Annotated in this window: 106 protein-coding genes, 5 tRNA genes and 2 pseudogenes (2 of these 113 only partly in view); 64 read left to right on the forward strand and 49 right to left on the reverse strand. The window is 70.7% G+C overall.

Annotated features, from left to right (window positions below; all coding sequences use genetic code 11):
- From AB0K80_RS19065 to AB0K80_RS19085, 5 genes are all read right to left on the reverse strand, one after another.
- Positions 1 to 1,420 carry the 5' portion of a nitrate- and nitrite sensing domain-containing protein gene (locus tag AB0K80_RS19065; protein WP_365671031.1) on the reverse strand. 1,925 nt of this gene lie to the left of the window's left edge, so only the first 1,420 of its 3,345 coding nucleotides appear in the window; its start codon is at positions 1,418 to 1,420; the stop codon falls past the left edge of the window.
- A gap of 377 nt (positions 1,421 to 1,797) precedes the next feature.
- Positions 1,798 to 2,373, reverse strand: a complete 576-nt coding sequence (locus AB0K80_RS19070) for an ATP/GTP-binding protein (protein WP_365671033.1) — start codon at positions 2,371 to 2,373, stop codon at positions 1,798 to 1,800.
- Complete coding sequence (locus AB0K80_RS19075) at positions 2,354 to 2,749, reverse strand: DUF742 domain-containing protein (RefSeq protein WP_159535968.1); 396 nt, start codon at positions 2,747 to 2,749, stop codon at positions 2,354 to 2,356. Before AB0K80_RS19075 ends, AB0K80_RS19070 begins: the two co-directional genes overlap by 20 nt.
- Before the next feature lie 112 nt (positions 2,750 to 2,861).
- On the reverse strand, positions 2,862 to 3,275 hold the full coding sequence (locus AB0K80_RS19080; RefSeq protein WP_365671366.1) for a roadblock/LC7 domain-containing protein: 414 nt from the start codon (positions 3,273 to 3,275) through the stop codon (positions 2,862 to 2,864).
- Between the two features lie 9 nt (positions 3,276 to 3,284).
- Entirely contained in the window at positions 3,285 to 6,941 is a 3,657-nt protein-coding gene (locus AB0K80_RS19085; RefSeq protein WP_365671041.1) for a nitrate- and nitrite sensing domain-containing protein, read from the reverse strand.
- A 607-nt stretch (positions 6,942 to 7,548) separates the two neighbouring features.
- On the opposite strand from AB0K80_RS19085, the gene AB0K80_RS19090 reads away from it, so the two are divergent.
- From AB0K80_RS19090 to AB0K80_RS19140, 11 genes are all read left to right on the forward strand, one after another.
- Positions 7,549 to 7,737, forward strand: a complete 189-nt coding sequence (locus AB0K80_RS19090) for a hypothetical protein (protein WP_365671398.1) — start codon at positions 7,549 to 7,551, stop codon at positions 7,735 to 7,737.
- A 172-nt stretch (positions 7,738 to 7,909) separates the two neighbouring features.
- Positions 7,910 to 8,686 (forward strand): fumarylacetoacetate hydrolase family protein, encoded by a 777-nt coding sequence (locus tag AB0K80_RS19095; protein WP_365671043.1) that lies wholly within the window; start codon positions 7,910 to 7,912, stop codon positions 8,684 to 8,686.
- Positions 8,670 to 10,154 (forward strand): glutamate--tRNA ligase, encoded by a 1,485-nt coding sequence (gltX, locus tag AB0K80_RS19100; protein ID WP_365671045.1) that lies wholly within the window; start codon positions 8,670 to 8,672, stop codon positions 10,152 to 10,154. Before AB0K80_RS19095 ends, gltX begins: the two co-directional genes overlap by 17 nt.
- A 95-nt stretch (positions 10,155 to 10,249) precedes the next feature.
- On the forward strand, positions 10,250 to 10,981 hold the full coding sequence (locus tag AB0K80_RS19105) for an HAD family hydrolase (RefSeq protein WP_365671047.1): 732 nt from the start codon (positions 10,250 to 10,252) through the stop codon (positions 10,979 to 10,981).
- 91 nt (positions 10,982 to 11,072) lie between these two features.
- Positions 11,073 to 11,144 (forward strand) — tRNA-Gln (locus AB0K80_RS19110).
- Between the two features lie 40 nt (positions 11,145 to 11,184).
- Positions 11,185 to 11,257: transfer RNA gene (locus tag AB0K80_RS19115), tRNA-Glu, on the forward strand.
- Between the two features lie 19 nt (positions 11,258 to 11,276).
- Positions 11,277 to 11,349, forward strand: a tRNA-Glu gene (locus tag AB0K80_RS19120).
- A gap of 48 nt (positions 11,350 to 11,397) precedes the next feature.
- Positions 11,398 to 11,469, forward strand: a tRNA-Gln gene (locus AB0K80_RS19125).
- Positions 11,470 to 11,498: 29 nt separating this feature from the next.
- Positions 11,499 to 11,571: transfer RNA gene (locus AB0K80_RS19130), tRNA-Glu, on the forward strand.
- Positions 11,572 to 11,679: 108 nt separating this feature from the next.
- The gene (locus tag AB0K80_RS19135; protein ID WP_365671049.1) at positions 11,680 to 12,081 is read left to right on the forward strand and encodes a hypothetical protein; all 402 of its coding nucleotides are present in this window, start codon (positions 11,680 to 11,682) and stop codon (positions 12,079 to 12,081) included.
- 113 nt (positions 12,082 to 12,194) lie between these two features.
- On the forward strand, positions 12,195 to 14,726 hold the full coding sequence (locus AB0K80_RS19140; protein ID WP_365671051.1) for a ParA family protein: 2,532 nt from the start codon (positions 12,195 to 12,197) through the stop codon (positions 14,724 to 14,726).
- Positions 14,727 to 14,844: 118 nt separating this feature from the next.
- Here the strand turns inward: AB0K80_RS19140 and ndgR are convergent, their stop codons facing one another.
- Positions 14,845 to 15,561: an IclR family transcriptional regulator NdgR gene (gene ndgR, locus AB0K80_RS19145; protein WP_023546516.1), complete on the reverse strand. Its 717-nt coding sequence runs from the start codon at positions 15,559 to 15,561 to the stop codon at positions 14,845 to 14,847.
- A 199-nt stretch (positions 15,562 to 15,760) separates the two neighbouring features.
- Between ndgR and leuC the strand changes: the two genes are divergently transcribed.
- From leuC to AB0K80_RS19165, 4 genes are all read left to right on the forward strand, one after another.
- Positions 15,761 to 17,188, forward strand: a complete 1,428-nt coding sequence (leuC, locus tag AB0K80_RS19150) for a 3-isopropylmalate dehydratase large subunit (protein WP_365671053.1) — start codon at positions 15,761 to 15,763, stop codon at positions 17,186 to 17,188.
- 6 nt (positions 17,189 to 17,194) lie between these two features.
- Positions 17,195 to 17,788, forward strand: coding sequence for a 3-isopropylmalate dehydratase small subunit (gene leuD / locus AB0K80_RS19155; RefSeq protein ID WP_365671055.1), 594 nt, complete (start codon positions 17,195 to 17,197; stop codon positions 17,786 to 17,788).
- A gap of 266 nt (positions 17,789 to 18,054) precedes the next feature.
- Positions 18,055 to 18,285 (forward strand): hypothetical protein, encoded by a 231-nt coding sequence (locus tag AB0K80_RS19160; RefSeq protein ID WP_365671057.1) that lies wholly within the window; start codon positions 18,055 to 18,057, stop codon positions 18,283 to 18,285.
- 136 nt (positions 18,286 to 18,421) lie between these two features.
- Positions 18,422 to 19,075, forward strand: coding sequence for an HU family DNA-binding protein (locus tag AB0K80_RS19165; protein WP_365671059.1), 654 nt, complete (start codon positions 18,422 to 18,424; stop codon positions 19,073 to 19,075).
- Positions 19,076 to 19,165: 90 nt separating this feature from the next.
- Here the strand turns inward: AB0K80_RS19165 and AB0K80_RS19170 are convergent, their stop codons facing one another.
- Entirely contained in the window at positions 19,166 to 19,369 is a 204-nt protein-coding gene (locus AB0K80_RS19170) for a hypothetical protein (RefSeq protein ID WP_365671061.1), read from the reverse strand.
- Positions 19,370 to 19,379: 10 nt separating this feature from the next.
- The gene (gene cofC, locus AB0K80_RS19175) at positions 19,380 to 20,018 is read right to left on the reverse strand and encodes a 2-phospho-L-lactate guanylyltransferase (protein ID WP_365671063.1); all 639 of its coding nucleotides are present in this window, start codon (positions 20,016 to 20,018) and stop codon (positions 19,380 to 19,382) included.
- A gap of 157 nt (positions 20,019 to 20,175) precedes the next feature.
- On the opposite strand from cofC, the gene AB0K80_RS19180 reads away from it, so the two are divergent.
- From AB0K80_RS19180 to AB0K80_RS19190, 3 genes are all read left to right on the forward strand, one after another.
- Positions 20,176 to 20,952 (forward strand): lysophospholipid acyltransferase family protein, encoded by a 777-nt coding sequence (locus AB0K80_RS19180; protein WP_365671065.1) that lies wholly within the window; start codon positions 20,176 to 20,178, stop codon positions 20,950 to 20,952.
- Positions 20,949 to 21,959, forward strand: a complete 1,011-nt coding sequence (locus tag AB0K80_RS19185) for an NAD(P)H-dependent glycerol-3-phosphate dehydrogenase (RefSeq protein ID WP_365671067.1) — start codon at positions 20,949 to 20,951, stop codon at positions 21,957 to 21,959. Before AB0K80_RS19180 ends, AB0K80_RS19185 begins: the two co-directional genes overlap by 4 nt.
- 70 nt (positions 21,960 to 22,029) lie before the next feature.
- Positions 22,030 to 23,187 carry a D-alanine--D-alanine ligase family protein gene (locus AB0K80_RS19190; protein WP_365671069.1) on the forward strand — a complete coding sequence of 386 codons (1,158 nt, stop codon included), beginning with the start codon at positions 22,030 to 22,032 and terminating at the stop codon, positions 23,185 to 23,187.
- A 21-nt stretch (positions 23,188 to 23,208) separates the two neighbouring features.
- Here the strand turns inward: AB0K80_RS19190 and AB0K80_RS19195 are convergent, their stop codons facing one another.
- Both AB0K80_RS19195 and AB0K80_RS19200 read right to left on the reverse strand, forming a co-directional pair.
- A complete protein-coding gene (locus tag AB0K80_RS19195; protein WP_365671071.1) occupies positions 23,209 to 23,700 on the reverse strand; it encodes a DUF3515 domain-containing protein in 492 nt (163 codons plus the stop codon).
- Positions 23,701 to 23,720: 20 nt separating this feature from the next.
- On the reverse strand, positions 23,721 to 23,954 hold the full coding sequence (locus AB0K80_RS19200; RefSeq protein ID WP_003997603.1) for an Lrp/AsnC ligand binding domain-containing protein: 234 nt from the start codon (positions 23,952 to 23,954) through the stop codon (positions 23,721 to 23,723).
- A gap of 206 nt (positions 23,955 to 24,160) precedes the next feature.
- Between AB0K80_RS19200 and AB0K80_RS19205 the strand changes: the two genes are divergently transcribed.
- Positions 24,161 to 25,126, forward strand: coding sequence for a thiamine-phosphate kinase (locus AB0K80_RS19205; RefSeq protein WP_365671073.1), 966 nt, complete (start codon positions 24,161 to 24,163; stop codon positions 25,124 to 25,126).
- On the forward strand, positions 25,123 to 25,923 hold the full coding sequence (thiD, locus tag AB0K80_RS19210) for a bifunctional hydroxymethylpyrimidine kinase/phosphomethylpyrimidine kinase (RefSeq protein WP_365671075.1): 801 nt from the start codon (positions 25,123 to 25,125) through the stop codon (positions 25,921 to 25,923). The genes AB0K80_RS19205 and thiD overlap by 4 nt, the downstream gene beginning before the upstream one ends.
- Before the next feature lie 262 nt (positions 25,924 to 26,185).
- Here thiD and rpmB read toward each other — a convergent pair whose 3' ends face one another.
- Positions 26,186 to 26,371 (reverse strand): 50S ribosomal protein L28, encoded by a 186-nt coding sequence (rpmB, locus tag AB0K80_RS19215; RefSeq protein WP_003993230.1) that lies wholly within the window; start codon positions 26,369 to 26,371, stop codon positions 26,186 to 26,188.
- Between the two features lie 269 nt (positions 26,372 to 26,640).
- Between rpmB and AB0K80_RS19220 the strand changes: the two genes are divergently transcribed.
- Entirely contained in the window at positions 26,641 to 28,488 is a 1,848-nt protein-coding gene (locus AB0K80_RS19220) for a DAK2 domain-containing protein (protein WP_365671077.1), read from the forward strand.
- On the opposite strand, the gene AB0K80_RS19225 is transcribed toward AB0K80_RS19220, so the two are convergent.
- Entirely contained in the window at positions 28,472 to 31,411 is a 2,940-nt protein-coding gene (locus AB0K80_RS19225; RefSeq protein WP_365671079.1) for a tetratricopeptide repeat protein, read from the reverse strand. The two genes, AB0K80_RS19220 and AB0K80_RS19225, sit on opposite strands and share 17 nt — an antisense overlap.
- The gene (locus AB0K80_RS19230) at positions 31,411 to 33,246 is read right to left on the reverse strand and encodes an HSP90 family protein (RefSeq protein ID WP_365671081.1); all 1,836 of its coding nucleotides are present in this window, start codon (positions 33,244 to 33,246) and stop codon (positions 31,411 to 31,413) included. Before AB0K80_RS19230 ends, AB0K80_RS19225 begins: the two co-directional genes overlap by 1 nt.
- A gap of 188 nt (positions 33,247 to 33,434) precedes the next feature.
- Here AB0K80_RS19230 and recG point away from each other — a divergent pair, with 188 nt between their 5' ends.
- The 8 genes from recG to mutM all read left to right on the forward strand — a co-directional run bounded on the left by recG (position 33,435) and on the right by mutM (position 40,751).
- On the forward strand, positions 33,435 to 35,642 hold the full coding sequence (gene recG / locus AB0K80_RS19235; RefSeq protein WP_365671083.1) for an ATP-dependent DNA helicase RecG: 2,208 nt from the start codon (positions 33,435 to 33,437) through the stop codon (positions 35,640 to 35,642).
- A gap of 97 nt (positions 35,643 to 35,739) precedes the next feature.
- On the forward strand, positions 35,740 to 36,327 hold the full coding sequence (gene rsmD / locus AB0K80_RS19240; protein WP_365671085.1) for a 16S rRNA (guanine(966)-N(2))-methyltransferase RsmD: 588 nt from the start codon (positions 35,740 to 35,742) through the stop codon (positions 36,325 to 36,327).
- Between the two features lie 26 nt (positions 36,328 to 36,353).
- Positions 36,354 to 36,833, forward strand: coding sequence for a pantetheine-phosphate adenylyltransferase (gene coaD, locus AB0K80_RS19245; RefSeq protein WP_365671368.1), 480 nt, complete (start codon positions 36,354 to 36,356; stop codon positions 36,831 to 36,833).
- Positions 36,834 to 36,955: 122 nt separating this feature from the next.
- Positions 36,956 to 38,005, forward strand: coding sequence for an ATP synthase F0 subunit B (locus AB0K80_RS19250; protein WP_365671088.1), 1,050 nt, complete (start codon positions 36,956 to 36,958; stop codon positions 38,003 to 38,005).
- Positions 38,006 to 38,161: 156 nt separating this feature from the next.
- Entirely contained in the window at positions 38,162 to 38,815 is a 654-nt protein-coding gene (locus AB0K80_RS19255) for a YceD family protein (RefSeq protein WP_365671089.1), read from the forward strand.
- Between the two features lie 2 nt (positions 38,816 to 38,817).
- Positions 38,818 to 38,991, forward strand: coding sequence for a 50S ribosomal protein L32 (rpmF, locus tag AB0K80_RS19260; protein ID WP_007493396.1), 174 nt, complete (start codon positions 38,818 to 38,820; stop codon positions 38,989 to 38,991).
- Positions 38,992 to 39,010: 19 nt separating this feature from the next.
- On the forward strand, positions 39,011 to 39,814 hold the full coding sequence (rnc, locus tag AB0K80_RS19265) for a ribonuclease III (protein ID WP_365671370.1): 804 nt from the start codon (positions 39,011 to 39,013) through the stop codon (positions 39,812 to 39,814).
- A gap of 76 nt (positions 39,815 to 39,890) precedes the next feature.
- Positions 39,891 to 40,751, forward strand: a complete 861-nt coding sequence (gene mutM, locus AB0K80_RS19270) for a bifunctional DNA-formamidopyrimidine glycosylase/DNA-(apurinic or apyrimidinic site) lyase (RefSeq protein ID WP_365671091.1) — start codon at positions 39,891 to 39,893, stop codon at positions 40,749 to 40,751.
- Here the strand turns inward: mutM and AB0K80_RS19275 are convergent.
- Together AB0K80_RS19275 and AB0K80_RS19280 are read right to left on the reverse strand one after the other, a co-directional pair.
- A complete protein-coding gene (locus AB0K80_RS19275) occupies positions 40,741 to 41,154 on the reverse strand; it encodes a helix-turn-helix domain-containing protein (protein ID WP_365671093.1) in 414 nt (137 codons plus the stop codon). The genes mutM and AB0K80_RS19275 overlap by 11 nt on opposite strands.
- Before the next feature lie 83 nt (positions 41,155 to 41,237).
- Positions 41,238 to 42,440, reverse strand: coding sequence for a CAP domain-containing protein (locus tag AB0K80_RS19280; protein ID WP_365671095.1), 1,203 nt, complete (start codon positions 42,438 to 42,440; stop codon positions 41,238 to 41,240).
- 161 nt (positions 42,441 to 42,601) lie between these two features.
- Here AB0K80_RS19280 and AB0K80_RS19285 point away from each other — a divergent pair, with 161 nt between their 5' ends.
- From AB0K80_RS19285 to AB0K80_RS19300, 4 genes are all read left to right on the forward strand, one after another.
- Positions 42,602 to 42,883, forward strand: coding sequence for an acylphosphatase (locus AB0K80_RS19285; RefSeq protein ID WP_365671097.1), 282 nt, complete (start codon positions 42,602 to 42,604; stop codon positions 42,881 to 42,883).
- Positions 42,884 to 43,263: 380 nt separating this feature from the next.
- Positions 43,264 to 43,467, forward strand: a complete 204-nt coding sequence (locus AB0K80_RS19290; protein ID WP_365671098.1) for a hypothetical protein — start codon at positions 43,264 to 43,266, stop codon at positions 43,465 to 43,467.
- A gap of 220 nt (positions 43,468 to 43,687) precedes the next feature.
- Positions 43,688 to 47,242 (forward strand): chromosome segregation protein SMC, encoded by a 3,555-nt coding sequence (gene smc / locus AB0K80_RS19295; protein ID WP_365671100.1) that lies wholly within the window; start codon positions 43,688 to 43,690, stop codon positions 47,240 to 47,242.
- Between the two features lie 196 nt (positions 47,243 to 47,438).
- A complete protein-coding gene (locus AB0K80_RS19300) occupies positions 47,439 to 48,857 on the forward strand; it encodes a sugar porter family MFS transporter (RefSeq protein ID WP_365671102.1) in 1,419 nt (472 codons plus the stop codon).
- Positions 48,858 to 48,969: 112 nt separating this feature from the next.
- On the opposite strand, the gene AB0K80_RS19305 is transcribed toward AB0K80_RS19300, so the two are convergent.
- Positions 48,970 to 49,347, reverse strand: a complete 378-nt coding sequence (locus AB0K80_RS19305; RefSeq protein WP_365671103.1) for a hypothetical protein — start codon at positions 49,345 to 49,347, stop codon at positions 48,970 to 48,972.
- Positions 49,348 to 49,678: 331 nt separating this feature from the next.
- On the opposite strand from AB0K80_RS19305, the gene ftsY reads away from it, so the two are divergent.
- Positions 49,679 to 50,884, forward strand: coding sequence for a signal recognition particle-docking protein FtsY (ftsY, locus tag AB0K80_RS19310; protein ID WP_365671105.1), 1,206 nt, complete (start codon positions 49,679 to 49,681; stop codon positions 50,882 to 50,884).
- A 107-nt stretch (positions 50,885 to 50,991) separates the two neighbouring features.
- On the opposite strand, the gene AB0K80_RS19315 is transcribed toward ftsY, so the two are convergent.
- Positions 50,992 to 51,657, reverse strand: a complete 666-nt coding sequence (locus AB0K80_RS19315; RefSeq protein ID WP_365671107.1) for a bifunctional DNA primase/polymerase — start codon at positions 51,655 to 51,657, stop codon at positions 50,992 to 50,994.
- Between the two features lie 449 nt (positions 51,658 to 52,106).
- On the opposite strand from AB0K80_RS19315, the gene AB0K80_RS19320 reads away from it, so the two are divergent.
- The 5 genes from AB0K80_RS19320 to ffh all read left to right on the forward strand — a co-directional run bounded on the left by AB0K80_RS19320 (position 52,107) and on the right by ffh (position 59,748).
- Entirely contained in the window at positions 52,107 to 53,606 is a 1,500-nt protein-coding gene (locus tag AB0K80_RS19320) for a hypothetical protein (protein ID WP_365671109.1), read from the forward strand.
- 350 nt (positions 53,607 to 53,956) lie between these two features.
- Positions 53,957 to 55,297 carry an ammonium transporter gene (locus AB0K80_RS19325; protein WP_365671111.1) on the forward strand — a complete coding sequence of 447 codons (1,341 nt, stop codon included), beginning with the start codon at positions 53,957 to 53,959 and terminating at the stop codon, positions 55,295 to 55,297.
- Complete coding sequence (locus AB0K80_RS19330; protein ID WP_030231663.1) at positions 55,294 to 55,632, forward strand: P-II family nitrogen regulator; 339 nt, start codon at positions 55,294 to 55,296, stop codon at positions 55,630 to 55,632. The genes AB0K80_RS19325 and AB0K80_RS19330 overlap by 4 nt, the downstream gene beginning before the upstream one ends.
- A gap of 26 nt (positions 55,633 to 55,658) precedes the next feature.
- Positions 55,659 to 58,109, forward strand: coding sequence for a [protein-PII] uridylyltransferase (locus tag AB0K80_RS19335; RefSeq protein WP_365671113.1), 2,451 nt, complete (start codon positions 55,659 to 55,661; stop codon positions 58,107 to 58,109).
- A gap of 82 nt (positions 58,110 to 58,191) precedes the next feature.
- Positions 58,192 to 59,748, forward strand: a complete 1,557-nt coding sequence (ffh, locus tag AB0K80_RS19340) for a signal recognition particle protein (protein ID WP_365671115.1) — start codon at positions 58,192 to 58,194, stop codon at positions 59,746 to 59,748.
- A gap of 85 nt (positions 59,749 to 59,833) precedes the next feature.
- Here the strand turns inward: ffh and AB0K80_RS19345 are convergent, their stop codons facing one another.
- On the reverse strand, positions 59,834 to 60,688 hold the full coding sequence (locus AB0K80_RS19345) for a methyltransferase domain-containing protein (RefSeq protein ID WP_365671117.1): 855 nt from the start codon (positions 60,686 to 60,688) through the stop codon (positions 59,834 to 59,836).
- Between the two features lie 197 nt (positions 60,689 to 60,885).
- Here AB0K80_RS19345 and proS point away from each other — a divergent pair, with 197 nt between their 5' ends.
- The 18 genes and pseudogenes from proS (at position 60,886) to AB0K80_RS19435 (ending at position 76,699) form a co-directional block, all read left to right on the forward strand.
- Entirely contained in the window at positions 60,886 to 62,301 is a 1,416-nt protein-coding gene (proS, locus tag AB0K80_RS19350; protein WP_365671120.1) for a proline--tRNA ligase, read from the forward strand.
- Between the two features lie 269 nt (positions 62,302 to 62,570).
- Positions 62,571 to 63,173 carry a hypothetical protein gene (locus AB0K80_RS19355; protein WP_365671122.1) on the forward strand — a complete coding sequence of 201 codons (603 nt, stop codon included), beginning with the start codon at positions 62,571 to 62,573 and terminating at the stop codon, positions 63,171 to 63,173.
- 275 nt (positions 63,174 to 63,448) lie between these two features.
- Positions 63,449 to 63,877 (forward strand): 30S ribosomal protein S16, encoded by a 429-nt coding sequence (gene rpsP, locus AB0K80_RS19360; protein ID WP_365671124.1) that lies wholly within the window; start codon positions 63,449 to 63,451, stop codon positions 63,875 to 63,877.
- A 2-nt stretch (positions 63,878 to 63,879) separates the two neighbouring features.
- Entirely contained in the window at positions 63,880 to 64,119 is a 240-nt protein-coding gene (locus AB0K80_RS19365) for an RNA-binding protein (protein ID WP_029385578.1), read from the forward strand.
- A gap of 108 nt (positions 64,120 to 64,227) precedes the next feature.
- A complete protein-coding gene (gene rimM / locus AB0K80_RS19370) occupies positions 64,228 to 64,770 on the forward strand; it encodes a ribosome maturation factor RimM (protein WP_365671126.1) in 543 nt (180 codons plus the stop codon).
- On the forward strand, positions 64,770 to 65,603 hold the full coding sequence (trmD, locus tag AB0K80_RS19375; protein WP_365671128.1) for a tRNA (guanosine(37)-N1)-methyltransferase TrmD: 834 nt from the start codon (positions 64,770 to 64,772) through the stop codon (positions 65,601 to 65,603). Before rimM ends, trmD begins: the two co-directional genes overlap by 1 nt.
- Positions 65,604 to 65,736: 133 nt before the next feature.
- The gene (gene rplS, locus AB0K80_RS19380) at positions 65,737 to 66,087 is read left to right on the forward strand and encodes a 50S ribosomal protein L19 (RefSeq protein ID WP_365671130.1); all 351 of its coding nucleotides are present in this window, start codon (positions 65,737 to 65,739) and stop codon (positions 66,085 to 66,087) included.
- Positions 66,088 to 66,132: 45 nt separating this feature from the next.
- Positions 66,133 to 66,831, forward strand: a pseudogene (gene lepB / locus AB0K80_RS19385) (signal peptidase I); the annotation flags it as partial.
- A gap of 598 nt (positions 66,832 to 67,429) precedes the next feature.
- Positions 67,430 to 68,521 carry a signal peptidase I gene (gene lepB, locus AB0K80_RS19390; RefSeq protein ID WP_365671132.1) on the forward strand — a complete coding sequence of 364 codons (1,092 nt, stop codon included), beginning with the start codon at positions 67,430 to 67,432 and terminating at the stop codon, positions 68,519 to 68,521.
- Positions 68,409 to 69,389: a signal peptidase I gene (lepB, locus tag AB0K80_RS19395; RefSeq protein WP_365671134.1), complete on the forward strand. Its 981-nt coding sequence runs from the start codon at positions 68,409 to 68,411 to the stop codon at positions 69,387 to 69,389. Before lepB (AB0K80_RS19390) ends, lepB (AB0K80_RS19395) begins: the two co-directional genes overlap by 113 nt.
- A gap of 44 nt (positions 69,390 to 69,433) precedes the next feature.
- Positions 69,434 to 70,207 (forward strand): signal peptidase I, encoded by a 774-nt coding sequence (gene lepB, locus AB0K80_RS19400; RefSeq protein WP_365671136.1) that lies wholly within the window; start codon positions 69,434 to 69,436, stop codon positions 70,205 to 70,207.
- On the forward strand, positions 70,197 to 70,721 hold the full coding sequence (locus AB0K80_RS19405; RefSeq protein ID WP_365671138.1) for an NUDIX hydrolase: 525 nt from the start codon (positions 70,197 to 70,199) through the stop codon (positions 70,719 to 70,721). Before lepB (AB0K80_RS19400) ends, AB0K80_RS19405 begins: the two co-directional genes overlap by 11 nt.
- A 54-nt stretch (positions 70,722 to 70,775) precedes the next feature.
- Positions 70,776 to 71,084, forward strand: a complete 309-nt coding sequence (locus AB0K80_RS19410) for a DUF2469 domain-containing protein (RefSeq protein ID WP_003993268.1) — start codon at positions 70,776 to 70,778, stop codon at positions 71,082 to 71,084.
- 117 nt (positions 71,085 to 71,201) lie between these two features.
- On the forward strand, positions 71,202 to 71,564 hold the full coding sequence (locus AB0K80_RS19415; protein ID WP_365671140.1) for a YraN family protein: 363 nt from the start codon (positions 71,202 to 71,204) through the stop codon (positions 71,562 to 71,564).
- 1 nt (position 71,565) lies between these two features.
- Positions 71,566 to 72,762, forward strand: a complete 1,197-nt coding sequence (locus tag AB0K80_RS19420) for an ATP-binding protein (protein ID WP_365671143.1) — start codon at positions 71,566 to 71,568, stop codon at positions 72,760 to 72,762.
- A gap of 252 nt (positions 72,763 to 73,014) precedes the next feature.
- Positions 73,015 to 74,202 (forward strand): ABC-three component system protein, encoded by a 1,188-nt coding sequence (locus AB0K80_RS19425; RefSeq protein WP_365671145.1) that lies wholly within the window; start codon positions 73,015 to 73,017, stop codon positions 74,200 to 74,202.
- Positions 74,203 to 74,205: 3 nt separating this feature from the next.
- The gene (locus tag AB0K80_RS19430) at positions 74,206 to 74,721 is read left to right on the forward strand and encodes a three component ABC system middle component (RefSeq protein WP_365671146.1); all 516 of its coding nucleotides are present in this window, start codon (positions 74,206 to 74,208) and stop codon (positions 74,719 to 74,721) included.
- Positions 74,722 to 74,725: 4 nt separating this feature from the next.
- Entirely contained in the window at positions 74,726 to 76,699 is a 1,974-nt protein-coding gene (locus AB0K80_RS19435; RefSeq protein ID WP_365671147.1) for a DUF3732 domain-containing protein, read from the forward strand.
- Between the two features lie 135 nt (positions 76,700 to 76,834).
- On the opposite strand, the gene AB0K80_RS19440 is transcribed toward AB0K80_RS19435, so the two are convergent.
- From AB0K80_RS19440 to AB0K80_RS19520, 17 genes are all read right to left on the reverse strand, one after another.
- Positions 76,835 to 77,245, reverse strand: coding sequence for a hypothetical protein (locus tag AB0K80_RS19440; protein ID WP_365671149.1), 411 nt, complete (start codon positions 77,243 to 77,245; stop codon positions 76,835 to 76,837).
- A complete protein-coding gene (locus tag AB0K80_RS19445) occupies positions 77,242 to 79,356 on the reverse strand; it encodes a site-specific integrase (protein WP_365671151.1) in 2,115 nt (704 codons plus the stop codon). The genes AB0K80_RS19440 and AB0K80_RS19445 overlap by 4 nt, the downstream gene beginning before the upstream one ends.
- Positions 79,356 to 82,139 (reverse strand): hypothetical protein, encoded by a 2,784-nt coding sequence (locus AB0K80_RS19450; RefSeq protein WP_365671153.1) that lies wholly within the window; start codon positions 82,137 to 82,139, stop codon positions 79,356 to 79,358. The genes AB0K80_RS19445 and AB0K80_RS19450 overlap by 1 nt, the downstream gene beginning before the upstream one ends.
- Positions 82,136 to 82,711, reverse strand: a complete 576-nt coding sequence (locus tag AB0K80_RS19455) for a hypothetical protein (RefSeq protein ID WP_365671154.1) — start codon at positions 82,709 to 82,711, stop codon at positions 82,136 to 82,138. Before AB0K80_RS19455 ends, AB0K80_RS19450 begins: the two co-directional genes overlap by 4 nt.
- Positions 82,633 to 83,619, reverse strand: a complete 987-nt coding sequence (locus AB0K80_RS19460; RefSeq protein ID WP_365671156.1) for a site-specific integrase — start codon at positions 83,617 to 83,619, stop codon at positions 82,633 to 82,635. The genes AB0K80_RS19455 and AB0K80_RS19460 overlap by 79 nt, the downstream gene beginning before the upstream one ends.
- A gap of 63 nt (positions 83,620 to 83,682) precedes the next feature.
- Positions 83,683 to 84,813, reverse strand: a complete 1,131-nt coding sequence (locus AB0K80_RS19465; RefSeq protein WP_365671158.1) for a hypothetical protein — start codon at positions 84,811 to 84,813, stop codon at positions 83,683 to 83,685.
- A 146-nt stretch (positions 84,814 to 84,959) separates the two neighbouring features.
- Positions 84,960 to 85,136 (reverse strand): hypothetical protein, encoded by a 177-nt coding sequence (locus tag AB0K80_RS19470; RefSeq protein ID WP_365671160.1) that lies wholly within the window; start codon positions 85,134 to 85,136, stop codon positions 84,960 to 84,962.
- A 17-nt stretch (positions 85,137 to 85,153) separates the two neighbouring features.
- Positions 85,154 to 85,600: a hypothetical protein gene (locus AB0K80_RS19475; protein WP_365671162.1), complete on the reverse strand. Its 447-nt coding sequence runs from the start codon at positions 85,598 to 85,600 to the stop codon at positions 85,154 to 85,156.
- A 200-nt stretch (positions 85,601 to 85,800) separates the two neighbouring features.
- Positions 85,801 to 88,098, reverse strand: a complete 2,298-nt coding sequence (locus AB0K80_RS19480) for a hypothetical protein (protein ID WP_365671163.1) — start codon at positions 88,096 to 88,098, stop codon at positions 85,801 to 85,803.
- 95 nt (positions 88,099 to 88,193) lie between these two features.
- On the reverse strand, positions 88,194 to 88,694 hold the full coding sequence (locus AB0K80_RS19485; RefSeq protein ID WP_365671165.1) for a hypothetical protein: 501 nt from the start codon (positions 88,692 to 88,694) through the stop codon (positions 88,194 to 88,196).
- 2 nt (positions 88,695 to 88,696) lie between these two features.
- Positions 88,697 to 89,383, reverse strand: coding sequence for a hypothetical protein (locus AB0K80_RS19490; protein WP_365671167.1), 687 nt, complete (start codon positions 89,381 to 89,383; stop codon positions 88,697 to 88,699).
- Positions 89,371 to 89,571, reverse strand: a complete 201-nt coding sequence (locus AB0K80_RS19495; protein ID WP_365671170.1) for a hypothetical protein — start codon at positions 89,569 to 89,571, stop codon at positions 89,371 to 89,373. The genes AB0K80_RS19490 and AB0K80_RS19495 overlap by 13 nt, the downstream gene beginning before the upstream one ends.
- Positions 89,571 to 91,196, reverse strand: coding sequence for a hypothetical protein (locus tag AB0K80_RS19500; RefSeq protein WP_365671173.1), 1,626 nt, complete (start codon positions 91,194 to 91,196; stop codon positions 89,571 to 89,573). The genes AB0K80_RS19495 and AB0K80_RS19500 overlap by 1 nt, the downstream gene beginning before the upstream one ends.
- Positions 91,193 to 91,372 (reverse strand): hypothetical protein, encoded by a 180-nt coding sequence (locus AB0K80_RS19505; RefSeq protein ID WP_365671175.1) that lies wholly within the window; start codon positions 91,370 to 91,372, stop codon positions 91,193 to 91,195. The genes AB0K80_RS19500 and AB0K80_RS19505 overlap by 4 nt, the downstream gene beginning before the upstream one ends.
- On the reverse strand, positions 91,369 to 91,599 hold the full coding sequence (locus AB0K80_RS19510) for a hypothetical protein (protein ID WP_365671372.1): 231 nt from the start codon (positions 91,597 to 91,599) through the stop codon (positions 91,369 to 91,371). The genes AB0K80_RS19505 and AB0K80_RS19510 overlap by 4 nt, the downstream gene beginning before the upstream one ends.
- The gene (locus AB0K80_RS19515) at positions 91,599 to 92,138 is read right to left on the reverse strand and encodes a hypothetical protein (RefSeq protein ID WP_365671177.1); all 540 of its coding nucleotides are present in this window, start codon (positions 92,136 to 92,138) and stop codon (positions 91,599 to 91,601) included. The genes AB0K80_RS19510 and AB0K80_RS19515 overlap by 1 nt, the downstream gene beginning before the upstream one ends.
- On the reverse strand, positions 92,135 to 92,416 hold the full coding sequence (locus tag AB0K80_RS19520) for a WhiB family transcriptional regulator (RefSeq protein ID WP_365671179.1): 282 nt from the start codon (positions 92,414 to 92,416) through the stop codon (positions 92,135 to 92,137). The genes AB0K80_RS19515 and AB0K80_RS19520 overlap by 4 nt, the downstream gene beginning before the upstream one ends.
- 340 nt (positions 92,417 to 92,756) lie before the next feature.
- On the opposite strand from AB0K80_RS19520, the gene AB0K80_RS19525 reads away from it, so the two are divergent.
- Together AB0K80_RS19525 and AB0K80_RS19530 are read left to right on the forward strand one after the other, a co-directional pair.
- Entirely contained in the window at positions 92,757 to 93,575 is an 819-nt protein-coding gene (locus AB0K80_RS19525; protein WP_365671181.1) for a GntR family transcriptional regulator, read from the forward strand.
- Entirely contained in the window at positions 93,572 to 93,964 is a 393-nt protein-coding gene (locus tag AB0K80_RS19530) for a hypothetical protein (RefSeq protein ID WP_365671183.1), read from the forward strand. The genes AB0K80_RS19525 and AB0K80_RS19530 overlap by 4 nt, the downstream gene beginning before the upstream one ends.
- Before the next feature lie 72 nt (positions 93,965 to 94,036).
- On the opposite strand, the gene AB0K80_RS19535 is transcribed toward AB0K80_RS19530, so the two are convergent.
- Positions 94,037 to 94,714, reverse strand: a complete 678-nt coding sequence (locus AB0K80_RS19535; protein ID WP_365671185.1) for a YdcF family protein — start codon at positions 94,712 to 94,714, stop codon at positions 94,037 to 94,039.
- 233 nt (positions 94,715 to 94,947) lie between these two features.
- Between AB0K80_RS19535 and AB0K80_RS19540 the strand changes: the two genes are divergently transcribed.
- Positions 94,948 to 95,265 carry a hypothetical protein gene (locus tag AB0K80_RS19540; RefSeq protein ID WP_365671187.1) on the forward strand — a complete coding sequence of 106 codons (318 nt, stop codon included), beginning with the start codon at positions 94,948 to 94,950 and terminating at the stop codon, positions 95,263 to 95,265.
- 163 nt (positions 95,266 to 95,428) lie between these two features.
- A complete protein-coding gene (locus AB0K80_RS19545; RefSeq protein WP_365671374.1) occupies positions 95,429 to 95,611 on the forward strand; it encodes a GntR family transcriptional regulator in 183 nt (60 codons plus the stop codon).
- Positions 95,612 to 95,630: 19 nt separating this feature from the next.
- Here AB0K80_RS19545 and AB0K80_RS19550 read toward each other — a convergent pair whose 3' ends face one another.
- Positions 95,631 to 96,596, reverse strand: a complete 966-nt coding sequence (locus AB0K80_RS19550; RefSeq protein WP_365671189.1) for a WYL domain-containing protein — start codon at positions 96,594 to 96,596, stop codon at positions 95,631 to 95,633.
- Positions 96,597 to 96,688: 92 nt separating this feature from the next.
- Between AB0K80_RS19550 and AB0K80_RS19555 the strand changes: the two genes are divergently transcribed.
- Together AB0K80_RS19555 and AB0K80_RS19560 are read left to right on the forward strand one after the other, a co-directional pair.
- Positions 96,689 to 97,054 (forward strand): VOC family protein, encoded by a 366-nt coding sequence (locus AB0K80_RS19555; RefSeq protein ID WP_365671192.1) that lies wholly within the window; start codon positions 96,689 to 96,691, stop codon positions 97,052 to 97,054.
- Positions 97,055 to 97,125: 71 nt separating this feature from the next.
- Positions 97,126 to 98,130: an IS481 family transposase gene (locus AB0K80_RS19560; RefSeq protein WP_365671193.1), complete on the forward strand. Its 1,005-nt coding sequence runs from the start codon at positions 97,126 to 97,128 to the stop codon at positions 98,128 to 98,130.
- Here AB0K80_RS19560 and AB0K80_RS19565 read toward each other — a convergent pair.
- The 10 genes and pseudogenes from AB0K80_RS19565 to AB0K80_RS19610 all read right to left on the reverse strand — a co-directional run bounded on the left by AB0K80_RS19565 (position 98,127) and on the right by AB0K80_RS19610 (position 106,127).
- Positions 98,127 to 98,699, reverse strand: a complete 573-nt coding sequence (locus tag AB0K80_RS19565; RefSeq protein WP_365671194.1) for a hypothetical protein — start codon at positions 98,697 to 98,699, stop codon at positions 98,127 to 98,129. The two genes, AB0K80_RS19560 and AB0K80_RS19565, sit on opposite strands and share 4 nt — an antisense overlap.
- Before the next feature lie 82 nt (positions 98,700 to 98,781).
- Entirely contained in the window at positions 98,782 to 98,979 is a 198-nt protein-coding gene (locus AB0K80_RS19570) for a hypothetical protein (RefSeq protein ID WP_365671196.1), read from the reverse strand.
- A gap of 397 nt (positions 98,980 to 99,376) precedes the next feature.
- Positions 99,377 to 99,595, reverse strand: a complete 219-nt coding sequence (locus tag AB0K80_RS19575) for a hypothetical protein (protein ID WP_365671198.1) — start codon at positions 99,593 to 99,595, stop codon at positions 99,377 to 99,379.
- 543 nt (positions 99,596 to 100,138) lie between these two features.
- Positions 100,139 to 100,381 carry a hypothetical protein gene (locus tag AB0K80_RS19580; RefSeq protein ID WP_365671200.1) on the reverse strand — a complete coding sequence of 81 codons (243 nt, stop codon included), beginning with the start codon at positions 100,379 to 100,381 and terminating at the stop codon, positions 100,139 to 100,141.
- Between the two features lie 665 nt (positions 100,382 to 101,046).
- A pseudogene (locus tag AB0K80_RS19585) lies at positions 101,047 to 101,549 on the reverse strand (IS5 family transposase); the annotation flags it as partial.
- A gap of 369 nt (positions 101,550 to 101,918) precedes the next feature.
- Complete coding sequence (locus tag AB0K80_RS19590; protein WP_365671202.1) at positions 101,919 to 103,049, reverse strand: hypothetical protein; 1,131 nt, start codon at positions 103,047 to 103,049, stop codon at positions 101,919 to 101,921.
- The gene (locus AB0K80_RS19595) at positions 103,046 to 103,981 is read right to left on the reverse strand and encodes an NAD(P)-binding domain-containing protein (RefSeq protein WP_365671203.1); all 936 of its coding nucleotides are present in this window, start codon (positions 103,979 to 103,981) and stop codon (positions 103,046 to 103,048) included. Before AB0K80_RS19595 ends, AB0K80_RS19590 begins: the two co-directional genes overlap by 4 nt.
- On the reverse strand, positions 103,978 to 105,192 hold the full coding sequence (locus tag AB0K80_RS19600) for a phosphotransferase (RefSeq protein WP_365671205.1): 1,215 nt from the start codon (positions 105,190 to 105,192) through the stop codon (positions 103,978 to 103,980). Before AB0K80_RS19600 ends, AB0K80_RS19595 begins: the two co-directional genes overlap by 4 nt.
- Positions 105,193 to 105,222: 30 nt before the next feature.
- Positions 105,223 to 105,681 carry a hypothetical protein gene (locus tag AB0K80_RS19605; protein WP_365671207.1) on the reverse strand — a complete coding sequence of 153 codons (459 nt, stop codon included), beginning with the start codon at positions 105,679 to 105,681 and terminating at the stop codon, positions 105,223 to 105,225.
- Complete coding sequence (locus AB0K80_RS19610) at positions 105,678 to 106,127, reverse strand: ATP-binding protein (RefSeq protein ID WP_365671209.1); 450 nt, start codon at positions 106,125 to 106,127, stop codon at positions 105,678 to 105,680. The genes AB0K80_RS19605 and AB0K80_RS19610 overlap by 4 nt, the downstream gene beginning before the upstream one ends.
- 242 nt (positions 106,128 to 106,369) lie before the next feature.
- Here AB0K80_RS19610 and AB0K80_RS19615 point away from each other — a divergent pair, with 242 nt between their 5' ends.
- Positions 106,370 to 107,965, forward strand: coding sequence for a helix-turn-helix transcriptional regulator (locus AB0K80_RS19615; RefSeq protein ID WP_365671211.1), 1,596 nt, complete (start codon positions 106,370 to 106,372; stop codon positions 107,963 to 107,965).
- Here the strand turns inward: AB0K80_RS19615 and AB0K80_RS19620 are convergent.
- Positions 107,926 to 108,480: a GNAT family N-acetyltransferase gene (locus AB0K80_RS19620; RefSeq protein WP_365671213.1), complete on the reverse strand. Its 555-nt coding sequence runs from the start codon at positions 108,478 to 108,480 to the stop codon at positions 107,926 to 107,928. The genes AB0K80_RS19615 and AB0K80_RS19620 overlap by 40 nt on opposite strands.
- Positions 108,481 to 108,626: 146 nt before the next feature.
- On the reverse strand, positions 108,627 to 113,647 hold the 3' portion of the coding sequence (locus AB0K80_RS19625; protein ID WP_365671215.1) for a hypothetical protein. It continues 163 nt past the right edge of the window; 5,021 of the gene's 5,184 nt are visible here — the last part of the coding sequence; its start codon lies off the right edge, out of view — the gene reads right to left on this strand; it ends in the stop codon at positions 108,627 to 108,629.

A 113,647-nucleotide genomic window follows, 5' to 3' on the forward strand; every position in this document is an offset into this window, starting at 1 on the left:
GCCGGACGGCCTCGCGGTGCACCTGGTCGAAGGCGCGGGCGACCTCGCCGATCTCGTCGGTGGTGGTGATCGGGATCGGGGCGACCCGGGTGTCGACGCGGCCGGGGTCGGTGCGGGACAGCTGGTCGACCAGCATCGGCAGGCGCTGCTCGGCGATGCCGAACGCGGCGTTGCGCAGCTGGCGCATGGAGCGGCTCATCTGGCGGGCCACCATGCCGGCCAGGATGAACGCGGCGAGCAGGGCGACCACGACGGCGGCACCGGTGATGTAGGCGTCGCGCTGGGCGTTGCCCGCGATCTCGTCGGCCTCGCTCACCGCCGCGTCGGTCATGTCCGACTCGATCTTGCGGTAGGCGTCGAACTTCAGGGTGTTCAGGGCCCACCAGTTCTGGTAGGTGACGCCGTTCTTGGCCAGGGCCTGCCGCGCGCTGGGGTCGGTGGTGTCCAGCTGGGCGAGGGCCGCGACCATCGCGGTCGAGCCGGCCGGCGGCGGGACGTACTCGGGGTCCTTGGCCTTGGCCTCCTGGACCATCTTCGCGCCGTCGGCCTTGACCTGCTGCTCGGCCTGCTTGAGCTTGGCGACGTCCTGCGCGGTGCCACCGCCCTGGTACTCCTCGACGGCGATGCGCTCGAGGTAGGCGTAGGAGGACAGGGCGACTCGCTGCTGGGCCAGGTCGGTCCGCTCGGGACCCGGCTTGATCAGCAGGTGCATGCCGATGGAGCGCTCGAGGGAGACGGCGCCCTTGGCGAGGGAGATGGCGTAGACGGTGCGGCCGTAGCTGGTGATGTTGCTGGTGCCCAGGCCCAGCTCGTTGGCGAACTCCAGCAGCGGGTGCTGGATGCCGACGTAGCCCTCTTCGGTGTCCACGCCCTTGAGCTGGGAGGTGTAGGCGGCCTGGCGGAGCTGCTGGAGCTTCGGCTCCACCTTGCGGAAGTTCTCCAGCCGGCGCTTGAGGTTCGGCCGGTCCGGGATGTTCTGGGCGGCCGCGTCGAAGGCGTCGGCGGCCTCGTCCGTCTGCTTGCGGACCTTGGCGACGAGGGCCTTGTCCTCGGCGGTCTGCGCGCTGCCCTTCAGCAGCGGCGCGGCGGTCGTGTCGCGCTCGTTGAGCAGCGCGTTGCCGTAGGTCAGGGCGGCCTGTACCAGACGCGCGGTGTCCGCCGCGTCCTCGGCCTCCTGCCAGGTGTCGATCGAGCTCTTCACCTGGAAGCCGCCCATGACGAGGCCGACCAGCACGGGTATGAGCAGGATCGCGTTGAGTCGGGTGGCCACCCGCCAGTTGCGCGGGGAGAGGCGGCCGCCGCTCGGGGCGGGCGCGGCCGTTGGCTCCGAACCGGGCACGGGGGCGGGCGCCGCTGTGCGCGGCGGCGGGGTGAAGTTGCCCCGGGCCGACGGCTCGGGACTGTTCTTGCTTCGCCTCACTCGACCAACAACCTCTCGGCGGTCGGCACCAACGTTGTGCCGCAGTGTCTCAGAGCCCGGTTCGCCATCGTGTACGCAGTACTGCTGAGTACGTCTTTGACTAATGGGCAGTTCAGGCATTCCAGCATGTCGACCTGCGCTCTTCCAAACCCCGGAGTATGCCCTTGTAAGGCTGAGATAAAACGGTCATAAAGAACGAGCCCCGCCAAAAGGCGGGGCGTTTGTGCGCGCAGCGAGACCAGATGTGCGCGACGCGTGGCCGTACCACTCGATTCCTCTGCCGAAACGTTATGAACACCGAGGCCGACCGTGTCAAAGGACACAGTCGGCTCCGGGACATCTACGACAACTGCCGTATTGCACTTTTGATTTGAGTGCTACCGCAACCGTGCCATCAGCGCGTGCTCGACCAGTGTGATCAGGGCACTCTTGGCTTCGGACCGGTGCCGGGCATCGGTGGTGATGATCGGGGTGTCCGGGCCGATCTGGAGAGCTTCCCGCACCTCGTCGGGGGTGTAGGGCTGCTGCCCGTCGAAGCCGTTCAGCGCGATGACGAACGGCAGCCCGCTGTTCTCGAAGTAGTCGACCGCGGGGAAGCAGTCGGCCAGGCGCCGGGTGTCCACGAGCACCACCGCGCCGATCGCGCCGCGCACCAGGTCGTCCCACATGAACCAGAACCGGTCCTGACCCGGCGTACCGAACAGGTACAGGATCAGGTCCTGGTCCAGGGTGATACGGCCGAAGTCCATGGCCACCGTGGTGGTGGTCTTGTCCCCGGTGTGGGTCAGGTCGTCGATGCCCGCGCTGGCGGACGTCATGACGGCCTCGGTACGGAGCGGGTTGATCTCCGAGACGGCGCCGACGAACGTGGTCTTGCCCACGCCGAAGCCGCCCGCCACCACGATTTTCGCCGAGGTGGTGGCACGGCCCGCGTCAGAGCTTGCGAAGTCCACTGAGCACCCTCTCGAGCAGTGTCACGTCCGGCGCGCCGGTGGTCTCGTCGCCGCCCGGCTGGTGGATGGCGACCAGACCGGCCTCCGCCAGGTCCGCGACGAGGATCCGGGCCACGCCCAGCGGCATGTTGAGCAGCGCCGACACCTCGGCCACCGACTTGACCTCACGGCACAGGTGGCAGATGCGCTGGTGCTCCGGGAGCAGCCCCATGAGCGCGGCGGGGTCTGCCGTCGTACTGATCAGTGCCTCGATGGCCAGCTGGTAGCGGGGCCTCGTCCGGCCGCCGGTCATCGCGTACGGCCGGACCAGCGGCTGGTCGCCCTCGTCCTCGTACGGCTCCGCGTACGGATCATGAGAGGCGGTGGGCGGGGTCATGAATCCTCCGGGCGGGGACAGCAAGTCGGTCAGTCAAGCCGTCTGACGGGGCCGGTGGGGGGATTGTGGCGGCCGGACGGTGGTTTGGTGAGACGGGTGGTGCCGGGAACGCTCAGTGAAGCAGACTGCCCTGGAGCTCGGCCCGCAGGTCGGGCGTGAGCACCGCGCCCGCGCGGTCGACCAGGAGCGCCATCTCGTAGCCGACGAGGCCGATGTCGCACTCGGGGTGGGCCAGGACCGCGAGGGACGAGCCGTCCGAGACGGACATGAGGAAGAGGAATCCCCGCTCCATCTCGACCACCGTCTGCGCCACCGTGCCGCCGTCGAAGATCCGGGAGGCCCCGGCCGTCAGCGAGGTCAGACCGGAGGCGACGGCCGCGAGCTGGTCGGCGCGGTCGCGCGGGAAGCCTTCGGACATCGCCAGAAGGAGTCCGTCGGCGGACACGACGACGGTGTGGGACACCCCGGGGGTGTTGTCCACGAAGTTGGTGATCAACCAGTTGAGGTTCTGTGCCGCCTGGCTCATCGGGCTCAACTAACGCTCCTGCTGGTGAGTGGGTCGAGGGAAGCTGCCGGTCTGGGTGGACCCGGCCTGACGACCCTGTGCGATACCCCGACGGAGATTGGTCAGCCGGCCGCGCACGTCATCGGGCGCGCGCGAGACCTGCGGACCGCTCTGGTGGGTTTGCTGCTGAGCCGTGCCCGGAACGAGGTTCGCCCGGGGCACCCGGCGCGGCAGGCCGGAGGTGGTGACGCCGCCCGCGGCCGGCTGCCGGACGCGCTCGGCCTGCCGGACGAGCTCGTCGTTGGGCGAGCTGCGCCAGGCGGAGGAGCCGGTGGAACCGGCGGACCGCTGGGGGGCGGCAGGAGCCTGGGGCTGCTGCTGCTGCGGAGCAGGAGTGGACGAGCCGCTGGTCTGCTGGCGGTCCTGGCCCTCCTGCCGGCCGCCGCCGCGGAACCAGTTGGTCTCCAGCGTGTCGTACAGCGGCGTACGCCCGTCCCCGGGGCCGGTGGCCGGCGGCAGGGCCTCCGGCTCCTGCCGGCCGGGCCGCGCCTGCGGCGCGGGCGGACGCGGCGCGCCGAAGTCGGCGGCGCCGTACGACCCGTTGACCTGCGGACGCTCGTACTGGCCGGTGCCCGCCGGGTCCGCCGTCTCCGGACGGCCGGGCAGGGAGTGCCGGCCCGTGGAGCCGCTGTCCTGGCCCGGCGCCGGGAACTGGCCGCCGTTGTCGTACGCCGACGGGGCCGGGTACTGGCCCGTCCCGGAGGCGCCGGACCGTCCGCCCGGGGTGCCGAAGACGTCCGGCCGGACGAACGGGTCCTGGCCCTGGGAGCCGTTGACGGCGGGACCGCCGTACTGGCCCGGGTTCTGGGGGCCGTCCTCGATCCGGGGGATCTCGGCGGTGGAGCCGGGCCCCTGACGGTCGTCGACACGCGGCATCGGGGCCGTCCGGGAGACGTCCGGCTCCTCGTGGCCGCGCGGGGCGTCGGGCAGCGAGGGGCGCTGCACCGGCGGCTGGGCGTTCTCGTCGCCCCAGCCGGTCTGGCGCTGCTGCGGGTTGCCCCCCGGCAGCTCGGCCCGCGGGCCGCCGCGCGGCGGCAGCTGCGGCTGCCGCGAGCGGGAGCCCTGCTCGGTGGTGCCCCGGCCGCCGCCGAACGCGTCCTGGCCCTGCGGCCCGTTCGGGTTCGCGGCCTGGAGCCCCTGCGGCGCACCCGGCGCCTGGCCGAAGCCGGCACCGGCTCCCGCCGGACTCGGGCGGCCCTGGTCGTACGCCGGGGACGGCTGGCCCGAGGGACCCTGCGGCCCGCGCGCCCCGCCCGGGGCACCCGGGCGGCCGCCGTTGCCGGGCAGCGCGGCCCGCGGCCCGGGGCCCGCGCCGAGCAGACCGCCGCCGGGCCCACCGGAGCCGAACGCGCCGCCGCCCGCCGGGCCACCGCCGGACTGGACCTGACGCCGCGCCGCGGCCGCGCCCGCTGCGGCCTGCGCCGCGGCCGGGCCGCCACCGGCGACCGGTCCCTGACCGGCCTTGGGCTGGGGCTTCTTGCCGCCCTGGGCGACATCGACGGGCAGCATGACCAGCGCGGTCGTACCACCGGAGTCGGACGGGCGCAGCTGGATGCGGATGCCGTGCCGCTGCGAGAGCCGGCCGACCACGAACAGACCCATGCGGCGGGAGACGGAGACGTCCACCGTCGGGGGAGAGGCGAGCCGCTCGTTGATCGCGGCGAGGTCCTCGGGCGACAGACCGATACCGGTGTCGTGGATCTCGATCAGCACCCGGCCGTCGGGCAGGGCGTGACCGGTGACCTTGACCTTGGTCTGCGGCGAGGAGAACGAGGTCGCGTTCTCCAGCAGCTCGGCGAGCAGGTGCACGAGGTCGTTGACGACCCGGCCGGCCACCTCGGTGGTCGGCACGGAGGCCAGCTCGATGCGCTCGTACTGCTCCACCTCGGAGGCGGCGGCACGCAGCACGTCGACCAGCGGGACCGGGCGGGTCCACCGGCGGCCGGGCTCCTCGCCCGCGAGAACCAGCAGGTTCTCACCGTTACGGCGCATACGCGTGGCGAGGTGGTCCAGCTTGAACAGCGAGGAGAGCTGGTCCGGGTCGGCCTCGCGGGACTCCAGCTCGGAGATCAGCGACAGCTGGCGCTGGATCAGGCCCTGGGAGCGGCGCGAGAGGTTGGTGAACATCGCGTTGACGTTGCCCCGCAGCAGCGCCTGCTCGGCGGCGAGGCGGACCGCCTCGCGGTGCACGTCGTCGAAGGCCGCGGCCACCCGGCCGATCTCGTCCCGGGAGTGCACACCGACCGACTCGACGGAGGTGTCGACGTCCTGCGGGTCCGACTCCGACAGCTGCTTGACCAGCTCGGGCAGGCGCTCCTGGGCGACCTTGGTCGCGGTCTCCTCCAGGCGCCGCAGCGAACGGATCATGGACCGGGCCACGACGAAGGCGCCGACCAGCGAGACACCGAGCACCAGCAGGATCAGTGCACCGGCGATGATCGCGTCGCGCTCGGTGGCGCTGCGCAGCTCGCGGGCCTGCTGCTCCATGTCCTCCAGCAGACGCAGCTCGATGTTCTTCATCTGCTGGATCTTGGTGGAGCTGTCGTCCAGCCAGTCCTGGTACGAGATCCTGTTGAGGTCCGCCAGGGCGCCCTGCTTGGCGAGCACGCGCGTGGCGTACTTGTCGGTGGCCTCGATGATCGGGTTGCCCTGCCGGATGGGCTTGAGCAGCTCCTCGGCGTCGTCGCCGTAGATGCTGACGAAGCTGTTGAGCTCGGACTTCTGGCTCTGCAGGGCCGACTCGGCGTACAGCCGGTCGTTCTCGGAGAGGTCGCCGGTGGTGGTGTTGTTCGCGGGCAGCGCCGCCGCGAGCACCGCGCGCTGGACGGACGCGTACTCCTTGGCGGCGGAGAAGGCCGCCAGGGCACGCGTGCGCTGGATCATGTCCGGGTTGCTGGTGGCCTCCGCCATGTCCTGCGAGAGGTCCAGCAGGTTGGTGATCAGACGGTGGTAGGCCTCGACCGTCTGGGTCGAGTTCTTCTTGGACTCGTAGGCGTCGGTGCGGATCTCGTTGAGGTCGTTGAGGTCCCGCATGAGGCCGACGATGCTGTCGCGGACACCGCGCAGGTTGCCGTCCTTGGCGGCGTTGTCGATCTCCTCGGACGCGTCCTGGAAGTTCTCCAGGGCCCGGTCGGTCTTCTCCCGGTAGCCCTTGACCGTGAAGTTGGTGCCCTTGGCGCCGTGCGCCAGCGGGCCGGCCGACTGGTCGCGCTCCTCCTGGAGCGCGGCGGCCAGCTCGGTGGCCTGCTTGGTCATGTCCGTCAGCAGCTTCATGTTGTCGAGCTGCTGGATGGCTTCCATGGACTGGTTGATGCGCAGCGCGCCGAGCGAGGTGGCCGCGACCACCGGCAGCGCGAGCAGCGACACCAGACGGGTGGAGATGCGCCAGTTGCGCAGGGCCATGCGCGACCCGGGGCCGACGACGTCCTTCGGCGGCTTCACGGCCGGTGCCGGGCTCGGGGATCCCTGGGGGGCCGACGCGCCGGGGCGCCCGGAGCGCTCACCGCCGTCGCCGACGGGCGCCGGGCCCGGGGTCTGGGCGTGCTGGGGTGAGGGACCTCGGTCGGTCCCGCCGTGCGGCTCCGGCTCCGCCGAAGCGCTGCCATCCCTCTTGAAACGTCCCTGCACTAGCGTCGCAACCTCTGGACCAGGCACCCCACCGCGTGAACGGCGGGGCACGGTGTCGGCGTCATAGGGGCGCCCTGAATACGCCCCCGTGGTGTTGGTCGTGGGTGACCGGCGCTGGCTCCCCCTTCTCGCCGCCACTCGGCGCGTCTGTGCGCCCCCTGTGCGCCGGCTCGATCCTGCGGCGGTTCCGTGGAATTCCAGCACAGCACAGGATCTCCAACAAGGCCCGTGGTCCAGACCGTGACATAGGTGACACCGCGTGAGTGGCGAGTCACCTCATGTAGAAAGTGATCCTGTCCATAACGGACGTATGGCCGCGAGTTGCCCGCCGCCCGAGGGTGTCCCAGTCGCCATGATCAGGAGCGGAATGAGGGCTTCAGGGGCTCAATGTCCGTTTCGTTGGGGTGGGCCGCGAGTCCGGATTGGCTGATTTGTCCCTCAATTCGTGAGGAAACTCACATGCCGATCATGGCGCTCGCCACCGGCGCCGGGGAATCGCATGTTTAGCCTGACGCTTTACGAAAAGGACGCTTCTGCCAACCCGCGCCCGCGTGAGGGTTCCGTGACGGCCCTCCCGGCACCCAAGACGACAGGGTCTCGTACAACCGTGAAGACGACGACGATGTTCCACAAGATCGCCAACCCGCGACGCACGACGCTGGCTCACCTGAAGGACGCCGGTGAACTGCAGACGCCGGAACAGCCGGAGCACGCCGTCGAGCTCCCCAACCAGACCGCCAACCCCAAGCGCACCATCCTCCAGGAGGTCCCCGCCGCGGCCTCCGCCGCGCAGTAGTCACGGGGGAGTACGCACGGCGGCCGCCGATCACTCAAACCGGCCGGCCGCGGACTTCGAGGGGCGCCCCGGACGGCGGGGCGCCCCTCATTATGCGCGGGGCAGGTACCCCTTCCCGCGTTAGCCTGGAGCGTCAGACTCCAGCCAGCTCAGTCAAGGGGCCAAGCATCCCGTGCGCATCGCCAGGTTCTCCATCGACGGGAACGTAGCCTTCGGCGCGGTCGAGGGCGAGAAGCAGGACGAACTCGTCCTGGACATCATCAAGGGCATCCCGTTCGCGGACTTCGAGCTCTCGGGCACCAAGGTGCCGGTGAGCAAGGTCAGGCTGCTGCCGCCGGTGCTCCCCAACAAGGTCGTCGCCTTCGGCCGCAACTACGCCGAGCACGCCAGGGAGCTGGGCAACGAGGTGCCCGAGACCCCGTTCGCCTTCTTCAAGCCCGCCACCTCGGTGATCGGCACGGGCGACGAGATCCAGTACCCGCCCTTCTCCGAGGAACTGCATCACGAGGCCGAGCTGGCCGTGGTCATCGGCCGGATGTGCCGTGAGGTCCCGCGCGAGCGGGTCAAGGACGTGATCTTCGGCTACACCTGCGCCAACGACGTCACCGCCCGCGACGTCCAGAGGCGCGAGAAGCAGTGGGCCAGGGCCAAGGGCTTCGACACCTCCTGTCCGCTCGGCCCCTGGGTCGAGACCGACCTGGACCCGGCGGACCTGACCATCCAGCTCACGGTCAACGGCCGGCAGCGCCAACTGGGCCGCACGAGCGAGATGATCCACTCTGTCGAGGACCTGATCGTCAACATCTCCGAGGCCATGACGCTGCTCCCCGGCGACGTGATCCTCACCGGCACCCCGGCCGGGGTCGGCCCCCTCAACGTCGGCGACGAGGTCGCCGTCACCATCGAAGGCATCGGCACTCTCACCAACAAGGTTGTCAAGCGTGGCTAGCGCACCTGTACGCGTCCGTTTCTGCCCGTCGCCGACCGGTAACCCCCACGTGGGCCTGGTCCGCACCGCCCTGTTCAACTGGGCGTTCGCCCGGCACCACGGCGGCACCCTGGTCTTCCGCATCGAGGACACCGACGCGGCCCGCGACTCCGAGGAGTCCTACGAGCAGCTGCTCGACTCGATGCGCTGGCTGGGCTTCGACTGGGACGAGGGCCCCGAGGTCGGCGGCCCCCACGCGCCCTACCGCCAGTCGCAGCGCATGGACCTCTACAAGGACGTCGCCCAGAAGCTGCTGGACGGTGGCTACGCCTACCACTGCTACTGCTCCCAGGAGGAGCTGGACACCCGCCGCGAGGCGGCCCGCGCCGCCGGCCGGCCCTCCGGCTACGACGGCCACTGCCGCGAGCTGACCGCCGAGCAGGTCGAGCGGTACCGGGCCGAGGGCCGCGAGCCCATCGTCCGCTTCCGCATGCCCGACGAGACGATCACCTTCACCGACCTGGTCCGCGGCGAGCTGACCTTCACCCCGGAGAACGTCCCGGACTACGGCATCGTCCGCGCCAACGGCGCCCCGCTGTACACGCTCGTCAACCCGGTCGACGACGCCCTGATGGAGATCACCCACGTCCTGCGCGGCGAGGACCTGCTGTCTTCGACGCCCCGTCAGATCGCCCTGTACAAGGCCCTGATGGAGCTCGGCATCGCCCAGCGCATCCCGGAGTTCGGCCACCTGCCGTACGTGATGGGCGAGGGCAACAAGAAGCTCTCCAAGCGCGACCCGCAGTCGAGCCTCAACCTCTACCGCGAGCGCGGCTTCCTCCCCGAGGGCCTGCTCAACTACCTGTCCCTGCTGGGCTGGTCGCTCTCGGCCGACCGGGACGTGTTCACGATGGACGAGATGGTCCAGGCCTTCGACGTCGCGGACGTGAACCCCAACCCCGCCCGCTTCGACCTGAAGAAGTGCGAGGCGATCAACGGCGACCACATCCGCATGCTGGACGTGAAGGAGTTCACGGAGCGCTGCCGCCCCTGGCTCCAGCCCCCGTTCGCCCCCTGGGCCCCGGAGGACTTCGACGAGGCCCAGTGGCAGGCGATCGCCCCGCACGCCCAGACCCGCCTGAAGGTGCTCTCGGAGATCACCGACAACGTCGACTTCCTGTTCCTGCCCGAGCCGGTCTTCGACGAGGCCTCCTGGAACAAGGCGATGAAGGAGGGCTCGGACGCCCTGCTGCGCACGGCCCGCGAGAAGCTCCAGTCCGCCGACTGGACCTCGGCCGAGTCGCTGAAGGAGGCCGTCCTGGCCGCCGGCGAGGCCCACGGCCTCAAGCTCGGCAAGGCCCAGGCCCCGGTCCGTGTCGCCGTCACCGGCCGCACGGTCGGCCTGCCGCTCTTCGAGTCCCTGGAGATCCTCGGCAAGGACAAGACGCTGGCCCGTATCGACACGGCGCTGGCGAAGCTGGCCGCGTGAGGCACCCGCACGCGTGAAGGGGCGGCAGCCGAGGCGGCTGCCGCCCCTTCGCCGTTCCCCGGACGCGGCCCGCTTTCTGCCGTTACCGTCGGATCATGAGCATCCGCGCCGTGGTCTGGGACGTCGACGACACCCTCTTCGACTACACCTCCGCCGACCGCCTCGGCATGCGCGCCCACCTGGCCGCCGAGGGCCTGCTGGACGGCTTCGAGAGCGTCGAGGAGGCCATCACGCGCTGGCGGCGGATCACCGACCAGCAGTGGGCCCGTTTCTCGGCCGGGGAGGTCTCCTTCCCCGGCCAGCGGCGCGACCGGGTACGGGTGTTCCTCGGCCAGGACCTGACCGACGCCGAGGCCGACGCCTGGTTCGAGCGGTACCTCACCCACTACGAGGCCGCCTGGGCCCTCTTCCCGGACGTGCTGCCCGTCCTGGACGCCCTCGCGGCCAGTCACCGCCACGCCGTGCTGTCGAACTCCAGCATCCACGTCCAGGACCGCAAACTGCGCGTCCTCGGGGTGTACGACCGCTTCGAGGCCATCCTGTGCGCCGCCGAGCTCGGCGTCTCCAAGCCCGAGGCCGGGGCGTTCCTCGCGGCCTGCGACGCACTCGACCTCGCCCCGCACGAGGTGGCCTACGTCGGCGACCACCCGGAGATCGACGGGCGCGGGGCCGCGGAGGCCGGTCTGCTGTCGGTCTGGATCGACCGGGCCGGCGCCCACGTGACGGTGGAGCCGCCCGCCGGTCCGCACCGCATCGCGTCCCTCGCCGAACTGCCCTCCCTGCTCGGCCCGGATAGTCGTTTTGGAGCCCCGTCCACCTTCGGGTAATGTTCTTCCTGCGCCGCGGGGAGCGGGCCGGAAGGCCGAAACCCTCAAGCGCAGAACTAGAACAAGATCCCCTCTGGGGCTTGCGTTCCAGTGGCCTATGGTGTAATTGGCAGCACGACGGATTCTGGTTCCGTTAGTCTTGGTTCGAGTCCAGGTAGGCCAGCTCGCAGAGCTCATCTGCAACCCGCGGATTCCATCCGCAAGCCCCCGTTGTGTAGCGGCCTAGCACGCTGCCCTCTCAAGGCAGTAGCGCCGGTTCGAATCCGGTCGGGGGTACGGATCCTTCGGGATCAAGGCCCCCGTTGTGTAGCGGCCTAGCACGCCGCCCTCTCAAGGCGGTAGCGCCGGTTCGAATCCGGTCGGGGGTACGGAAGGTGACGGGCCTCACTGAGTCTCTCAGTGGTCTAAACCACCCTTGGTCTATGGTGTAATTGGCAGCACGACGGATTCTGGTTCCGTTAGTCTTGGTTCGAGTCCAGGTAGACCAGCTCGGACCTGCGGGAACGCAGAATCCTACGCCCCCGTTGTGTAGCGGCCTAGCACGCCGCCCTCTCAAGGCGGTAGCGCCGGTTCGAATCCGGTCGGGGGTACGTTCACGGAAGCCTCCCAGTTCGCTGGGGGGCTTCCGTCGTCTCAGGCAACACGGGCCATCAGGTGGGGAGCCTTGATGCGCGCGACAGGGGCGCAAGGGGGGATGCGTGGCTGACTTCCAGGCTGTGGCCGGGGTGCGTGCGCTGGAGGCCAAGACGCTGGCCGACTCGGGGCACTACCTCGGGGCCGTCTACTTGGCGGGCTACGTGGTCGAGTGCCGCCTGAAGACCTACCTGCAACTCAACGGGATTCGCTTCCCCCGCGGTGGCAGCGAGGGGCACAACCTGCGCGGGTTGTGGCAGTCCGCCCAGTTCCCGCCCCCGCGAGGGCATGCCGGTCTGTTCATCGCCCATTGGGGTACCGAGCTGCGCTACGAGACCCGTTTGCCCGCCGATGTGGACCCGAAAGACCTGCTCAAGGGCGGAAGGGAGCTGGCAAGCTGGGTGGCGACGCGGATTCGGCAGGCGAGTTCCCGGCGAGCGGCTGCGGGACGCAGGTGGAACGGATGAGGAAGGCCGAAGTGATGTCAGCCCAGGGCTCCACTGAGAAGATCATGGCAGCCGTCCGAGAGGTCGTCCCTTCGGCCGCGGTTCAGGTGGTCCATGACGCCGGAGGCCTCGTGGTGCGCGCCGAAAGTGACGGCTTCGGCCCATGGACCCCCGATGAGCGACGCGCCAGGGTCACGGCCCTGCTCGACGACGACGTGGTCCGGGAAGTGCACACCTGGGAGCTGCTCACCGCCTCGGAAGCCGAGTGGTACGGCGACTTGGGCCACGCTGATGCCGACGATCGCGTGCCGCACTGGTCCTCCGCCCTGGAGCGCGCTCAGGACGCGGACCGCGCCCTGCCCTCCGTGACCTTCGCCAGTGATCTCGACGAGGATCTCGAATCGGCGCCCGTGGTCACCTTCTACAGCCTCAAGGGCGGGGTCGGGCGCAGTACGGCGCTGGCGTCGGTGGCGCGTCGCCTGAGCGGCGACCACGGGCTGACCGTCGTCTGCATCGACATGGACCTGGAAGCACCCGGCCTGGACTCCCTCTTCGGGATCGAAAGTCAGGTGGACACCGACCAGGGCGTGGTGTCCGCGCTGCTCCAGTACGAGTTCGGCGAACCGGGGTCGGTGCTCAAGCACCTCATCCCCGTGGACGACGCCGGCCGGCTGTACTGCATGCCCGCCGGCCGGATCGACAGCGCCTACGCGGCGCAGCTGCGCGCGTTGGAACCGGAGATCTGGTACCGGGAGCGGACCAACGCCCTGCACCGCCTCATCGACGACGTACGGGAGTCGAACCTCCGCCCCGACGTCATCCTGATCGACTCGCGCACGGGGGTCAGCCCCGTCGCCGCACCGCTGCTGTTCGACGTCTCGGACATGGCGGTGATCTGCTTCCATCCGCACGCCCAAGCCCGGGCCGGCACGGAGATGCTGACCAAGGCGCTGCTGAGTGCCACGACGCGGCGCAGCACCGACGGCCGGCCTCTCACCCCCGAGCCGCGTTTCGTCGTGTCGCCGATGCCGCCCGGGATCAGCGCCACGCGTCTGGCCGAGCGCGCCAGATCCTGGGTCGAGGCGTGGACGGCGACCGCGGGCTCCCAGCGCGGAGCTGCCCAGGGACTGTCAGCCGAAGAGATCACGCACGTGATCCCCTACAACGCCGAGGTGGCGTTCGCGGACACGGTCGGCGCCTCTCGCGGTCAGCTGACGCCGTACGCGCGCATCGCCGACTGGATCGTCCAGATCGTGCCCGAGCCGACGCCCGCCTCGGCTGTCCAGGACCGGACCTCCGCGAGCAAGGCCGAGGCGCTGCGACAGCTCTCCTTCTCGACCGGCACGGCGGAGATCCTCGACCACGAGGAGTTCCTGCAGGACTACGTCGTCACGCGCCAGGTCAACGAGACCGCCGCGCCGGACGTGCCGTTGATCCTCGGCCGGAAAGGCACGGGCAAAACCGCACTGTTCCGGTGGCTGGCGGCCGGCAAACTGGCTGACTGGGAACCGGTGCTGGTGACGACGCCGAACCAGTACAAGGGCCGTCCGGCGTGGTCCTTCGGGCCGGACAACTACGCGGCTGTCGGCGGTGCCCTCGAGCAGCGAGGACTGGACTGGGGCTCCTTCTGGCAGGTGCTCATGGCCCTCGCCATCCATCAGTCCTACGCCCCGGCCCAGCAGCTCGGAGCTCCTCACCGGGCCCTCGCCGAACTCGGCGACGGCGACTTCGCCGTGACACAGGCGGTCTTCGAAGTCCTCGACGACCCGATGGGCCCGCTCCGGTGCGGTGACTGGCTGCGCCGGGTGGACGCCGGCGGAGACCGTGGCGTCCTCATGCTCTTCGACGGCCTGGACACGGCGTTCGGTCACTCACCGGTCCAGCGCTCGCGCAGGTCGGCCGCCATCGCGGGGTTGCTGACGAAGCAGGCCGACCTCGCCTCCCGCCTGCGCCGGATCCGCCTCAAGATCTTCGTCCGCCAGGACATCTGGCAGGGGCTCCGGTTCGAGAACAAGAGCCACTTCTTCGGTCTGTCCCGCCGTCTGCAGTGGGAGGACCGGGAGGAGTACTTCAAGGTCGTCCTCAAACGTGCCGTACGGGCATCCGCCTTCGCGGAGGTGCTCGCGGTGCTCGACCCCGCCCTGCCCGCGACGGAGGTCGCAGCGTGGAGTCCCGAACAGGTGGCCCTCGCCTGGGGTGCCCTGGTGGGCGAGCGCATGCGGGGCGAGCGCACCGCCTTCACGGCCAACTGGGTCTGGAACCGGCTCGCGGACGGCAACGGAGACCACTCGCCGCGCGCCCTGCTGCAGCTGTTCGCCGCAGCGCTGGACTGGGAGCGGACGGAGGAGAAGCGCAGCGGCTACGACCGGTCCGTGCTGCGCCCGCGCAGCCTTGCGCTGAGTCTGGAGAGCGTGAGCGACAAGGCCCTGTCCGCCCTGCTGGACGAAGAGTTCCAGGAGCTCAGGCAGGTGGCCGAGGCCTTGCGGGAGTACGGCCGGACACCTGTCACCGAGGACGCGCTGGGCGACATCGAGGAGGACCTCGTCGTCCTGGCTCAGGAAGCGGGTCTGCTGGAAGTCATCGACAGCGACGGATCCGAGCGCCTGTTCAAGGTGCCGGATCTGTACCGGTGGGCCCTCGGTGTGACCCGTCGCGGTCCGATGTAGCGGACGAAGCAGCCGGCGGCGGTCCGTCTGCGTCTGCCACGAAGCGCCAGGTCTTCCGCTTCCGTCGGTGAGGGGCTGCCGCGGCGTTGAGGCGAGCCCGTTCCCGAGGGCGTGAAGATCAACCCGAGCGGCGCAGGGCCTCCGACAGGCGGGCCGCCGCGTCGATGACCGCCTGGGCGTGCATCCGGCCCGGGTGGCGGGTCAGGCGCTCGATGGGGCCGGAGACCGACACGGCGGCCACCACGCGGTTGGAGGGGCCGCGCACGGGCGCGGAGACGGACGCCACGCCCGGCTCGCGCTCGCCGATCGACTGGGCCCAGCCGCGGCGCCGCACGCCCGACAGGGCCGTCGCCGTGAAGCGGGCGCCCTGCAGGCCGCGGTGCAGCCGCTCCGGCTCCTCCCAGGCCAGCAGGATCTGCGCCGAGGAGCCGGCCTTCATCGTCAGCGTCGAGCCGACCGGGACCGTGTCCCGCAGGCCGGACAGACGCTCCGCCGCGGCGACACAGATCCGCATGTCGCCCTGGCGGCGGTAGAGCTGCGCGCTCTCGCCCGTGACGTCGCGCAGGTGGGTGAGGACGGGGCCGGCGGTGGCGAGGAGACGGTCCTCACCCGCGGCCGCGGCCAGTTCTGCCAGGCGGGGGCCGAGGATGAACCGGCCCTGCATGTCGCGCGCCACCATGCGGTGGTGTTCCAGGGCCACGGCCAGGCGGTGGGCCGTGGGTCGTGCCAGTCCGGTGGCGCCGACCAGGCCCGCGAGGGTGGCCGGACCGGACTCCAGAGCGCTCAGGACGAGGGCCGCCTTGTCCAGAACGCCGACGCCGCTACTGTTGTCCATGCAACGATACTCGCGTCTCACTCTGTGAAACGCAAGTTCAATTTTCCGTGGAACGCGCCACTCTGGAGAACACGAAGTCACAACGGCCCGTGACGTAAGGGCCTGGTGGCGGACGCCCGGAATCAGGGGTGCGGGCGACGCCGCCTCCTCAAGATCTCTAGTTGGGCCGGTGGACGCTTGCCGGCCGGAGGGAACAGCGATGGGTAGGACACTCGCGGAGAAAGTCTGGGACGACCATGTCGTCCGGCGCGCCGAGGGCGAGCCCGACCTCCTCTACATCGATCTCCACCTGCTGCACGAGGTGACCAGCCCGCAGGCCTTCGACGGCCTCCGCAAGAGCGGCCGCAAGGTCCGCCGCCTCGACCTCACCATCGCGACCGAGGACCACAACACCCCGACCCTCGACATCGACAAGCCGATCGCCGACCCGGTCTCCCGCGTCCAGCTGGAGACGCTGCGCAAGAACGCCGCCGAGTTCGGCGTGCGGCTGCACCCGCTGGGCGACGTCGAGCAGGGCGTCGTGCACGTCGTCGGCCCGCAGCTGGGTCTGACCCAGCCCGGCATGACCGTCGTCTGCGGTGACTCCCACACCTCCACGCACGGCGCCTTCGGCGCGCTGGCGTTCGGTATCGGCACCTCCCAGGTCGAGCACGTGCTGGCCACCCAGACGCTGCCGATGGCCCGCCCGAAGACCATGGCGATCACCGTCAACGGCGAACTGCCCGACGGCGTCACGGCCAAGGACCTGATCCTGGCGATCATCGCGAAGATCGGCACGGGCGGCGGCCAGGGCTACGTCCTGGAGTACCGCGGCGAGGCCATCGAGAAGCTCTCGATGGAGGCCCGCATGACCATCTGCAACATGTCGATCGAGGCCGGCGCCCGGGCGGGCATGATCGCCCCGGACGAGACCACCTTCGCGTACCTCAAGGGCCGCCCGCACGCCCCCGAGGGCGCCGACTGGGACGCCGCCGTCGCGTACTGGAAGACGCTGCGGACCGACGACGACGCCGAGTTCGACGCCGAGGTCGTCATCGAGGCCGCCGAGCTGTCGCCGTTCGTCACCTGGGGCACCAACCCGGGGCAGGGTGCGCCGCTTTCCTCCTCGGTCCCCGACCCGGCTTCGTACGAAGACGCATCGGAGCGCCTCGCCGCTGAGAAGGCCCTGGAGTACATGGGGTTGGAGGCCGGGCAGCCGCTGCGCTCCATCAAGGTGGACACCGTCTTCGTAGGCTCCTGCACCAACGGCCGCATCGAGGACCTGCGCGCCGCCGCCGAGATCCTCAAGGGCCGCAAAGTCGCCGACGGCGTACGGATGCTGGTCGTGCCGGGCTCCGCGCGGGTCGGGCTGCAGGCCGTCTCCGAGGGCCTGGACGTGGTCTTCAAGGAGGCCGGCGCCGAGTGGCGGCACGCGGGCTGCTCGATGTGTCTGGGCATGAACCCCGACCAGCTGGCCCCCGGCGAGCGCTCCGCGTCCACCTCCAACCGCAACTTCGAGGGCCGGCAGGGCAAGGGCGGCCGTACCCACCTGGTGTCGCCGCAGGTCGCGGCCGCGACCGCCGTGCTGGGCCACCTGGCCTCCCCGGCCGACCTGTCCGCCGACGACCGTACGCCCGCTGGAGTCTGATCAGTCATGGAAGCATTCACCACGCACACCGGCCGGGCCGTCCCGCTGCGCCGCAGCAACGTCGACACCGACCAGATCATCCCCGCCCACTGGCTCAAGAAGGTCACGCGCGACGGGTTCGAGGACGGGCTGTTCGAGGCCTGGCGCAAGGACCCCGAGTTCGTCCTCAACCGGCCCGAGCGGCAGGGCGCGACCGTCCTGGTCGCCGGACCCGACTTCGGCACCGGCTCCTCGCGGGAGCACGCCGTGTGGGCGCTGCAGAACTACGGCTTCAAGGCCGTGATCTCCAGCCGCTTCGCCGACATCTTCCGCGGCAACTCGCTCAAGAACGGCCTGCTCACGGTCGTGCTGGAGCAGAAGATCGTGGACGCGCTGTGGGAGCTCACCGAGAAGGACCCCACCGCAGAGGTCACTGTGGACCTTGTGGCGCGTGAGGTGCGGGCCGAGGGCATCACCGCCTCCTTCGAGCTGGACGAGAACTCCCGCTGGCGGCTGCTGAACGGCCTCGACGACATCTCGATCACCCTCCAGAACGAGGCGGACATCGCCGCGTACGAGGAGAAGCGCCCGTCGTTCAAGCCGCGCACGCTGCAGGTGTGATCATCGCCCGCAGGGCAAGGCGAGTTTCGGCCACCTGAAGATCCCCTCTGTACCCCCGGTCAGCCCGATCGGGGGTACAGCCGTGTCCGGACCCGGAAGGCCCCGCCGGGTGTGACGCTGCTCGCCAACTTCCCACGTTAACGGGGTGGTTGTTGGGGTACGCGAGGTGTACAGCCGGGGCTTCCACCGGTGTCCGGACATGCTGTCCCAGGCGGCAGTTGCACCCTGCGCAGGCGACAACTCGCCCCAGATGGCACAATCTGTGCATGGAACACGACGGCCAACTCGAGCTCTATGCGGCGGTCGCGGTCCTGCTCAAGGAAGCGCACTCCCGGGTGCGCGCACTGCAAGTCCCGGAGGGCGTACGGATGGCGCTGACCCGGAAGCTGCTGGTCATTACGGCCGTGGCCAAGCACGATCTCGCCGATGCGGCAAGGCGTCTGGAGCGGTTCGCCGCGGACCTGGACGAGGGACGTTTCCCCGTCGAGGAACGCTGAACCAGTCGGGACCGTCGAGTTCGTTGCGGCGCACGGGTGATTAGCCCGTTTCGTGTTTGATTTGCGGTATATATCTGCCTAACGTGCGAAAAAGCTTGAACACTTTCGTTCTGGCGATGTCTCCGAAGGGGAAGACGTGAACAAGGCGCAGCTCGTAGAAGCGATTGCCGACAAGATGGGCGGCCGCCAGCAGGCCGCCGATGCTGTCGACCATGTCCTGGACGCCATCGTCCGCGCGGTGGTCGCGGGGGAGCGGGTCTCGGTCACCGGCTTCGGTTCGTTCGAGAAGGTCGACCGTCCGGCCCGCTACGCCCGTAACCCCCAGACGGGCGAGCGGGTTCGGGTCAAGAAGACCTCCGTCCCGCGCTTCCGCGCAGGTCAGGGCTTCAAGGACCTGGTGAGCGGCTCGAAGAAGCTGCCGAAGGGTGACATCGCCGTCAAGAAGGCGCCCAAGGGCAGCCTGTCCGGCCCGCCGCCCACCATCGCCAAGTCCGCGGGCAAGAAGGCCGCGGCGAAGAAGACGACGGGTGCGGCGAAGACGACGACGGCGAAGAAGACGACGGCCAAGAAGGCCACCACCAAGACGGCGGCCGGCAAGACCGCCGCCGCCAAGAAGACCACGGCGAAGAAGGCGCCCGCCAAGACCACGGCGACCGCCAAGACCGCCGCGGCCAAGAAGACCACCGCCAAGAAGGCCCCGGCCAAGAAGGCGACGGCCACCAAGGCTCCCGCCAAGAAGTCCACGGCGCGCAGCACGGCCGCCAAGAAGACCACGGCCCGCAAGAAGTAACGCAGGCCGCAGGGGCACCTCACACGCCGGGCCGGACTCCCTCGGGGAGTCCGGCCCGCGGCGTGCCGGGAAGGTGACCGGGCGGTCCGGTCAGAAGGTCTGCAAGGTCACCAGGGTGATCCGGCGCGCCTCGCCGTCCCCTTCGGTCTCGATGCGCACCCGCTGCCCCGGGCGCAACAGCCGCAGACCCCCCGCGTCGAACGCCGCCGCGTCGAAGGGCACCGGTGTGCCGTCGTCCAGCAGCACCTGCCCGCTGCGGCTGTCGGGGTCGTACGTGTACGCGGTCGCCTGCATGCCAGGCAGCCTACTGCCCGGGTATCAGCAGGCGCGCGGCGGCCGCGGCCGTGTGCGGGCCCACGCCCAGCGCGAGCGCGGCCCGCAGGTCCTCGCCGGTGTCCACGTCCTGGCGTACCGAGTCCACGCCGGCGGGGCGCAGTTCCACGGCCCCCGAAGCGCGGTGCCGGGCGCGGGAATCCGTGCCGAACGCCGGGCGCAATTCCGTGCCGGGCCGCGCGGCCAGCAGGGTCGTGCCGACGCCGGCGGCGTCCGGGAGAAAAGCGCGGGGGAATTCCGCGGCCGCCTGAAGGACCCGGGACAATTCCAGCGGGCGCAGCGCCGGAAGGTCGGCGTTCAGGGCCGCCACCGGGCTTTCTGGCCGGGTGGCCCGCACGACCGCCGTCGCGTGCGCCAAGGCGGCGTTGAGGCCGCCGGCCGGTTCGTCGGGCACGATCCGCGCGCCCAGCGCGCCGAGCTCCCGGCCGGCCAGGCCGTCATTCGTGACGACCGCCACATCCTTCACCGCCGGGCACGCCAGCGCGGCCGCCACCGTGTCCTGGGCGAAGGCGAGCGCCAGGCCGGGCCGCAGGCCGTCGTCCGCGGTGTCCGCGAGCCTGCTCTTGGCCCGCTCCAGGGGCTTCAGGGGTACGACCAGCGTCCACAGCACGAGCGTTCCGTCCCTCTCTTGTCGCGGTCATTGTCACCCGGGTCCTCGGGGAGGCGCGGGGTCGGGGCGTACGGTGTTCTCGACAGACCGGCGGCCTGGGGCGACACTTGTGCGGCCCCCCTGCCCCCCGATCCAGGTCCTAGAGGAAGGTGTCCGCGTGCCCCGCCGCAGAATCGGCTTCTGGTACCGCTTCGCCGCGGTGATCTGCAAACCGCCGCTGGTGGTTCTGCTCAAGCGGGACTGGCGCGGAATGGAGCACATTCCGGCCGAGGGTGGATTTATCACCGCGGTGAACCACAATTCGCACATCGATCCCTTCGCGTACGCGCATTTCCAGTACAACACCGGGCGCGTCCCGCGATTCCTCGCGAAGAGCGGGCTTTTCAAGAAGGGATTCGTCGGCGCCGCGATGCGCGGCACCGGGCAGATCCCCGTCTACCGGGAGAGCACCGACGCCCTCAGCGCGTTCCGGGCCGCCGTCGACGCCGTGCGGCGCGGTGAATGCGTCGTCTTCTACCCGGAGGGCACCCTCACCCGCGACCCCGAGGGCTGGCCCATGACCGGCAAGACCGGTGCCGCGCGCGTCGCCCTGCAGACCAAGTGCCCGGTGATCCCCGTCGCCCAGTGGGGCGCCAACCACGTGCTGCCGCCGTACGCGAAGAAGCCCAGCCTCTTCCCGCGCAAGACCCACCACGTCCTGGCGGGCCCGCCGGTGGACCTCTCCCGCTTCTACGACAAGGAGATGACCCCGGAGCTGCTGAAGGAGGCGACGGAGGCCATCATGGCGGCCATCACCCGCCACCTGGAGGAGATCCGCGGCGAGAAGGCGCCCGAGACGCCCTACGACCCGCGCCGGGAGCGGATCGAGCAGCGGCGCCGGACGCAGGCGCAGACCCGGGGCGGCCGCGTGCAGGAAGAGGAGCTGGGCAAGTGAGCAAGCCGGTCAAGGCGGCGGTCTTCAGCGCCGGTTCGTGGGGCACGGCGTTCGGCATCGTGCTCGCCGACGCGGGCTGCGAGGTCACCCTGTGGGCGCGCCGCCCGGAGGTCGCCGAGGCGATCAACTCCACCCGGGCCAATCCCGACTACTTCCCGGGCGTCGAGCTGCCGGAGGGCGTGCGGGCCACCACGGACCCCGCCGAGGCCGCCGCGGACGCCGACTTCACCGTGCTGTCGGTGCCCTCGCAGACCCTGCGCGGCAACCTCGCCGAGTGGACGCCGCTGCTCGCCCCCGACACGGTCCTGGTGTCGCTGATGAAGGGCATCGAACTCGGCTCCGCCATGCGGATGAGCGAGGTCATCGACGACGTCGCCAAGGTCGGCCAGGACCGGATCGCCGTGGTCACCGGGCCCAACCTGGCCCGTGAGATCGCCGCCCGCATGCCCGCCGCGGCCGTGGTCGCCTGCACCGACGAGGCCGTCGCCCAGCGGCTCCAGGCCGTCTGCCACACGCCGTACTTCCGCCCGTACACCAACACCGACGTGGTGGGCTGCGAACTGGGCGGCGCGGTCAAGAACGTCATCGGGCTGGCCGTCGGCATCGCGGACGGCATGGGGCTCGGCGACAACGCCAAGGGCTCGCTCATCACCCGCGGGCTCGCCGAGACCACCCGGCTCGGTGTCGCGCTCGGCGCCGACCCGCTGACGTTCTCCGGACTGGCGGGCCTGGGCGACCTGGTGGCCACCTGCTCCTCGCCGCTGTCGCGCAACCACACCTTCGGCACCAACCTCGGCAAGGGCATGACCCTGGAGGAAACCATCGCGGTCACCCGGCAGACCGCCGAGGGCGTCAAGTCCTGCGAGTCGGTGCTGGATCTGGCCCGTCGGCACGGCGTCGACATGCCGATCACCGAGACGGTCGTGGGCATCGTGCACGAGGGCAAGCCGCCCGTGGTGGCGCTCAAGGAGCTGATGTCGCGCAGCGCGAAGCCCGAGCGACGCTGAGCTAACGCCCGGTCCGTCGGCGGGGCGGACGCTGTCTCCCCGCCCTACCAACGGGTACTCTCATCGCGATATGAGCACCGAGAACCTCCCCCAGAGCGCCGAGCAGCCGTCTCGCAAACCGCGTGTGGCCGTCGTGTTCGGCGGACGCAGTTCCGAACACGGCATCTCCGTGGTCACCGCCGGCGCCGTCCTGAAGGCCATCGACCGGACGAAGTACGACGTCCTGCCGATCGGCATCACCCGGGACGGCCGCTGGGCGCTCACCGCCGACGAGCCCGAGCGCATGGCCATCGTCGACCGGACGCAGCCCAGCGTCGACCAGCTCGCCGAGTCGGCCGAGGGCGGCGTGGTGCTCCCCGTCGACCCCGCCAACCGCGAAGTGGTCTACAGCGAGCCGGGATCGGTGCCCAAGGCGCTCGGCGAGGTCGACGTGGTCTTCCCGGTGCTGCACGGCCCGTACGGCGAGGACGGCACGCTCCAGGGCCTGCTGGAGCTGTCCGGTGTGCCGTACGTGGGCTCCGGGGTGCTCGCCTCGGCCGTGGGCCAGGACAAGGAGTACATGAAGCGGGTGTTCGCCTCGTTCGGGCTGAAGGCGGGCCCGTACCTGGTGATCCGGCCGCGCGAGTGGGAGCGCGACGAGGCAGCCGCCCGCAGGAAGATCGTCGACTTCGCCGGTGAGCACGGCTGGCCGCTGTTCGTGAAGCCCGCGCGCGCGGGCTCGTCCATCGGCATCACCAAGGTCGACGACCTCTCCGGGATCGACGAGGCCGTCGCCGAGGCGCGGCGGCACGACCCGAAGATCCTGGTGGAGGCGGCCGTACGGGGCCGCGAGATCGAGTGCGGCGTGCTGGAGTTCGAGGACGGCCCGCGGGCCTCCGTCCCGGCCGAGATCCCGCCGCCGCAGAGCCACGCGTACTACGACTTCGAGGCCAAGTACATCGACTCCACGCCCGGCATCGTGCCCGCCCCGCTGACCGAGGAGCAGACCGCCGAGGTGCGGCGGCTCGCGGTGGAGGCGTTCGAGGCCGCCTCCTGCGAGGGGCTGGTCCGCGCGGACTTCTTCCTCACCGAGGACGGGGAGTTCGTGATCAACGAGATCAACACCATGCCCGGCTTCACGCCGATCTCGATGTACCCGCAGATGTGGCAGGCCAGCGGTGTGAGCTACCCGGAGCTGGTGGACCGCCTGGTGCAGGCCGCGCTGCGCCGGTCCACGGGCCTGCGCTGACCCCTTCGCGCCCGTGGCGCCTCAGTCGGCGATCCCCTTGGGGATCGCCTTCCTGACGGCCGGGGCCAGGTCCACCAGCGGCGCCATGCCGTTCGCCGTGCGGTCCTTCGGGATCGTCACCTCCACGTACGCCTCGCGCAGGGTCGTCGTGAAGGCGAACGAGCCGTCGTCGCGCTTGTGCAGCAGCCACCCCACCCCGTTCACCTCGGCGCCGTCGGCCTCCGGATCGTTCATCTGAGCAGGCCGCGGCACCCCGCACCGCAGTATGATCGCCGGGCTGCCCCAGCCCGCGGTCAGCGCGGAGGCGGGCTGGGGGTCCTCACGGCGTTCACCGTCCACCGTCGCCGGCAGTACCTTGTCCAGGTTCCGGCACAGTTTCGCGGTCCGCGCGTTCGGACGGGGAACCGCCGCCGACGCACTGTCGTCTGCTGAGGAGCAGCCCGCGACGGTGATCAGCAGGGCGAGCGCGGGCAGGGCGGCGACAGAGCGGTGCCGGTGACGAGAAGAGTTCACCGGCACAGGGTAGACGGGGGCTACAGATGGACCACCGGGCAGGTCAGGGTGCGGGTGATGCCGTCCACCTGCTGGACTTTGGCGACCACCATGCGTCCCAGGTCGTCGACGGTGTCGGCCTGGGCCCGCACGATCACGTCGTACGGTCCTGTCACGTCCTCGGCCTGGATGACTCCAGGGATCTTGCTGATCGTCTCGGCGACGGTCGACGCCTTGCCGACCTCCGTCTGGATCAGGATGTACGCCTGTACCACGGAACCTCCAGGGCGGCCACGAGGATCATGTGGGGAAAAGGAACGCCACGGTATCGCGTCGCCGCTCGCCACGGGGAGACCCGAGCGGACCGGCGGTTGCGTGCCGGGGTGCGGGCACGGCGGAAGTGGACGGTCATGTCGACCGTAGCGAGGACCGAGATGACGCGCGACCGGGCACGGACAGGGACAGAAGGGGAGAAAGGGCAATGAAGGGCACTGTTGGTGAGCTCGGGGAGTTCGGGCTCATCAGGGAGCTCACCTCCCGTCTGACCACCACCCCGGCGGTCCGGGTCGGCCCCGGCGACGACGCCGCGGTGGTCGCCGCGCCCGACCGCAGGGTGGTGGCCAGCACCGACATCCTGGTGGAGGGCCGGCACTTCCGCCGCGACTGGTCCACCGCCTACGACGTGGGGCGCAAGGCGGCCGCGCAGAACCTGGCCGACATCGCCGCCATGGGGGCCGTGCCGACCGCGCTGCTGCTCGGGCTGGTGGTGCCCGCCGAGCTGCCGGTGACCTGGCCGACCGAACTGATGGACGGCCTGCGCGACGAGTGCCAGGTGGCCGGTGCCGCCGTGGTCGGCGGGGACGTGGTGCGCGGCGACACGATCACGGTGTCCATCACCGCGCTGGGCGATCTGCGCAACCAGGAGCCCGTGACCCGGGCCGGCGCGCAGCCCGGCGACCTCGTCGCCGTCACCGGCTGGCTGGGCTGGTCCGCGGCCGGGTACGCGGTGCTCTCCCGCGGCTTCCGCTCGCCGCGCGCCTTCGTCGAGGCGCACCGCCGCCCCGAGCCGCCCTACCACGCCGGCCCGGCCGCCGCCGCGCTCGGCGCGACCGCGATGTGCGACGTGAGCGACGGGCTGATCGCGGACCTCGGCCACATCGCGGAGGCCAGCAAGGTGCGCATCGACATCCGCTCGGGCGCCATCGACATCCCGACCCAGATGAACGACATCGGGCAGGCCGTCGGCGTCGACCCGATGCAGTGGGTGCTGACCGGCGGAGAGGACCACGCGATCGTGGCGACCTTCCCGCCGGACGTGAAGCTGCCCGCCCGCTGGAAGGTCATCGGCGAGGTCCTCAACCCCTCGGCGCTGCCCCAGGTGACCGTGGACGGGGCGCCGTGGACGAGCCAGGGCGGCTGGGACCACTTCGGGGACATGGAGTCATGATCCCCAGGGTTCTCACGGTCGCGGGCTCCGACTCCGGCGGGGGCGCCGGCCTCCAGGCCGACCTGAAGACGATGCTCGCGCTCGGCACGCACGGCATGAGCGTCGTCACGGCGGTGACCGCGCAGAACTCCCTGGGGGTGCAGGGCGCTTGGGAGCTGCCGGTGGAGGCGGTGCGGGCCCAGTACCGCAGCGTCGTGGACGACATCGGCGTCCAGGCGGTCAAGACCGGGATGCTGGCCTGCGCCGAACTCGTCGAGGCGGTCGCCGAGTTGCTCGCGGGCACCGACGCCCCGGCGGTCGTGGACCCGGTGGGCGTGTCCAAGCACGGAGATCCTCTGCTGGCCGCCTCCGCGCTGGACTCCGTACGGCGCAAGCTGCTGCCGGTCGCGACCGTCGCCACGCCGAACCTCGACGAGGTCGCCCAACTCACGGGTGTGCGGGTCGAGACGGAGGCCCAGATGCGCCAGGCCGCCGCGGCCGTGCTCGGGTACGGGCCGCGCTGGGTGGTGATCAAGGGCGGGCACCTGTCCGGGGAGGCCGTGGACCTGCTCACCGACGGCTGTGAGGAGCACTGGCTGCGCGCGCCCCGGCACGACAACCGGCACACCCACGGCACGGGCTGCACCCTCGCCTCGGCCATCGCCTGCGGGCTGGCCAAGGGGCAGAGCGTGCCGGAGGCGGTGACCGCGGCCAAGGAGTACGTCACCGGGGCGATCGCGGCCGGCTTCGCGCTCGGCGGGGGCATCGGTCCCGTCGACCACGGCTGGGCCCTGGGCAGGGGCACTGCGGGCCGGTGAGGGCGGTGGCCGGGGCATCGGTCGGCAGCGCCGTACGGGGGCGGCCACCGGCACCGCCGCGGCGAGCCGGCTGCGCCGGAGCTTGATCCGGGCCGGTTCGGTCTCCCGGCCCGCGCAGGGGAAGCCGAGCCGGGAGCGCGGGACCCGCCGCCTGGCCCCGAAGACGGGCACCCATGCCGGCCGGCACGGCAAAAAGCCGGTCCACCTCAGGTGGACCGGCTTTGTGCAGCGAACCAGGCAGTGGCCGCGCGCTAGCTGAGCGTCAGCGCGAGACCTTGCCGGCCTTGATGCACGAGGTGCAAGCGTTCACGCGCTTCGGCGTCCCGCCCACCACGGTACGCACACGCTGGATGTTGGGGTTCCAGCGACGGGACGTACGGCGGTGCGAGTGCGAGATGTTGTTGCCGAAGCCCGGCCCCTTGCCGCAGACGTCGCAGTTGGCAGCCACGGGTCACTCCAAAGACTTCAGATGCACTTACGGTTAATCCCGGCATGCCGGGATCGAGATCCCAGGGCTCCAGGAGCCGTACGAGATCTGAGTGGCGCTGCCAGGGGAATGGCCCGACCAGGATCGGGCAACCGGAGCAGCATACAACGGCTGCACCCGTACAGCGAAACTACCATGGCAGCTCAGGGGCCCGCGCCCGGCCCTCTTCCGGTCGGCACCCACCCGGGGTCTACGCTGCGAGCCACGTCCAGCAGCTCAGGGAGGCGCAGGTGGCGCAGGTGCCGCAGACGTTCTTCGATGCTCTCGCGGTGCGCACCTGGTGCACTCTCGCCCTTGAGGCCCTGGGCCGGGCCCGTGAGGAGATCGACGCGATCAACGTCTATCCCGTGGCCGACGGGGACACCGGCACGAACCTGTATCTGACCGTGGAGTCGGCGGTCGCGGCGGTGGAGGCGGTGTTCGCGGGGCACGAGGCGGGCCGCGGTGAGCCGGGGGAGCCGCGGAAGCCGGGGGAGCCGTCCCTCGCCGACGCCGTGCGGGCGATGGCACACGGCGCGCTGATCGGGGCGCGCGGGAACTCCGGGACGATCCTGGCGCAGCTGCTGCGCGGCATGGCCCAGGTGCTCGCCGCCGGCGAGCAACCCGCGCACGCCGACGGCCGGGGGCTGCGGCTCGCGCTGCGGCACGCGGCCGACTCCGCCCGCCAGGCCGTCGCCCACCCCGTCGAGGGCACGGTCCTCACGGTCGCCGCGGCCGCCGCCGACGCGGCTGCTGACACCGACGGCGACTGCGGGACGGTGGCCCGGGCGGCCTACGAGGCGGCCCGTGCGGCCCTCGCCGCGACCCCGGGCCAGCTGGCCGCCCTGGAACGCGCCGGTGTGGTCGACGCCGGCGGTCGGGGCCTGGTGACGGTGCTCGCGGCCCTGGTGGAGACGTTGACGGGGGAGAGGCCCAGAGCGGGGGCGTCGGCTGGTTCCGTGCCGCACGCGCGTGTGGGGCGGGGGGAGGCGGCGGGTGCGGACCTCCCCGAGGGGCGGACCCCCGCAGAGGCCTCCGCGGCGGTGGCGGCGCACGCGTGCGTGGCGTGCGTCCCGGGGTCGGCTCCTGCGGCCCCCGGGGCCGTCCCGGACCCGGCACCTGCGGTCCCCGGCTCCGGCGGGTGCGCCGACGCCCCGGCGGCCCCGGAGCGCGGCGGCCCCGCCTTCGAGGTGATCTACCTGCTGGAGGCCGACGACACGGCGGTGGCGCGGCTGCGGGAGCGGCTGGACGCCCTGGGGGACTCCCTGGTGGTGGTCGGCGGGGACGGGCTGTGGAACGTCCATGTGCACGTCGACGACGCGGGCGCCGCCGTGGAGGCCGGTGTCGAGGCCGGCCGGCCCTACCGGATCCGCATCACGCACTTCGGCGCCGGAGACGTGCACACCACCGGGGCGGGGCGGCCTGCCCGGGAGCCCGCTCAGCGGGCCGTGGTGGCCGTCGTGCCCGGCGAGGGCCTGGCCGGGCTGTACACCGAGGCCGGCGCGACCACCGTGCTCGCCCGGCCCGGGGAGCCGCCCGCCAGCGGCGAGCTCGTACAGGCCGTACGGCGGGCCCACGCGCGCGAGGTCGTGCTGCTGCCCAATGACGCGGAGCTGCGCCACACGGCCGCCGCGGCGGCCGAGCAGGCCCGTGCCGAGGGCGTCCGGGTGGCCCTCATCCCGACCCGCTCGGCGGTGCAGGGCATCGCGGCGCTGGCCGTGCACGAGCCGGAGCGCCGCTTCGACGAGGACGTCGTGTCGATGACCTCGGCGGCCGGCGCCACCCGCTACGCCGAGGTCACCATCGCCGAACGCCAGTCCTGGACCATGGCCGGCATCTGCCAGGCCGGTGACGTGCTCGGCCTGATCGACGGCGACGTGGCCGTCATCGGCTCGGACGTCACCGCCACCGCCGAGACCGTTCTGGACCGCATGCTCGCGGCCGGGGGCGAGATGGTCACCCTGGTCCTCGGCGACGAGGCACCCGAGGACGTCGCCGAGCGCCTCGAGGCCCGGGTCCGCGAGGGATACCTCGCCGTCGACACAGTGGTCTACCGGGGCGGGCGGCAGGGAGCGCTGCTGCTCATCGGGGTGGAGTGAGCCCCCCGGAGGCCGGCTCTGCCTCCGTCAGCCGCAGCAACCGCTCCGCCTCCGCCCGCAGGGGCGGTACCAGACCCTCCCCGTCGTCGTCCTCGCTGTCGCAGGCCGCCAGCACCTCACGCGCGCGTGCCGCCGCCTCGGCGTACCGGCCCCGGTCCGCCAACAGCCGTCCCGCCATGAGCTGTGCCTCGGCCCGGTCGTGCAGCGCCGCCGGCCCGGCCAGGGCGAAGGCGGCGATCGCCCGGTCCAGCCGGGACAGCACCTCACCGAACCCGGCCTCCTCCGCGTCCCCGGGCGTGGTACGGGCGAGCAGGTCGGCGAACTGCTTGTGGGTGTGGCCCAGTTCGGCGGTGAGCCGCAGCCGCGCCTCGCCCTCCGGTGCGGCCTCGAGCGCCGCCTCGCACTCCTGGACCGCGCTCGTCATCAGCTCACACGCCCGCTCCCGCCCCGCCCGGGTGCGCAGCGCCAGCCACGCGCGGGCACGCAGGGCACGGACCAGGCCGTGGGCGTCGCCGACCGAGCGCCACAGCTCGCCGGCACGCGCGTAGGTGCGGTCCGCCTCGTCGGGCAGGTCGGCCATCTCCAGGCTGCTCGCGGCGAGGTGGGCGAGCGTCGCGTGGTCCTGCTGCTCGGGCCAGTGCCGGGCGATCTCGGCGGCCTGAAGGCGCCGCTCGGCGGCCGCGCGGTGCTCGCCGAGCTCGCTCAGGCAGTCGCCGAGCCACCACTGCGTCTGGACGATCGCGCCGTCGCCGTGCGTCTCGGCCGACAGGTCGGGCAGGAGCGACTCCAGCACCTCCGCGGCCTCCGCCCACCGGCCCTGCCGCAGCAGGAACCCGCCGAGCTGGTGTCGCGCCCAGGCGCCCAGTGTCGCGCTCTCCCCGGCCTCGTCGGCCCAGTGCGCCGCCTCCAAGGCGTGCTCGGCGGCCTCCCGCACCTCGCCCCGCCCGCCGAGCACCTCGGCGAGCTGCAGGTGCAGCTGGGCCCGCCCGGCCGGCTCCACGTGCGGCCCGCCGTGCTCCAGGGCCGCACGCAGCGCCCGCTCCGCCCCGGCCGTGTCTCCGAGGTGATGGGCGAGGGAGGCCAGCCGGGCCTCGTACTCCACCGCGTACCACGGCAGCCCGGCGCCGACGTAGCCGGCCACGGCCCGCCGGAACAGCTCCGCGGCCGTCTGAAGGTCCCCGGTCCGGCCCGCCAGCTCCGCGAGCATCGCCTGCGCCTCGGCGGCCCGGGAGGCGAGCCGTACGTCCTCGCCGGTGTGCTCCTCGACGAGCGCGAGCACCTCGCGCGCGGCGGCTTCCGCCTCGGCCAGGACTTCTTGCCGTACCGGCCCCTCGGCCTCGTACACCCGCCGCATCAGGATCCGTGCCCGGCCGATCAGCACCGACGCCGTCTGCCGTATCCCCGTGCCGCCCCGCGCGTGCAGCGCGCGGACCGCATCACAGGGCTCGGCGACCGCCGCGAGCGCCTCGTCCACCGCCCCGCCGAGCGCGCGGACGTAGGCCGCACGCGCCCGTGCCGCCAGCGCCTCCCCGGGGTCGCCCGCCTCCGCGTACAGCTCGGCGGCCCGTTCGAAGAGCCTGGCGCCCTCGGGGCCGAGGCTCATCGCCTCGTGGTCGGCTATCTCCGCCCGGTCGCGCGCGTCCAGCTCGGCGCCGTCGGCGGCCCGGGCGACCGCCGCCCATGCCTCCACGGCGTGCGGCTGGAGGGTGTCCGACAGCCGCCGCGCCTCGGCGAGCAGCGCGGGCAGGTCCTTCTCCCGGGCCGGTTCGGCCGGCACCGCCTGAGCCACAGGCACCGCACTGACCGGACGCGCCGGCCGCACCCCCAGGGGCAGCCGTTCCACGAGCGGTTCCTGCGCCATGCGCGCGCGTGCCCGCTCGCTGACGTACGAGGTGCCGTTGCGCTCGTCGAAGCGGGCCGCGAGGGCCAGGGCCTCCGCACGCGCGTGCGTGGCCAGTTCCCGGGCCGTCCAGGTCCGTCCGGCCGGGCCGGGCACCTGCCGCTCGCCCAGCCCCAGCCCGGTCAGCCGGTCCATGAGCAGGGCCACCACGCACAGGAAGTCCAGCTTGCTGCGCGGATGCCCGTCGTCGGTGAAGTACCCGGGCCGCTCGGCGAGCAGCTCCAGGCCGCGCGCCTCGTTGCCGGTCAGCGCGCAGAACTCCACGTGGGCCGCGTACGCGCCCCGCATGCTCTCCATGGCCCGCACCAGCCGGAAACCCCGCAAGTGGTTGGCGCGCGCCTCGTCCGGGCGGCCCAGCCGCAGCAGCGGCAGCAGGGACGAGGCCAGCGCGGCGTGCGGCTCGTGGGCGCAGGAGAACTCGCCCTCCAGGACGGGCCGCCACAGCTCCAGGGCCTCGGCGTCCCGGCCGCGCTCGGCCTGCCACCAGCCCTGCCCGTTCAGCTCGCACGCGTGACAGTCGGCCATGCTGTCCCGGTCCGCCGCGAGCCACGCGGCGTACGCCCGCTCCGCCCGCCCGATGTCCCCGACATGCGCGGCCACGCTGAACTCGGCGCCGCGCACGGCCCGTTCGGAGTGCCCGGCGAGACGGTAGCGGTGCTCCATCTCGCCGAGCCACTTCTCGATGGAGGCCAGCGGGATGTGCGGCTGGCCGAGCATGCCGGCCGACATCCATTTGAAGACCCAGTGCAGCGAGTGGACCTCGTACTCGTCGAAGTCCTCGGGGCGTTCGTCCCACATGCGCAGCAGGCGCGCGAAGGGGACGAACATCTTGTCCTTCTCGGAGCTGTAGTTGTAGACCGTCAGCTGGTGGCGCAGCGCCTCGATCACGGCGAGCGGCTCGTTCAGCTTCTCGGCCTCGGCGAGGAGGTGTTCCGCGCGCGCGTTGCGGGCCGGTCCCTCCGGCTGCTCGGCGTTCTCCGCCAGCGCCCGGCGCAGCGCGTCGATGTCCGCGATCGGTGCCATCACTGACCGTCCTCCCCGTGGGTGGCCCACTCCAGCAGACCGATGAACGCCCGGTTCAGCAGCGCCGAGTCCGCGGGCCTGAGCGGGCGCTGCGCCATCAGCAGGGCCTGCCCGTACAAGGACTCCGTGGCGGTGCCGATCAGCTCCGGGTCGCCGAGCGCGCTGATCCGCCGGACCAGCGGGTTGAGGTGGTTGAGCACCAGGCGCGCGCGGGGAGCGCTGCCGCGCAGCGAACCGAGAATGCCCGCCCACAGGTCGTCGGCCTGCGCCTCGGCATCGGCCCGGGCCTGCTCGTGCCGGGTCTGGCGGTCGTCCAGGTGCAGCGCCGGCACGGACAGCGGATGGAAGGCCCGCAGCACCACGTCACAGCCCAGCGGGTCCAGCTTGGCCCGCGCGGCCGCCAGGAAGCCCGACAGGGCCAGCTCCTCGGCCGGGTCGACCGCGTCCAGGTGCGCGGTCACCGTGTCGGCGTCCAACTCGGCGACCACCGTCCCCGGACGCACCGAGGGCAGCGCCTCGACCAGCTCGCTGTCGTACGTGTAACCGCCGTTGACCACCCCGATGCCCTGCGCGGACGCGATCGGCGCGACCTGCCGGTACTCCTCCACGGTGCGCGTGAAGTGCACCACCGGGTGCCGCTGCGCGAACTCCTCCAGCGACAGCCGCCCGTCGGTCGTCTCGAACGGCAGCCACGGCAGCATCGTGCGCAGCATCTCCGCATCGTGCCGCGCCAGCGACTTCACGCCCAGGTGGTGCACGGCCAGGAAGGCCGCCAGCCGCTCCGGATCGCCCGCCGCCAGAGCGGTCAGCCACGCGCGGATCCGCTCGCCCAGGGCTTCCCGCACGGCGGCCAGGGTCTCGTCCTCGTACAGCGACTCACGGGAGGCCGTCGGCCGCAGGCTGTCGGTGTCGAGCACGCAGCGCACGAAGAACGCCCAGTCGGGCAGCAGCTGTTCGGCCCGCTCGGTCAGCAGCATGCCCTTCAGGTGCACGCGGTGCCCCGCGCGCTGCGCCGGGCTGACCGCCGACGGCAGGACGTAGGCCACGCCGCGTATGCCGGCCAGGGGAACGTTCAGGTCGATCGTGTCCAGCGGGGTGAAGCCGAACAGGTCGTGGCAGTGCCGGGCGAGGGCCACCCGGCGGGCCGCCGGGCTCGGATACGCGCGGTCCCAGGGCGCGGGCAGGTCGGTGACCGCCTCCTCGCCCACCCGGACGTCGTAGGGCAGCAGGGCGCCGAAGTCCCGCGCCAGCGCCAGCACGCGCGTGCCGTCCAGCCACTCGGCGGCGCCCGCGCGCGCCACCAGGTGCACGGTGGTGCCCGGCTCGGGCCGCTCGGCGTCCGGCAGCGTCCGCACGGTGTACGAGCCGTCGTCCCGGGCCGTCCACTCCACCGGCGGTGCCTCGGGCGTGCGGGCACTGCGGCTGACGACCCGGATCCGCTCGGCCACCACGAAACAGGCCAGCAGGCCGATGCCGAACTGCCCGAGGAAGTCCGAGCGGGCCTCCTGCAGGCCCTCCGCGCGCTTGGAGCTGCGGCCGATGGTGGCGAGCAGGCTGTGCACGTCCGCCTCGGTGAGCCCGATGCCGGTGTCCTCCACCCGCAGGGTGCCGCCCTCGGCGTGCAGCCGCACCCGCGCCGGCGCGCCGGGCTCTTCGGCGCGCCGGGCGGTGATCGCGTCCACGGCGTTCTGCAGCAGCTCGCGCAGATACACCTTCGGACTGGAGTACAGGTGGTGGGAGAGCAGGTCGACCAGACCGCGCAGGTCGACCTGGAAGGTGTGAGGTGACGGGGATGACTGAGGTGGCTGGGATGCCTGTGAGGTCTGGGAGTCCATCGTCGCTGCGCCGGTGGGGGGAGGGTCGGCGGCGCGGGGTCGGGCGGTCCCGGTGAGGCGGTGACCGCGGGGGATGGCCGGAGCGCGTCATCCTAAAGCCCGAACCAGCCGTCTGACCAGGGGTTTCCGGGACGTATCCGGTGAGACCGGCGCACCTTGCGCGGCGATTGTCAGTGCCGTGGTGTGCAATGGATCTCGTGCCCGCACTGGAACAACCGCTCAAGAAGGTGCTCGGCCCCGCCACCGCGAAGGTGATGGCCGAGCATCTCGGCCTGCACACCGTCGGCGACCTCCTCCACCACTACCCGCGCCGGTACGAGGAGCGCGGCCAGCTCACCCACCTCGCCGACCTGCCCATGGACGAGCACGTCACGGTGGTCGCCCAGGTCGCCGACGCCCGCCTGCACACCTTCGCCTCCTCCAAGGCCCCCGGCGGCAGGGGCCAGCGCCTGGAGGTCACCATCACGGACGGCAGCGGGCGGCTCCAACTGGTCTTCTTCGGCAAGGGCGTGCACAAGCCCCACAAGGAACTGCTGCCGGGCACACGCGCGATGTTCGCGGGCAAGGTCTCCGTCTTCAACCGCCGACTGCAACTGGCCCACCCGGCCTACGAGTTGCTGCACGGGGACGCCGAGGAGACGGTGGAGACCTGGGCCGGAGCCCTGATCCCCATCTACCCCGCGACCGCCAAACTGGAGTCCTGGAAGATCGGCAAGGCCGTCCAGACGGTGCTGCCCAGCGCCCAGGAGGCGCTCGACCCGCTCCCGCCCGCCCTGCGCGAGGGCCGCGGCCTGGTGCCCCTCCCGGAGGCCCTGCTCAAGATCCACCGCCCGCACACCAAGGCCGACATCGCCGACGCCCGGGCCCGCCTGAAGTGGGACGAGGCCTTCGTCCTCCAGGTCGCCCTGGCCCGCCGCCGCCACACCGACGCCCAGCTCCCGGCCGTCCCTCGCAGGCCCCGCCCCGACGGCCTGCTCACCGCTTTCGACGCCCGGCTCCCCTTCACCCTCACCGAGGGCCAGCAGAAGGTCTCCCGGGAGATCTTCGAGGACCTGGCGACGGAGCACCCCATGCACCGCCTCCTGCAGGGAGAGGTCGGCAGCGGCAAGACGCTGGTCGCCCTGCGCGCCATGCTCGCCGTGGTCGACGCCGGCGGGCAGGCCGCCCTGCTCGCGCCCACCGAGGTCCTGGCCCAGCAGCACCACCGGTCGGTCGTCGAGATGATGGGCGAGCTCGCCGAGGGCGGCATGCTCGGCGGCGCCGACAACGCCACCAAGGTCGTGCTGCTCACCGGCTCCATGGGCGCCGCCGCCCGCCGCCAGGCCCTGCTGGACCTGGCCACCGGCGAGGCCGGCATCGTCATCGGCACGCACGCGCTGATCGAGGACAAGGTGCAGTTCCACGACCTCGGCCTGGTCGTCGTGGACGAACAGCACCGCTTCGGCGTCGAGCAGCGCGACGCGCTGCGCGGCAAGGGCAAACAGCCGCCGCACCTGCTCGTCATGACGGCCACGCCCATCCCGCGCACGGTCGCCATGACGGTCTTCGGCGACCTGGAGACCTCCGTCCTCGACCAGCTCCCGGCCGGGCGTTCCCCGATCGCCAGCCACGTCGTCCCGGCCGCGGACAAGCCGCACTTCCTGTCCCGGGCCTGGGAGCGGGTCCGGGAGGAGGCCGCCGCCGGTCACCAGGCGTACGTGGTCTGCCCCCGGATCGGCGACGAGGAGGACGACCCCAAGAAGAGCGGCCAGAGGAAGCCGGCCGGGGAAGAGGCCGACAAGCGCCCCCCGCTCGCCGTCCTGGACGTGGCCGACCAGCTCGCGAGCGGGCCCCTCAAGGGGCTCGCTGTCGAGGTCCTGCACGGCAGGATGCAGCCCGACGACAAGGACGCCGTCATGCGCCGCTTCGCCGCCGGCGAGACCGACGTCCTGGTCGCCACGACCGTCATCGAGGTCGGCGTCAACGTCCCCAACGCCACCGTCATGGTGATCATGGACGCCGACCGCTTCGGCGTCTCCCAGCTGCACCAGCTGCGCGGCCGGGTCGGCCGCGGCTCCGCCCCGGGCCTGTGCCTGCTGGTCACCGAGATGCCCGAGGCGAGCCCGGCCCGCCAGCGCCTGAACGCCGTCGCCGCCACCCTCGACGGATTCGAACTCTCCCGTATCGACCTGGAGCAGCGCCGCGAGGGCGACGTCCTCGGCCAGGCCCAGTCCGGCACCCGCTCCAGCCTCCGGATGCTCGCGGTCATCGACGACGAGGAGATCATCGCCGAGGCCCGCGAGGAGGCCACCCGGGTCGTCGCCGCCGACCCGGAGCTGACCGGCCTCCCCGCCCTGCGCACCGCCCTGGACGCCCTGCTGGACGAGGAGCGGGAGCAGTACCTGGAGAAGGGGTGAGGCGCACCGGCCGCAGGGGCGCGGGAGACTGCGCGAGCAGCCCCGGCGGACCTCCTGCCACACTGAATCCGTAACCGACCCCGGACAAGGACCCCACATGACCCGCGTGATCGCCGGCGCGGCCGGCGGACGCCGCCTGGCCGTCCCGCCAGGGCACGGCACGCGCCCCACCTCCGACCGCGCCCGCGAGGGCCTGTTCTCCACCTGGCAGTCCCTGCTCGGCGGCCCCCTGGACGGCGAACGCGTCCTCGACCTGTACGCCGGCTCCGGCGCGGTGGGCCTGGAAGCCCTCTCGCGCGGCGCCGGGCACGCCCTGCTCGTCGAGGCCGACGCCCGCGCGGCCCGCACGATCCGCGAGAACGTCAGGAACCTCGGCCTGCCCGGCGCCGAGGTCAGGTCGGGCAAAGCGGAACAGATCATCCGTACGGCCCCACCGGACCAGCCCTACGACCTCGCCTTCCTCGACCCTCCCTACGCCGTCTGCGACGACGATCTTCGGGAGATCCTGCTCACACTCCGCACGGAGGGCTGGCTCGCGCCGGAAGCCCTCGTCACCGTGGAGCGCAGCACCAGAGGCGGTGAATTCCGGTGGCCGGAGGGCTTCGAGGCGATCCGGGCCCGTCGCTACGGCGAGGGAACGTTTTGGTACGGTCGCGCCGCCTCTACGTGCGAAGACGCACGATGACCGGACCGGAGAGCGAGGGATCACAAGTGCGCCGCGCCGTCTGTCCTGGGTCGTTCGACCCGATCACCAACGGACACCTCGACATCATCGCCCGCGCCTCCAGGCTGTACGACGAGGTCTACGTGGCGGTGATGATCAACCAGTCCAAGAAGGGCCTGTTCGAGATCGACGAGCGGATCGACCTGATCCGCCAGGTCACCGCCGAGTACGGGAACGTGCGCGTGGAGTCCTTCCACGGCCTGCTCGTCGATTTCTGCAAGCAGCGGGACATCCCCGCCATCGTCAAGGGCCTGCGCGCGGTCAGCGACTTCGACTACGAGCTGCAGATGGCCCAGATGAACAACGGTCTGTCGGGCGTGGAGACGCTCTTCATCCCCACCAACCCCACCTACAGCTTCCTGTCGTCCTCCCTGGTGAAGGAGGTCGCCAACTGGGGCGGCGACGTCTCCCACCTGGTGCCGCCGGCGGTGCTGGAGGCCCTGGCCGGGAAGCTCCGGAAGGACTGAGCCGGCCCCGCGCGCCCCCGGTGGGCTGACAAACCGTCACCCGGTGTCCCCCGGGCATCCCAGGGCCGTACAGTCGTCCCGTCCGTCTCCAACACCCGGCTGTAGAGAGTGGCGAGCACACGGTGGACGTGCAGAAGAAGCTCGACGAGATCGTCACGATGGTCTCCGGGGCCCGGGCCATGCCCATGTCGGCCTCGTGCGTGGTCAACCGCGCGGAACTGCTCTCGATGCTTCAGGAGCTGCGGACCGCGCTGCCCGACTCCCTCGCCCAGGCCCAGGAACTGATCGGCGACCGCGAGCAGCTGGTCGAGCAGGCCCGCCAGGAAGCCCAGCGGATCATCGAGAGCGCGCACGCCGAGCGCGGCTCGCTGATCTCCGACACCGAGATCGCCCGCCGCTCCCAGGCCGAGGCCGACCGCATTCTCGCCGAGGCCCGCAAGGAGGCCGAGGAGATCCGTGCCGAGGCCGACGAGTACGTCGACTCCAAGCTCGCCAACTTCGAGGTCGTCCTCACCAAGACCCTGGGCTCGGTCGGCCGCGGCCGCGAGAAGCTCCTCGGCACCGGCCCCGGCACCGACGAGAACGGCTACGAGGACGAGGACGCCCCCGAGCGCAGCCACGACCCCGAGACCCTGCGCCGCACCGCCGACGAGTACGTCGACGCCAAGCTCGGCGCCTTCGAGGCGGTCCTCGCCAAGACCCTGGAGGCGGTCGGCCGCGGCCGGCAGAAGCTGCACGGCCGGATCGCCACCGACGACCTCGGCGCCCTCGCCGCCGACACCAGCACCGTCCAGCACTCCAGCGACGCCGACTACCTCGCCGACCTCGCGGCCATCGCCGACCAGCCCGCCGAGCAGCAGCCCCCGCAGCCGTCGTACGACCCGCAGCCGGCCTACGGCTACCAGCAGCAGCCGGACCCGTACGGCGGCGGCTACCCGCAGCAGTACGGCGGACAGCAGGACCCCTACGGCTACCAGCAGGCCGACCCGTACGCCTACCAGGGCTACGACACCCACCAGGCCGGCTACGACCCGAACCAGGCCCCCCAGCCGCAGCAGTCCCAGCAGGACCACCAGCAGCAGGGCTACGCCCTCGACGAGACCAGCCTCTTCGACACGAGCATGATCAGCGCGGAGCAGCTGCGCGCCTACGAACAGGGCCGCGGACAGTAGCGGACAGCAGCGCGGGCAGGAGCCCCACCGGCCGGATTGGGCCCTCGGCGAAAGGTCCAGTATCCTGGCTCTTCGGTCGCGCGTACGTCCGCGATCACCGCTGCCCGGGAACACCGAAGGGCGGCGTCCCCCCTCTCGGAAAGACCGAAAGCAGGAATGGCTCTGAACGCCCGCCTCGACCACCGCAACCCCTTCGTGTTCGACACGCACGAGCTGGGCCGGCGGCCTGGTGCGCTGCAGCGCCTGACCCGCACGGTCGACGCTCCTGGCGACTTCGGTATCCAGGGGGTCATCGGAGTGCCGGAAGGCGCTCCGGTGGAGCTCGAGCTGCGGCTCGAGTCGGTCATGGAAGGGGTGCTCGTCACAGGCACCGCCCGTGCCGCGGCCGAGGGGGAGTGCGTAAGGTGTCTGGAGCCGCTTCAGCTCGATGTCGAGGCGGACTTCCAGGAGATGTTCTCGTACCCTGACGCCGACGACCGGGGCCGCCCCAAGGCGGAACCGGCCGACGACGCCGAGGAAGACGAGGACAGGCTCTTCATCGAGGACGGCCTGTTCGACCTCGAACCAGTGCTGCGCGATGCGGTGGTGCTCGCACTGCCGATGCAGCCGGTGTGCCAGGAAGACTGCCCTGGTCTGTGCGCCGAGTGCGGCGCACGGCTGGCGGACGACCCGGACCACCACCACGACGCCGTCGACATCCGTTGGGCGGCTTTGCAGGGATTCGCCGACACCATGAAGGCCGGCGACAAGGACGACACGAGCGGCGACGCATCTGGATCAGCACGCGCCGCCGAGAAGCAGGAGAAGTAGCCGTGGCTGTTCCGAAGCGGAAGATGTCGCGCAGCAACACGCGCCACCGCCGGTCGCAGTGGAAGGCTGCGGTCCCCACCCTGGTTGCGTGCGAGCGCTGCCACGAGCCCAAGCTGCAGCACATCGCGTGCCCGTCGTGCGGCACCTACAACAAGCGCCAGGTCCTCGAGGTCTGAGCGGCTGGTGAGAGGCACTGTGTCCACGCCCAAGAAGCAGTCGGCGGACAACCAGGCCTCGTCCCACACGCTTCTGGAAGGGCGGCTCGGCTACAAGGTCGAGTCCGCCCTTCTGGTGCGAGCACTCACCCACCGGTCGTACGCGTACGAGAACGGCGGACTGCCGACGAACGAGCGGCTGGAGTTCCTCGGGGACTCCGTGCTCGGCCTCGTCGTCACCGACACCCTCTACCGGACCCACCCCGACCTGCCCGAGGGCCAGCTGGCCAAGCTGCGGGCCGCGGTGGTCAACTCGCGTGCGCTGGCGGAGGTGGGGCGCTCGCTCGACCTGGGTTCCTTCATCCGGCTCGGCCGTGGTGAAGAGGGCACGGGCGGCCGGGACAAGGCATCCATCCTCGCCGACACCCTGGAAGCGGTGATCGGCGCGGTCTATCTCGACCAGGGCCTCGACGCGGCCTCCGAACTGGTGCACCGCCTGTTCGACCCGCTGATCGAGAAGTCCTCCAACCTCGGAGCCGGCCTGGACTGGAAGACGTCCCTCCAGGAGCTCACCGCGACCGAAGGGCTCGGCGTCCCCGAGTACCTGGTCACGGAGACCGGCCCCGACCACGAGAAGACCTTCACTGCTGCCGCCCGCGTCGGAGGCGTCTCGTACGGCACCGGCACCGGCCGCAGCAAGAAGGAGGCGGAGCAGCAGGCCGCCGAGTCCGCGTGGCGGTCCATCCGGGCCGCGGCGGACGAGCGCGCCAAGGCGGCGGCGACCGAGGTCGCCTCCGTCGAGCCCGCCGACGGAAGCGCCGGCAGCCAGTCGGCTTCCGCCTGACACACACGTACAGCGCACCCGAGCGCCCGCCCCTGCCCGGGGGCGGGCGCTCGGCACGTATCCGGTGGGGGAGCACATGCCCGAGTTGCCCGAGGTGGAGGTCGTCCGGCGCGGTCTGGAGCGGTGGGTCGCCCACCGGACCGTCGCCGAGGCCGAGGTGCTGCACCCGCGCGCGGTACGCCGTCACCTGGCTGGTGCCGACGACTTCGCGCAGCGCCTCAAGGGCCACCGCGTCGGCACGCCCAGCCGCCGCGGCAAGTACCTGTGGCTGCCCCTGGAGGACTCCGGCCAGGCGGTCCTGGCGCACCTGGGGATGAGCGGCCAGCTCCTGGTCCAGCCGCACGACGCGCCCGACGAGAAGCACCTGAGGGTCCGGGTGCGCTTCGCGGACGACCTGGGCACCGAGCTCCGCTTCGTCGACCAGCGCACTTTCGGCGGCCTGTCGCTGCACGACACCACGCCCGAGGGCCTGCCCGACGTCATCGCGCACATCGCCCGCGACCCGCTCGACCCCCTCTTCGACGACGAGGCCTTCCACCAGGCCCTGCGCCGCAGGCGCAGCACCATCAAACGGGCCCTGCTCGACCAGTCGCTGATCAGCGGCGTCGGCAACATCTACGCGGACGAGGCCCTGTGGCGGTCCCGGCTGCACTACGAGCGCCCGACCTCCACCTTCACCCGCCCGCGCACCTTCGCGCTCCTCGGGCATGTCCGGGACGTGATGAACGCCGCCCTCGCCGTGGGCGGCACCAGCTTCGACAGCCTCTACGTCAACGTCAACGGGGAGTCGGGCTACTTCGACCGGTCGCTGGACGCCTACGGCCGCGAGGGGCTGCCGTGCCGGCGCTGCGGCACGCCCCTGCGGCGCCGGCCCTGGATGAACCGCTCCAGCTACTTCTGCCCGACGTGCCAGCGCCCGCCGCGCATCAGCCCTTGATCTGCCGGGCCGCCCGGCGGGCGTCGTAGCGCTCGCGCGCCGCCAGCACCTCGTCCATGCTGCCCTCGACGAAGTGGATGAGAGCCAGCAGCCGCTCGGCCACCTCACGGCCCAGCGGGGTCAGTTCGTAGTCCACGCGGGGCGGGTTGGTCGGCTGGGCCTCGCGGTGCACCAGACCGTCGCGCTCCAGCGCGTGCAGCGTCTGGGAGAGCATCTTCTCGCTCACCCCGTCGACGCGGCGGCGCAGCTCGTTGAACCGCAGGGAGCCCTCGTACAGCGCGCCGAGCGTGAGCGAGCCCCAGCGGCCCGTGACGTGCTCCAGCGTGCCCCGTGAGGGGCAGGCCTTGGCGAACACGTTGTACGGGAGGTCCCGCTGGTCGGTGCGCTCCGGCGTCGTGGTCATACTCCAAGGGTACGTCAAGAGAGCGCTAACCGACAGAATGCACTAACTGCAGGTTAGTGCCCTTGGGGATCGTCCTGGGCGGGTCAGTACCCGAAGTCCTGCGTCCACCACGGGCCGCCCGGCCCGAACTGGACGCCGACGCCCAGCGTCTTGAAGTCGCAGTTCAGGATGTTGGCCCGGTGCCCGGGGCTGTTCATCCAGGCCTCCATGACGGCCTCGGCGTCCGCCTGGCCGCGGGCTATGTTCTCGCCACCGAGGTCGGTGATGCCGGCCTTGCCGGCCCGGTCCCAGGGCGTCGCGCCGTCGGGGTCGGTGTGGTCGAAGAAGCCCCGCTTCGCCATGTCCTCGCTGAACGCCTGCGCCAGCCGGGTCAGCGCGCTGTTCGCGGCCACCGGGCTGCACCCGACCTTGGCCCGCTCCTCGTTCACGAGCTTGAGCACCTGGGCCGCGGCGGCCGACTCCGTGGAGACGGTGACGGCGGAGCTGGGCTTCCTCGGGGCGGGTACGGACTTGTGCGCCGGTGTGGTCGCCGGCTTCTTGCTGGGGGTCGCCGTCGGCTTCTTCTTCTCCGGAGCCTTCTGCGCGGTCTTCTCCGGTGTCTTCGACGGCGACGCCGAGGAGGCCGGAGCGGACGGCGAAGGGGCGGCCGAGGTGGAGCGTTCGGCGCCCCGGCTGGTCGGCGGCTGGTAACGGCCGTCGGCGCTGCCGGACGTGCCGCCCAGCTCGGCCGGCGCGTTGGTCGGCGAGTCGGCGGCCTGCACGTCGCCGCCGCTGCTGCTGCCACCGCCCAGCTTGTAGTTGTCCAGGCCGGGCACCGCGCCCGTGGCGACGGCGACCGTGCCCAGGGCGACCGCGGCGGACACCCCGAGCAGCCCGGTGCGTACCGGGGTCGTGGCCTTCTTCTTGCGGCGCCGGTGCGCGCCCGCCCGCCGGGCACCCCCGTCGGGCGTGAAGCCGTCGCCCGGACCGCCGTCGTCCGCGAAGCCGCCGGTCGGGAACAGCGCGGTCTCGGCCGGGTCGGCGTAGCGCTCGCCCGCTTCGAGGCCGTCCCGCGCCCCGTCGCCCCAGGCGGCGTCGTCGGCCTCGAAGAGGTAGGCCTCACTGCGGGCGTACGTCTGCGCGTACGCCTCGGGGTTCAGGTAGGGCGCGATGCCCATGGTGGGACGCTCCTCGGCGTACGAGCCCAGCGGGTCCCGGCTCCCGTAGGAGGGAGCGTCGGTGTGCGTGACCCCCGTGGCGCGGCCCGTGGCGGCGCGGCCGGCGGCGTCGCGTCGGTGGCGTCCCATGTCCTGGCCTTCCTCGTCCTTGCGGTCGACTGTGTCCTCACGATCATCATGAAACCCACACGATCGAGTGAGTTTCATATGAGATTCATGGGTGGGGACGGTACCGCATGCCACCCGGGGAGGATGTGTCCGGAGAGGCTTTGGCCGGTTAGGTTGCCGTCATGAGCGAGGATGTGCGACTGGTCGCCTGGGTGCGGGGACGCGTCCAAGGTGTGGGTTTTCGCTGGTTCACCCGGGCCAAGGCCCTCGAGATCGGCGGCCTGAGTGGTTTTGCTCTCAATTTGGACGACGGACGGGTCCAGGTCGTCGCGGAGGGCCCGCGAAAGGGCTGCGAGGGTCTGCTGGAGTGGCTCCGGGGCGACGACACGCCGGGGCGCGTGGACGGCGTCACCGAGATCTGGGACACACCTCGCGGCGGCTACGACGGCTTCGCCATCCGCTGAGCCCGCACCCGCGGGCCGCCTCGGCGGCCGCCCCCGCACCGCCCCCGGTCGGTCTCGCGGAACGGAAACCTCCTGGTGATTGCCAAGAACCGCTTGCCGTGGCAGGCTCCACACGCCAGGATGATCGCCACGCCCCGAGGGCCCCGCGAAAGCCGCCGCGCCGCCGTTTCCGGCCGCGTGCCGCCGGGTTGCCCGCCAATACGGGCGTGATCGTGTTGACCGTCAAACTTTTTGGTGAGACGCTGAAAGCACCCCGCGCACCTAGCTGTTTGGCATGGCTGAACGGCAGCACAACTCCAGGCCTGCCAAGCACCGCGGGTGCGAATCCCTCACGACCCACACCGCTTCGGTCGGTCACTCAGTGTGGAGGACCATCCATCATGGCAAAGGCGCTTCTCGGTTACGTCGGCGGCTCCGACCCTCGACTCCTCGCCGAGATGCGACGGCTCCAGCAGCGCGTCCAGGACCTGGAATCCGAGCTCGTACGGATCCAGGCGGAGAACGACGCTCTGCAGGCTGCCGCTTCTCACGACAGGATCATGGAGAGCGTTGACGCACACGAGGCGGAGCCTGCGCTCACCTGATCACTGCACCGCTCCACAACAGCACAGCAGTGGTTGGGCCCGCCCGTCACAACCGCTATCTCAGAAGTGCAAGGGACGCCTCGGCGTCCCTTCTTTCTTGCCCCCGCGCTTGCCCCGCGCATCCTTTCACCGTCTTTAACGTCTGGTCTGCCCTGCGCGTTCACCGGCGAAACCGCGCGTTCATGGAGTGAGACATCCCCGCGGAGTAAAGTCCAGCGGCGTGCACCTCAAGGCCCTGACCCTGCGCGGTTTCAAGTCGTTCGCCTCGGCCACGACGCTCCGGTTCGAGCCGGGGATCACGTGCGTCGTCGGACCGAACGGCTCGGGCAAGTCCAACGTCGTGGACGCGCTCAGCTGGGTCATGGGCGAGCAGGGCGCCAAGTCGCTGCGCGGCGGCAAGATGGAGGACGTCATCTTCGCCGGCACCACCGGCCGCCCGCCGCTGGGCCGCGCCGAGGTGTCGCTGACCATCGACAACTCCGACGGGGCGCTGCCCATCGAGTACGCCGAGGTCACCATCACGCGGATCATGTTCCGCAACGGCGGCAGCGAGTACCAGATCAACGGCGACACCTGCCGCCTGCTGGACATCCAGGAACTGCTCTCCGACTCCGGCATCGGCCGCGAGATGCACGTCATCGTCGGCCAGGGCCAGCTCGACTCCGTGCTGCACGCCGACCCGATGGGCCGCCGGGCCTTCATCGAGGAGGCCGCGGGTGTGCTCAAGCACCGCAAGCGCAAGGAGAAGGCCCTCAGGAAGCTCGACGCGATGCAGGCCAACCTCGCGCGCGTGCAGGACCTGACCGACGAGCTGCGGCGCCAGCTCAAGCCACTGGGCCGGCAGGCGGCGGTGGCCCGGCGGGCCGCCGTCATCCAGGCCGACCTGCGCGACGCACGGCTGCGGCTGCTCGCCGACGATCTCGTACGGCTCCGCGAAGCCCTCCAGGCCGAGATCGCCGACGAGGCCGCCCTCAAGGCCCGCAAGGAAGCCGCCGAGCAGGAGCTGAAGAAGGCGCTCCAGCGCGAGGCCCTGCTGGAGGACGAGGTCCGGCAGCTCACCCCGCGCCTGCAGCGCGCCCAGCAGACCTGGTACGAGCTGTCCCAGCTCGCCGAGCGGGTCCGCGGCACGATCTCGCTGGCCGACGCGCGCGTGAAGAGCGCCACCTCCGCGCCGGTGGACGAACGCCGCGGCCGTGACCCGGAGGACCTGGAGCGCGAGGCCGCCCGCATCCGCGAACAGGAGGCCGAGCTGGAGGCCGCCCTGGAAGCGGCCCAGCGCGCCCTGGACGACACCGTCGCGCACCGCGCCGAACTGGAGCGCGAGCTCGCCCAGGAGGAGCGGCGCCTGAGGGACGCGGCCCGCGCGATCGCCGACCGCCGTGAAGGACTGGCCCGGCTGAAAGGCCAGGTCGGGGCGGCCAGGTCCCGGGCCGCTGCCGCGCAGGCCGAGATCGAGCGCCTGGCCGCCGCCCGCGACGAGGCGCAGGAACGGGCCGTCGCCGCGCAGGAGGAGTACGAGGCCCTCCAGGCCGAGGTCGACGGCCTCGACGCCGGTGACCAGGAACTCGCCGAGCAGCACGAGGCGGCCAAGCGGCAGCTCTCCGAGGCCGAGGCCGCCCTGACCACCGCTCGCGAGGCCGTCACCGCCGCTGAGCGCAGGCGGGCCGCCACCCAGGCCCGCCACGACGCCCTGGCCATGGGCCTGCGCCGCAAGGACGGCACCGGCGCGCTGCTGACGGCGCGGGACCGTCTGACCGGGCTGCTCGGCCCGGCCGCCGAGCTGCTGACCGTCACCCCCGGCTACGAAGCCGCCCTGGCCGCCGCCTTCGGCGCCGCCGCCGACGCCCTCGCCGTGACCACCCCCTCCGCCGCCGCCGATGCCATCCGCCTGCTGCGCAAGCAGGACGCGGGCCGGGCCGCCCTGCTGGTCAGCGGCGCCCCGGACGACGTACCGGCCGCGGCGCCCGCCGACGGTCCGCCGTACGCGGCCGACCTGGTGTGCGGCCCGGCCGAGCTGATGCCCGCCGTACGGCGGCTGCTGCGCGGGATCGTCGTGGTGAGCACCCTGGAGGACGCCGAGGACCTGGTGTACGCGCGGCCCGACCTGACCGCCGTCACCGCCGAGGGCGACGTCCTCGGGGCGCACTTCGCGCACGGCGGCTCGGCCGGGGCGCCCAGCCTGCTGGAGGTCCAGGCCTCCGTCGACGAGGCCGCCGCCGAGCTGGAGGAGCTCGCGGTGCGCTGCGAGGAACTCACCGAGGCGCAGCACACCGCCGCCGAACGGCGCGAGCGGTGCGCCGCGCTCGTCGAGGAGCTGGGGGAGCGGCGCCGGTCCGCCGACCGGGAGAAGTCGGCCGTCGCCCAGCAGCTGGGCCGGCTCGCCGGGCAGGCGCGCGGCGCGGCGGGGGAGGCCGAGCGGTCAGCGGCCGCCGCCGCCCGCGCCCAGGAGGCCCTCGACAAGGCCCTTGAGGAGGTCGAGGAACTCGCCGAACGGCTCGCCGTCGCCGAGGAGATGCCGATCGAGGAGGAGCCCGACACCTCCGTACGGGACCGGCTCGCGGCCGACGGCGCCAACGCCCGGCAGACCGAGATGGAGGCCCGCCTGCAGGTCCGCACCCACGAGGAACGCGTCAAGGGCCTGGCCGGGCGGGCTGACTCACTCGACCGGGCCGCCCGGGCGGAACGCGAGGCACGCGCGCGTGCCGAGCAGCGCCGTGCCCGGCTGCGGCACGAGGCGGCCGTCGCCGAGGCCGTCGCCTCCGGTGCCCGTCAGTTGCTCGCGCACGTCGAGGTCTCCCTCGCCCGGGCCGAGCAGGAGCGCACCGCCGCGGAGGCCGCCAAGGCCCGCCGCGAGCAGGACCTCGCCCAGGCCCGCGCCGAGGGACGCGATCTCAAGGCCGAACTGGACAAGTTGACGGATTCAGTCCACCGGGGCGAGGTACTCGGCGCCGAGAAGCGGCTGCGGATCGAGCAGCTGGAGACCAGGGCGCTGGAGGAGCTGGGTGTCGAACCGGCGGGACTCGTCGAGGAGTACGGCCCCCACCAGCTCGTGCCCCCCTCGCCCCCCGCCGAGGGCGAACAGCTGCCGGAGGATCCGGAGCACCCGCGCAACCGGCCCAGGCCCTTCGTGCGCGCCGAGCAGGAGAAGCGGCTGAAGGCGGCCGAGCGGGCCTACCAGCAGCTCGGCAAGGTCAACCCGCTGGCCCTGGAGGAGTTCGCGGCGCTGGAGGAGCGCCACCAGTTCCTCAGTGAGCAGCTCGAGGACCTGAAGAAGACGCGGGCCGACCTGCTGCAGGTGGTCAAGGAGGTCGACGAGCGCGTCGAGCAGGTCTTCACCGAGGCCTACCGGGACACCGCCCGGGAGTTCGAGGGCGTCTTCAGCCGCCTGTTCCCCGGGGGTGAGGGACGCCTGGTGCTGACCGACCCCGACAACATGCTCACCACGGGCGTGGACGTCGAGGCGCGTCCGCCGGGCAAGAAGGTCAAGCGGCTGTCGCTGCTCTCGGGCGGGGAGCGGTCGCTGACCGCCGTCGCGCTGCTCGTGTCGATCTTCAAGGCGCGGCCCAGCCCGTTCTACGTCATGGACGAGGTCGAGGCCGCCCTCGACGACACCAACCTCCAGCGGCTCATCCGGATCATGCAGGAGCTGCAGGAGACCTCCCAGCTGATCGTGATCACGCACCAGAAGCGCACGATGGAGGTCGCCGACGCGCTGTACGGCGTCTCCATGCAGGGCGACGGTGTCTCCAAGGTCATCAGCCAGCGCCTGCGCTGAGGCGCAATACCTGCGCCTTACCTTCAGATGATGAACGCAAACCCATCATCTGCGTCTCCAACCTCACAACACCCCGCCCCTTGACTTCGAAACTTGAAGACATAGTCTCGGCAACGTTGCTTTTACCTTCAGGTACCGGGGTATCTGGAGGCGCTGACCCCATCCGGCAGCGTTGCCGGTGGCCCGAGGAGTACACGTGACCAGCACAGCGCAGGCACCCCAGTCAGGAGCCAGGACGGCTCATCCCGATCATCTCGGGCACGTCATCTTCATCGCGGCGGCGGCCGCGATGGGCGGCTTCCTCTTCGGCTACGACAGCTCCGTCATCAACGGCGCCGTCGAGGCCATCCGTGACCGCTACGACGTGGGCTCGGCGGCCCTCGCCCAGGTCATCGCCATCGCCCTGATCGGCTGCGCCGTCGGCGCCGCGACCGCCGGCCGCATAGCCGACCGCATCGGCCGCATCCGGTGCATGCAGATCGCCGCCGTCCTGTTCACCGTCAGCTCCGTGGGCTCCGCGCTGCCCTTCGCGCTGTACGACCTCGCCTTCTGGCGTGTCGTCGGCGGCTTCGCCATCGGCATGGCCTCCGTGATCGGCCCGGCCTACATCGCCGAGGTCGCCCCGCCCGCCTACCGCGGCCGGCTCGGCTCCTTCCAGCAGGCCGCGATCGTCGTCGGCATCGCCGTGTCGCAGCTGGTCAACTGGGGCCTGCTGAACGCCGCCGGCGGCAACCAGCGCGGTGAGCTGATGGGCCTGGAGGCCTGGCAGGTCATGCTCGGCGTGATGGTCGTCCCGGCCGTCCTGTACGGCCTGCTCTCCTTCGCCATCCCCGAGTCCCCCCGCTTCCTGATCTCCGTCGGCAAGCACGAGCGGGCCCGCGAGATCCTCGCCGAGGTCGAAGGACAGGACGTCGACCTGGACGCCCGCGTCAACGAGATCGAGTCGGCCATGAGGCGCGAGGAGAAGTCCAGCTTCCGCGACCTGCTCGGCGGCTCCTTCTTCTTCAAGCCGATCGTCTGGGTCGGTATCGGCCTGTCGGTCTTCCAGCAGTTCGTCGGCATCAACGTCGCGTTCTACTACTCCTCGACGCTGTGGCAGTCGGTCGGCGTCGACCCGACGGACTCGTTCTTCTACTCCTTCACCACGTCGATCATCAACATCGTCGGCACCGTCATCGCGATGATCTTCGTGGACCGCATCGGCCGCAAGCCGCTCGCGATCATCGGCTCGGTCGGCATGGTGATCGGCCTGGCGCTGGAAGCCTGGGCGTTCTCCTACGACCTCGTCGACGGCAAGCTGCCGGCCACCCAGGGCTGGGTCGCCCTGATCGCCGCGCACGTCTTCGTCCTCTTCTTCGCCCTGTCCTGGGGCGTGGTCGTCTGGGTCATGCTCGGCGAGATGTTCCCCAACCGGATCCGCGCCGCCGCCCTGGGCGTGGCCGCCGCCGCGCAGTGGATCGCCAACTGGGCCATCACCGCGAGCTTCCCGTCGCTGGCCGACTGGAACCTGTCCGTCACCTACGTGATCTACACGGCCTTCGCCGCCCTCTCCATCCCGTTCGTCCTGAAGTTCGTGACGGAGACCAAGGGCAAGGCGCTGGAGGAGATGGGCTGAGCCCGTCCACACACTCGGGGAGAAGGGCCAAGTCCCCGCTGCCCCTCTCCCCGTAACCCCCGCCGCCGCCCCGGCCCGGCCACTGCCCGGACCGGGGCGGCGGCGTCGTACGTCACCACACGAGCACACCGCCCTCGATCATCCGGGCGTGCAGGGCCGCGATCTCCAGGTTGCGCAGCCGTCTCACCAGTCCCTCCCGGTGCTCCGCGAGCCCCCGCGGGCGCTGCGTGCTCTGCGCGATCGCGTCGAGATGCTCCCGCAGCAGCGCCACCTCGCCCAGGAACTGAGCGACGTCCTCCGCCTCGACCTCCAGGTCCCCGTCGGCCAGTACCGGAAGGAACCGGGCGCCCAGCGCGCGTACCGGCTCCGATCCCCACACGGTGGTGCGCCAGGACTCGAATCCGGCCGAGTCGTCGCGTCCCTCGGGCACGTCGAGAACGCGCCGCTGCCCGTCCGGGCCGCGGACGAACACATCGACAGACAGACTCATGGCGCCAGTGGATCACCGGGGGAGCGCGGCGGACCACCGGATATCGACGGGTGTCAGCCCGCTCCCCGGGGTCACGACGCGGTCCCGCTCCGCACGCCGTACTGCTCCCGCACCGCCCAACGGCCATCGCCCGTCGAGGCGTACGTCCGGGCCGGGCGGACCCGGCCGGGCAGCGGCACCCGGGCCCGTCCCGGAGCCGGCCGCGCCGCGGCACGTTTCCTGAACGGGGCGGACATCTCCTGGCGGCACCCGCTCCCCGCGGCCTCGGCTGACGGCGCGTCAGACAGCCAGAGGAGTGTCGGCGGACCCGATGGCTGATACTGGACGGGTTATGGACATCGTCATCCTTGCTGTAGTCATCGCCGTGGTCGTGCTCGGCGCGCTCGGCGGGCTCATCGTCGGCAGCCGGCGCAAGAAGCAGCTGCCTCCGCCGCTCCCTGCCGCGCCCGACATCACCGCCCCACCGGCCGAGCCGCACGTCGGCGACGAGGCCGAGACGCCGCGGGACGAACCCCGGCGCACTATCGAGGAGGTGGACCTCCCGGGCGGGGGCACGGCCCCCGTCGTGGTGGAGGAGCCGCCCACCGTCGAAGCTCCCGGGATCGAGATCCCGGAGCCCACCGCGGGGCGTCTGGTACGCCTGCGCGCCCGTCTGTCCCGCTCGCAGAACGCGCTCGGCAAGGGCCTGCTCACCCTGCTGTCGCGCGAGCACCTCGACGAGGACACCTGGGAGGAGATCGAGGACACCCTGCTCACCGCCGACGTCGGCGTGCAGCCCACCCAGGAGCTGGTCGAACGGCTCCGCCAGCGCGTGAAGGTGCTCGGCACCCGCACCACCGAGGAACTGCGCGGACTGCTGCGCGAGGAGCTGATCACGCTGATCGGCCCCGAGATGGACCGCACGGTCACGACCGAGCCGGAGGGCCGCAAGCCCGGCATCGTCATGGTCGTCGGCGTCAACGGCACCGGCAAGACCACCACCACCGGCAAGCTCGCCCGTGTCCTGGTGGCCGACGGCAACACCGTCGTCCTGGGCGCCGCCGACACCTTCCGCGCCGCCGCCGCCGACCAGCTCCAGACCTGGGGCGAGCGGGTCGGCGCCCACACCGTGCGCGGCCCGGAGGGCGGCGACCCCGCCTCCGTCGCCTTCGACGCGGTCAAGGAGGGCAAGGAGATGGGCGCCGACGTGGTGCTCATCGACACCGCCGGCCGTCTGCACACCAAGACCGGTCTCATGGACGAGCTCGGCAAGGTCAAGCGCGTGGTGGAGAAGCACGCCCCGCTGGACGAGGTCCTGCTCGTGCTCGACGCCACGACCGGGCAGAACGGTCTGGTCCAGGCCCGCGTCTTCGCCGAGGTCGTCGACATCACCGGCATCGTGCTCACCAAACTGGACGGCACGGCCAAGGGCGGCATCGTGGTCGCCGTCCAGCGCGAGCTGGGCGTGCCGGTCAAGCTCGTCGGGCTCGGCGAGGGCGCGGACGATCTCGCGCCGTTCGAGCCGGAGGCGTTCGTCGACGCCCTGATCGGAGAGTGAGCACCCGCGGACTTCCGCAGGTGCGGATGGCAAGCGCCCGCCCCCAGGTGCGGTAGGGGACGGGCGCTTCGCTGTGGGCGGCCGGATATGTCGTCGAACGGCAGGACCTAGGCCCGCGACCGGTGGGCGACGTACGCCAGCGTCCCGAGCAGCAGCCGGGCCGCCGGCGGGGTGGACGCCGAGTCCAGGGCGGGGGAGCGCACCCAGCGCACCGGCCCGAGGCCGCCCCGGTCGGACGGCGGTGCCGTGATGCAGGCACCCGGGCCCAGGCCGCGCAGGTCCAGGGAGGTCGGGTCGTCCCAGCCCAGCCGGTACAGGAGCGTGGGCAGGTCGGCGGCGGCGCCGGGGGCGACGAAGAAGTGGGCGCGGCCGTCCGGGGTGACGGCCACCGGGCCGACCGGCAGGCCCATGCGCTCCAGCCGGGCCAGGGCGAGACGCCCGGCGGACTCGGCCACCTCGATCACGTCGAAGGTCCGGCCGGCCGGCAGCATCACCGCGGCGCCCGGGAAGCCGGCCCAGGCCTCGCTCACCTCGTCCAGGGTCGCGCCGGCCGGGATCTCGGGCGCGAAGTCCAGCGGATGCGCTCCCGGCGCCCGGCAGTCGCGGCGGCCGCAGGAGCAGGCGCCGGCCGTGGCGCGCGCACCCGGCACCACGTCCCAGCCCCACAGGCCGGTGTACTCGGCCACGGTGGTGACGTCAGAGGAGCGGCCCCGGCGGCGTGAGCCGGGCCGGATGTCGCGGATGCCCCGACTGATGCCGATCGTGAAGCCCATGCCCCCTCCAACGGGTCCGACACGACTGCGGTTACGCAGCGGACGCGGAACGTGACTCTCTGTTCTCACCTTCCCGGTTCCCCGTACCGCACGGCTCAGGCGGCGCCCGGAGGTGCGTGGGGTGGTGCGGGCCGCGACACGCGCTGCCGAGTGCAGCCCTGCTTCCGTTCCGGGTGACTGTGTCAAGTGAATCGCGGGAAGCCCGTCGTGAGTTCATTCGAAGGGGTGGCGAATGGTGGCGATTCTGGAACGGTCGTGGCTGGACGGGTGATCGTAGGATTACCGTGTGTGCACGAGTCCTGGGGGCACATGCACTCGTGGGTATGCCGGAGGCAACTCGGCTTTCCGTTCGGCGGGTGACAACCGCCGGACGAAGGCGCCAAGAACCGGCATTCTGATAGGGCTTGGCGCACTCAGCGACAAGTGGTCTCAGGGATGGGGGCGTTCCAGTGAGCGGCAACGGCGGAAGCGGACCGGGCGACGGCGGCGCCACGCACGCTGACAAGCGCCCGAACGAGCTGCTCACCTCGTGGTTCGTGCGCAGCGGCTGGTCCAAGGGCGAACTCGCCCGTCAGGTCAACCGCAGGGCACGCCAGCTGGGCGCCCACCACATCTCCACGGACACCTCCCGGGTGCGCCGCTGGCTGGACGGCGAGAACCCGCGCGAGCCCATCCCCCGGATCCTGTCCGAGCTTTTCTCCGAGCGTTTCGGCGTCGTCGTCTCCGTGGAGGACCTGGGGCTGCGCACCGCCCGCCAGGCACCCTCCGCGACCGGAGTCGACCTGCCCTGGACGGGCCCGCAGACCGTGGCCCTGCTCAGCGAGTTCTCGCGCAGCGACCTGATGCTGGCGCGGCGCGGCTTCCTCGGGAGCTCGCTGGCCCTGTCTGCGGGCCCGGCCCTCATCGAGCCCATGCAGCGCTGGCTCGTCCCCTCGCCCCCGGCCCCGCGCCCGGCGCCCGAGCCCGAGCACACGGCCTCCTCACGAGCCCGCGGCCGGCTGTCCCAGGCCGAGCTGGAACTGCTGGAGTCCACCACCGAGATGTTCCGCCAGTGGGACGCCCAGTGCGGCGGCGGTCTGCGCCGCAAGGCGGTCGTCGGCCAGCTGCACGAGGTGACCGACCTCCTCCAGGAGCCCCAGCCCGAGGCCACCGCCCGCCGCCTGTTCAAGGTCGCCGCCGAGCTCGCCGAGCTGGCCGGCTGGATGTCGTACGACGTCGGGCTGCAGCCCACCGCGCAGAAGTACTTCGTCCTCGCGCTGCACGCCGCCAAGGAGGCCGGTGACCGGCCGCTCGGCTCGTACATCCTGTCCAACATGAGCCGGCAGATGATCCACCTGGGCCGGCCCGACGACGCCCTGGAGCTGATCCACCTCGCGCAGTACGGCAGCCGGGACTGCGCGAGCCCGCGCACCCAGTCGATGCTGTATGCGATGGAGGCCCGCGCCTACGCCAACATGGGGCAGCCCGGCAAGTGCAAGCGGGCCGTGCGGATGGCCGAGGACACCTTCGCCGACGCGGGCGAGTGGGACGAGCCGGACCCCGACTGGATCCGCTTCTTCTCGGAGGCCGAACTGCACGCCGAGAACTCGCACGCCTTCCGCGACCTCGCCTACGTCGCCGGGCGCAGCCCCACCTACGCCTCCCTGGCCGAGCCGCGGATGCGGCGGGCGGTGGAGCTCTTCGCACAGGACACCGAGCACCAGCGGTCGTACGCGCTCAACCTGATCGGCATGGCCACCGTGCACCTGCTCCAGCGTGAGCCCGAGCAGGGCGCCGTCTTCGCCAAGGACGCCCTGCGGATCGCCAAGAAGATCCGCTCCGAGCGGGTGAACACGCGGATCCGGAAGACGGTCGGCACGGCCGTACGCGACTTCGGTGACGTCGCCGACGTCCTCGACCTCACCGAGCGGCTCGCCGCCGAACTGCCCGAGACCGCCGAGGCGGTCTAGCGCCCCGGGGCATCCCCCGGGCAGCCCCGGGGCGCCACCCCCGAACCCCGGCCGCGGCCGGCCCTCCCGAACAGCCCGACTCGGCTCCCCCATGCCAGGTCATCGGAAGGCCGGCCGCGGCCGGTCCGTGCCCTCCCGCGGAAGGTTGCGCCACGATAACGATCCTGCGGAGGGACATCTCGCAGTTCATCCACCCGTAACACGCACGGCGCCTTCGTCACGGCCGCGAAACAACGAGGGGCTTCCACCGAAACCGCGCTGCGTCAATCTCGTGGCGCATAACCGGCCCACCCCTCATTCCGCTCAAGGCTTCGCCCGCACGGGGCCGTACCAACGACGAGGAGACGCCGATGGCACCAGCCATCACCCTTGCCGCAGAGGCACCCAAGCTGTCTGCCGCCAACACAGGGTTCATGCTCATCTGTTCCGCACTGGTGATGCTCATGACGCCCGGCCTGGCCTTCTTCTACGGAGGCATGGTCCGCGTCAAGAGCACCCTGAACATGCTGATGATGAGCTTCATCAGCCTGGGGATCGTCACCATCCTGTGGGTGCTGTTCGGCTTCTCCATGGCGTTCGGCACCGACCACGGCCACGTGATCGGCTGGACGTCCGACTGGCTCGGCCTCAGCGGAGTCGACAAGGCCGAGCTGTGGGGTACGTACAACATCCCGCTGCTCGTCTTCATGGTCTTCCAGCTGATGTTCGCCATCATCACGCCCGCCCTGATCAGCGGTGCCCTCGCGGACCGCGTGAAGTTCTCGGCGTGGGCGCTGTTCATCACGCTGTGGGCCATCGTGGTCTACTTCCCGGTCGCCCACTGGGTCTGGGGCGAGGGCGGCTGGGCCTTCGACATGGGCGTGATCGACTTCGCCGGTGGTACGGCGGTCCACATCAACGCCGGTGCCGCCGCGCTCGGCGTGATCCTGGTCATCGGCAAGCGGGTCGGCTTCAAGAAGGACCCGATGCGTCCGCACAGCCTGCCGCTGGTCATGCTGGGCGCCGGTCTGCTGTGGTTCGGCTGGTTCGGCTTCAACGCCGGCTCGTGGCTCGGCAACGACGACGGCGTCGGCTCGCTGATGTTCGTCAACACGCAGGTCGCCACGGGTGCCGCCATGCTGGCCTGGCTCGCCTACGAGAAGATCCGCCACGGCGCGTTCACCACGCTGGGCGCCGCCTCCGGCGCGGTGGCCGGTCTGGTCGCCATCACTCCCTCCGGCGGCGCGGTCACCCCGATGGGCGCGATCGCCGTCGGCGCCATCGCCGGTGCGGTGTGCGCCATGGCCGTCGGCCTGAAGTACAAGTTCGGCTACGACGACTCCCTGGACGTCGTGGGCGTCCACATGGTCGGCGGTGTCATCGGCTCCCTGCTGATCGGCTTCTTCGCCAGCGGCAAGGGCCAGTCGGACGTCGCGGGTCTGTTCTACGGCGGCGGCCTGACCCAGTTCTGGAAGCAGTGCGCGGGCGTCTTCGCGGTCCTCGCCTACTCCCTGGTGGTCTCCGCGATCCTCGCCTTCGTCCTCGACAAGACCCTCGGCATGCGGGTCTCCGAGGACGAGGAGGTCGCCGGCATCGACCAGGCCGAGCACGCCGAGACCGCATACGACTTCAGCGGCGCCGGCGGCGGTGCCGCCCGGACGACCGCCGTTCCCGCCCCCGTCGCCGCCGCGAGCAAGAAGGTGGACGCATGAAGCTCATCACCGCCGTCGTGAAGCCGCACCGGCTCGACGAGATCAAGGAAGCCCTCCAGGCCTTCGGAGTGCACGGCCTGACGGTCACCGAGGCGAGCGGTTACGGTCGTCAGAGGGGCCACACCGAGGTCTACCGCGGCGCCGAGTACACCGTGGACCTGGTCCCCAAGATCCGCATCGAGGTGCTGGTCGAGGACGACGACGCGGAGCAGCTGATCGACGTCGTCGTCAAGGCCGCCCGCACCGGCAAGATCGGTGACGGCAAGGTCTGGTCCATCCCGGTCGAGACCGCCGTGCGGGTCCGGACCGGCGAGCGCGGCCCGGACGCGCTCTGACCGCTCAAGAGAACAGGAGTCGCTGGGTGACGCGTGCGGACGTACCGAACGAAGCAGAGGACACGGGACCCAGCGGCTACGCGGCGGCCCGGCTGCGCCTCCTCGGGGAGGAGGCGCAGCCCGGGCCGCCGCGCCGTTCGGCCCTGTCCGGCCTGACCGACGAGTGGCTCGCCGGACTGTTCGCGGCGGGCGCCGAGGAAGCGCGCGGGGTCTCCCTGGTCGCCGTCGGCGGCTACGGCCGCGGCGAACTGTCCCCGCGCAGCGACCTCGACCTGCTGCTGCTGCACGACGGCAGCGACCCCAAGGCGGTGGCCGCCCTCGCCGACCGGCTCTGGTATCCCGTCTGGGACCTCGGCCTCGCCCTCGACCACTCCGTGCGCACGCCCGCCGAGGCACGCAGGACCGCCGGTGAGGACCTCAAGGTCCAGCTCGGCCTGCTGGACGCCCGGCACCTCGCCGGCGACCTCGGCCTCACGGCCGGGCTGCGCACCGCGGTGCTCGCCGACTGGCGCAACCAGGCCCCCAAACGCCTTCCCGAACTGCAGGAACTGTGCGCCGAACGCGCCGAGCGGCAGGGCGAGTTGCAGTACCTGCTGGAGCCGGATCTGAAGGAGGCGCGCGGCGGGCTGCGGGATGCCACCGCCCTGCGCGCGGTCGCCGCCTCCTGGCTGGCCGACGCCCCCCGCGAGGGTCTCGCCGACGCCCGGCGCCGGCTCCTCGACGTCCGCGACGCGCTGCACCTGGCGACGGGCCGGGCCACCGACCGGCTCGCCCTGCAGGAGCAGGACCAGGTGGCCGCCGAGCTGGGCCTGCTGGACGCCGACACCCTCCTGCGGCAGGTCTACGAGGCCGCGCGGGTCATCTCGTACGCCAGTGACGTCACCTGGCGCGAGGTGGGGCGCGTACTGCGGTCGCGTGCCGTGCGGCCGCGGCTGCGCGCCATGCTGGGCGGCGGGAAACCGACCGCTGAGCGCTCCCCGCTCGCCGAGGGCGTCGTGGAGCAGGACGGCGAGGTGGTGCTCGCCCGCGCCGCGCGCCCCGAACGCGACCCCGTCCTCCCCCTGCGTGCCGCGGCCGCCGCCGCGCAGGCCGGGCTCCCGCTCTCCCTGCATGCCGTACGGCGCATGGCGGCCACCGTGCGCCCCCTGCCCACGCCCTGGCCCGCCGAGGCGCGTGAGCAACTGGTCACCCTGCTCGGCTCCGGCCGCCCGACCATCGAGGTGTGGGAGGCGCTGGAGGCCGAGGGCCTGATCACCCGGCTGCTCCCCGACTGGGAGCGGGTGCGCTGCCGCCCGCAGCGCAACGCCGTGCACGTGTGGACCGTCGACCGCCACCTGATCGAAACCGCCGTCCGCGCCTCCGCGTTCACCCGCCGCGTCAGCCGGCCCGACCTGCTGCTCGTCGCCGCGCTGCTGCACGACATCGGCAAGGGCTGGCCCGGCGACCACTCCGTCGCCGGGGAGATCATCGCCCGGGACGTGGCCGCCCGCATCGGCTTCGACCGGCACGACGTCACCGTCGTCTCCGCCCTCGTACGCCACCACCTGCTGCTCGTCGAGACCGCCACCCGGCGCGACCTGGAGGACCCGGCCACCGTGCGCCTGGTCGCCGACGCCGTCGGCTCCCAGGGCACCCTGGAGCTGCTGCACGCCCTCACCGAGGCCGACGCCCTGGCCACCGGACCGGCCGCCTGGTCGTCCTGGCGCGCCTCGCTCGTCGCCGACCTGGTCAAGCGGGTCTCGGCGGTGCTGGCCGGGGACCCGGTGGAGGATCCCCAGGCCGCGGCGCCCACGGCCGAGCAGGAGCGGCTCGCCATCGAGGCCGTGGCGACGGGCGGCCCGGTGCTGTCCCTGCGGGCGCAGACGGAACCCGCCCAGGAGGCCGGGGAGGCCCCCGGCGAGCCCGAGCCGCTGGGAGTGGAACTGCTGATCGCCGTGCCGGACCAGCCGGGCGTGCTGCCCGCGGTGGCGGGCGTGCTGGCCATGCACCGGCTGACGGTACGGACCGCCGAACTGCGCTCCCTGGACCTCCCGGACGGCGTCGAGGGCTCGGTCCTGCTGCTGGACTGGCGGGTCGCCGCCGAGTACGGCTCCCTGCCGCAGGCCGCCCGCCTGCGCGCCGACCTCGTCCGGGCGCTGGACGGTTCGCTGGACATCGCCGGCCGCTTGGCCGAACGCGACGCCGCCTATCCGCGCCGCCGGGGCGTGGTCCCGCCGCCCCCCAGGGTGACGGTCCACCCGGCCGCGTCCCGCCTGGCCACCGTGATCGAGGTGCGCGCCCAGGACGCCCCGGGCCTGCTGTTCCGGATCGGCCGGGCCCTGGAGGACGCGGGCGTACGGGTGCGCAGCGCGCATGTGTCGACCCTGGGCGCCAACGCCGTCGACGCCTTCTACGTCACCGGCCCGCAGGGCGCGCCCCTGCCCGGGGACGAGGCGGCGGCGGTGGCACGCAAGCTCCAGGAGAACCTGCCGGGGTGAGACCGCCCGGCGACTTGTCCCGCCGGGATACCCTGGAGGGCGATTCACCAGCCTGTCACCGACCCCGAGGACCGCGAGCGCCGTGTTCGACACTCTCTCCGATCGCCTGTCAGCGACTTTCAGGAACCTGCGCGGCAAGGGACGGCTCTCCGAGGCGGACATCGACGCCACGGCGCGCGAGATCCGTATCGCGCTCCTCGAGGCCGACGTGGCGCTGCCGGTCGTCCGGGCGTTCATCAAGAACGTCAAGGAGCGCGCCCTGGGCGCGGAGGTCTCCCGCGCGCTGAACCCGGCCCAGCAGGTCCTGAAGATCGTCAACGAGGAACTGATCACCATCCTCGGCGGCGAGACCCGGCGGCTGCGCTTCGCCAAGCAGCCGCCGACCGTGATCATGCTGGCCGGTCTCCAGGGTGCCGGCAAGACCACCCTCGCGGGCAAGCTCGGCAAGTGGCTCAAGGAGCAGGGCCACTCGCCGCTGCTGGTCGCCTGTGACCTCCAGCGGCCGAACGCCGTCAACCAGCTGAGCGTCGTCGCCGAGCGCGCCGGCGTCGCGGTGTACGCGCCGGAGCCGGGCAACGGCGTCGGTGACCCGGTCAAGGTCGCCAAGGACTCGATCGACCACGCCAGGTCCAAGGTCCACGACATCGTCATCGTCGACACCGCCGGCCGGCTCGGCATCGACCAGGAGATGATGCAGCAGGCCGCCGACATCCGGGACGCGGTCTCGCCGGACGAGATCCTGTTCGTCGTCGACGCGATGATCGGCCAGGACGCCGTCAACACCGCCGAGGCCTTCCGCGACGGCGTCGGCTTCGACGGCGTGGTGCTCTCCAAGCTCGACGGTGACGCCCGCGGTGGTGCCGCCCTGTCGATCCGGCAGATCACCGGCAAGCCGATCATGTTCGCGTCGAACGGTGAGAAGCTCGAGGACTTCGACGCCTTCCACCCGGACCGGATGGCCTCCCGCATCCTCGACATGGGTGACCTGCTCACCCTGATCGAGCAGGCGGAGAAGACGTTCAGCCAGGAAGAGGCCGAGCGGATGGCCTCCAAGCTGGCGTCGAAGAAGGGCCAGGACTTCACCCTGGACGACTTCCTGGCCCAGATGGAGCAGGTCCGCAAGATGGGCTCCATCTCCAAGCTGCTCGGCATGCTCCCGGGCATGGGCCAGATCAAGGACCAGATCCAGAACCTCGACGAGCGCGACGTCGACCGCACGGCCGCCATCATCAAGTCGATGACCCCGGCCGAACGCCAGGACCCGACGATCATCAACGGCTCCCGGCGCGCCCGTATCGCCAAGGGTTCCGGTGTCGAGGTCAGCGCCGTGAAGAACCTCGTGGAGCGCTTCTTCGAGGCCCGCAAGATGATGTCCCGCATGGCCCAGGGCGGCATGCCCGGGATGCCGGGCATGCCGGGGATCCCGGGCATGGGCGGCGGTCCCGGCCGGGCGAAGAAGAAGCAGAAGCAGGCCAAGGGCAAGCAGCGCTCCGGCAACCCGATGAAGCGCAAGCAGCAGGAGCAGGAGGCCGCGGCCCGCCGCGCCGCCGCCGCGCAGGGGGGCAACGCCTTCGGCCTGCCGCAGCAGGGCGGCCAGGACTTCGAACTCCCCGACGAGTTCAAGAAGTTCATGGGCTGACGGGCGGCCTGGTGCTACGACACCCGAGGCGCCCCTCGTTGCCGAGGGGCGCCTTCGTCGTGCGGGAGCCCGGCCGGCCCGGTCGTCACCGGATCCGGGCGATCAGATACCGGAACACGTTCGGCATCCAGACGGTCCCGTCCTGCCGCTGGTAGGGATGCAGCGCCTCGGTGAGCTCCTTGTCGACCTGCACCTGGTCGGTCGCCGTGATCGCCGCGTCGAACAGCCCCGTCGACTTCAGGCCGCGTACCGCGCTGGGCACGTCGGCGTACCCGAAGGGGCACGCCACCCGCCCGGACCCGTCCGGCCGCAGCCCGGCCTCCTGGGCCACCTCCTCCAGGTCGTCCCGCAGGGCGGGGCGCCAGCTGCCCGCGCTGCGCATCGGCTCGGCGAGCTTGGTGGCCACCCGCAGCACGGACGTCGTGGCACAGCGCTCCGGCGGTCCCCAGCCGGCCAGCACCACGGCCGCACCGCGCTCGGCGAGCGGGGTCGCCTCCGCGAGCAGCTCACGCAGTCCCTCCGCGTCGCCCGCCAGGCACCCGATCGGCTCGAAGGCCGTCACGAGGGTGTACGCCCGCGCGTGCGGGGCGTCGGCGTCCGACGGGGAGCCGTCCACCAGCCGGGTCTGCGCACGCGCGCGCGTGCCCCACGCCTCCGGCAGCAGCCGCTGCCGGGCGAGCGCCAGCCGTTCCGAGGAGGAGTCGACACCCGTGACGGCCGCGCCCCGGGAGGCGGCCATCAGCAGGGCGAGCCCGGAACCGCAGCCGAGGCCGAGCAGCCGCGTCGCAGGGCCCACTTCCAGTCGCTCGTAGACGGCCTCGTAGAGCGGTACGAGCATCCGCTCCTGGATCTCCGACCAGTCACGCGCGCGTGCACGCAGGTCCACGCGGGGTGCCGTCCCCGCGTGAGGCTGATGCTGCCGCACGAGCGTAGGTGTCATAAGTAAGCGCCCCAATCCGACGAGAGTTGCCGCTTGCCCATTCCTTGGCCCCCGTGCAGTGCGCTCTCGCACTCCCCGTATGCCAGGAAACTCCGCCCTCGTCCCGGCGTCCAGTGGAAAGCGGCTCCCGCTTGAGAGTTGCATGTGCCTATGGCGAGATTTCACATTCCGGCAACCTGGGCCCGTACGATCGCGCCATGGCAAAGGCACCCGTTCTCACGCCCCGGTCGGACGATTTCCCGCGCTGGTACCAGGATCTGATCAACAAGGCCGAACTCGCCGACAACGGCCCGGTGCGCGGCACCATGGTCATCCGGCCGTACGGGTACGGGCTGTGGGAGCGGATGCAGCAGGAGATGGACGCCCGGATCAAGGCGACCGGCACCCAGAACGCCTACTTCCCCCTGCTGATCCCGCAGTCGTACCTGGTCAGGGAGGCCGACCACGTCGAGGGGTTCGCGCCGGAGCTGGCCGTGGTCACCCACGGCGGGGGAAAGGAGCTGGAGGAGCCCGCAGTGGTGCGCCCCACCTCCGAGATGATCATCAACGACTACTTCTCGAAGTGGGTGCAGAGCTACCGCGACCTGCCGCTGCTCATCAACCAGTGGGCGAACGTCGTGCGGTGGGAACTCAGGCCCCGCCTGTTCCTGCGGACGACGGAATTCCTGTGGCAGGAGGGACACACCGCGCACGCCACGTACGAGGAGGCCCGCGACTTCGCCGCGCATATTCACCGGAAGGTCTACGAGGACTTCGTGGTGAACGTTCTTGCGATGGACGTCGTCCCCGGCCGCAAAACCGCAAGTGAGCGCTTCGCGGGGGCCATCAACACGCTCACCCTCGAAGGGATGATGGGCGACGGCAAGGCCCTGCAGATGGCCACCAGCCACGAGCTGGGCCAGAACTTCGCCAAGGCCTTCGACACCCGGTACCTGTCGAAGGAGGGCAGGCAGGAGCTGGTCTGGCAGACCTCCTGGGGCTCGACCACCCGCATGATCGGCGCCCTGGTGATGATGCACGGCGACGACGACGGGATGCGCGTACCGCCGCGCCTCGCTCCCGTCCAGGCGGTCGTCCTCGCCATCAAGGGCGAGGAGGCGGTTCTGGCCAAAGTCCGCGAACTCGGCGACCGGCTCCGGGCGGCGGGCATCCGGGTCCACGTCGACGACCGCACCGACACGCCCTTCGGCCGCCGGGCCGTCGACTGGGAACTCAAGGGCGTCCCCGTACGCGTCGAGGTGGGCCCCCGCGACCTGGAGAACGGCACCGCGATGCTGGCCCGCCGCATCCCGGGGGGCAAGGAGCCGGTGGCCCTGGACGCGCTGGCCGGACTGCTCCCCACCGTCCTGGAGGAGGACCAGGCCCTGCTGCTGCGCCAGTCGCGCGAGCGCCGCGAGTCCCGCACCTCGGACGTGTCGACGATCGAGGAGGCCGTCGAGGCGGCCACCGCCGGCGGCTGGGCGCGCATCCCCTGGGCGGTCCTCGGCGAGGAGGGCGAGGCCAAGCTGGGCGAGCACGCGGTGACCGTACGGTGTCTGGTCACCGAGGACGGGTCGGTGCCGGACGCCGACGACGCGCCGGGTAACGTCGCCGTCGTCGCCCGCGCTTACTGAGATACGCGAGGGGCGCACGGGGCGCGCAACCGCGGCCGAATCGCCCCTTGCGCAGCCGCCGAGCACACCCACCCCGGCGCGCGCAGACCGGGTACGCGCCGGGGCGTAGGGCGAACTACGCACCAGCTTGGTAGGAGCTGGGAAGCTTCTCCGCAGATCAGCGCACCCGCCCTCGTCGGGACGCATCAGAGGCAACTGACGGGTACGTGCAAATTATTTGGGATGCCCCGGAATAGGAACACAGCGGCACCCCGGCTCGTTGTCATTACGTGAGCACGACACCACCTGTTCTCGCCGCAGAGCTGGCGCAGGCGTGGGCCGACATTCAGCGGTACCACCCCGAGCTGCCCGATCTTGCCGCGCCCGAGTCACTGATCGGAGAGTCGTCGTCCGCCTGCGGTCACGAACTCTCCTTCGAGCGACTGCTCCATGAGGCAGTCCACGGCATCGCCGCCGCGCGCGGAGTACGCGACACCTCCCGTGCCGGCCGGTACCACAACCGCAGATTCCTCGCGATCGCCGAGGAGCTGGGCCTGGACCACCCCGAGGAACCGCACCCCAGCAGCGGCTTCTCCCTGGTCACGCTCACCCCCGAGGCGAAGCGCCGCTACCGCCCGACGATCGAGCGACTGCAGCGCGCCCTGAAGGCCCACTCGGCGGCGACCGCCGCCGACACGGCCCGCACCTTCCGCGGCCCGGCCGCCCGGCACGGCTCCTCCGGCGGCGGGGTCCGGGTGAAGGCGGTCTGCGACTGCGGCCGCAACGTCCGGGTCGTCCCGTCGGTCCTGGCCCAGGCCCCGATCGTCTGCGGCGGCTGCGGCAAGCCGTTCCGCATCCCGGAGGTCGTGGGAGCGGGCGCGGTGGCGAGCTGACAGCCGCCCGGCATCTCGTGGGTGCCGGACGGCCCAGCCCCGCCGGAGACCGCACCCGGCGCGTCCCCCCGGCGCCGGGTGCGGGTCACGCCTGCCCGGAGCACCCCCGGCCCAGGGCGGCCCGCGGGGTATGGCACAATGGCTAGCTGTACTCGACAGCCGCACAGGACCCCTCTCTCCTCCGGCTGACGCGTCCATCGGGCACTCGGGTACCGCAACCCCACGCGGCCATCTCGCCGTGCCCCACCACGTCAAATCCAGGAGATCCCACTCCCGTGGCAGTCAAGATCAAGCTGAAGCGTCTGGGCAAGATCCGTTCGCCTCACTACCGCATCGTCGTCGCCGACTCCCGTACCCGCCGTGACGGCCGGGCCATCGAGGAGATCGGCAAGTACCACCCGACGTACAACCCGTCGGTGATCGAGGTCGACAGCGAGCGCGTGGCGTACTGGCTCTCCGTCGGCGCTCAGCCGACCGAGCCGGTGCTCGCCATCCTGAAGAAGACCGGCGACTGGCAGAAGTTCAAGGGCGAGCCCGCCCCGGCTCCGCTGCTCCAGCCGGCCGAGAAGCCCGCGCGTCCGTCGTTCGAGGCGATCAGCGGCGAGGACGAGGGCAAGGGTGAGGCGATCACCCAGAAGAAGAAGGCTGAGAAGAAGGACGAGGCCAACGCGGAGTCGTCCTCGTCTGAGTCGACCGAGGCCTGAGCATGCTCGAGGAGGCTCTCGAGCACCTCGTGAAGGGCATCGTCGACAACCCTGACGATGTGCAGGTGGCCTCGCGCAACCTGCGCCGTGGACGTGTGCTCGAGGTCCGGGTCCACCCCGACGATCTCGGCAAGGTGATCGGTCGCAACGGCCGTACCGCACGCGCTCTGCGCACCGTCGTGGGCGCCATCGGCGGCCGCGGCGTCCGGGTCGACCTCGTCGACGTGGACAACGTCCGCTGACGCTTCGCAGCACCGGCTCGGGCCGGGGAGGGCCACTGGGCCGTCCCCGGCCCGTCGCCGTATGAGCCGCCATCGGCTCGCGTCTTTCCGACAGGAGAACCAAGCACAGTGCAGCTGGTAGTCGCACGGATCGGCCGTGCCCACGGCATCAAGGGCGAGGTCACCGTGGAGGTCCGTACCGACGAGCCGGAGCTCCGGCTCGCGCCCGGGGCCGTCCTGGCCACCGACCCCGCCTCCGCCGGCCCGCTCACCATCGCGAGCGGCCGCGTGCACAGCGGCCGCCTGCTGCTGCGCTTCGAGGGCGTACGGGACCGCACCGCCGCCGAGGCGCTGCGCAACACCCTCCTGATCGCCGAGGTCGACCCCGACGAACTGCCCGAGGGCGAGGCCGAGTACTACGACCACCAGCTGATCGACCTCGACGTGGTCACCGAGGAGGGCCTGGAGGTCGGCCGCATCACCGAGATCGCCCACCTGCCCTCGCAGGACCTGTTCGTCGTCCAGCGCCCCGACGGCACCGAGGTGATGATCCCGTTCGTCGAGGAGATCGTCACCGACATCGACCTGGCAGAGCAGAAGGCCGTCATCGACCCGCCGCCGGGCCTGATCGACGACCGCGCCGAGATCGCCTCCAGCCGGGACGAGGCGTGATGCGCCTCGACGTCGTCACGATCTTCCCCGAGTACCTCGAGCCGCTGAACGTCTCCCTCGTCGGCAAGGCACGCGCGCGGGGACAGCTGAACGTCCACGTGCACGATCTGCGTGCCTGGACGTACGACCGCCACCACACCGTCGACGACACGCCCTACGGCGGCGGCCCCGGCATGGTCATGAAGACCGAGCCCTGGGGCGACGCCCTGGACTCCGTCCTGGCCGACGGCTACGAGACCGGCTCCCACGAGCCGGCCCTGATCGTGCCGACCCCCAGTGGCCGTCCCTTCACCCAGGAGCTGGCCGTCCACCTCTCCGAACGGCCGTGGCTGATCTTCACGCCCGCCCGCTACGAGGGCATCGACCGGCGCGTCATCGACGAGTACGCGACCCGGATGCCGGTGTACGAGGTCTCCATCGGCGACTACGTCCTGGCCGGCGGCGAGGCGGCCGTCCTGGTCATCACCGAGGCCGTGGCCCGGCTGCTGCCGGGTGTGCTCGGCAACGCCGAGTCGCACCGGGACGACTCCTTCGCGCCCGGCGCCATGGCCAACCTCCTGGAGGGCCCCGTCTACACCAAGCCGCCCCTGTGGCGCGGCCGGGACATCCCCGAGGTCCTGCTCAGCGGCCACCACGGGAAGATCGCCCGCTGGCGGCGCGACGAGGCCCTGCGGCGCACCACGGCCCACCGGCCCGACCTGATCGAGCGCTGCGACCCCAAGGCCTTCGACAAGAAGGACCGCGAGATGCTGTCCATCCTGGGCTGGGAACCGGACCCGGCGGGGGAGCCGTTCGGCCGATTTTGGCGCAGGGTGGCGGGCGTGGAAGAATAGACCGCTGTTGTGCGCCGTCCGGCGTGCGCCCCTGCCGCAGGGGGACACGACGCCCGCCCCGACCCGCACAGCTGCGATCCGTACCTCTAGTTGCCGTTGATGACCTGCGGCATCAGCGAAGAAAGCAGACGAAATGTCTCACCTGCTCGACTCCGTCGACGCCGCGTCGCTGCGCAGCGACGTCCCGGACTTCCGTCCCGGCGACACCGTCAACGTCCACGTGCGCGTCATCGAGGGCAACCGCTCCCGTGTGCAGCAGTTCAAGGGCGTGGTCATCCGCCGCCAGGGTTCCGGCGTGCGCGAGACCTTCACGGTCCGCAAGGTCTCCTTCTCCGTCGGCGTCGAGCGCACCTTCCCGGTGCACACCCCGATCGTGGAGAAGATCGAGGTCGTCACCAAGGGTGACGTGCGTCGCGCCAAGCTGTACTACCTGCGTGAGCTGCGCGGCAAGGCGGCGAAGATCAAGGAGAAGCGCGAGAACTGAGCGCTTTCCCGGGTGCCCAGCGGGGCCGGATAGCATCTGGCCCCGATGGACACCGCAGCACAGCCGACGGAGCGCGACCGCTCCTCCCGCCCTTCCGACTCCGGCGACACCCCGGAGGCCGAGAGGCCGGGGGAACGGTCGCGTTTCGCGTTGGTGTCGCGGATCACTGACGAGATCCCGGGTGGGCGGATCACCCTGACCCTCTTCGCCTGCCTGCTGTTTCTGCTGTTGCTGAGCACCTTCGTCCTGCGGCCGTTCGAGATCCCCAGCGGATCCATGGAGCAGGGATTGAGGGTCGGGGACCGCGTTCTCGTAAACAAGTTGGCGTACCGTTTCGGTGCTCAGCCGCAGCGCGGCGACGTGATTGTGTTCGACGGCACCGGGTATTTCGGGGACGCCGACTACATCAAACGCGTTGTCGGTGTGGGGGGAGACCATGTGGTCTGCTGTGACAAGGAGGGGAGGCTCCAGGTGAACGGCCGGTCGGTCGACGAGTCGACCTTCCTGTATCCCGGTGACAGCCCGTCCACCGTGCGCTTCGACGTCGTCGTTCCCGAGGGCCGCCTGTTCGTCCTCGGTGACCACCGCAGCGCCTCCAGCGACTCCCGTGACCACCTCGGCTCGCCGGGCGGCGGCATGGTCCCGGTGCGCCGGGTCATCGGCCGCGCCGACTGGATCGTCTGGCCCTTCTCCCACGCCACCCGCCTGCACCGCTCGGACGCCTACGCGCGCGTGCCCGCCGCAGGGCCCGCCCTCGGGCGGTCCCCTGTGCTGGCCTCTCGGAATGCGGAGGGCACTGCGCAAACCGCGGACGGGGTCCTGACCGCCGCGCAGGGCGCCGGGGGGGTCGGGCCGGCCGCCTGGGGGATGGCGGGGAGTGCTGCCGTTGTGCTGGGCGCCGGTGGGGTCGGGCGGATCGGCCGGGGGCGGGCGGGGAGTGCCGTCGTGCTGGCCGCCGGTGGGGCCGGGCCGAGCGCCCCGGGACGGGCGGGGAGTGCCGTCGCACTGACCGCCGGTGGGATCCGGCAGGAGGCCCGGGGGGCGGCGGGGAGTGCCGTCGTGCGGGGCGCCGGTGGGGTCCGGCAGGGAGCCCGGGGGGCGGCGGGGCGTGCCGACGTGCGGGGCGCCGGTGGGACCGGGCAGGGCGGCCGGGGGACCGCGGGGCGTACCGACGTGCGGGGCAGCGGTGGGATCGGGCAGGGCACCTGCGGGACCGCGGAGCGTGCCGTCGTGCAGGGCGCCGGAGGGATCGGGCAGGGCGGCCGGGGGACCACCGGGCGTGCCGTCGTACAGGGCACCGGTCAGGTCACGCAGGGCACCTGTGGGATCGCGGAGGGCGCCGATGGGTAGCCGCGGCAAGCCGCGCGGAGTGCCCGCGAGCCCCGCCGAGAACCTGCTGCCCACCGGGGCCCGGCGCGCCGGCGGTCCGGCCTCCGGCCGTACGCGGGCCGAGCGGCGCAAGCTCCAGCGCAAGGTCAAGCGCAAGCGCAGGCGCAGCGCGGTCAAGGAGATACCGCTCCTGGTCGGCGTCGCCGTCCTCATCGCGCTCGTGCTGAAGACGTTCCTCGTCCAGGCCTTCGTCATCCCCTCCGGCTCCATGGAGCAGACGATCCGGATCGGCGACCGCGTCCTGGTCGACAAGCTCACCCCGTGGTTCGGCTCCAAGCCGCAGCGCGGGGATGTCGTCGTCTTCAAGGACCCCGGCGGCTGGCTCCAGGACGAACAGCCCACCACCAAGAAGAACGACCCCGTCGTCGTCAAGCAGATCAAGGAAGGGCTGACCTTCATCGGTCTGCTGCCGTCCGACAACGAGAAGGACCTGATCAAACGGGTCGTCGGTGTCGGCGGCGACCGGGTCAAGTGCTGTGACGTGCAGGGGCGGGTCACGGTCAACGGCATTCCGCTGAACGAGGACTACCTGTATCCGGGCAACGCCCCGTCCAACCAGCCGTTCGACGTCACCGTCCCGCCGGGCCGGCTGTGGGTGATGGGCGACCACCGGGACAACTCGGCCGACTCCCGGTCCCACCAGGACACCGACTACGGCGGCACGGTCTCCGAGGACGAGGTGGTCGGCCGTGCCATGGTCATCGCCTGGCCGCTGGGCCACTGGAGCACCCTGGAGGAACCACGGACCTACGCCTCCGTGTCCGACGCGACCACCGGGTCGATCGCTGCTCCACGTCTGTCGCATAGGGTTGCCCCCGAGAATCCGAACGGAATGATCCAGCTCCCGAGCCCTGCGGAACTCCCGCTCGTTATGGGAGTGGTGGGCCTGCGCCGTGTGAGGGCCAGGCGGCGGCACAGAGTAAGGAGTTGGCGTGGGGGATGTGGCGGTTGGCGCACGGTCCGGGCACGGCGGCGAGGAACACCGCGGGAGCTCCGCGGAATCGGCCGTCCCGGCCGCGGACAGCGCCGTGACCCCCGGGAGTGACTCCGGGGCAGCCGAGGACGACAGGGTGACGGACGAGAAACCGAGGACAGAGGGCACCGACGACCGCGGCGCGGGCGGCACGCCCAAGCCGAAGAAGCCGCAGCGCTCCTTCTGGAAGGAGCTGCCCATCCTGATCGGCATCGCGCTGGTCCTGGCGCTGCTGATCAAGACCTTCCTGGTGCAGGCGTTCTCGATCCCCTCCGACTCGATGCAGAACACCCTCCAGCAGGGTGACCGGGTGCTGGTCGACAAGCTCACCCCCTGGTTCGGCTCCGAGCCCGAGCGGGGCGAGGTCGTCGTCTTCCACGACCCCAGCAGGTGGCTGGCGGGCGAGCCCACCCCCGACCCGAACGCGATGCAGAAGGTCCTCAGCTGGATCGGCCTCATGCCGTCCGCAGAGGAGAAGGACCTCATCAAGCGCGTCATCGGGGTCGGCGGCGACACGGTCGAGTGCAAGGGCACCGGCCCGCTCACGGTCAACGGCAAGGCGCTCAACGAGCCGTACGTCTACCCCGGCAACACCCCGTGCACCGTCGACGACGGGGGCGGCCAGTTCAAGGTCAAGGTGCCCAAGGGCTACATCTGGGTCATGGGCGACCACCGGCAGAACTCGAGCGACTCCCGGTACAACCAGTCGGACAAGTACCACGGAATGGTCCCGGTGAAGGACGTCGTCGGCCGTGCCATCGTCGTCGCCTGGCCGATCAACCGCTGGAGCACCCTGCCGGTTCCGGACACCTTCGACCAGCCGGGCCTCAGCGCCCAGGCCGCCGCCCTGACCGCCGGCCCCGACGCGGTCGCTCTCCTCGGAGTCGTACCGGTGGTGCTGTGGCGCCGCAGGCGGAGCGGGACGCCGGCGGTTCGCTGAGGGCTCTCGCGGGCCGCAGGTACCGCCGGGTAGGGTGCGGACCCATGGGTGTCGAGAGCACGACGCGTACGGCTCCGCGCGGCGGCGCGAGCAGTGGCCCGGCGGGCAGCCGGACCGGGCAACGACTGTCCGGACTGGCCGTGGCGCTGGGCCTGGTCCTCTTCCTCGGCGGGTTCGCCTGGGGAGCGGTGGTCTACCGGCCGTACACCGTGCCCACCAGCTCGATGTCCCCGACGATCGCGGCCGGCGACCGGGTGCTGGCACAGCGCATCGACGGCGGTGCGGTACGCCGCGGTGACGTCGTCGTCTTCAAGGACACCACCTGGGCCAACATGCCGATGGTCAAGCGGGTGGTCGCGGTCGGCGGCGACACCGTCTCCTGCTGCCAGGACGGCAAGCTCAAGGTCAACGGCAAGGAGATCGACGAACCGTATCTCCCCGAGGGCGAGGCCGCCGAGCCCAGTAACTTCCCCACCGTGACGGTCCCCGAGGGCCGCCTGTTCCTGCTGGGTGACGAGCGCGGCAACTCCGTGGACTCCACCGCCCACCTCACCGACGCCGCCAGCGGCACCGTCTCCCGTGGCGCCATCGAGGCGCGGGTCGACGCCGTCGTGTGGCCCATGAACGGCATGCTCGAGCGGCCCACCGGCTTCCAGCCGCTCGGCGCCCTGTCCTCGCCCGGCCCGCTGCGGACGATCGTCGCGCTGGTGATCGCGGGCGCCGTGCTCGTGCTGGGCGGGGCCGCGTACGGACCCGTCGCCAAGCGCAGGGACGCGGCCCGGGCCCGGTTGAGCGCGGAGTCCGCCGGTGTCCGCTGAGACCGCCCCCACGGGAGCGGACCCGTACGACGACGGGGTGCGCAGGGTCGCCCGGGTGGTGCTGCTCGACCCGCAGGACCGCATCCTGCTGCTGCACGGCCACGAGCCGGACGATCCGGCCGACGACTGGTGGTTCACCCCCGGCGGCGGTGTCGAGGGCGATGAGACCCGTGAACAGGCCGCCCTGCGGGAACTCGCCGAGGAGACCGGCATCACTCAGGTCGAGCTGGGCCCGGTGCTGTGGCAGCGCAGATGCTCCTTCCCGTTCGCGGGCCGCCGCTGGAACCAGGACGAGTGGTACTACCTGGCCCGTACGCAGCACACGGCGACCGCGGCCACGGCCCTGACCGAGCTGGAGCGGCGCAGTGTCGCCGGAGCGCGCTGGTGGACGTGCCGGGAACTGAGCCGGTCACATGAGACGGTGTATCCGACCAGACTCGCCGAGCTGCTGCGCACGCTGCTCGACGAAGGTCCCCCCGCCAGGCCCCTGACCCTGGACACCGAAATCGTCTAGGGCCGCAGGGACTGGCGCACAATGGTGGGACGCACGGCTGAAGGGGAACATGCCATGAGCGCCGAGGACCTCGAGAAGTACGAGACCGAGATGGAGCTCAAGCTCTACCGGGAGTACCGCGATGTCGTCGGTCTGTTCAAATACGTGATCGAGACCGAGCGGCGCTTCTACCTGACCAACGACTACGAGATGCAGGTGCACTCGGTCCAGGGCGAGGTGTTTTTCGAGGTGTCCATGGCGGACGCCTGGGTGTGGGACATGTACCGGCCGGCGCGCTTCGTGAAGCAGGTCCGGGTACTCACGTTCAAGGACGTGAACATCGAGGAGCTGAACAAGAGCGATCTGGAGCTCCCGAGCGGGTGACGGGGAGTCCCTTTCACCCACCCGGGTGAGGGAGTTGTCCACAGCCCCTGAGTTGTCCACCAAGATCCACTCGGGGGAGGCGGGTGCGTGATCGTTGGCGCCGGAGGTGGTGCCGACATGAACGCACGAAATGCCCTCGGCAGGTACGGCGAGACGCTGGCCGCGCGGCGGCTGACGGAGGCCGGGATGACGGTCCTGGAGCGCAACTGGCGCTGCGGGAGGACCGGCGAGATCGACATCCTGGCCAGGGACGGGGACGTCCTGGTGGTCTGCGAGGTGAAGACCCGCAGGTCCGGAGCCTTCCAGCATCCGATGGCCGCGGTGACCCCGCAGAAGGCGGAGCGCCTGCGCGATCTCGCCGAGCGCTGGATCCAGACCCACGGAGGAGCCCCGCCCGGCGGAGTACGCATCGACCTCGTCGGGGTCCTCCTGCCGGCCCGCGGCGCGCCGCAGGTCGAGCACGCACGGGGGGTGGCCTGAGATGGCGTTCGCCCGTACGTGTTCGGTGGCGCTCGTAGGCGTCGAGGGAGTGGTAGTAGAGGTCCAGGCCGACCTGGAACCCGGGGTCGCCGCGTTCACGCTGGTCGGCCTGCCCGACAAGAGCCTGACGGAGAGCCGCGACCGGGTACGCGCCGCCGTGGTGAACTCCGGGGCCGCCTGGCCCCAGAAGAAACTCACCGTGGGCCTGAGCCCGGCCTCCGTCCCCAAGAGCGGCAGCGGCTTCGACCTCGCCGTCGCCGCGGCGGTCCTCGGCGCGGCCGAGCGCATCGACCCCCGGGTGCTCGCCGACATCGTGATGATCGGGGAGCTCGGCCTGGACGGACGGGTACGGCCCGTGCGAGGAGTCCTGCCGGCGGTGCTCGCGGCGGCGGACGCGGGCTACGAGCAGGTCGTGGTGCCGGAGTGCGCCGCCGCCGAGGCCTCCCTGGTGCCCGGGGTGTCCGTACTGGGCGTGCGCAGCCTGCGCCAGCTCATCGCGGTCCTCGCCGACGAGCCCGTGCCCGACGAGGAGCCGGACGAGCAGGGACGTCCGGACCCGCTCCTGGCCGGCCTGCGGGTACCCGGCACGGGCGCGGCCACCGGCATGCACAGCATCGGCGCGGCCCAGCACGACCACGGGCACGACCTCGCGGACGTGGTGGGCCAGATCTCGGCGCGCACGGCGGTGGAGGTCGCCGCGGCGGGCGGGCATCACCTGTTCCTGGAGGGGCCGCCCGGGGCGGGCAAGACCATGCTCGCGGAGCGGCTGCCGACCATCCTGCCGCGCCTCACCCGGCAGGAGTCCCTCGAGGTCACGGCCGTGCACTCGGTGGCGGGACTGCTGCCGCCCGGCAAGCCCCTGATCGACGTGGCCCCCTACTGTGCCCCGCACCACTCGGCCACCATGCAGGCCCTGGTCGGCGGCGGTCCGGGCATCGCGCGGCCCGGCGCCGTGTCGCTGTCCCACCGGGGGGTGCTCTTCCTGGACGAGACGCCCGAGTTCAACAGCCAGGCACTGGACGCCCTGCGCCAGCCGCTGGAGGCCGGGCACGTGGTGATCGCGCGCAGCGCCGGTGTGGTGCGTTTTCCGGCCAAGTTCCTGATGGTGCTCGCTTATGCGGGTGCGGACATGTCCAACCGAGCGGATAAGGATCTTCGCGTGATCCGTGTGCACGGTGGGATCCGGCAGCTTGCCTGATCCGGTGTGCTCGCAGTGGTTACTGTCTGTGAATTCCTTGCAGTGGGCCGGAGAGCGAGCGGGGCGGGAGCGGCGCCCTGCTGCTGGGTGGCGGACTGGTGTCGGCCCTGACGTCCTCGGGGCGGGCTATCTGCTGCCCGTGGAACCGAGTGGCTTGTTGAGCGTCTATCATTTTCGAATGGATCGAACATTCCGCTGATGTCCAGTTTGTCGTCTGGACTTGGCGCTTCGCGCTGTTGGAGACTCAGGGACATGGCCCAGGGATCACACGATGCCGCTCACAGCGCGGTTGGTTACCAGCATCAGACCTGGTGGGCGCTGGTGGAGTTGCTGCGTGCTGGACCCGAGCGTCCGGATTCCTCCCTCACGCTGGAGATGTACGACGACATCGCTTGGGACGTGTCGGGGACGCCCACTGAGTTGCTGCAGGTCAAACACCACAAGGGGAAGACCCGGCGGCTGACCGACCGGGCGGTGGACGTGTGGAAGACCATCCAGGTATGGATGGATGAGTCTTCGCCTGGCGACGCCAGCGGCCCATCTCTGGTCCTGGTGACCACGCAGACGGCGGCACCGGGAAGTGCTATGGCTTTTCTTCGGGTCCAGGATCGGGATGAGACGGCCGCTCTGAAGCTTCTGGAAGCAGTCGCCGCCGAGGAGGGATCGGGTGAAACGCGTGACACGCGTCGCCAGTTCCTTGAGCTCGGCCCCTCGGTACGGCGCACGTTCGTACACCGCATCCGTGTGACCGACGGTTCTCCGCGCGCCGAGGAGGTGCATGCCGCGGCCCGGACTGCTCTGCAGTGGACGCTGCCTACCGGCCACGAGGAACTCTTCATGGCCATGGTATGGAAGTGGTGGGATGGCCAAGCATTGGCTCTGCTGCAGGGCCGCCTGACCAGCTTGGACGTGGGATCTGCCCAGGCCGCGATCGCAGAGATCCGGGATCAGTTCACCAGCGAAAACCTGCCCACGCTGGTGCACCTGCTGGATGTCAACGAGGACGAGATCGGTGAGCAGCACCGTACCCGTCCGTTCGTGCAGCAAATGGAGTGGGTAGCTTACCCGCCCCGTAACCTGCAGAAAGCGATCGTCGATTACTACCGGGCCTACACCCAGGCGGCGCAGTGGGTGGATGAGGACCTCATCGGTATTGCAGAACTGGAACGCTTCGAAGCCGAGTTGATCGACGAGTGGGAGCGCGAGTTCGAATGGATGACGGAGGGACTCGCTGAGGACGCGGACGAGAAGGCCAGACAGGCAGCAGGCCGGAGTCTGCTACGCACCTTGCTGGGGCAGACGGGCATCACCGTCCGCTCCCGCTACAACGACCCATTCTTCGCTCGCGGCCACCGCCATGCACTGGCTGACGCCGGCAAGGTCGGATGGCATCCTGATTTTGAGGAACGCATCGAGCAGCTGCTGCACGTGCACGCCTGAGCCGTGCATGCGAACGATCAGGGGGAAGAGCGGATGACCGGGTGGAGTAAGCAACCCTCCGTCGTCGCGGCAATGCTCAATCCAGCACTGATCGCCGCACTGCTGGCAAGTACTGCCGAGGGACACGCCAAGGAAACCAGCCAAGGCGTTCCTGTGGTGCTGTCGTTCGTCGCCGCCCCGCTTGTGCTGCACCGGGGCACTCGCGAAGCCCTCCCGGCATCCACAGCCACGCACCTGGCAACCTGGGTGTCACGAAACCCCGTGTTGCGCGCAGGGCTCCCACAGCGCGCGGTCAGTCTCGTGGAACCGGTCCGGGCTGGCCTTCGCTTCGGACTGGCCCATGACGTGCTCAGCCTCGACCGGGACCGCCTGTCCGCCGTCCCGCGCAAGCGGCCGCGCGGAGTGCGCCCTCCGCCTCAGCTCAACGAGATCCTGCGCAAGGCCAACCTCGTGGGCCGGTGGCTAGCGAAGACCGACAGTCCGGCAACTGTCCTTGCGCTGCTGGGCGTGGCACCCTGAACCGGTGCAGCTGCTCGCGATCATCCTCTACAACAACACCGGCGACCGGCGGATCCTGGAGTTTGAGCCAGGGGCGATGAACGTCGTCACCGGCGAGTCCAAGACCGGTAAGAGCGCCCTGCTGGACATCCTGGAGTACTGCCTCGGACGCGACAGTCTCCAGATGCCCATCGGGCCGATCACCCAGACCGTCGCCTGGTACGCGGCGCTGCTCGACCTGGGCGGCGGCCGGGCATTCGTCGCCCGCCCGGCTCCCCTACCCGGCAGGAGTTCGACGCAGCGTGCCATGCTGCGGTTCGGCACCGACCTGGAGGCGCTCGGGTTCGAGGAGCTGGAAGCCGACGTGGACTCCAACGCGGTCCGCGAGCAGCTTGGGCGCAGGATCGGTATCGAGGAGAACCTCCACGAACCTCCGCCCGGGTCCGCCCGCCAGAATGTCGAAGCTCATCTCGGCCATGCCACGTTGCTCTGCCTGCAACGGCAGAGCGAGATCGCCGACCCGAACTTCCTTTTCCACCGGCAGGGTGAGCAGGGCATGGCTCAGACCCTGAAGGACACGATCCCCTACTTCCTTGGCGCTGTTCCCCGCGACCAGGCACTGCGGCGCGCTCAACTCTCCGCAGCAAAACGCGACCTCAAAACTGCCGAGGCTGCCTACCGCAGAGCCCAGGAGACTGCCCAGCTTGCCGGAGCAACCCTGTCAGCGTTGTGGCAGGAAGCGTACGCACTCGGCATGGTGGCAACCCTCGAAGAGCCCGAGCGTGCCGCTGCCGTCGCCGAACTGCAGGCGTCAATCGCTCCCGTAGATTCCGGGCCAGCCCCCGCGACCGACGGGGAGATCGCCACACGCAGGGAGCAGTTGCTGCAGACACGCGACAGCCTGCGCAACCAACTGCGCGGTGTCGCAGCCGAGCGGGAGATCCTGCTACAGCAGGAATCGACCGAGGTCGGCTTCGAGGGCGCTGTGCGCACCCAGACCGCCAGGCTGGCCAGCCTGCACCTGCTGGGCCTAACCCCTGACAGCAGCAGCCCTCTCACAACCTGCGCGCTGTGCGGCAGCACCATGACCAATCCCGATCCATCGGTCGCCGATCTGGACCAGCACCTGCGCCGACTGAGCGATCAGATGAACGGAATTGAGGCGGCCCGCCCGGCTCGCCGCGCCGCGCTGACGGCTCTGGACGAACGGACCGACGACCTTCGCGGCCAGCTACGCAGCGTCGAGGCGGCCCTGCGCCAGCTCACCGCAGCGACTTCCGCCGCCGACCAACTGCCCCAAGACGCAGCGCGCAATTTCATGCGAGGGCGCATCCACGCCACCCTCGCGTCCCTGCCTGCGGCCTCGGACACGGAGCTCCAGCGGCTGAGGCAACTGCTGGAGTTCGCGCAGGGGCGAGTCAGCGCTTTGGAGGCCGAACTCGACCCTGCGGAGGAACGCGAGCAGGTTACCTCCCGGCTGGTGGCGGTCAGCCAGGACATGACTGCGTGGGCGAACCGGCTCCAGCTCGAGCACGGCGGGAGCAGCGTGCGCCTGGACCTGAGCCGCCTCACTGTCGTTGCTGACACCGAACAAGGGCCGGCACCGCTCTTTCGCATCGGAAGCGGCGAGAACTGGGTCGGCTACCACCTCGTCGCCCACCTTGCGCTGCACCGCTACTTCGTCCGCCAGCACAGGCCCGTTCCGCGGATCTTGATGCTCGACCAACCTACACAGGCCTGGTATCGCTCTGAGGTCGATCAACGCTCGGGTGAACCGCGCAGCGATAGCGACCGCGAGGCCGTGAGCCGACTGTTCCGCCTCATCTACGACGTGGTGCGCGAGCTCGCCCCTGACCTGCAGGTAATCATCTGTGACCACGCCAACCTTGCCGAGGACTGGTTCCAGGACTCCGTGGTCCACAACTGGCGCCACGGCGAGAAGCTCATCCCTCAGGAATGGATCGACCAAGCCGCCCAGGCCTCCGGGGAGTCGTCGTGACACTCATTGCTCGGGCAGGGCGCGGCTCTGCTGCCTGGGCCAGGTCTTGGGTGATGATCCACTGATCTGTACTGCGCGGAGGCGCCGCCCAACGGATGGGCGGCGCCTCCGCGCTGTTGGTCTTGAACTCGACATTTAATGCCGACGGCTACGGTGAGCCGAGAGGTCTGTTACCTGTGAAGATTGCTGGACTCGGCATCGCATTTCCTCGTAATCGAGGGTGAGCTGGCGAAGGGCCTCGGCGTAGATGGCGACGGTGCGGCGGAGCTGAGTGACCTCGCGCCGGAGGCCGGCGATGGTGTCCTCCGAGGTCTTCTTCTGCTCGGAGTCCGAGGCTGGCTCGCAGGGGGCGTTGCGCAGGGCGTCAGCCCGCTCCTTGAACGTGGCGATCAGATGGGGGTAGTTCCGGTAGAAGGTGGCGTGCTTGATGTCCAGGCGTTTCTCCACGGCCGTGATGGTCGGGTACCGACCGGCTTCCTGAGCCTCACGGAACACCAGGTCCATGGCGAGCTGGACTTCGTCGTCGGTGAGGGTCGGCCGGGTCACCGTACGGTCTCCTTGGTCATGCTGGTGGGGATGTTGTTGGCTGCGAGGAACTCGGTGAGTTCGGTGCGGCGCTGTTCCATGCGGTCGCGGACGTACGGCGCGAGGACGGAGCCGTTGGCGAGCGCGCGTTCGAGGCGCTGGAGCCAGGCGAGGAACGTCTGGGCGTTGTCGGCGGTGATGGCGACGTTGCGGCACTTGAGCGGTTGGCAGTCCGGCAAGGACGGGCCGTCGGCGCCGTCTCGTCGACGGCACAGGGCCTTGTCGGGGTTGTAGACGCAGGTGACGAACTGGCCGGGGTAGATGCGGGGGTCGTGCCGCTGCATGAACCGTGCCAGGCGCTTGCGGTCGGTGATGACTTTCCCAGCGAACTGGACCTCGTTTTCGAGTGCGGCGAGACGGGCTTCGGCCTCTTCGGCGGCGGGGCCGGTCAGTCGCTGCGGGGCGGGGTTGAGGATGATGTCGCCCAGCTGTTCGCCGCGGGCGATGGCCTGCTCGGCCTCTACCTCGTGCCGGAATCCGGAGGCCGAGGTGCCGGCGTATCCCTCGAACATTTGCACCGAGTGGTGGCGGTACTGGATGGCTCCGGCGATGGTGCCGCCGGGCTGCCGGGCGATCGTCCACGCCAGGGTACGGCGGAACTGCTTGGTGACCAGGCGCCAGTCCTTGCCATTGACCTGCGGGATGGCGTCGTCTCGTCCGTGCTCGGCGCAGTATTCGTTGATCCACTTCACGAGCCTGGCCATGCCCTCGATGGTGGCGTTGACGCCCATGACGGAGTTGGGGCTGGAGCCCATTTCGCCGCTGCGACTGGCAGGAGGATGGGCGAACAGCATGTCCTGGCTGGGCGGCTGCAGCCGCTCCAGAGCGCGGACGGCGGTGGCCACGGAGGCGCTGACGACCCAGGTGGCCTCGGTGCCGGCCGGGGTGTCCTCGCCCTTGAATGCCTGGCTGGTGACTTTGTACCGCACGGGGCGGCCGTCCTCGTCGCGCATGACGGACAGGCAGCCGCGCTTCATGTGCTTGATCTCTGCCTCGCGCATGCCGGACAGGTAGGCGATCACGATGTAGCAGGCGATCTGGAGGCGGTTGGTGAAGCGGGTGACGTCGTCGTAGCGGATACCGCGCAGCCAGGGCTGGCCGTCGAGTCGGCCGCGGATCTCGGTGGTCATGTAGGTGGAGTCGTCCAGGCCGAGTTCGTCGATCGCCTCGGTGATCATCGACCAGAACGGTTCGCGGTTGAGCGTGGTGGTGTCCACGTTCGCCTGGCGGCACAGGTGGATGACGTTGACCGGGGGCCGCTGGTGCTTGTACCCGCCGCGCGGCTTGCCTCGCGGCAGGGGGCGGCGGGTGGCCCTGTATTCCTGCAGGAGGGCGGTGACCCGCTCGTGCGGGGTGGTGCCGTCGACGATTCCCATGTAGCCGGTTTTCCGCTCTCGCAGGGCGAGCCAGTCGGCCTGGGCACGGATGACGTCGTCGGCGAACTCCTCGACCCAGCGCAGGGCCCACAGCAGGAGCGGGGCCAGGACCTGTTCGGGGATGCGGTCGGTGGTGTTCTCGGGTCCGGCTGCGGGGCGGCGGCGAGGGCCCTTGATCTCGGGCCAGGCGCTGACGGGGTCGATGCTGAGTGCGTCGGAGAGCAGCTTGCGGCGGAAGTACCACAGGTTGCAGACGGCCCGGCGCTTGCGGCCGACCGTGTTCGCTGTGTGACGCCGGGCCTCTACGCGCAGGCGGTAGGCGTCGATGTCGTCCGCGGTGATCTCGCGCAGGGCTCGGATGCCGCGCTCATTGGCCCAGTCGAGGAACTCCTTCAGGTCGGAGACCATGCTGCGGATTGTTCTGACACGCATCTCCTTTTCCCCTTCGGGGAGGTCGTTGCGCAGCATCGCGAAGCACAGTTCCTTGGCGGCCTGCCGGAACTGGGCGGGCAGGGTGAGGAAGTTGATGGTCAGCGCGTTTTGGTGTGCCTGGTGCTGGCATGGGGACAGGTCCCATTTGTCGTCGCCGAAACGTGAGGTGGCGGCGAGGTCGATGTGCGGCGCCAGGGGCCGGTTGGCCAGCACCAGGGCGTCGTCGGGGATGCCGCCGAGGGCGGCGGGTACGGCGGTGGTCATCAGCTTTCCTTCGGGCCGTCGAGGAGGTCCAGGACGAGTTCGGCGGGCTTGGACTTGGCGGCTTGGGCGCGCTCGGCGTCGGTGAACTGCGGCAGGATCAGGCGGGTGAGCGCGAGCCAGGTCCGGCCGTGCTCGGTGACCCACGCGTCCAGGGGCATCTGCTGGCGGGCGTGTTCCAGTTCCTCGACCAGCGCCAGCAGGGCGGGCAGGTGCTGGTGGGTGATCAGCGCGTTCGGGCAGCGCAGGCAGGTCAGGAACGACACGCCGCAGCGTCCTTCGTCGAACGGGCCGTGCTCGATGTCCAGGCAGGCGTTGGCGAGGGTGTCGCGCTTGCCGTCCAGGGCCTCGCTGAGGACTTGGGGGGTGATGCCGAGGGTGTCGGCGGTGCGGCTGCCGTCGCGCAAGGCCTGCTCGGTGGCCGTGTCCAGGATGCGGGGCTTGAACTGGCGGGCGGTGCTCTCGGCCTGTTCCAGGGCCGTGGTCATGATGTCCTCGGCCCAGGCCCGTACGACGGGATCGCCCTGCAGGTAGTGCTGGAAGGAGACGTCCAGGGTGTTCGTGCGGGAGGCGGAGGGCAGGTGGCCGCCCATGGCCTTGGTGGTGCGCACCTCGACCGTGGTCTTGATCCGGTTGATGGTGATCTTCAGCGGCTTGCCGTCGTCGCTGGTCAGGCCGTGGCGGGTGCCCCACTCGCTGAGGTTGAGCACGCGGGCCAGGCTGGAGGCGAAGGGGTCCACGTGGCCGAAGTTGACGTCCTTGGAGTCCCAGTCGTAGCCGCGGGCGCCGGAGAGCCCGGCCCAGATGCTCCAGATCCGCCTGCCGCCGGAGAAGCGCCGGCCGCGGTCGGTGAGCTGGTGCAGCAGGAGGTAGAAGCCGCCGGGGGTGTGCAGTTGGCGGCTGTCGCTGGTGCCGGTCTCCCAGTAGACGGTCTCCCGGGTGTCGCTCTTGCCCCGGCGGCGCTTGGTCAGGGTGATGGCCACGGCCCGGTCTTCCACCAGCCGGTGGGTGGGAGGCAGTTCCTTGAGCGTCTCGCCGTTGCGGCCGGTCAGGCACGCGCCGAGAACGAGGAGCGGGGTGATGTCGGGGTCGGTGAGGAACAGGCGCCGTGCCATGGTGAGGCGGCCCTTCATCACGTTCTGCCACAGCTGGTCGGTGGACCGGGCAAGCGGGACGCGGCCGGTGCGGTCCATCTCGTCCAGATGCATGCCCAGCACCTGGTCGTCCGCGCTGAGGCTGTCCGGGGCGGTGCGGTAGGTGGCCAGGAGTTTCTCGCCTGCGCGGATGCGGTCGCGGATGGCGACGGCGTCGCTGCGGGCGGCGGTCAGGATGGCCTTGAACTCGCGGTCGGAGTAGCCGGGGACGGGGGCGGTCTTGAGCTTGCTGACCAGGTTGCGGCGTCCCAGGTACTCGCGCAGGTCCTCCGACAGCACGTCGCGGGGCGTGATCGCCCGCAGGATGGCGTGGATGAGCACCATCTGGGTGCGCACGCCAGCCTCGGTGGTGGTCCTCAGCTTCTCGAACCGGAAGCGGTCCAGATGGCGGGGGGACAGTTCGCCGATGCTCTTGGGCGGGTTGGGCAGGGCGGCGATGAAGCCGAGGAACTGCCGCATGGCGGTGAAGTCGCCATCCGCGCTGGCCCGGGTGCGCAAGGTGCCGGTCGGGCCGGTGCGGTGGGCGAACGCGGAGGCGAAGTAGGGGTGGAAGGGCGGGTGGCGCAGCTTGGAGATGTCGTACTCGAAGGTGCGGCCGTCCTCGCCGGTGAAGTGCACCTTGAGCGTCCGGGCCGCCTCCTCGGGCGGTGCGGGTGCTTCGTAGGGGCCGTCGGGCATGACCGAGGTGCGTCCGGTGCCCGGACGCGCCGGCCGGGAGGCCTCTGCCGGGCCTTCGGGCTGGTAGGTGATCTGCTCCAGCCGGTGCCGCAGCTCGGTGGACAGCTGCTCGTAGGGCGAGATGTGCATCAGCAGCCGCCGCAGGCTGGTGAAATGGATCGGCTGGGCGCCGGGAGCGAGTTCGGCCCGCACCCGCTGGTGGAAGTCCTCCAGGTGCTCCACCGTCAGCTCGCCGAGCGAAGCCGGCGGCTGGGGGAGAGCTTCCAGCCCGGTCAGGAAGCGACGCAGGGCGTCGAACGGCCGTTGGGCGGTCCGGCGCGAGGTGCCCTGGGCGGCCTGAAGCATCGCCGTGAACGCGTCGACGAGCGTGGCGTGCCAGGCCGGGAACGGCAGCGTGGCGAAGTCGAAGTCGAACATGACGCCGTCGTGGTCGGTGAACTGCACCACCAGCGGATTGCCGGGAAGGGTCGCCTGAGCGGGGATCGTCGGTGTCTGGCGGGCCTTGGCGAGGTAGGCCCGCATGTCGATGGACAGCATGGTGGCGGGCTCGACGTACCGCAGCAGCCGCCCGATCTGCCACATCTGCGCGCGCGCTGCCTTCTGCGTGCTGTGGCCCAGCTCGTGCAGGTAGTAGCCGTCCAGGTGCCCCGGCGTCAGGTCGGCCAGAGTGCGAGGGATCTGCTCCAGGGACTCCAGATACGACAGGAAGCGGCCGATGGGCCAGAACGCGGCATCGGCGCTCTTGAACGTCCGGATCGCGCCGAGGTTGAGCACGTCGGTGAACGCACGGGCCAGTACGTCGTGCCAGTGCGGCATCGGCAGCGCGGCGAGGTCGTAGGGGCGGATCACCCCGGACCGCTCTTCCGCGAAGGACACGACCGCACCGTCGGCCACGGCGACGCGGCGGCTGAGCGAGTTGTCGGAGGCCTCGGCGGTGGCCATGGTGTCGGTCATCGGGAGAAAACCTCCAGGTCGTGGTCGGCCCCGGGCTCCGACTCGGCGGAGTCGACGCCGGTGGGCTCCCAGTCGTTCGGAATCAGGGCGAGGCGGGTCTCCAGCTCCAGCTCCTGCAGCGCATGCAGGTACCGGAGCGTGGTGGTGACGCTGCGGTGTCCGAGCCGAAGGCGCACCCAGTTGAGCGGATCGCCGAAGATCATCTGGTGGGTGCGCCGCTGAGCGGGGTTCATCTCCGCGAGGTCCTGGATGTGGCCCCGCCACAGCTGTTCGAGGGTGATGACGGCGTAGGAGTGGCGCAGGGCATGCGGATGGGCCCTCACCGCCAGGCGGAGCCGCCGGGTGCGCTTGTTGGCCGTCTTGAACACTTCCTGCCAGCACGAGCCCTTGCTGGGCAGGCCGTTCTCGTTGATCCACAGTGCGGCGGGCTCCAGCCCGTCCGGGGTGTCGATCAGCAGCCGTCGCCGCTCGGCATGCCCGAGCTGGTCCACGGTCAGCCGCTCACCGTCGACCATGACGAACGGCTTGGCGCGGTCGGTGATGATGAGCGGGTCCCGGATGCGGTCGTACACGCCGGCGTCGCGGGCGTCCTCGATCGCTCGGCCCGCTCCATCTCGACGTAGTCCCACACCGCCTTCAGCGAGGAGGCGGGCAGGTACACCCACCTCGCGGAGCCCCATTTCGCGATCCGCCACGGCAGCCAGGTCCGCACGTTCTGCTGGCCCGGCACCGGGTGGGGCAGCTCGAAGACGGACAGCGAGGTCTGCTCGCACAACCGCAGACCGGTGCGGATCATCAGATCGCAATAGGTGCCGTTGCGGGCGGCGAACCGGCCGCGGAACGAGCGGTCGGCCAGCCCCTCGCAGGTCAGGCCGCGCAGGCCCACGTCCCGCCACGTGCGGTACATGCGAGGGGTGAGCCAGACGACCTCCTTGCGCGGCCCGGTGTGGGAGGCCTCCGCCGGGGTCTGGCCCCCGCCGCGGCGGCCATGGGCGTGGCGGGCGCGGCTCTCGCGCTGCACGATCGGATTCTCCGCCGCGTACTTCCGGCGCGGGTTGACGGCCCACTTGTAGAAGGAGTTGACCGAGGCCACCTCCCGGTCCCAGGTGGTCCAGTCGACGTGCGGGCCGCGCGGGTCCGCCGTACGCCACTGCTTGTACGCGGCGCGGTCCTGGGGCGTGGCGTGACGCCAGTCCGTGCGGTTCCGGCTGCGCCAAAGGAAGTTCAGCCACAGCTTCAGGTCGGAGGCGTGGGCGCGCTGGGTGTCCTCCGGGGAGCCGGCCAGCTCCGTGGTGAAGTACTCGTTCAGCTGGGTGTCGTAGCGGCCGTCCGGGCTGATCAGGTAGGGGGTGCCGTCGAGGATCTTGTGGTCGTCCAGCCACTCGTCGAGATCCCACAGGGTGTCGATCAGCGGGTCCGCTGTTTGCGGCCGGGGCAGGTCGCGGCGGGTGTAGAACACCCGCCAGAGAAGTTCGGTCATGGTTCCAGTCGTCGTGTTGCTGTGGAGAAGGAGCCGGGCAGCCCGCCCGGGGGAATGGCCGGATCAGCCCCGGGCGAGGGCCTTGGCGGTGGCCCGCAGCCGGGGCATCTGCACGGTGAGGGGCTGGCCGTCGTCGGCGGTCAGGTGGTGCCGGTGGGCCCAGGTGTGCAGCAGCGGCGAGACGGAGTTGCGCGAAAGCGGGGCGTGGCCGCTGAGGTTGGCGCTGCGGCCGGTCCACAGGTTCCACAGCTGCGGTGTGCCGGAGAATCGGCGGCTGCGCGCGGTGAGCCGGTGCAGCAGGAGGTAGAAGTCGCCCGCGCTGGCCAGCGGGTCGTGGCCCTCGCCCCGGACCTCCCACGTGCACTGCACGGGGCCCACCTTGCGGTCGTCGAAGCGGACGTCGACGTGGCCGTTGGCCACCACGTGCTGGGCAGGCAGGTCGACCGCCTCGGTGACCCGCAGTCGGCCCAGGGCCAGGGACAGCACGAACAGCGGGGCCGCGTCGGCCAGGGTGAGGAAGAGCAGCCGCGCCGTGTCCTGCTTGCGCCGGCCTTCGACGTGGGGGATACGGCCGGTGCGGTCCATCACCTCCAGCAGGCGGGCCGTGGCCAGCTCCTCCTCGCCGAGCGTGTCCGGGGCGGCGCGGAACGCGGCCAGGAGCTGCGCAGACGCGGTGAGGCGGGCGGTGATCCGGGCCGCGTCGGTGCGGGCCGTCTGGAGCAGCGCGGTGTACTCGCGCTGGGAGTAGAGCGGCACCGGGGTCCGGGGCGGCATCGGCCCGGTGATCTTCCGGGGGGCCTTGACCAGGTCCCACACCTTGGGGTGCAGGGACCCGTACGGGGCGTCCTGCAGCAGGCGGCACAGCTGGGCGAGTTCACGCCCGATGCCCGCCGCCGTGCGGGTGGCCCCCTCGAGTTCGCGGTAGGTGTACAGGTGGTCGGGCTCCACATCGGCCAGGCACGCAAGCGGCTTGTCCTGCATGCTCAGGAAGGACAGGAAGCGGCGGATGGTCCCGAAGTAGGTGTCCGCGCTGGCGAGGGTGAGCATCCCGCTGGCCGGGGCCAGGCGGGCCTCCAGGGCGGCGGCCAGCGGTGCGTGCAGCGGCGGGCAGGGCAGCTGGGCGAAGTCGTAGGTGCGTTCACGGCCGACCGCCGGGCGGAAGCGGACGACGGGGCCGGGGGTGTTCTCAGGCATGGGAGGCCTTTCAGCAGGGCGGCGGAGTGCCGCAGATCGGGTAGGTGACAGGCCCGGTCAAGGTCGCCGGGCGGGATGGGCGGCGCCGGTCAGCGGGCGGTGGGTCACAGGCCCGGTGCCGTCTCGGCGGGGACGGTGACCGACAGTTAGGCGCGGGTGCCGTTGCCGTCGCGCATGGGCCGGTAGCTGGCCGGGCCGCAGGCGGCGGCCTGCTGGAGGGCGGCGACCAGCGTGCGGACGGCGCGGTCGGCGCCCATCAGCCGGACATTGACGGGCTGGGCGCCGCCGGCGGTGACGGAGACGGCCGGGGTGCGGGAGGTCACGGTGCTCTCCTTAAAGATCAGTGGTCAGGGATGAGGTCCAGGACGGCCTGGTGGTCGGCCGTGCTCAGGCCGATGCGGTGGCCGCCGGCGGGGGTGGACTGGTAGAGGCGGTGCTGGCCGTCGGCCCAGTCGCGCAGCAGCTGATGAGCGGTGTCCACGTCGGTGTCGAGCGCGTCGGCGATCTGCTGCCAGCTGGCGCCGCGGCGGCGGGCGTCGTGGACGAGCGAGCCGCGGTAGTGGCCCAGCTCGGTGCGGATGGCCTCGCCCAGGGCGAGGCAGGCCAGCGCGTCGGTGGCGCCGTGCCGGGCGGGATCACTGCGGCTGAGCATCAGCGCCAGCAAATGGTCGCCGCGGCGGTTTTCCATCCACGCGATCGGCGTCGTAATCGGCACGTCGCCGGGGCGGGTGATCGGCTGCAGCGCCTTCCACCGCTCGTACGCGGTGTGGGTGTCGGGGTTGGTCACGGTCTCCTCGCAACAAGCGGTAGGGGATCGGCCGGGTGGTCACGGCGCGCCCGGACAGGCGGGTCCGGGAGCGGCGAAACCGGCCGGAAGCGGGGGTGGGCAGGATTGGCCTGCGGAACCTGTCGCCGCAGGTCATAACCTGTACGGCGGCCTGCCGCCGGCCTGCCGGACCGGCAATGCGGCGGCAGGCCGCGGGCAGGTCACGAAAACGCCGTGAGCGCGGCCCTGACGTCGGCCAGGAGGTAGCCGGTGGGCTCGCCGGACAGGTGCCGCAGCCGGGTGGAGGCCAGTTCCACCCCGGCGTCGGTGAGCGCCTTGCGCAGGTGGCGGCCGATCATGGCGAGCCGGTCGGCGCGGTTGTCCCACCGGCCCCACCGGTCGGCGTCGGCGGCGCGCAGGTGCTCGGCGAGCTGGGCGACGGTCAGGGCGTCGGGATCGTGCTCGGCGCGGAAAGCTTCGCGCACGGTGAGCAGGATGGCCGGCGCGGGCGGCGGCGTGGTGTCGGCGCGGCAGCGGGCGAGCAGATCCTGGTAGGTCTGCCACAGCCCGGCCTCGGTGAGGGTGTGGGTCAGGTCGGGCAGTCCGGCGGCGGCGCGTTCGGCGCCGAGCCGGGCGGCCTGGGCGTCGCTGACCTCGCGGACCTTGTAGCGGATGGGCCGGTTGGGCAAGCCGGGCAGGCCCTGGGCGTAGATCTGGCCGGCGTCGTTGACCTCGGTGTGGGTGGCGGCCTGCAACAGGTCCGCGCGGTAGCCCTCGGCGATGGCGCCGCCGCCGAGGAGTTCGGTGACGTCCACGCGGCGGCAGGCGCCCAGAAGGCGGGTGGACAGCTTGGGGCCGATGGCCTGGCCGAGGTGCTCACGGGTGCCGAACTGGCTGTCGGCCTCGAACCACAGGGCTTCCTTGCGGCCGAGCAGCATCGCGCGCACCAGCTTCGCCTTGGCCTCGTCGCTCAGCTGCGGCCACTCGTCGACGTACACCACGACGGCCGGGTGCTCTTCGCTGACCCGCCACTTGTTGCCCCAGCCGTAGCGGGCGCGCTGGCGGGCGCGGGCCGCACACCACTGAAGCAGGAAGTCCAGCACAGCCTGGATCAGCTCGTCGTCCATGCACGCCGACAGCGTGATCGCCTCGCCCAGGGCGCCGACGCCGGTGCCGACCGGGTCGATGTTGAACACCACGGCGTCACGGCAGGCAGTGGCGGCTTCGGCGAGCGCGAGCATGACGCCGGACTTGCCGCCGCCGGAATCGGCGACCATCAGCATCATCAGCCCGGCCAAGGAGAACACCAGCGGGGTGCCGTCCATGGCCACGCCGAAGTCGGCCGCGTCCAAAATGGACATCGACAGCGGCGGCCGGTACGGCAGCGGGCCGACGACCTCCGGCGAGAAGGGATCGCGCAGCAGGGCGCGGACGAACGCGCTGTCCCCGGCCTCGGGGTCGCCCTCGACGAGCAGCCCGTTGCGGCGCAGCCTCAGGCGGGTGATCAGGCCCTTGTAGACGTCGTCCTTGTTCAGCTCGTCCGGGCTGCCGGTGGAGAACCGCACGTAGAACGACCAGCCCCACGGCTCCTCGACCGCTTTGGCTACCTCGGCGAGGTCCCGGCCCTCGGCCCGGATCGCGGTGGCGAGCACGGCGGCGGCCTGCTCGCCCGTGCGGGCCTCGGCGAGCGAGCCGGGCTCCTGCTCCTCCTCTCCCTGGGCGGCCGACGGTTCGGCGGGCTCGGCCTGGTTGGCCTCAGGCTGCGGTGCGGTGCGGGGTTCGTCGAGCTGGTAGTCGGCGGGCGCGTCGAGTTCGGGGATGAGCAGCTCGGCGGGGATGGGCCGAGTGGTGAGCGGGATCGGGTGGCGGGTGAGCCACCAGCCGCCGCCGAGCAGGGCCGGGCCGGTGATCAGCGCGGACAGGGGGGCGGTGGCGGTGACGGTGGCCAGGGCGCCCAGGGCGGGCACCACCACGCAGGTGAAGCGGACGGCGCCGCGACTCCCGCGCCACCGGGTGATCTGCTCGGCGGTGGGCTGGGTCGGCGTGAACGGCAGGGCGTTCAGGACGGCCAGCCCGTTGCGGCGGCGATCGGCCTCGGCCCCCAGATCGCGCAAACGGTGTTTCTCCGGGCCGCTTAGGCCGTCGTCGGCCGCCTTGTCCACCAGTTTGGACATCTGCTTGAGCGTGGTGTCCCGGGCGGTGCGGGCGTCGTCGCGGCGCTCGGTGTAGTGGTCGAGCTGCTTCTTGACGATGCGGCGGCGGATCTCGTCGCCGGTCATGTAGCGCAGCGCGGCCCAATGCACGGTCAGGGCCCAGGCGTTGCGCAGGCCGGGCAGGGTGCGGCCGGTGATGAAGCGGGCGGCGGTGGCCGCCGCGTGGGCGATGCGCCGGGCCGTCTGTCGGCGCGCTGCGGCCGGTGCCGGGCCGGTGCCCGGCTGCGGCTCCGCGTCATCGTCGACGAACTCGCCTTCATACACGATGACTTCGGGCAGGAGGGGGCCGTGGTCGTGGCTGGTCATGGCTGGGGTGCTCCAGAAATGCGCGGGGCAGGAAGAAAAACGAGGAAAAGGGGCGCGGGTTCCGGCGGCGGAGGCGCCGCGAGAGAGCGGCGGGTTCAGCCGCCGAAGACGTACAGGCCGATGTTGTTGCCGGTCAGGGTGGTGGCGCTGACGATCCAGCCCATGAAGCCCAGGCTGGTGCCGTAGCAGATGGCCACGAGGGTGCCGCCGACCATTTCCTTCCAGTCCTTGGGCTTGCCGCGGGCCGCGATGAGCTTGATGACGTACCAGGTGATGCCGGTCAGGCCGATGGCCGCGCCGCCGGCAGAGACCGGGGTGACGGCGGTGCGGGGTGGGTTGGCGGCGGCCGCGGCCCCGGCGGTCTTGTCCACGGCTTCCTGCCCGGCGACGTTCATGCCGTGGCGCAGGGCGCCTGCGATCTCGCCGAGGAATCCGCCGGAGTTGACGGTGATCAGCAGCATGAAGAAGCCCACCAGGATCAGCGTCTTCTTGTTGCGCAGCAGCTTGTACTTGAACCCGGCGATGATCGCGACGGTGGCGATGGCGCCGAAGACCAGGGCGCCGAAACCGGCGTTGGCGGGGGAGTTGTCGAACACGGTCAGGCTCCAGTCAGGAAGTGGTTGGCAGCGCGCCAGGAGACGATCAGGACGCCGATGCCGGCGGCCCACAGCACGGGGCGGGTGATGATCCAGCCGCGGGGCGAGCGCACCAGGCGCACCAGGCCCCGGCCGGTGCAGGCCAGCGCCTTCCAGGCCAGGTCGCACACGAGGCCGATCACGCCCGGGGCGAGGCGGCCGAGGAGGACAGCGCCGGTGCCGGCGAGCACGGCACCGAGCGGGGCGAAGACGGGGGCGGTGATCCCGCCGCGGCTGATGCTGTCGGCGACCCAGCCGGCGGCGGTGGTGTCGCCGACCGGCATGAACGTGGCCACCGCGATGGACAGCAGGTTGCGGACGGGCTGCAGCCGTCCCCAGTCCACGTCGTTGCCGTCGTCGCCGGCGAGGGCGCGATCGGCGACGGCCGCCGCGACCTCAGCCAGGCTGACCGCCTCGCCGAGGGCCACCGCCACGTCATGGCTGACGGCCTCGGCCAGGTCCGGGGCCATGGCGGGCGGGGCCGGGGGCGGCTGGTCGCCGGTGACCGCGCAGCGCACCGCGCTGTCGGAACGCAGCGGGCAGTTGGCGGCCACCGGGCAGACGGAGCAGCAGCCCGCGGGGGTCGGCTCGGCCGCCTGACCGCCAGCCCACCAGTCGTTGGCGCTGGTGCCGTTGTTCAGCGAGGCCATCGCACGGCCTCCCCGAGCAGGACCAGCAGCCGCTCGCGCACCTTGATCTCGTCCTCGTCCGGCTCGGCAGCGGGTACCGGCTCGGGCCGCCCGTCCTCGGGCAGCGGCAGCACGTCGGGCAGCGCGCGGGACCGGCGGCGGGGCAAGATCAGCCGGACGCCGGAGCGGGGACGACGGCGGAAGAACATCAGGCTTTCCCTTCTTCCGTGGCGGGGCGGGCGGGGACGGTGGCCGGCTGGGCCGGGAGGTTCTTCTTCACCGCGCGGATCTGGTTGCGGACCCACTCGGGGTCCGCGTTGAACTCGCGGCCGAGTTCGGTGGGCGAGGGCGTCATGTCGTCGGCGAGCAAAGCGGTGATCCGTGTCCGCACCGCATCGCGCAGCTCATCGCGCCCGGTACCGCGCGCCGCACGGCTACCCGCATTCCGGGAGGCCCGGCGCTCGGTACGGCGCCTGCGGCTACCGGCTGCCGCACCGGGCTTGCCGGAGGGAGCGCCACCGGTGGCGGAACCGGTCTTACCGCTGGCGGACCCGGCGTCGGCCCCGCTGCCGTTACCGCTCGCGCTGCCGGTAGCCGGTGCAGAGTTACCGCTACCGGTAGCCGGATCTTCACCGCCCGGGTTACCGGTGGCGGTAGCCGGGCCCTCACCGGTAGCGGTAGCCGGGCCTTCACCGGTTGGGTTACCGGTGCCGACTGCCGGGTGTTCGCCGCTCGGGTTACCGGTGCCGGTACCGGGCGGCAGGGCGGGCGGTACGGCGGCCGTGGCGGCCGGTGCCGGGGGTGCGGCCGGTGCGGTAGAGGTGGCGGGCTGGTCGCGCAGCGCGTGAACCCGCCACAGCACGAACGGGCCTATGGAGACGACGAGGGCGACCAGCCACCAGGTGGGCTTGACGTTGTCACCGGTGCCGGTGACGCCGAACAGCCCGGCCTCGGCGAGGTGGACCAGCACGTTCGCGATCACCATCAGGCTGATGGCGGTGAAGGCGTCGCGGTGGCGCCGGAAGGCGGCGACCACGTACACGTCGATCGCGATCGGCAGCAGGGGCGCCACCCAAACCGGGAAGCCGACCAGCATGGCCAGCTGCCACTCGCCCGACGCGGTCAGCCCGATTGCGGCGAACAGCGCGAAGGTCGGCAGCTTCTTTGTCAGCTTCTCGCCGCGCTCTTGGCGCTGCTCGGCCTCGGTGCGGGCCTGCTCCAGCAGCGCATCCGCCTCTTCCTTCTCCCGGCGGGCCTGGGCCAGGGCGGTGTCCGCCTTCCGGCCGCTGTCCTCGGCCTGCTTCTGGGCTTCGGTCACCAGGGCCTCGGCCCGGCGCTGAGCCTCCTGCAGGATCCGGGCGGCCTCCGCCTCGGTGGCCTGCCGGAAGGATTCGGCAGTCTCCTCGCGACGGCGGGCCCGGGCGTCGGCCTGCTCCTCGATGCGACGCAGTTCGTCCTGGCCGGCCTCCCGCAGGTGTGCGGCCGTGGCGCGGGCCTCCGCGAGGATCTCCTCGGCTGCCTCGCGGGCCTGGGCCAGGACCGTCTGTGCGGCGGCGATCTGCTTCTCGGCCGCCTGGTGGGACTGCTGGGCATGCAGGTCGGCGACGAGTTTGCGCTCCTCGGCGCCCTCGGCGTCGGCCTCGGCCTGGGCGGCGGCGGTGGCCGCCTCCCGCCGCAGGGTCTGGGCCTCGCGGCGGACCCCGGCCAGCAGATCGGCCGCCTCGGTGTGGGCCGCCTCCAGGATGTCGGCGGCCGTCGGCTCCGGGGCCGGGGTGTCGATGATGTGGGCGCGGTGGGCGCCCGGGATGTTCGGTACGCGGTGGTGCTCGATCACCGGGGATCTTCTTCCTGCTGTGTCCAGGTGGCGGCGAGACGGTCGGCGGCCAGGGCCGCATCCGTCCTGCTCAGGGCCTGATTCATGCGGGCGGTGGTCTGCTCGGCGTCGGTGGCGGCTTGCCGGGCCTGCTCGGCCCGGCCGATGGCCGCCTGCCAGGAGCGCACGCGGGTCACGAGATCCACCCCCGCCGCCCGCCGCGGCCTTCCTGCCGCTCACGCTCCTTGTCGGCCCATTTCCAGCCGTCGCGGTCGGCCTTGGTCGCGCTGCGGCGGTGCCGCTCACGGCGTTGCACAGACCGCTGGGCTTCCTTGCGCTGCTTGCGCTGGCTGGCCGACTCCTTGCCCGCATAGGTCGTGGCGGCCATCTGCCGGTCGTTGCCGATGAGCCCGAAGAACGCCATCACGCACCCCCGCTCGTCATGGCGGTGATGTGGATGGTGGAGCTGCCGCAGATGCCACGGGCCTCCAGGTAGTCGCCGCTGGGCCGCAGCCCGGGGGCGTGGATGGCCTGGGCGAGGGTGTCGATCAGCCGTGCGGGCAGGGGGCGGCCCACGTGGACGGCCACGTCGGCGTCCAGCGGGGCCGCGTCGCTGAACAGGTCGAGCAGGTGCGCGACCAGGTCGGTGTCGTCCAGAACAGCGCCGGTGGACGGCGCGGGCGGGACGGCGGCCGGGATGGTGGCGGCCAGCAGACGGGCCAGGCCCGCCCGCAGCTGCAGGATCGCCATCACCAGCGCGTCGGAGTCCATCTCCTTCAGCGGCAGCGCGATGGCCTCCGCCAGCAGATCGCGGGCGCTTTCCCCGGCCTCGACCCGGCGCGCGGCCGGGGACGCAGCGGCCAGGCCGTTCCACGCCATCCGCATGTACTCGGCCAGCTCCGGAAACACCGGCTCCGGCAACAGGCGGGTGCGCTGCGGCAGTTCGCGGTTGTGCGCGCTCATGCCGCACCCCCGCCCCGCAGCTGCTGGCGGGCCCGGTACATCTGCCGCCGCTCCTCCTGACGCACCCCGCCGAAGACCCCGTTGATGCGTGTGAGCTCCGACTGGGCCAGGTCCCGCTCCAGGCACACCGCCCGGACAGCGGCCGGGCACACCGCGCACACGGCCAGCGCCGCCCGCTCGCCCTTGTTGGGCTGCTGGTCCAGCTCCGAGGGGCGAGCGAAGAAGATCTGTGTGTCCAGGCCCATGCAGGCGGCCTGCGGCCGGCCCTCGGCGTCCACCGGGGAGGCCCCGAACGGCAGTCGTAGTAACGAACCGGGCGAACGCCGTGTCGTGGCAACCGGCGCACTCGTAGGCTTGGGCATGCGGAAGTCACTCCTTGAAACAGGTGGGCTTTCCGCGCAAGGACCCCTGAGATCGGTGGAAGGAGATCGGGGGTCCTTCGCGCGTTTTCGGGCAAGGCAGTGCTGTACGGACGCAGGGCGAAACAGCCCCAACATCCCACCAACTTCACTAGCGAAGTTGGTGAGATCGACCGTAGACAGAGATCCGCAACCTCGTCAAGACTTCACTAGTGAACTGCTTGTGACTTGCCTAGTGAAGGTGCTCTACTCTGAGCCCATGACGGCAAAGGACCCGAGGCCGCGCGGAGCGCAGCGGATCGCCGACGATCTCAGAGCGGAGATCGAATCCGGCGCCATCGAGCCGGGAGAAAAGCTCCCGACCACGCGCGAGCTTGTGGCGAAGTATGAGGTGACGGGAGAGACCGTGCGCCAGGCGATCATCCGGCTGAAAAACGCCGGACTGGTCACCAGCAGGCAGGGCGGCGGCGTCTACGCCCGCGACCGCCCGCCGCTGAAGCGGCTCGGGATCCAGCGCTACGACAAGGCGAAATGGCGCGACAGCGACGAGGTGGCGTTCATCGCCGATCGCGTCGCCTCGGGCCGCGAGTACAACCGCACCGACCAGACCCAGACGGTCCGGCGGGTGCCGGCCACCCGCGAGATCGCTGCCGCCCTGGGCATCCCGGAGGGCTCGGAGGTCTTTGAGCGCGCCCGCCTGGTCAAGGAGAAAGGCCAACCCACCCACACGCTGACCAGCTACTACCGGCCCAGCCACGTGGAGGGCACCCGGCTGGTCGACCCCACCCCCGGCCCGGCCGGGGCCGGCGGGGGCTTCCGCGTGTTCTACGAGCTCGGCCTGGAACCCGACCACATGACCGAGGAACTGCGGGCCCGCATGCCCACCCCCGCCGAGATAGAGCAGCTGGAACTGCCGCCCGGCGAGCCGGTCGTGGTCCTCAAACGCACCACCTACACCGCCGACGAGACCGTGATCGAGTACGCCCTCGGCGTCCATGCCGCCAGCCGTTTCAGCTGGAGCTACAGCTTTCAGCTGCCCGACTCCGCCTGTGACCAGGCCGAAAGGCAGGAACCATGACCAGTGAAGGAAAGCCCCGCGCGCTCGATGTAGCCGAGCTGACCGCTCCGGGCGACGTGCCGTCCGCCGACGTGGTCGAGATGGCCCACCGCCGCCGGCGGCATCAGGACCGTCTCGCGGGCACCGTCCGCGGCCTGCCGCCCGAGGAGACCGTCACCCCGGACGGCTCCGACGCGATTGCGGCCCTGGTCCTGGGCACCGCGATCACCGTGCAGATCAGCGACGAGCAGCCGCCCCTGATGCGCCGGGCCCTGCAGCACGGCCGCACCTGGAGCGAGATCGCCATGGCCGCCGGGCTCACCGTCGAGCAGGCCCGCGCCGCCTACACCGACTGGGCCGGCGGACTCGCCGAGCCCGACCGCGCCGAAGCCCTCCGCCTGGCCGAGTGACAGCCGCCCGCACACGCCGGTGCCCCGCGAAGTCGATGGTTGCTTCGCGGGGCACCGGCGTATCTGGGCAGGTCAGCGAGGAAGAAGACGACTGTCGAAGCCGGCATCCGCGAGCCGCTTGAAGGCCGCGGCCACATCCTCCGGGACCTCCTGGGGAATCGTGAAGCCCCGCTCGGGATACACCATCACCCGCTGCAGCGCGCCCACCAGCATGTCGATGACCAGCTTCGCGTCCCCGATCCCCTCGGCATACGCGGCCAGCCCCACCGGCTCCGAGGCGCACACCACATCCACCTCGGGCCACACCTTCTTGAACGTCGCGTACGAGCGACGCTCCTCGTACGGCTTGCACACCACCAGCACCGACTCCGGCACGATCCCGGCCACGGCCAGCACCTGGCGGGAGAAGACGGCATTCTGCCCGGTGTTCGCCGCCTTCGGCTCCACCAGCACCGCGTCCGCCGGGACACCGAGCTCGAGCGCGTGCTCGCGGTAGTGCACCGCCTCACCCCGCGGGAAGCGAGCCTTCGTCGTCGGGCTGTTGCCGCCGGTGAACACGATCACAGGGAACAGGCCCTGCCGGTACAGGTGCACGGTATGCGAGGCGACGCCCAGATCGTGGCTGCCCAACCCAATTCCCGCCGAGCACGGCCGCAATTCATGGTGCATCTGGTGGTAGTCCCAGATCAGCTCCGCATCCCGCCACTCCTCGGCGGAGATCACACGCTGCCATCCTGCGGCGTCTGCCACGGTCGCCACTCCCTGATCGATCCCATTTCCGGCGCACGGTGCATCCTGCCGCCGCATCGTGATCGTCGGGGGCCGGAACCCCCTCGGTGGGTAGATTAGTGAACGCTCTTGAGGGGAGGGTATGCCGGGCGCCGCATCCGCCGCCTGCCCGTTAACTTCGCCGATCCGCATGTATGGGCAGGTCAGCGGCGGCAGACTGGGAACTGCCCACCGTGATCGGGAGGAATCAACCGGTGCCGTACGACCCCAGCCCTCTGTCACGGGACGCCGCGAAGACTCTGCGCGAGATCGCCCAGGACCTCGAAAGCGGCAAGGCCGAGTACGACAGCCCGCGCAGCGCGGCCCGCGTTCTCCGCGACCTCCACGAACTCGCCGAGCATCTGCCCCAGGTCCTGCTGCAGACTTCCGCCGCGGTGGACCGGATGGCCCGGGACCGGGATGACGCCACCATTCTGGCCCGCGTCGTCGGGGAGGCCGCCACCACCGCCACGAACCTGACCGACCAGCTCCGCCGTGCGCACGAGGCGGCCCAGGACGTCCGCGGTCGCTGAAAGCCAGCAGGGGATACCCGTACTGCGTCGGCCTCGGCGCGAGTGGGACTCAGCCCGTGCGGTTGTGGCGTGGGCAGCTCACGGGTGATGGCGGGGTGGGGCTGTTGGTGGTTGGCCCCAGGGCCAGCGACCATGCTTTGCGGATGGCGTCGATCCTGAGATCATCAGCAAGCGGATCGCCGACGGGACCTGTCCGCCCGGCAGCCGGGTGCCGGGCATCGTCGAGCTGTCCGCTGAGGTCGGCATCGCTGCGTCGACGGCCCAGAAGGCTCTGGCGCACCTGCGGGGGACCGGCGAGGTGCGCACAGAGCTGGGCCTCGGTACGTTCGTTGCCGACTCGAAGTAGGCCGGCTAACTGTTGCGGGTCAGGACGTTGGTGACGGCGCATAGTGGTGGGCAAGGTTGATGGCGAGGTTGCTGAGGTGAGCCCTGGCTTCGGTGGGGCCGTGCACAGTGATGGCGCTTCCGAACGGCAGTAGCGCTCGCACGTCCTCCAGATGCAGGAAGCGGATCGTAACCTTGTGGCCGGTGGCGGATTCTTCATGGTCGTCCTGGACGAGTCGTTGGCCAAAGATCCGTTGCGCTCGCTCGATTTGGGTCTGGTCGATGGTGGCGCTGACCTCTATCGCATGGTTGTGTTCCCACTGATCAACGAGCGCTGCAGCGACGGTGGCCAGGGTCTGGTTCTCGCGGATCCGTCGTGGCTGGTCGACTGCTGTCCAGGCCGTGATCCGTTCGAGTCGGTACATCCGTGGCACTCGGGCACAGTCGGCGACGAGGTACCAGGTGCCGGCCTTGGCGAGCAGCCCGTAGGGGTCCACGACCAGGATGCGTGAGCATGACTCGTGGGGACTGTCGTACTCGATCCGTAGCCGACGACCGCGCCGCACTGGGCCGATCAGTGAAGCCGGAGTCGTGTCGGAATCTCGTGCCTGGAGCCAGGGACGGCTGTCCACGTGCACTACGTCGGTGAGGGGCAGGAGCTCACGAGCTCGACGTGGCTGTGTAGCGCCGATCTTGGAAAGCGCGCGATGGCTTTCGATGGATGCGTTGAGCTCCGCACGTTGCTTCTGATCCAGCCCGGTGAGCGACAGATGATCACGCTCGTCCGGTGTGAGTCGCGTGAGGTCGAGCCCGGACCCGGGCAGCATGGTCACACCTCCGAGGCGGCCCCGTTGCGCGGTCACCGGCAGACCGGCGTCGCGGAGCCAGTTCAGATCCCGGGTGATGGTTCGAAGGGACACCCCGAGCGCCGAGGCAAGTTCCTGTGTGGTTACGGCATCCCCCGATGCGAGGAGCAGCATCAGGGAGAAGAAGCGGTCTGGGGTCACACACCAATTTTTTCAGGAATTGCGACAGGGGGCGGCGCATATCCCGGTGAGGCTGGTGGATGCGTACCTACGACCTGTGAGAAGGAACAACCATGACCACATCCGTCGTGTCCATCGTCTATGTGAACGACGCTCCCGCCGCAGCGCGCTTCTACGGCGACCTCCTCGGCATGAGCCCTTCGTTCGAGACGCCGGGATACATCACCTTCGACCTCGGGCCAGGCGCTGACCTCGCTCTGTGGTCTGGCCAGTTCGAGGATCTGTCAGCGGACGTCCCGCGCACCAGTGAGGTTTGTCTGGCCAGCAACGATGGGCCCGACGAGATCAATGCGATCTTCAAGCAGTGGCAGTCCAAGGGCGTCACGATCCTGCAGGAGCCACATGATGCGGGGTTCGGGCTGACCTTCCTCGCAGCCGATCCTGACGGGAACCGTATCCGTGTCGCACCGCGGGGCTGAAAGGCCACAATGCGGCAGGCGCGACACCTGTCGTGCGCGCCTGCCGTTGTCTGACTTCGAGAGGACGACGAGTGCTCCACGCGAATGCGCCCCTGAGCGTCGAGGGCCGCAGGCGGCTCGTGAAGCGGTGCCAGACACGCCCCATCGCCCACGTCGCCGATGAGATGGGCATCTCCCGCGCATGCGCCAGCAAGTGGGTAAATCGCTGGCGGCTACACGGTGATGCGGGGTTGCAAGACCGGCCGTCGAGCCCGCACCGGAGTCCGAACGCGACTCCATCATGGGTCATCGAGCAGATCGAGTCCTGGCGCCGCGAGCACAAGTGGTCCGCGCAACGGATCACCGACGAACTTGTGAGTATCGGGTTTGTGATCAACCGGCGGACCGTCAGCCGACACCTGACCCGGCTCGGCCTTGGCAAACGCCGCTTCATCGACCCAGGCGGCGAGAACAACCGGAAGCCGGGAAAGATCACCGCCCGCTGGCCCGGACACATGGTGCACCTGGATGTGAAGAAGGTCGGCCGGATCCCTGATGGCGGCGGGTGGCGGATCCACGGCCGCGACAGCGATCAGGCCAAGGTCGTCGGTCGGGCGAAGTCGACCGGGGCGAAGCGTGGGTACGTCTACTTGCACTCCGTCGTCGACGGTTTCTCACGGCTCGCCTACACAGAACCGCTGGGTGATGAGAAGGGCGCTACAGCTGCTGCGTTCCTTGCCCGAGCGAAGGTCTGGTTCGCCGCCCACGGCATCAGACACATCCACCGGGTCGTCACCGACAATGGCGCTTGCTACCGCTCCGGCGACTTCGCCCGCATCGTCGGGCAAGGCACCCGGCATCAGAGAACCAAGCCATACACACCTCGGCACAACGGGAAAGTGGAGCGCTACCAGCGCATCATGGCCGAGGAAGTCCTCTACGCCCGCGAGTTCACCAGCGAGGACGCCCGGTCAGCCGCGATCGCAGTGTGGAACATCCACTACAACTACCATCGGCCGCATAGTGCTGCCGCCGGAAAGCCGCCAGCAGCACGCCTCCGCGAGAGCGTCACCAACGTCGAGCCCTCATACAGCTAACGTCGGCGGCGGGTCGCCGCCAGCGCAGCCGCTTCACGCAGTGCGGCTTCAAGGCGTTCGTCGGCGGCCTTGGATTTCTCGATGGCCTCGGTGGCGATGGCAACGGCCGCGTCGATGTTCCGCTGCCTCCTCGGCCTGTCGCTCTCCGGGCCTCGCTCTGTCAGCGCGAGCTGAATCCTTTGGATGCCGAGCAGCGACCTTAGGAACGCTTGGTTCGAGTCTCGGTACGCCTGCACTAGCTCAGGCGTCGTATAGAGCGTCAGCTTGGTGACGACCAGCCGAAACTGCTCGTCTTGGTGCCCCGGGTCGAGATCCTGAGGGCTCATGCCGCTGGGTAACTCTCTGCGCGCCCATGCGAGGTCACGCGTGTTGCCGAGCGCAATCATCTTGCGATGTGCCTCCTCGATCGCTTCGGCGCGGCGTTCCCACACCTTGAACTCACTCTCGCGGTCACGGGTCGCCCGCTGAGTGAGGCTGGCCGACATCAGGGTGGCCACCGTGCCGATGACGGACCCCAGCAGTCCGGCGCCGGTGCTGATCAGAGCGAGGGCAACAGGTGTGATCGTCACGTCGGCAGCGTAGGCATGGGTGCTGCACCGTGGAGCTGAAATTGGGGAAGCCCCGAGGCCGACCCCCGGGGCTTCCGCGCGCTTAGAGCACGCCGAGCGACGTTAGCGCCACCAGGCACAGCGTCAGCGACCCGCCGAACACGCCACCGCCGTACAGGAACGCCGGGCCTTTCGGGGCGTCCGGCCGGTGGCTAATGACACCCGCCACGATGCCGACGATGACGGAGAGCAGGAAGCAGATCGCGAAGATCAACAGCCTGACACCGAAGGAGAGATTCAACGGTCCGAGTACCTTTCCGGTGATCAGACCGTTCGCGTACGCCTCAGTCCGATCACCACGTGACATACGTGTGATCTGACCGAGGCCCACCGACGTTGGGGCTCAACCATTCAGGTGCCTGGCCAAGGCTGGTCGGCCGTACCTCTTTCTTGGACCGAACCGCAGTCTGCGTTAAGGCTGGGGCTCCACCCCTGCCACGTCCGGGCCGTCGGTGCCAGGTCCGCCCTGCGGATTTCTCCGAGGCTTCAAGTGTACCGGGAAACGGACCGCGTTGGCGGGTCGGCGGGCACGAGCCCCGGGACCGTATCTCCCGTGGGCTCTCGTGCGCTGGCCGGCAACCGGGCCCCCCGGGCGGGCTCTCGTGAGGCGGGAGACCCCACGGGAGCCCGGGACGGGCCTACGCGGCGGCGGGCGGCTGCTTCTCGTCCCCCCGGGGCGGCATCTCCACCACCGTCGCGGTGGTGGGTTGCTCGTCGACCTTGCGCCTGAAGCGGTGCCAAGCGTCGCGCGCCCGGCTGGCCGAATCGATCACGTCCGGAACCTGATCCAACACGCCCTTCAGCGCGAACAGGAAGATCGAGGCCACCCCTGCGACGGCGAGGATGGCGAGCGTCATAACCCCGTCCAACTGACTCGGTACCTTTCGGGTTGGGCGACCGAGCAGTGGCTCATGCGCAGGGCATTCGTCAGCTCGGCCACAATGAGTGTGGTCGAACTGAGAAGCCCCGCATCCGACGTCTCGCCGGGAATCTCAGAAACCAGGCGCAAACCTGGTTGTTAGTAAGCTGTTCGTAGTGCAAGCAGAAGACAAGCCTAAGTCGAGTGCGACCCGACGTCGGATGGCTTCTGGGGTGTACGTGACTTTCCCGTACAAGCGCAGCAGCCAGACAGATCACACGTCCTCTGGAACGCCCCGCGTACTCATGCGGATCACAGAGGTGACAAGACATGAAGTTCTGCCGACTGATCGCATACGGCAGCGCGAAGCATGACCGCAGGCAACCCGTCGCGTGCTCACAGGAGTTCGCAGCTCCACCGTGGGCACGCCACGAGAATAGCGCACTAGCACGGAACTGTGTGTGAACAGGTGAATTGAGTGCTGAGCTGGTGAAACACGTCCACCCCGCCCTCCGGACAGAGGCGGGGTGGACGTAGCGAACTAGGCAGCCGCTGGTGGCTCGTCGTCGTCCGCCGGAACGGTCACCGGAGGCGGCGGCTCTTCAGTGTCGTTGGGCTTGGCCACCTCGTCCGGCTCCTCCTTGAGGCGCTTCCAGGCGTCGCGCGCACGGCGGAACGACTCGAAGACGTCGGGGAGCTGATCAAGGATGCCCTTGATCGCGAAAAGCAGCACAGAGGCCACGCCAGCGATGGCGAGAATGATGATGATGGCGGTGCCGTCCACCGATCCTTACCTTCCCTGTCATGGGCCGGATCGGGCGTAGGCAGCCTCGATCCGAACCCTACGGTTCGGACCGAGACATGAGCGCGGACGCACTGCACGCGAATGTTCTCGGGTGGGCTGATGATCAGCCCGGGGTCCTTGCGTGTACGTACCTCGCCGTCCTCTGCGGCGCGCTCGTCCTCGGTGAGTCTCGTCTGCCTGCTTTGTGCGTCAGCCCATGCTGGCGGTCAGGACTCCATAGCTCCCAACGAGACTCCAGTGGCCCGCGGCTCAACCTAAGTTGAACCCAATGGCAGGCCTGAAGGGGCACCTTCACCCTCCTGCCCTGATGTTAGCGCAAGCAGGGCGATGTCGAGGCAAGTCCGCTTCTTGGTGCAGTAGTTGAGCCGGACGGGGTCTCTGGGGGGGCCTCGTGCTGGCGGGGACGGCCAGACGCCCCGGGCGGGGGCTCCAGGCCGCCGGAGACCCCACGGGAGGCCGGGAAGATATATGCCCGGTGTCGCTCGCTGGCCGCCCGGCGGTCCGGCCGTCGGGTCGGCGGCCTCCGGGTCAGCCGGCCATAACCTCCCGTGCTTGGCGATCACGACTCGTGACAGCCGCGGAGAGGGTCAACGGCCCCCGGCTACTTGCTCCACCGCAAATTGCAGCAGGCGTAAGACCGTGTCCTACGTGGTGAGGCGGATGAGTCGCTTGTAGCAGCACAGGGCGGCTGCCAGTCCGAGAAAGGCCAGGTAGTTGCGGGGATTTCGCTCGTAGCGTGGGCTGAGCCTTCGGTAGCCGGACAGCCACGACATCGTGCGCTCGATCACCCACCTGCGACGGCCCAACCGTTCACTGGACTCGATGCCTTTGCGGGCGATCCGGACTCCGATGCGCTTGCCGCGTAACCATTTCCGCAGGTCCGGGCGGTCGTAAGCCTTGTCCGCATGTAGGCGCTGGGGCTTGAAGTAGCGGCCGCGGTGGGGGTCGTGTCTCGTTTGGTGACCCGCCACCAAGGGCTTCAGCCCTTTGCTGTCGTGGGTGTTGCCGGCCGAGACGCCGACGAGAAGGGGCAGTCCGTTCGCGTCCGACAGGATGTGCATCTTGGAACCCGGCTTGCCCCGGTCCACGGGGCTCGGGCCTGTGTGTTCGCCCCCTTTTTCGCCCTGACGTGGGCGGTGTCGAGGACCGGGGGGCGGGGTTGTTGCCACCGCCGGCGAGGGAGTCTGCGTTCTTCGCCGCCATGATGGTCGACTACACGATGGCCGGTTCCCCGGAGCGGCCGTTCTACCCCCAGCAGGGCGAGAACGTGACTGCGCTGCCTGAGCGCCTTCAGGTGTACGGGCAGCCGGCCCCGCCAGGACGGCCCTGACAGGCGGTTGTTCGATGCGGCGATTGTGTCTGTGCGCATGAGCGGGGCGGGCGGGGAGTCGGGGTTGCTCCGCCGCCCGCCCCTTGTGTCTCCGATGTCTCCCGCTGCCCTTCTTCGTCAAGACCGGGAGGGGCGGAGTGCGTCCCGCCGGGCGCGGGGAGGGCAGCGCCCGGCGGGGGCCTCGGGCTACTCGCTGAGCAGCTGGTGAAGGAAGGCGGCGTTGGCCGCTAGGTCGTGGCCGAGGACCACGGTGTGCTGGGGCAGCTTGTCCAGGTAGTAGGCGACGCTCTGCCGGGCGTCGCTGCTGCCGCTGCCGCCAGCCGGGGCGAGGCCGAGGATATCGGGGTAGCGGTCCTCGGTCGCGCCGTGCATGAAGTCGGCGTCCCCGAGCGTGCGGCGGCAGCCTTCGACGGCCGGGGCGGCGTCCCGCCGGATCCGCGGGAAGAGCACGGCCTGGGCGAGGCCTCCGGTGGCCAGCTTGAGGCCGAACCAGTCGGCGAACTGGTCGGGGTAGACCTGCACCTTGCGTTCGCGCTTGCCGCCGGACTCCCACAGCGGTTCGCGCCGCCCGGCCAGAACAGCGTCGGTGACCTCCGGGTGCTGCGTCGGGTGGAGGGCCTCGCCGGCCTCAAGGCGCTTGCGGGCGACGTCATACCAGCCCAGCGCGTCCAGCAGGCCAAGGCCGATCGCCGCGGCCGACGGCCAGGGCAGGACGCGCAACTGCCCGCCCTCGTCCGGCCGGACGAAGATCCGGTCGTTGGCCAGCAGCTGCCAGCCCAGATTTGCCAGGGCGAGCGCGGTGGTGGTCTTCCCGGCGCCCTTTTCGCCGAAGGTCAGCACGGTGCGGCAGTTGTCGGTCACGGCGGAGGCGTGCAGCAGTGTCCAGCCGTCCCGCAGCAGCAGGCCGCGCATGGCATCCCGGGCGATCCGTGCGGCGGCCAGCGCCACGGGCTCGCTCTCGGTGCCGATCACGGACAGGCGGCCGGTGGCCGGCACGTGCCGGTAGGCCAGCTGCTGGGTGGGGCTGACCGCGGTGATCGTGCCCTGGGTGTCGCGGGCCACGAGGGTTGCTGCCTTGGCGTAGGTGGTCTCCTCGTGCGGGCACGTCTCCACCAGGGCCTGGAGCCTGGCGTACTGGGCGGCGTCGACGTCGGCGAAGACCACCGGGGCGGCGCACACACTGGCGGGCAGCACCTCGAAGGCGTTCCACCACGGGCCGAAGTAGCGGCGCGCGTAGTCGGTGACCGCAGGGGTGTTGCTGACCATCGTGATGTTGACGTCCGCGGCATGCAGCCGCGTCGCGGTGACGGTGTTCATGAAGCCCTTTCGCTGTCAGGAGATTGAAGTTCGGGCAGAGACCGCACGGCCTGGTAGGCGGCGCGGAGCTTGGTGTCGGCTGCGGTGAACTGCCGCTGCTCGGCCGCGTCGAGGGAGGGCAGGCACGCTACGGGCCGGCCCTGGACGAAGCGCAACGGAATTCCCAGCCAGCCGCCCCCATGCGGGGCGGACAGCTCCTCGATCCCGTCGTCCACCGCGAGCGTCTTGCGCAGGGCGGAGAACACGGCGCCGGCGGGCCCGGAGCGGGTGCGGCCGATGCCCGCACTGATCCGTCCCGCCCTGGTGACGAGCTCGTCACGCAGCTGCTGCAGTGGCAGCGGGACCCGCTGGTCGTTGACGGTGGTGGCCGAGGCGCACACCACGGCGGCGTCCCCGTGCTCGCCGATCACGTGCCCCGCCACTGCGGCGACCGGAACGTGCAGATGGCGGGCGAGGGCGGCCCGGTAGCGGGCGCTGTCCAGGTTCGAGCCGATGCCGAATACCCGCTCGCAGCCGGAGAGTTCGGAGAACAGCCTGCTCATCACGTCGACCGGGTTGGTCACCACCAGCACCGTGCCCGGATAGTCGTACAGCGCGGCAGCCAGCCGGCCGATGGCGGGCGCGTTGGCGACCGCGCCGCCCATGCGGACGTCGGTGCTTCGGGTGTTGGTGAAGGACGCCCGCACGGCGATGACCACCGCCTGGCAGTCGGCCAGATCGGCCACCCGGCCGACGTGGGGGTGCACGGGTGAGGCGGTGGCCTGCCGCATGTCGTCGACGTCTGCGGCCAGGGCGGCGGCCTGCTCCGGGGTGCGGCTGGCGATCAGCAGGCGGCGGCAGAAGCCGGCCGTGCACAGCGTGGTGGCCACGGCTTGGCCGACGGCCCCCGCCCCGACGATGCCGACCACGTCCACGGTGGGTGTCCGGCTCATCCGGCCACCACCTTGGTCTCGCCCAGCGCGGTGTCCCACACGCGGTGCGCGTCCATCCCGCCGCCCAGAGCGGTGCTGACGCGGTCGGCCATGGTGCACACCGCCACAGCCCGCTCCACCAGGGGGCGCCCGCGCGGTGGCAGTGGCAGCGCGGCCGGGGCCGACAGGAAGGTGGTGAGGATGTTGACGGTGTCCATCAGCCACACGATCAGCAGCTCGCGCAGCCACGAGCGGGCCGCCTTGGGCGCCATCGCCCGCATCCGCTGCTCGGCGAACGCCCCGAGCCCGTCCGCGATCTGCTCGGCTGCCGCGGCGCTGGGGCGGGCGGAGGCGAGCAGAAGCACGGTGCGGCTGGTCAGCTTGGCGGCGTCCACCGAGGCCCTCGCCCGCAACAGGCCAGGATCGATGAGGACCGGCCGCCCGCCGGGCCCGTCGGGAAACACCAGGTGCTCAGGCTTGAGATCGCCGTACGTCAGCACGGCCTGGCCCCGGGCGAGCGCGGTCGGCCGCATCCGGTGCAGCCGGGCGACCACCGCCCGCAGCAGCGCGGCCACCTCGGCCCGCTCGGCCTCGGTGCACCGCTCGGCGCCCAGACGGTTGACGTAGGTCTGGCCGCTGATGCCGTTGAACTTCCGCTGGAACGTCGCCGCCACACTCTGCTCGGAGATCGCCCCGGCCGGGGCCAGCCGCTGGGCGGTCCGCGAGCGGTGCAGCCGGTGCAGGTCGGCGAAGACGGCCTCGAACAACCCGGCCGTGCTCGCCGGGTCCCGTAACAGCAGGGCGGCCAGCGTCGGCCCGGGCACCGGCGCGGTGAACAGCACCCCGCGAGCAAGGCCAGCAACCTCGCACACCCTGGGCCTGCCCAGGTCGGCCAGCAGCCGCAGCTGCGCTGCCTCCCGCACCAGCAGCGCATCCGGCCGCCGGACATACACGGCCTGGGCGCGCTGCACCTCGGCCCAGTCACCGGCAACGCCGCGCAGGATCGACACCAGCGACATCCCCAGGAAGGAGTGCTTGGCGTACAGCTTCCGGCCGCCCACCAGGATGCGGTGCACGTAGCTGGTGACACTCGGCATGTGGGCGGACAGCTCCACGTGGACGCCGGGCCACAGTTCGGCGGCGGCCGAGCGGATCTCGTCCTGGGCGAGGGCGAAGACCTCGGCCACGTCCGGCACCGGCCCTGGGGAGGTATGTGCTGCGGCTGTGCTCACGAATGACTCCTTCGCACTCGGCAGGCCGCGTCAGCGGCGTGCGGGCAGATGGGGGTTCTGCGAAGCCGTCAGGGCTGCCCGCAGCGCGGCGGGCTGCGCCCACTCGGACGCGCACGGCGGCAGCGCACGGCCGATGCGGTGGGCCAGCGGCAGGAAGCCGACGGGCCGCGCACTCCAGACCAGCCGCAGCTGCTCGTGCCGCAGCGCGATGGCGAACGGCTCGCCGCGCTCCAGCGCGGCGGCGGTGGGATTCGAACCGAACAGCAGCCACTCGTGGACCGGCTCGGCCTCGGCCGCGTCGACCACGGAGACCAACATGCGCACGGCGATGCGGATCCAGCGCACCGCATCGCCGACGGCATAGGCATCGAAGGAACCAACCAGCACCGTGCTGTCCGATGCCGCCGAGGTCAGCAGGCACTCGCACCAGAACCCCGGCCGCGCGCCGGCGTCTGCCAGCGGCCCGCTGCCGTGGGGAGACGCTGTCATGCCGCACACCCCGCGGGTGCGGGAAGCGACGCCCACACCGTCTTGCCGCCGCCCTCGCGATATCTCCAGCCCCACTCGGCGGCCAGGGTCTGCACCAGGAACAGGCCGCGGCCTTCCTCGACCTCCGCGCCGACCCGGCGCGGTACCGGCCGCTGCATGGAGCCGTCATCGACCTCCAGCAGCGCCTGGCCCTCCACCAGCCGCAACCGCACGGTGGCGTCACTGCCAGCGTGCTTGAGCGCGTTGGAGGCCAGCTCGGACGCCACCACCGCCATGTCGTCGGCAATGGCGCCTGCACCCCAGGACGCCAGCGTCGCCCGCACCGAGTGCCGCACCTCGGCGACCAGCGCCCTGTCCGCAGCGATGCTTATCTCCAGGGCCCGGACCGTGACGGAGGAGGAACCGGCCTGTGTCAGGCCCGGATCGGTATGGGTAGTCAGACGCATGACGCTGCATCACCCCGAGGCACGTCGGCGGGAACGGGCGACACCGCGAACCAAGTTCGCTAGTGAAGCGGAGCCCCAACTGTTGCGCCGTCGCAGCACGCAGGGCCATCCCGTCCAGCCGCCAATATGAGGCCGCGATCTCCCGGTTCAACCGGGAAAGAACACACGCGTGTTGACGCACCCCGCGCCGCGCTACCGTGCTGAACAAGGTGCGATCCACACACGGCCGAGAGGGGGGCTGGGTGGCAGCAAGACCCCGGAGCCGCAGGCAGGAACAGGTGCAGTTCGCCACCGAGCTGCGGGCGGCCGGCAATACCTGGCCCGAGGCGGCTGCCGCCATCCGGCACCGCTACCGGGTCAACGCCCGCGTGGCGCCCCGGCTGGCCCGCGGCCTGAGCCAGCGCCAGGTCGCCGAGCTGTGGAACCAGCGGTGGCCGGACGACCCCAAGACCTTCAAGAACATCTCCACCTGGGAGCTCTGGCCCGCCAGCACCGGGCACGCCCCCTCGCTCGACACCCTGGACCGGCTCGCCCAGCTCTACGAATGCTCCGTCCCCGACCTGCTCGCCGACCTCCCCAACCACGGCCACCCGCCGCCACACCCGTCACCGGCCCCAGCTGGCACCGCCCCCGCAGTCGGCGCCGACCTCCCAGAAGGCCTAGCCGCCGAACCGCTCTTACTCACGCCGCAGCTGGCCAGCACCCTGGTCCACCGGCTGCACGACGTACGCTTCGAGGAACTGGCACAGGCACTGATCATGTGGGTACAGCGGGCCAACCCCGGGCTCGACCGCCGCGAACTGCTCCTGAAGATCAGCACCGCGCTCACCGTGGCTGCCGCGGCGCCGCTGCTGGACATCGCCGACGCCGACGAACGCGACCGCGTCGCCGCCGTCCTCGACGACCCCAGCCGCCTGGATCTCGCCACCATCACCCACGCCGAACGCGTCCTGCAGCACTACCGCCGCCAAGGAGACGTCCTCGGCCCACAGATCGCCCTGCAGACCGCCCTCGCCCAACGCCAAGTCATCGCCGATCTCGTCGCCAATGCCCCTGAAGAACTCCGCTCCCGGGTGCTGACCGTGTACGCCGAGCTCAGCCAGATGGTCGGCTGGCAGCTGTACAACCTCGGCGACTACCGGGCCGCCCAGTACTACTACGACGACGCCCGCACCGCCGCCCACGACGCGGAGAACACCGAACTCGTCACCTACGTCCTGTGCACCATGAGCCAGCTGGCCACCTGGCAGAACAAACCCCGCGTCGGCATCGACCACGCCATTGCCGCCCAGGCCTGGGCCGCCCAGACCGAAAGCCCGGCCGCCCTCGGCTATGCCGCCGACGTCGCCGCCCGCGCCTTTGCCGCCGCCCAGCAGCCCGACAAGGCCCGCCGCGCCCTCGAACAGGAACACACCGCGGTGTGTGACCACCTGGCTGCCGGCACGCCCCTCGCCTCCTGGTGGTACTTCTACGACGAGTCCTTCTACTGGGGTACCAGCGCCGAATGCGCCCTCGTCCTCGGCACTCCCGAGAAGGCCCTGGCAGCCGCCCGCACCTCACTGCGCATGATCGACCCCACCAACGTGCACAACTACGCCCACACCCTCGCCCTGGAGAGCCAGGCCCACCTCAAGCAGGGCGACATCGCCGAGGCCAGCACCATCGTCGGCGACATCGCCCGCATCTCCCGCGTCAACCGCTCCCCGCGCATCACCCAGCGCATCGCCGACCTCCGCACCGCCCTCACGCCCTGGCAGCGCAGCCGGGCCGTCCGAACCCTCGACGACCTGCTGGCCCACTACCGGCTGACCGGCAGCTCCAGCACGAACAAGTCGTAGGCCGAGTAGTAGTCGCCCTCTTCCCCGGGAATCCGGCCCACCCGCCGCCACCCCCAGGACTCATACACCGGCTGCGCCGCAGCGTCCGGCCCCGTCGCCAGCGTCGCCCGCTCCTCGCCCCGCGCGCCCAGCGCTGCGTCATGCAGCGCCCGGCCCACGCCCTTGGCCTGCCAGGCCCGCCGCACCTCGATCTCCGACAGCACCCACGTCCGCGACCCGGTCTCCTCCAGGAACTCCGCCGCGGGCTCCGGCTGCACCCCGCCCCACCAGTGCGTATCCCCGGCCGGGAGCGTGTAGCCGAAAACGAATCCGACCAGCTGGCCACCGTTCCGCGCCGCCACTAGGGCGAAGCCGGGCCGCGTAAACTGTTTCGCCGCCCGGTGGCGAAACGCAGCCGTCTTCTCCTCTCCCGGCTCCACCCCGTAAGCATCCGCGTACGCGTCACACAGCTCCTCCAGCAGCCCAGCGGCTTCCGCACCGTCGTGGTGTGTCAAAGACACGTCGTTGATCGCCATGGCGGTCAGGCTAGGGTGCCCCGGCATAAGGGAACAGGGGCCCGTTCCCGCCAGGTCAGCGCCCGTCCAGGATGCTTACGCGAAGCGCACCTGGCCGTGAACGATCACACCAGTAGCGTCGCCGGAAATTATGGGAAGGACACGGTTTATCGGACGTCATCGCTGTCGGATGCCGGCGGTGTGGACAAGTGGACCTCTGCCCCCTCGGAGTGACGTGGGGTGAGGACATCGACAGCTTGGAGCAGGGCGTCGCCAGAAGGGCGACCAACGCTCAGGTGTCGGTTACCAAGGAACCTCATGCGTATCAGGTCGTCGTCGGTGAGGGTGCGGCGCAATGCCGGGTCGCGGGCGGCACGGCGCAGTAGGTGGATCTGCCAGCGAAGGGAAACTCTGCGGAGGATGGTCCCGAGTTCGCCGGGGAGAGGGTGGTCGGGAGGGGCGAGCTCGGAGTGGACCAACAGCCGGGCTGCCTCGGCCCAAGGTGGGGGAGAGACATCATCCGGAAACCAGCTACTTGGGGGCGGGAACTGACCAAGACAGCCAGTCACCCAGGCAATGATCTCCGGGCAAGGGCAGTCGGCATTGACACGGTCATGGAGGGCGTCCGAATCTGGCACGTCACCACCTGCGGCACCCGTGGTACGGATCAACCAGCCGAGTTCCCGCCAGTGCACTTCCGGATCGGGCACGTAATGCAGCTGCGACTGAACCGAGATGGCCTCGACAGAAGCTTGGAGATGGTTAGCGATCTTGTGAGGGCAGGCATCCAGAAGAGCCTGCAGCAGTTCCACTGCGCTGACTACGTCGACGAGTGCCAAGGCGTTCGGGGGGATGGATATTGCTATCTGCTCGGCGCTGCCCTCCGGTCCCCAGACGTCGAGCGTCCGAATGAGAGCGGAAGCCATGGTCATGTCGCGGGGCAGACCGCGTCCAATGCGCAGGGCGATGCGTTCGAGGTTCAGGTTGCCCACAAGCTGCTCGGCTAGTTGCGCGCCCTCCGGCCCCCAAGCGGCGAATCCGCGGACGAGGCTCTGCACCACTGCTGGGGAACGGTAGTCGTATGCCTGGGCGTTCCATTTCCTGAACAGCCGATCTCGGAGGGATGTGGGAAGGTCCAGGTGGTTCTCCGCCATCAGTCGCAGCTGGTCGCCGAAATATACGGGTGAGTCCGTCTCAAGCAGAGGTCGTACCCGCCGTTCCCACCGCTTGTTGGCGGATAGGGCAGCGCCCATGCCATGGCCCGCCCCCTCATTGATGGTCCGGACGGCGTGCACAAGCTTCACCACGTCGTCAGGCTGAACGAAACGCTGATTGGCCATCGCCAGCAGCCCTCGGAACAATTTGCGCTGCTGTTGCTCGGCCACCCGGGCGGGCGACGGCCCCGATGGAATCGGCGCCTTATTCTCCCGGGCGGTCTTTGCCATGTGGGCCGGCGCAGTGCGCCGCACCCCCCCATACGCCGCCTCGGGCCTGAAGAGGATGTCGAGTTGCCGCAGGGAGTCGGCGGCCATGCCAGGAGCGAGGTGGTGCAGCAGATGCAGGGCTTCGCTCCACTGCGCCGGGTGATATAGCCGCTTGAGCCGCTTGGCCCACCACTGGGGATCGTTGTCGACGGCCCGCACGACCTTCTCCTTGGAGAACGCAACCGTCCCTGTGTCTCTCAGCAGGCGCGTGTAGGCACGCATGCCTTTCAGTGAGTTGACCACATTGCCGACGCGCAGCACTGTCTTGGAGTCCTCCAGCCAGTCCAGACTTAGGAATCTAGTGCGGAACTGGTCGTTCGTGGTGCGGCGTAGCGCGCGGGCAAGGTCCATGTACGCTGCGCGCGTCTCAACGGACGGCGAGTGAGTCATGCGGTCGAACAGTAGTTGGTCCGAAAGGCGCGAATCGAGCAGGCTGAGGAACTCTGGCCCAACAGCCTCATGCCTGCCCAACAGCAGAGCCAGCCGTGGTGCTTGATCCTTCTGATTGCGCTCGGCCTCCGTCGCCACCACGTCTACGCAGCGTTCGACCAGGGAGTGCAGGTCCTCCTGTGGAATATCCGCACCCACCAGCGCGGTGACCACCGCATGCACCACGCTGCCGCGAGTCTCGTCCTCCAGTGCTGCGTCGATGAACCCTCTTAGTTGTGCGCAGAGCTGGGCCGCAGCGCTGTCGAGTCCTCCGGGTCCCCAGACGGCATCAACCGAGGTGACGGCCGACACGACGTGTCCGACACCCTTGAGATCACCCATCCGTATGACGCACTCAGTTAGTGCGGTGATGACCTTCGGGTCGGCGGCTGAGCCCTTGCCCGTATAGAGAACGCTCAGAATAGAGCGGAAGTCGACCTTTCCCAGTGCTCGGATTAGCTTTGCCGCCTGCCACGGGGTGTACTGAGCCTCGAGCAGCAGCCTCCTGAGCCAGTCGTCTATGGCCGAGGCTTGAACGATCAATCGGGCGACCCTCACATCGACTTGCTCTATCAGCATCAGCCCGCTGGTCATATTTACTGGTTTTGATTTTCGCAACGCCGCTGTGACGACCGCCCCCAGCCGCGTGGGGTTGTCAGTCACCTCGTCGGCGGGGAGGCCGAGCATCATACGGAGAGCAGCCCGCGCAAGGATCAGCCCAGCGTCGTGGCGGGTATCCGCCTTGACCAAGCGCCGCACGCCTGGTGCCTTGGCGAACGACTCGAGCGCCGCGCCGCGGTCATCGCTGTATCGCAGGGCAGCGTCGATCAGCCGCACGGCAGCCTCGTAGTGCTCCACCCGGCTGGCATCGCACTTCTTCGTGGTCGCGACCGCCAGCGGAATGATCTGATCCATGGTCCTCTCGTCCCACAGTTGGCCGAGTTCGTGGATGAACAGGAGGCCCTGGACGGGATCAGTGCGTGTAAGGACTTCTTTCATACTGGGGGCGATCTGGTCGAGGACCTCCTTCTGGTGGACTGGGTGCACCGCGGAATCAGTGAAGTCGCGATACGAGCGGATCGCTCGTAGGCAGGTCGTGGCCTGGCGGGCGGTCATGGCGCGCCAGCCGGCGGCGTAGAGGCTGCCGATCAGAGTGTCGAAGAGGTGGCGGCCGCCGTCTGGTCCTTCTGAACCGCTGGCGAGCAGCGCGTACGCCACCAGCACTGGAGGTGCGCTCTCCTCAATGCGGGAAAGCGCTGCAGTCACGAGGCGCAGTAGCCGAGAGTGGAGGCCGGGCTCCACCGCCTTCGCCGCCGTCAGAACCACGGTGATAAACCGCGTCACCATGGGGTCGTACGTGTTCAAGCGCGGCTGGAGCAGCTCATACAGTGCCTTGTACTGTGCCTCGACGATCCACTCTCGCCCCGTCGGGTCGGTCACTCCCTCCTGCGTAGCGAGCAGGGCGTGGCAGGTGATGCGCCGGGCGAAATACCAGCGACCCATGTGGTCGCGCTGCGCACCAGCTTTACGGAGCATTGACTCCGGCACTGTGCCGAGGAGGGTCTCCGGTACAGCGATACGCAGCAGGCTTGCGGCGGCAACCGCCCTGATCTGCTTCAAGGAGCCTGGGGCGACTTCTCTGCGCATTCGCCGCGCATAGGCTTTCAACACTGTTGCGAGTGCGTCGGCTCCTCCGTACTGCTCCTGCGCTCCGCCAGTCTCCGTCGGTTTGCTGGAAGCCATGGTCAGCGCGGCTGTGGTGGGTGCCTCGTTTAGGTCAGCCTCGGGCACGGGGGATGGCAATTGTTTGTGCAACAGCAGGCGCACGAGCCACCAGAGGTCACCACCAGAGGCTCGCCGCGCGAGAGCGAGTTGGCTATGGTCTAGATTGAGACCATTGTGCTGGGCGAATTCCTCGGTGAACGCGCGCAAGTCCTTAGACCGGTGCAGACTCGGCACGGTTGCCACCTCGTCGGTTTTCCAGCGGATACCGCCGGAGTACAGACAGACAGCGATGATGGTCGAGACGGTCCGCTCTGCGGTGGGCGGCAGCACGGCGTCGAGGTCAACGGCGCCTTCGTATGGGAGCAGGTCCTCGAGGATGACAGCGGCCTGGGCATCGGGGTGGATATCAGCCGCATGTCGCGCGAGGGTGATGACCTGCTCCAGCTCGGTCCGCTCCGGCAGCATGCCATCCTTCAGTCGCACCTCGATGACGGGTGCTTGCCGCGCTTGCCCCCACTGCAGTGCCGCCTGGCGAGCGGCCGTCGATCGTGCCGATGATCTGGGCCCGCCAACGACAACGGCAGGGGCCCCAGCATTCATGCGCAGGAGAATGTTCTCGGCGACGTCGAGGTGGACCGGCAAGAAATCCCATTCGTCAGGAGTCGCCTCGGTCTGCACGTCGGTGACGACGCAAACCTCGTGACCGTGGTCTCTGAGACTCTTCTGCGCCGTCCGTGCCACGATGCTGTCCCAGGATTCCGGCCACAGGAGGCGGCAGACGGCAGGGAGCTTCCATCCTGATTCGAGGGGCAGCAGTGTCAGGCCATGATCGCTTGCGGCTTGCTGCTTGGCAGCAAGGTGCGCCTCATTCGGCAGGTTGCCCATCACCCCGTCGGCTCCCATGTCGCCAGTGACCAGACGATCGTTGGCGGGAAGGTCGAGCCAGTGCCGAATCAGCGCAACAGCGGTCGCGACGCTTGCTGAGGTATCACGCAGCCCCATGGGTGGCGGGATGCCGTGGAAGACACGATGGCAGTCTTTCCAGGGCTCTAGGACCTCCTGGGGAACGCCGATGCTTTCGGCGAGCTCAAGTGCCGCCTGCCTGCCGACTGCCAGCCCACGCTTGAAGCTGTCCGTTTGCTTGTGCTTGGTGTCGCCGCGGTCGGCTTGGGCGCGAGGATAGAGCAGCATCTCTACAAGGAAGCCGTTCCCGCTGGCCGTGTGCACCGTGGGGAACACCACTCTGATGCCAGGGTCCACATCCCGCTCGGGCGTCTTGGCGGCCTCCTCACCAGGGCCCGGGATGGTATGACTGAGCGTGCGCCACTGGTGTTCAAGCGTGTTCATCAGAAACCCGTCGGGCCGGGCGGAGAGAAAGTCGCTTATCTGCTTCCATATCGGTGTTGACGACGCCAACCGTTCTCGGAGCAGGCGCAGTCCCGCGGGGTGGCCCGTCCCACTGACTGCAGCGTTCTCTCCTGGTCCGAGCCATGCGGGGATGCCGCGCAACCCCGCGTTGCCGTGCTCCCTAAGATCCCGGAAGGCGCTGA

This window comes from Streptomyces sp. NPDC052682 (assembly GCF_040678435.1).
Lineage (GTDB): Bacteria > Actinomycetota > Actinomycetes > Streptomycetales > Streptomycetaceae > Streptomyces.

Coding starts and splice junctions, on each gene's coding strand:
- AB0K80_RS19075 (WP_159535968.1), bottom strand. CDS start 2,749: ATGACCCCGCCCACCGCCTCTCATGATCCGTACGCGGAGCCGTACGAG.
- AB0K80_RS19080 (WP_365671366.1), bottom strand. CDS start 3,275: ATGAGCCAGGCGGCACAGAACCTCAACTGGTTGATCACCAACTTCGTG.
- AB0K80_RS19105 (WP_365671047.1), top strand. CDS start 10,250: ATGAGCATCCGCGCCGTGGTCTGGGACGTCGACGACACCCTCTTCGAC.
- ndgR (WP_023546516.1), bottom strand. CDS start 15,561: ATGGACAACAGTAGCGGCGTCGGCGTTCTGGACAAGGCGGCCCTCGTC.
- leuC (WP_365671053.1), top strand. CDS start 15,761: ATGGGTAGGACACTCGCGGAGAAAGTCTGGGACGACCATGTCGTCCGG.
- leuD (WP_365671055.1), top strand. CDS start 17,195: ATGGAAGCATTCACCACGCACACCGGCCGGGCCGTCCCGCTGCGCCGC.
- AB0K80_RS19160 (WP_365671057.1), top strand. CDS start 18,055: ATGGAACACGACGGCCAACTCGAGCTCTATGCGGCGGTCGCGGTCCTG.
- AB0K80_RS19170 (WP_365671061.1), bottom strand. CDS start 19,369: ATGCAGGCGACCGCGTACACGTACGACCCCGACAGCCGCAGCGGGCAG.
- AB0K80_RS19190 (WP_365671069.1), top strand. CDS start 22,030: ATGAGCACCGAGAACCTCCCCCAGAGCGCCGAGCAGCCGTCTCGCAAA.
- AB0K80_RS19205 (WP_365671073.1), top strand. CDS start 24,161: ATGAAGGGCACTGTTGGTGAGCTCGGGGAGTTCGGGCTCATCAGGGAG.
- thiD (WP_365671075.1), top strand. CDS start 25,123: ATGATCCCCAGGGTTCTCACGGTCGCGGGCTCCGACTCCGGCGGGGGC.
- AB0K80_RS19225 (WP_365671079.1), bottom strand. CDS start 31,411: ATGGCACCGATCGCGGACATCGACGCGCTGCGCCGGGCGCTGGCGGAG.
- AB0K80_RS19230 (WP_365671081.1), bottom strand. CDS start 33,246: ATGGACTCCCAGACCTCACAGGCATCCCAGCCACCTCAGTCATCCCCG.
- recG (WP_365671083.1), top strand. CDS start 33,435: ATGGATCTCGTGCCCGCACTGGAACAACCGCTCAAGAAGGTGCTCGGC.
- rsmD (WP_365671085.1), top strand. CDS start 35,740: ATGACCCGCGTGATCGCCGGCGCGGCCGGCGGACGCCGCCTGGCCGTC.
- AB0K80_RS19255 (WP_365671089.1), top strand. CDS start 38,162: ATGGCTCTGAACGCCCGCCTCGACCACCGCAACCCCTTCGTGTTCGAC.
- mutM (WP_365671091.1), top strand. CDS start 39,891: ATGCCCGAGTTGCCCGAGGTGGAGGTCGTCCGGCGCGGTCTGGAGCGG.
- AB0K80_RS19275 (WP_365671093.1), bottom strand. CDS start 41,154: ATGACCACGACGCCGGAGCGCACCGACCAGCGGGACCTCCCGTACAAC.
- AB0K80_RS19280 (WP_365671095.1), bottom strand. CDS start 42,440: ATGGGACGCCACCGACGCGACGCCGCCGGCCGCGCCGCCACGGGCCGC.
- AB0K80_RS19285 (WP_365671097.1), top strand. CDS start 42,602: ATGAGCGAGGATGTGCGACTGGTCGCCTGGGTGCGGGGACGCGTCCAA.
- AB0K80_RS19290 (WP_365671098.1), top strand. CDS start 43,264: ATGGCAAAGGCGCTTCTCGGTTACGTCGGCGGCTCCGACCCTCGACTC.
- AB0K80_RS19305 (WP_365671103.1), bottom strand. CDS start 49,347: ATGAGTCTGTCTGTCGATGTGTTCGTCCGCGGCCCGGACGGGCAGCGG.
- ftsY (WP_365671105.1), top strand. CDS start 49,679: ATGGACATCGTCATCCTTGCTGTAGTCATCGCCGTGGTCGTGCTCGGC.
- AB0K80_RS19315 (WP_365671107.1), bottom strand. CDS start 51,657: ATGGGCTTCACGATCGGCATCAGTCGGGGCATCCGCGACATCCGGCCC.
- AB0K80_RS19325 (WP_365671111.1), top strand. CDS start 53,957: ATGGCACCAGCCATCACCCTTGCCGCAGAGGCACCCAAGCTGTCTGCC.
- AB0K80_RS19330 (WP_030231663.1), top strand. CDS start 55,294: ATGAAGCTCATCACCGCCGTCGTGAAGCCGCACCGGCTCGACGAGATC.
- AB0K80_RS19345 (WP_365671117.1), bottom strand. CDS start 60,688: ATGACACCTACGCTCGTGCGGCAGCATCAGCCTCACGCGGGGACGGCA.
- proS (WP_365671120.1), top strand. CDS start 60,886: ATGGCAAAGGCACCCGTTCTCACGCCCCGGTCGGACGATTTCCCGCGC.
- AB0K80_RS19365 (WP_029385578.1), top strand. CDS start 63,880: ATGCTCGAGGAGGCTCTCGAGCACCTCGTGAAGGGCATCGTCGACAAC.
- trmD (WP_365671128.1), top strand. CDS start 64,770: ATGCGCCTCGACGTCGTCACGATCTTCCCCGAGTACCTCGAGCCGCTG.
- rplS (WP_365671130.1), top strand. CDS start 65,737: ATGTCTCACCTGCTCGACTCCGTCGACGCCGCGTCGCTGCGCAGCGAC.
- lepB (WP_365671132.1), top strand. CDS start 67,430: ATGGGTAGCCGCGGCAAGCCGCGCGGAGTGCCCGCGAGCCCCGCCGAG.
- lepB (WP_365671136.1), top strand. CDS start 69,434: ATGGGTGTCGAGAGCACGACGCGTACGGCTCCGCGCGGCGGCGCGAGC.
- AB0K80_RS19410 (WP_003993268.1), top strand. CDS start 70,776: ATGAGCGCCGAGGACCTCGAGAAGTACGAGACCGAGATGGAGCTCAAG.
- AB0K80_RS19415 (WP_365671140.1), top strand. CDS start 71,202: ATGAACGCACGAAATGCCCTCGGCAGGTACGGCGAGACGCTGGCCGCG.
- AB0K80_RS19420 (WP_365671143.1), top strand. CDS start 71,566: ATGGCGTTCGCCCGTACGTGTTCGGTGGCGCTCGTAGGCGTCGAGGGA.
- AB0K80_RS19425 (WP_365671145.1), top strand. CDS start 73,015: ATGGCCCAGGGATCACACGATGCCGCTCACAGCGCGGTTGGTTACCAG.
- AB0K80_RS19445 (WP_365671151.1), bottom strand. CDS start 79,356: ATGACCACCGCCGTACCCGCCGCCCTCGGCGGCATCCCCGACGACGCC.
- AB0K80_RS19450 (WP_365671153.1), bottom strand. CDS start 82,139: ATGACCGACACCATGGCCACCGCCGAGGCCTCCGACAACTCGCTCAGC.
- AB0K80_RS19460 (WP_365671156.1), bottom strand. CDS start 83,619: ATGACCGAACTTCTCTGGCGGGTGTTCTACACCCGCCGCGACCTGCCC.
- AB0K80_RS19465 (WP_365671158.1), bottom strand. CDS start 84,813: ATGCCTGAGAACACCCCCGGCCCCGTCGTCCGCTTCCGCCCGGCGGTC.
- AB0K80_RS19480 (WP_365671163.1), bottom strand. CDS start 88,098: ATGACCAGCCACGACCACGGCCCCCTCCTGCCCGAAGTCATCGTGTAT.
- AB0K80_RS19490 (WP_365671167.1), bottom strand. CDS start 89,383: ATGGCCTCGCTGAACAACGGCACCAGCGCCAACGACTGGTGGGCTGGC.
- AB0K80_RS19495 (WP_365671170.1), bottom strand. CDS start 89,571: ATGTTCTTCCGCCGTCGTCCCCGCTCCGGCGTCCGGCTGATCTTGCCC.
- AB0K80_RS19510 (WP_365671372.1), bottom strand. CDS start 91,599: ATGGCGTTCTTCGGGCTCATCGGCAACGACCGGCAGATGGCCGCCACG.
- AB0K80_RS19515 (WP_365671177.1), bottom strand. CDS start 92,138: ATGAGCGCGCACAACCGCGAACTGCCGCAGCGCACCCGCCTGTTGCCG.
- AB0K80_RS19525 (WP_365671181.1), top strand. CDS start 92,757: ATGACGGCAAAGGACCCGAGGCCGCGCGGAGCGCAGCGGATCGCCGAC.
- AB0K80_RS19530 (WP_365671183.1), top strand. CDS start 93,572: ATGACCAGTGAAGGAAAGCCCCGCGCGCTCGATGTAGCCGAGCTGACC.
- AB0K80_RS19555 (WP_365671192.1), top strand. CDS start 96,689: ATGACCACATCCGTCGTGTCCATCGTCTATGTGAACGACGCTCCCGCC.
- AB0K80_RS19575 (WP_365671198.1), bottom strand. CDS start 99,595: ATGACGCTCGCCATCCTCGCCGTCGCAGGGGTGGCCTCGATCTTCCTG.
- AB0K80_RS19590 (WP_365671202.1), bottom strand. CDS start 103,049: ATGAACACCGTCACCGCGACGCGGCTGCATGCCGCGGACGTCAACATC.
- AB0K80_RS19595 (WP_365671203.1), bottom strand. CDS start 103,981: ATGAGCCGGACACCCACCGTGGACGTGGTCGGCATCGTCGGGGCGGGG.
- AB0K80_RS19605 (WP_365671207.1), bottom strand. CDS start 105,681: ATGACAGCGTCTCCCCACGGCAGCGGGCCGCTGGCAGACGCCGGCGCG.
- AB0K80_RS19610 (WP_365671209.1), bottom strand. CDS start 106,127: ATGCGTCTGACTACCCATACCGATCCGGGCCTGACACAGGCCGGTTCC.
- AB0K80_RS19620 (WP_365671213.1), bottom strand. CDS start 108,480: ATGGCGATCAACGACGTGTCTTTGACACACCACGACGGTGCGGAAGCC.